This is a genomic window from Micromonospora sp. NPDC048999 (genome assembly GCF_040649295.1).
Classification (GTDB): Bacteria; Actinomycetota; Actinomycetes; order Mycobacteriales; family Micromonosporaceae; genus Micromonospora.
Window position 1 is genome coordinate 1 of record NZ_JBEZFI010000027.1, and the last position, 84,039, is coordinate 84,039.

General features: G+C 72.6%; 82 protein-coding genes, 3 pseudogenes and 1 riboswitch. Of the genes and pseudogenes, 52 read left to right on the top strand and 33 right to left on the bottom strand.

The window, feature by feature from the left end; genetic code table 11:
- Positions 1-141: 141 nt before the first annotated feature.
- Positions 142-819, bottom strand: a complete 678-nt coding sequence (locus tag AB0C02_RS23425) for a hypothetical protein (protein ID WP_357550929.1) — start codon at positions 817-819, stop codon at positions 142-144.
- A 70-nt stretch (positions 820-889) separates the two neighbouring features.
- Between AB0C02_RS23425 and AB0C02_RS23430 the strand changes: the two genes are divergently transcribed.
- From AB0C02_RS23430 to AB0C02_RS23440, 3 genes are read left to right on the top strand one after another with little or no spacing between them, the layout of a single operon-like run.
- A complete protein-coding gene (locus AB0C02_RS23430) occupies positions 890-3,508 on the top strand; it encodes a valine--tRNA ligase (RefSeq protein WP_357550930.1) in 2,619 nt (872 codons plus the stop codon).
- The gene (locus AB0C02_RS23435) at positions 3,505-4,839 is read left to right on the top strand and encodes a folylpolyglutamate synthase/dihydrofolate synthase family protein (protein ID WP_357550931.1); all 1,335 of its coding nucleotides are present in this window, start codon (positions 3,505-3,507) and stop codon (positions 4,837-4,839) included. Before AB0C02_RS23430 ends, AB0C02_RS23435 begins: the two co-directional genes overlap by 4 nt.
- Positions 4,836-5,273 (top strand): DUF4233 domain-containing protein, encoded by a 438-nt coding sequence (locus AB0C02_RS23440; RefSeq protein ID WP_357550932.1) that lies wholly within the window; start codon positions 4,836-4,838, stop codon positions 5,271-5,273. Before AB0C02_RS23435 ends, AB0C02_RS23440 begins: the two co-directional genes overlap by 4 nt.
- Positions 5,274-5,276: 3 nt before the next feature.
- Here the strand turns inward: AB0C02_RS23440 and AB0C02_RS23445 are convergent, their stop codons facing one another.
- The gene (locus AB0C02_RS23445; RefSeq protein WP_357550933.1) at positions 5,277-6,521 is read right to left on the bottom strand and encodes a VOC family protein; all 1,245 of its coding nucleotides are present in this window, start codon (positions 6,519-6,521) and stop codon (positions 5,277-5,279) included.
- Between the two features lie 233 nt (positions 6,522-6,754).
- Here AB0C02_RS23445 and ndk point away from each other — a divergent pair, with 233 nt between their 5' ends.
- Complete coding sequence (gene ndk / locus AB0C02_RS23450) at positions 6,755-7,180, top strand: nucleoside-diphosphate kinase (RefSeq protein WP_357550934.1); 426 nt, start codon at positions 6,755-6,757, stop codon at positions 7,178-7,180.
- Positions 7,181-7,234: 54 nt separating this feature from the next.
- On the opposite strand, the gene sigJ is transcribed toward ndk, so the two are convergent.
- The 6 genes and pseudogenes from sigJ to AB0C02_RS23480 form a co-directional block, all read right to left on the bottom strand.
- Entirely contained in the window at positions 7,235-8,122 is an 888-nt protein-coding gene (gene sigJ / locus AB0C02_RS23455; protein WP_357550935.1) for an RNA polymerase sigma factor SigJ, read from the bottom strand.
- Between the two features lie 25 nt (positions 8,123-8,147).
- Positions 8,148-8,558 (bottom strand): annotated as a pseudogene (locus AB0C02_RS23460) (carboxymuconolactone decarboxylase family protein); the annotation flags it as partial.
- 174 nt (positions 8,559-8,732) lie between these two features.
- Positions 8,733-9,518, bottom strand: a complete 786-nt coding sequence (locus AB0C02_RS23465; protein ID WP_357550936.1) for an ABC transporter permease — start codon at positions 9,516-9,518, stop codon at positions 8,733-8,735.
- An 11-nt stretch (positions 9,519-9,529) separates the two neighbouring features.
- Complete coding sequence (locus AB0C02_RS23470; RefSeq protein ID WP_357550937.1) at positions 9,530-10,303, bottom strand: ABC transporter permease; 774 nt, start codon at positions 10,301-10,303, stop codon at positions 9,530-9,532.
- Entirely contained in the window at positions 10,300-11,310 is a 1,011-nt protein-coding gene (locus AB0C02_RS23475) for an ABC transporter ATP-binding protein (protein WP_357550938.1), read from the bottom strand. Before AB0C02_RS23475 ends, AB0C02_RS23470 begins: the two co-directional genes overlap by 4 nt.
- A 60-nt stretch (positions 11,311-11,370) precedes the next feature.
- Positions 11,371-12,387, bottom strand: a complete 1,017-nt coding sequence (locus AB0C02_RS23480; protein WP_357550939.1) for an ArsR family transcriptional regulator — start codon at positions 12,385-12,387, stop codon at positions 11,371-11,373.
- 295 nt (positions 12,388-12,682) lie between these two features.
- On the opposite strand from AB0C02_RS23480, the gene ileS reads away from it, so the two are divergent.
- Together ileS and AB0C02_RS23490 are read left to right on the top strand one after the other, a co-directional pair.
- Positions 12,683-15,829: an isoleucine--tRNA ligase gene (gene ileS / locus AB0C02_RS23485; RefSeq protein WP_357550940.1), complete on the top strand. Its 3,147-nt coding sequence runs from the start codon at positions 12,683-12,685 to the stop codon at positions 15,827-15,829.
- A gap of 145 nt (positions 15,830-15,974) precedes the next feature.
- The gene (locus AB0C02_RS23490) at positions 15,975-16,652 is read left to right on the top strand and encodes a lysophospholipid acyltransferase family protein (RefSeq protein WP_357550941.1); all 678 of its coding nucleotides are present in this window, start codon (positions 15,975-15,977) and stop codon (positions 16,650-16,652) included.
- Positions 16,653-16,665: 13 nt separating this feature from the next.
- On the opposite strand, the gene AB0C02_RS23495 is transcribed toward AB0C02_RS23490, so the two are convergent.
- A complete protein-coding gene (locus AB0C02_RS23495; protein WP_357550942.1) occupies positions 16,666-18,081 on the bottom strand; it encodes a hypothetical protein in 1,416 nt (471 codons plus the stop codon).
- Positions 18,082-18,241: 160 nt separating this feature from the next.
- On the opposite strand from AB0C02_RS23495, the gene AB0C02_RS23500 reads away from it, so the two are divergent.
- From AB0C02_RS23500 to AB0C02_RS23530, 7 genes are all read left to right on the top strand, one after another.
- Complete coding sequence (locus AB0C02_RS23500; RefSeq protein ID WP_357550943.1) at positions 18,242-20,269, top strand: TIGR03960 family B12-binding radical SAM protein; 2,028 nt, start codon at positions 18,242-18,244, stop codon at positions 20,267-20,269.
- Between the two features lie 187 nt (positions 20,270-20,456).
- Positions 20,457-21,176, top strand: a complete 720-nt coding sequence (locus AB0C02_RS23505; RefSeq protein ID WP_357551005.1) for a TIGR03936 family radical SAM-associated protein — start codon at positions 20,457-20,459, stop codon at positions 21,174-21,176.
- A 130-nt stretch (positions 21,177-21,306) separates the two neighbouring features.
- Positions 21,307-24,261, top strand: coding sequence for an Rne/Rng family ribonuclease (locus tag AB0C02_RS23510; RefSeq protein WP_357550944.1), 2,955 nt, complete (start codon positions 21,307-21,309; stop codon positions 24,259-24,261).
- Between the two features lie 396 nt (positions 24,262-24,657).
- Positions 24,658-24,972 carry a 50S ribosomal protein L21 gene (rplU, locus tag AB0C02_RS23515; RefSeq protein WP_357550945.1) on the top strand — a complete coding sequence of 105 codons (315 nt, stop codon included), beginning with the start codon at positions 24,658-24,660 and terminating at the stop codon, positions 24,970-24,972.
- Between the two features lie 11 nt (positions 24,973-24,983).
- Complete coding sequence (gene rpmA, locus AB0C02_RS23520) at positions 24,984-25,238, top strand: 50S ribosomal protein L27 (protein WP_088975624.1); 255 nt, start codon at positions 24,984-24,986, stop codon at positions 25,236-25,238.
- A 90-nt stretch (positions 25,239-25,328) separates the two neighbouring features.
- Positions 25,329-26,789, top strand: a complete 1,461-nt coding sequence (gene obgE, locus AB0C02_RS23525) for a GTPase ObgE (protein WP_357550946.1) — start codon at positions 25,329-25,331, stop codon at positions 26,787-26,789.
- A 70-nt stretch (positions 26,790-26,859) separates the two neighbouring features.
- Positions 26,860-27,309 carry a GNAT family N-acetyltransferase gene (locus AB0C02_RS23530; protein ID WP_357550947.1) on the top strand — a complete coding sequence of 150 codons (450 nt, stop codon included), beginning with the start codon at positions 26,860-26,862 and terminating at the stop codon, positions 27,307-27,309.
- An 82-nt stretch (positions 27,310-27,391) separates the two neighbouring features.
- On the opposite strand, the gene AB0C02_RS23535 is transcribed toward AB0C02_RS23530, so the two are convergent.
- A complete protein-coding gene (locus tag AB0C02_RS23535) occupies positions 27,392-27,889 on the bottom strand; it encodes a DUF4383 domain-containing protein (protein WP_357550948.1) in 498 nt (165 codons plus the stop codon).
- A 121-nt stretch (positions 27,890-28,010) separates the two neighbouring features.
- Positions 28,011-29,258, bottom strand: coding sequence for a cytochrome P450 (locus tag AB0C02_RS23540; protein ID WP_357550949.1), 1,248 nt, complete (start codon positions 29,256-29,258; stop codon positions 28,011-28,013).
- A gap of 240 nt (positions 29,259-29,498) precedes the next feature.
- On the opposite strand from AB0C02_RS23540, the gene AB0C02_RS23545 reads away from it, so the two are divergent.
- Positions 29,499-29,888, top strand: coding sequence for a hypothetical protein (locus AB0C02_RS23545; RefSeq protein WP_357550950.1), 390 nt, complete (start codon positions 29,499-29,501; stop codon positions 29,886-29,888).
- Positions 29,889-29,898: 10 nt separating this feature from the next.
- Here AB0C02_RS23545 and AB0C02_RS23550 read toward each other — a convergent pair whose 3' ends face one another.
- Positions 29,899-30,117, bottom strand: coding sequence for a DUF397 domain-containing protein (locus tag AB0C02_RS23550; RefSeq protein ID WP_357550951.1), 219 nt, complete (start codon positions 30,115-30,117; stop codon positions 29,899-29,901).
- A 67-nt stretch (positions 30,118-30,184) separates the two neighbouring features.
- On the opposite strand from AB0C02_RS23550, the gene pepN reads away from it, so the two are divergent.
- From pepN to AB0C02_RS23575, 5 genes are all read left to right on the top strand, one after another.
- Positions 30,185-32,701 (top strand): aminopeptidase N, encoded by a 2,517-nt coding sequence (pepN, locus tag AB0C02_RS23555; RefSeq protein WP_357550952.1) that lies wholly within the window; start codon positions 30,185-30,187, stop codon positions 32,699-32,701.
- Positions 32,702-32,771: 70 nt separating this feature from the next.
- Entirely contained in the window at positions 32,772-33,371 is a 600-nt protein-coding gene (gene nadD, locus AB0C02_RS23560) for a nicotinate-nucleotide adenylyltransferase (protein ID WP_357550953.1), read from the top strand.
- Between the two features lie 107 nt (positions 33,372-33,478).
- The gene (rsfS, locus tag AB0C02_RS23565) at positions 33,479-33,883 is read left to right on the top strand and encodes a ribosome silencing factor (protein WP_357550954.1); all 405 of its coding nucleotides are present in this window, start codon (positions 33,479-33,481) and stop codon (positions 33,881-33,883) included.
- On the top strand, positions 33,880-34,509 hold the full coding sequence (locus AB0C02_RS23570; RefSeq protein ID WP_357550955.1) for a histidine phosphatase family protein: 630 nt from the start codon (positions 33,880-33,882) through the stop codon (positions 34,507-34,509). The genes rsfS and AB0C02_RS23570 overlap by 4 nt, the downstream gene beginning before the upstream one ends.
- A 48-nt stretch (positions 34,510-34,557) precedes the next feature.
- On the top strand, positions 34,558-35,421 hold the full coding sequence (locus AB0C02_RS23575; RefSeq protein WP_357550956.1) for a DegV family protein: 864 nt from the start codon (positions 34,558-34,560) through the stop codon (positions 35,419-35,421).
- Between the two features lie 24 nt (positions 35,422-35,445).
- Here AB0C02_RS23575 and AB0C02_RS23580 read toward each other — a convergent pair whose 3' ends face one another.
- Complete coding sequence (locus tag AB0C02_RS23580) at positions 35,446-36,579, bottom strand: citrate/2-methylcitrate synthase (protein WP_357550957.1); 1,134 nt, start codon at positions 36,577-36,579, stop codon at positions 35,446-35,448.
- 69 nt (positions 36,580-36,648) lie between these two features.
- Between AB0C02_RS23580 and AB0C02_RS23585 the strand changes: the two genes are divergently transcribed.
- From AB0C02_RS23585 to AB0C02_RS23605, 5 genes are all read left to right on the top strand, one after another.
- Positions 36,649-37,848, top strand: a complete 1,200-nt coding sequence (locus AB0C02_RS23585; RefSeq protein WP_357550958.1) for a citrate synthase — start codon at positions 36,649-36,651, stop codon at positions 37,846-37,848.
- Positions 37,849-38,015: 167 nt separating this feature from the next.
- Positions 38,016-38,954 (top strand): helix-hairpin-helix domain-containing protein, encoded by a 939-nt coding sequence (locus AB0C02_RS23590; RefSeq protein ID WP_357550959.1) that lies wholly within the window; start codon positions 38,016-38,018, stop codon positions 38,952-38,954.
- Positions 38,951-41,347, top strand: coding sequence for a ComEC/Rec2 family competence protein (locus AB0C02_RS23595; protein ID WP_357550960.1), 2,397 nt, complete (start codon positions 38,951-38,953; stop codon positions 41,345-41,347). The genes AB0C02_RS23590 and AB0C02_RS23595 overlap by 4 nt, the downstream gene beginning before the upstream one ends.
- 142 nt (positions 41,348-41,489) lie before the next feature.
- Complete coding sequence (holA, locus tag AB0C02_RS23600) at positions 41,490-42,470, top strand: DNA polymerase III subunit delta (RefSeq protein WP_357550961.1); 981 nt, start codon at positions 41,490-41,492, stop codon at positions 42,468-42,470.
- A complete protein-coding gene (locus tag AB0C02_RS23605; RefSeq protein WP_357550962.1) occupies positions 42,467-42,853 on the top strand; it encodes a hypothetical protein in 387 nt (128 codons plus the stop codon). Before holA ends, AB0C02_RS23605 begins: the two co-directional genes overlap by 4 nt.
- A gap of 236 nt (positions 42,854-43,089) precedes the next feature.
- Here the strand turns inward: AB0C02_RS23605 and rpsT are convergent, their stop codons facing one another.
- The gene (gene rpsT, locus AB0C02_RS23610) at positions 43,090-43,356 is read right to left on the bottom strand and encodes a 30S ribosomal protein S20 (RefSeq protein ID WP_357550963.1); all 267 of its coding nucleotides are present in this window, start codon (positions 43,354-43,356) and stop codon (positions 43,090-43,092) included.
- A gap of 194 nt (positions 43,357-43,550) precedes the next feature.
- Here rpsT and AB0C02_RS23615 point away from each other — a divergent pair, with 194 nt between their 5' ends.
- The 5 genes and pseudogenes from AB0C02_RS23615 (at position 43,551) to AB0C02_RS23635 (ending at position 47,853) form a co-directional block, all read left to right on the top strand.
- Positions 43,551-44,087, top strand: coding sequence for a DUF4240 domain-containing protein (locus AB0C02_RS23615; RefSeq protein WP_357550964.1), 537 nt, complete (start codon positions 43,551-43,553; stop codon positions 44,085-44,087).
- A gap of 93 nt (positions 44,088-44,180) precedes the next feature.
- Positions 44,181-46,058 (top strand): translation elongation factor 4, encoded by a 1,878-nt coding sequence (lepA, locus tag AB0C02_RS23620; protein ID WP_357550965.1) that lies wholly within the window; start codon positions 44,181-44,183, stop codon positions 46,056-46,058.
- Between the two features lie 177 nt (positions 46,059-46,235).
- A complete protein-coding gene (locus tag AB0C02_RS23625; protein ID WP_357550966.1) occupies positions 46,236-46,514 on the top strand; it encodes a GlsB/YeaQ/YmgE family stress response membrane protein in 279 nt (92 codons plus the stop codon).
- 103 nt (positions 46,515-46,617) lie between these two features.
- A pseudogene (locus AB0C02_RS23630) lies at positions 46,618-47,118 on the top strand (carbohydrate ABC transporter permease); the annotation flags it as partial.
- Positions 47,119-47,208: 90 nt separating this feature from the next.
- Positions 47,209-47,853 (top strand): MOSC domain-containing protein, encoded by a 645-nt coding sequence (locus AB0C02_RS23635; protein WP_357550967.1) that lies wholly within the window; start codon positions 47,209-47,211, stop codon positions 47,851-47,853.
- 105 nt (positions 47,854-47,958) lie between these two features.
- Here AB0C02_RS23635 and AB0C02_RS23640 read toward each other — a convergent pair whose 3' ends face one another.
- Both AB0C02_RS23640 and AB0C02_RS23645 read right to left on the bottom strand, forming a co-directional pair.
- On the bottom strand, positions 47,959-48,828 hold the full coding sequence (locus tag AB0C02_RS23640) for a hypothetical protein (RefSeq protein ID WP_357550968.1): 870 nt from the start codon (positions 48,826-48,828) through the stop codon (positions 47,959-47,961).
- Between the two features lie 124 nt (positions 48,829-48,952).
- A complete protein-coding gene (locus AB0C02_RS23645) occupies positions 48,953-49,762 on the bottom strand; it encodes an enoyl-CoA hydratase-related protein (protein ID WP_357550969.1) in 810 nt (269 codons plus the stop codon).
- A gap of 19 nt (positions 49,763-49,781) precedes the next feature.
- Between AB0C02_RS23645 and hemW the strand changes: the two genes are divergently transcribed.
- A complete protein-coding gene (gene hemW, locus AB0C02_RS23650) occupies positions 49,782-51,005 on the top strand; it encodes a radical SAM family heme chaperone HemW (protein ID WP_357550970.1) in 1,224 nt (407 codons plus the stop codon).
- 42 nt (positions 51,006-51,047) lie between these two features.
- On the opposite strand, the gene AB0C02_RS23655 is transcribed toward hemW, so the two are convergent.
- Positions 51,048-51,593, bottom strand: coding sequence for a DUF4870 domain-containing protein (locus AB0C02_RS23655; protein ID WP_357550971.1), 546 nt, complete (start codon positions 51,591-51,593; stop codon positions 51,048-51,050).
- Between the two features lie 196 nt (positions 51,594-51,789).
- Here AB0C02_RS23655 and hrcA point away from each other — a divergent pair, with 196 nt between their 5' ends.
- From hrcA to AB0C02_RS23670, 3 genes are all read left to right on the top strand, one after another.
- Complete coding sequence (gene hrcA / locus AB0C02_RS23660; RefSeq protein ID WP_357550972.1) at positions 51,790-52,812, top strand: heat-inducible transcriptional repressor HrcA; 1,023 nt, start codon at positions 51,790-51,792, stop codon at positions 52,810-52,812.
- Positions 52,813-52,886: 74 nt separating this feature from the next.
- On the top strand, positions 52,887-54,029 hold the full coding sequence (dnaJ, locus tag AB0C02_RS23665) for a molecular chaperone DnaJ (protein ID WP_357551006.1): 1,143 nt from the start codon (positions 52,887-52,889) through the stop codon (positions 54,027-54,029).
- A gap of 1 nt (position 54,030) precedes the next feature.
- Positions 54,031-54,765 (top strand): 16S rRNA (uracil(1498)-N(3))-methyltransferase, encoded by a 735-nt coding sequence (locus tag AB0C02_RS23670; RefSeq protein ID WP_357550973.1) that lies wholly within the window; start codon positions 54,031-54,033, stop codon positions 54,763-54,765.
- Between the two features lie 55 nt (positions 54,766-54,820).
- Here the strand turns inward: AB0C02_RS23670 and AB0C02_RS23675 are convergent, their stop codons facing one another.
- Positions 54,821-55,582 carry an SDR family oxidoreductase gene (locus AB0C02_RS23675; RefSeq protein ID WP_357550974.1) on the bottom strand — a complete coding sequence of 254 codons (762 nt, stop codon included), beginning with the start codon at positions 55,580-55,582 and terminating at the stop codon, positions 54,821-54,823.
- A 69-nt stretch (positions 55,583-55,651) separates the two neighbouring features.
- Between AB0C02_RS23675 and AB0C02_RS23680 the strand changes: the two genes are divergently transcribed.
- From AB0C02_RS23680 to AB0C02_RS23715, 8 genes are all read left to right on the top strand, one after another.
- Positions 55,652-56,002, top strand: a complete 351-nt coding sequence (locus AB0C02_RS23680) for a histidine triad nucleotide-binding protein (RefSeq protein ID WP_357550975.1) — start codon at positions 55,652-55,654, stop codon at positions 56,000-56,002.
- A 21-nt stretch (positions 56,003-56,023) separates the two neighbouring features.
- Positions 56,024-57,400, top strand: coding sequence for a serine hydrolase domain-containing protein (locus AB0C02_RS23685; RefSeq protein WP_357550976.1), 1,377 nt, complete (start codon positions 56,024-56,026; stop codon positions 57,398-57,400).
- A gap of 165 nt (positions 57,401-57,565) precedes the next feature.
- Positions 57,566-58,624 (top strand): PhoH family protein, encoded by a 1,059-nt coding sequence (locus AB0C02_RS23690; protein WP_357551007.1) that lies wholly within the window; start codon positions 57,566-57,568, stop codon positions 58,622-58,624.
- A gap of 18 nt (positions 58,625-58,642) precedes the next feature.
- Entirely contained in the window at positions 58,643-59,116 is a 474-nt protein-coding gene (gene ybeY, locus AB0C02_RS23695; protein WP_357550977.1) for an rRNA maturation RNase YbeY, read from the top strand.
- Positions 59,092-60,504, top strand: a complete 1,413-nt coding sequence (locus tag AB0C02_RS23700) for a hemolysin family protein (protein WP_357551008.1) — start codon at positions 59,092-59,094, stop codon at positions 60,502-60,504. The genes ybeY and AB0C02_RS23700 overlap by 25 nt, the downstream gene beginning before the upstream one ends.
- Positions 60,497-60,883 carry a cytidine deaminase gene (locus tag AB0C02_RS23705; RefSeq protein ID WP_357550978.1) on the top strand — a complete coding sequence of 129 codons (387 nt, stop codon included), beginning with the start codon at positions 60,497-60,499 and terminating at the stop codon, positions 60,881-60,883. The genes AB0C02_RS23700 and AB0C02_RS23705 overlap by 8 nt, the downstream gene beginning before the upstream one ends.
- Positions 60,884-60,888: 5 nt before the next feature.
- The gene (era, locus tag AB0C02_RS23710) at positions 60,889-61,776 is read left to right on the top strand and encodes a GTPase Era (protein WP_357551009.1); all 888 of its coding nucleotides are present in this window, start codon (positions 60,889-60,891) and stop codon (positions 61,774-61,776) included.
- Positions 61,777-61,962: 186 nt separating this feature from the next.
- A complete protein-coding gene (locus AB0C02_RS23715) occupies positions 61,963-63,120 on the top strand; it encodes an acyltransferase (RefSeq protein WP_357550979.1) in 1,158 nt (385 codons plus the stop codon).
- 11 nt (positions 63,121-63,131) lie between these two features.
- Here AB0C02_RS23715 and AB0C02_RS23720 read toward each other — a convergent pair whose 3' ends face one another.
- A complete protein-coding gene (locus AB0C02_RS23720; RefSeq protein ID WP_357550980.1) occupies positions 63,132-63,908 on the bottom strand; it encodes a DUF4097 family beta strand repeat-containing protein in 777 nt (258 codons plus the stop codon).
- A gap of 102 nt (positions 63,909-64,010) precedes the next feature.
- Between AB0C02_RS23720 and recO the strand changes: the two genes are divergently transcribed.
- Together recO and AB0C02_RS23730 are read left to right on the top strand one after the other, a co-directional pair.
- Positions 64,011-64,820, top strand: coding sequence for a DNA repair protein RecO (gene recO, locus AB0C02_RS23725; RefSeq protein ID WP_357550981.1), 810 nt, complete (start codon positions 64,011-64,013; stop codon positions 64,818-64,820).
- A 36-nt stretch (positions 64,821-64,856) separates the two neighbouring features.
- The gene (locus tag AB0C02_RS23730; RefSeq protein ID WP_357550982.1) at positions 64,857-65,633 is read left to right on the top strand and encodes an isoprenyl transferase; all 777 of its coding nucleotides are present in this window, start codon (positions 64,857-64,859) and stop codon (positions 65,631-65,633) included.
- Between the two features lie 2 nt (positions 65,634-65,635).
- Here AB0C02_RS23730 and gndA read toward each other — a convergent pair whose 3' ends face one another.
- A complete protein-coding gene (gene gndA / locus AB0C02_RS23735; RefSeq protein ID WP_357550983.1) occupies positions 65,636-67,078 on the bottom strand; it encodes an NADP-dependent phosphogluconate dehydrogenase in 1,443 nt (480 codons plus the stop codon).
- 94 nt (positions 67,079-67,172) lie between these two features.
- Positions 67,173-67,505, bottom strand: coding sequence for an MTH1187 family thiamine-binding protein (locus AB0C02_RS23740; RefSeq protein ID WP_357550984.1), 333 nt, complete (start codon positions 67,503-67,505; stop codon positions 67,173-67,175).
- 245 nt (positions 67,506-67,750) lie between these two features.
- Between AB0C02_RS23740 and AB0C02_RS23745 the strand changes: the two genes are divergently transcribed.
- Entirely contained in the window at positions 67,751-67,993 is a 243-nt protein-coding gene (locus AB0C02_RS23745; protein ID WP_357550985.1) for a hypothetical protein, read from the top strand.
- 66 nt (positions 67,994-68,059) lie between these two features.
- Here the strand turns inward: AB0C02_RS23745 and AB0C02_RS23750 are convergent, their stop codons facing one another.
- Genes AB0C02_RS23750 through AB0C02_RS23760 form a run of 3 tightly spaced genes read right to left on the bottom strand, consistent with a single transcriptional unit; the run spans position 68,060 to position 70,900 of the window.
- The gene (locus tag AB0C02_RS23750) at positions 68,060-68,860 is read right to left on the bottom strand and encodes an energy-coupling factor transporter transmembrane component T (RefSeq protein WP_357550986.1); all 801 of its coding nucleotides are present in this window, start codon (positions 68,858-68,860) and stop codon (positions 68,060-68,062) included.
- Entirely contained in the window at positions 68,857-70,302 is a 1,446-nt protein-coding gene (locus AB0C02_RS23755) for an ABC transporter ATP-binding protein (protein WP_357550987.1), read from the bottom strand. Before AB0C02_RS23755 ends, AB0C02_RS23750 begins: the two co-directional genes overlap by 4 nt.
- Positions 70,303-70,309: 7 nt before the next feature.
- Complete coding sequence (locus AB0C02_RS23760; protein WP_357550988.1) at positions 70,310-70,900, bottom strand: ECF transporter S component; 591 nt, start codon at positions 70,898-70,900, stop codon at positions 70,310-70,312.
- A 74-nt stretch (positions 70,901-70,974) separates the two neighbouring features.
- Positions 70,975-71,081: riboswitch (TPP riboswitch) on the bottom strand.
- 86 nt (positions 71,082-71,167) lie between these two features.
- Here AB0C02_RS23760 and AB0C02_RS23765 point away from each other — a divergent pair.
- The 4 genes from AB0C02_RS23765 (at position 71,168) to AB0C02_RS23780 (ending at position 75,438) form a co-directional block, all read left to right on the top strand.
- Positions 71,168-71,992 carry an alpha/beta hydrolase gene (locus AB0C02_RS23765; RefSeq protein WP_357550989.1) on the top strand — a complete coding sequence of 275 codons (825 nt, stop codon included), beginning with the start codon at positions 71,168-71,170 and terminating at the stop codon, positions 71,990-71,992.
- A 31-nt stretch (positions 71,993-72,023) separates the two neighbouring features.
- Positions 72,024-72,773, top strand: coding sequence for an SIS domain-containing protein (locus tag AB0C02_RS23770; RefSeq protein WP_357550990.1), 750 nt, complete (start codon positions 72,024-72,026; stop codon positions 72,771-72,773).
- 79 nt (positions 72,774-72,852) lie between these two features.
- Positions 72,853-73,356: a DUF6328 family protein gene (locus AB0C02_RS23775; protein WP_357550991.1), complete on the top strand. Its 504-nt coding sequence runs from the start codon at positions 72,853-72,855 to the stop codon at positions 73,354-73,356.
- A gap of 120 nt (positions 73,357-73,476) precedes the next feature.
- Entirely contained in the window at positions 73,477-75,438 is a 1,962-nt protein-coding gene (locus AB0C02_RS23780; protein WP_357550992.1) for an acyl-CoA dehydrogenase family protein, read from the top strand.
- A gap of 110 nt (positions 75,439-75,548) precedes the next feature.
- On the opposite strand, the gene AB0C02_RS23785 is transcribed toward AB0C02_RS23780, so the two are convergent.
- The 8 genes from AB0C02_RS23785 to AB0C02_RS23820 all read right to left on the bottom strand — a co-directional run bounded on the left by AB0C02_RS23785 (position 75,549) and on the right by AB0C02_RS23820 (position 80,222).
- On the bottom strand, positions 75,549-75,719 hold the full coding sequence (locus tag AB0C02_RS23785) for a hypothetical protein (protein WP_357550993.1): 171 nt from the start codon (positions 75,717-75,719) through the stop codon (positions 75,549-75,551).
- Positions 75,720-75,728: 9 nt separating this feature from the next.
- On the bottom strand, positions 75,729-76,334 hold the full coding sequence (locus tag AB0C02_RS23790) for a hypothetical protein (protein ID WP_357550994.1): 606 nt from the start codon (positions 76,332-76,334) through the stop codon (positions 75,729-75,731).
- A gap of 102 nt (positions 76,335-76,436) precedes the next feature.
- Positions 76,437-76,829: a transcriptional repressor gene (locus tag AB0C02_RS23795; protein ID WP_357550995.1), complete on the bottom strand. Its 393-nt coding sequence runs from the start codon at positions 76,827-76,829 to the stop codon at positions 76,437-76,439.
- A 70-nt stretch (positions 76,830-76,899) separates the two neighbouring features.
- Positions 76,900-77,199, bottom strand: a complete 300-nt coding sequence (locus AB0C02_RS23800; protein WP_357550996.1) for a metalloregulator ArsR/SmtB family transcription factor — start codon at positions 77,197-77,199, stop codon at positions 76,900-76,902.
- Positions 77,200-77,242: 43 nt separating this feature from the next.
- On the bottom strand, positions 77,243-78,115 hold the full coding sequence (locus AB0C02_RS23805) for a metal ABC transporter permease (protein WP_357550997.1): 873 nt from the start codon (positions 78,113-78,115) through the stop codon (positions 77,243-77,245).
- Between the two features lie 2 nt (positions 78,116-78,117).
- Entirely contained in the window at positions 78,118-78,879 is a 762-nt protein-coding gene (locus tag AB0C02_RS23810; protein WP_357550998.1) for a metal ABC transporter ATP-binding protein, read from the bottom strand.
- Positions 78,880-78,949: 70 nt separating this feature from the next.
- Complete coding sequence (locus AB0C02_RS23815; RefSeq protein ID WP_357550999.1) at positions 78,950-79,891, bottom strand: metal ABC transporter substrate-binding protein; 942 nt, start codon at positions 79,889-79,891, stop codon at positions 78,950-78,952.
- A gap of 73 nt (positions 79,892-79,964) precedes the next feature.
- Complete coding sequence (locus AB0C02_RS23820; protein WP_357551000.1) at positions 79,965-80,222, bottom strand: DUF6703 family protein; 258 nt, start codon at positions 80,220-80,222, stop codon at positions 79,965-79,967.
- A gap of 27 nt (positions 80,223-80,249) precedes the next feature.
- Between AB0C02_RS23820 and AB0C02_RS23825 the strand changes: the two genes are divergently transcribed.
- From AB0C02_RS23825 to dusB, 4 genes are read left to right on the top strand one after another with little or no spacing between them, the layout of a single operon-like run.
- Positions 80,250-80,591, top strand: a complete 342-nt coding sequence (locus tag AB0C02_RS23825) for an antibiotic biosynthesis monooxygenase family protein (protein ID WP_357551001.1) — start codon at positions 80,250-80,252, stop codon at positions 80,589-80,591.
- A 25-nt stretch (positions 80,592-80,616) separates the two neighbouring features.
- Complete coding sequence (locus AB0C02_RS23830; protein WP_357551002.1) at positions 80,617-81,177, top strand: hypothetical protein; 561 nt, start codon at positions 80,617-80,619, stop codon at positions 81,175-81,177.
- Between the two features lie 23 nt (positions 81,178-81,200).
- Positions 81,201-82,580, top strand: coding sequence for a glycine--tRNA ligase (locus AB0C02_RS23835; protein ID WP_357551003.1), 1,380 nt, complete (start codon positions 81,201-81,203; stop codon positions 82,578-82,580).
- Positions 82,581-82,631: 51 nt separating this feature from the next.
- A complete protein-coding gene (gene dusB / locus AB0C02_RS23840) occupies positions 82,632-83,804 on the top strand; it encodes a tRNA dihydrouridine synthase DusB (protein ID WP_357551004.1) in 1,173 nt (390 codons plus the stop codon).
- 142 nt (positions 83,805-83,946) lie between these two features.
- On the opposite strand, the pseudogene AB0C02_RS23845 reads toward dusB, so the two are convergent.
- Positions 83,947-84,039, bottom strand: a pseudogene (locus AB0C02_RS23845) (phytochelatin synthase); the annotation flags it as partial.

Here is an 84,039-nt window from a genome sequence, read left to right on the forward strand (position 1 = left end):
GCGCCGATGGTACTGCACTCGGGAGGGTGTGGGAGAGTAGGACACCGCCGGACAAACTTTCGGTCAGGGGCACCCTTCGGGGTGCCCCTGACTGCATTTCATTCGCAAATTCGGCGGGCCGACCCTGAGAGGCAGTGCCGGTCAGCGGGTCTGGATGCCCTCGCGGAGCTGACGGAACAGCGCGGCCGAGTCGTCCATCGAGCGGCCCGGGAACATCGCCATCACCACGCTGCCGTGGTCGGCCCAGCCGCAGACCGCGAAGTCGCCGCCGTCGCCGCTGGTCGTACCGCACTTCATCACGCCGCCCAGGCGGCCGGCGTCGACCTCGTGCAGGCCGGTCACCTTGCCGGTCTCGTCGATCAGCAGCCCGAAGAGGCTGTTCAAATCCCGATCGGGCTGCCAGAGCAAGGTGGTGCCACCGAAGATCAGCACCGACCGCTTCGCGTCCGCCGGGTCGCGGTAGACCGTGCCGAAGCTCCGGTCCAACTCGATGTCGGCCGCGAATCCGTCGCGGAGATACTCCGCGGTGCTGCGGGCCTGCTCGCTGTCGTCTCGGGTCAACCCGGCGACGGTCTCCGGCGCGTCCAGGTGCGTGTCCTTCTGCGCCAGCACCCGCCAGGCGCCGACACCGAGCGTCCCCGCCCCGGCCAGGCCCACGACCAGCGCGGTGGTCAGCGCAATCCGGCGCCGGCGGGAGACCGGGCGGCGCTCGCTCTCCGGTGCCGGGTCCCGGCGGCTCAGCTGGATCGGCTCCTCGGTCAGGTCGACCGGCTCCGGGCCGTCCTCGACAGGACGCTCGGTGAGATGCGCGTCGGACATGTTCGCCACCGTACGCGAACAGGAGGTGGCGCACGTCAGGTCTCCGGAAGCGCTCCGTAGACTTTCTCGGGTGACCGAGAGACTGGATGCCCAACGCCCCGACGCCCCGACCCTTGCCGGCCAGTACCAGCCCGGCGAGGTAGAGCAGCGACGGTACGAGCAGTGGGTAGCCGCCGGCCACTTCCGGGCGTCGGCGGAGAGCGACAAGCCCCCCTTCACCATCGTCATCCCCCCGCCGAACGTGACCGGCTCGCTGCACATGGGGCACGCCTTCGAGCACACCCTGATGGACGCGTTGAACCGGCGTAAGCGGATGCAGGGCTACGAGGCGCTCTGGCTGCCCGGCATGGACCACGCCGGCATCGCCACCCAGAACCTGGTCGAGCGGCAGCTCGCCGGCGAGGGGCTGTCCCGCCACGACCTGGGCCGGGAGAAGTTCGTCGAGCGGGTCTGGCAGTGGAAGGCCGAGTCCGGCGGCGCGATCCTGGGTCAGATGCGGCGCCTCGGGGACGCGGTCGACTGGGACCGCGAGCGCTTCACCATGGACAAGGGCCTGTCCCGGGCTGTGCAGACCATGTTCAAGAAGCTCTTCGACGACGGGCTGATCTACCGGGCGAACCGGATCATCAACTGGTGCCCGCGCTGCCTCACCGCCCTGTCGGACATCGAGGTGGAGCACACCGACGACGAGGGTGAGCTGGTCTCGATCCGCTACAGCGACGACGTCGTGGTGGCCACCACCCGTGCCGAGACGATGCTCGGCGACACCGCGGTCGCGGTGCACCCCGACGACGAGCGCTACCAGCACCTGATCGGCACCGAGGTGGCGGTCCCGCTCACCGACCGACGGATCCTGATCGTCGCCGACGAGCACGTGGACCCGAGCTTCGGCACCGGCATGGTGAAGGTGACCCCGGCGCACGACCCGAACGACTTCGAGATCGGCCAGCGGCACGACCTGCCGGCGCTGACGATCATGGACGAGCGGGGCATCATCACCGCTCCCGGCCCGTTCGAGGGCCTCGACCGGTACGAGGCCCGCCCGGCCATCGTCGCCGCGCTCCGCGAGCAGGGCCTGATCGTGGCCGAGAAGCGGCCGTACGTGCACGCGGTGGGGCACTGCTCGCGGTGCAAGACCACGGTCGAGCCGCGGCTGTCGTTGCAGTGGTTCGTCAACACCGCGCCGCTGGCGAAGGCTGCCGGCGACGCGGTCCGCGACGGCCGGGTGAAGATCGAGCCGGCCGAGTTGGCCAAGCGCTACTTCGCCTGGGTCGACAACATGCACGACTGGTGCATCTCCCGGCAGCTCTGGTGGGGGCACCGTATCCCGGTCTGGTACGGCCCCGACGGCGAGATCGTCTGCGTCGGGCCCGATGAGGAACCGCCGACGGGCGAGGGCTGGCGGCAGGACGAGGACGTCCTCGACACCTGGTTCTCCAGCGGCCTGTGGCCGTTCTCCACCCTCGGCTGGCCCGAGCAGACCCCGGACCTGGCGAAGTTCTACCCGACCAGCGTGTTGGTCACCGGGTACGACATCCTCTTTTTCTGGGTCGCCCGGATGATGATGTTCGGCCTGTACGCGATGGACGGCCGGCCGCCGTTCGACGTGGTCGCCCTGCACGGCATGGTCCGCGACGAGCACGGCAAGAAGATGTCGAAGTCGTTCGGGAACGTGGTCGACCCGCTGGACTGGATCGGCCGGTTCGGTGCCGACGCCACCCGGTTCACCCTGGCCCGGGGCGCCAACCCCGGCCAGGATGTGCCGGTGAGCGAGGAGTGGTGCCAGGGCTCCCGCAACTTCTGCAACAAGCTCTGGAACGCCACCCGTTTCGCGCTGATGAACGGCGCGCACACCGACGGCCCGCTGCCCGACGGCGCGCAGCTCTCCACGGTCGACCGGTGGATCCTGTCCCGGCTGGCGCACGTCACCACCGAGGTGGACGAGCAGTTCGAGGCGTACGAGTTCGCCAAGGTCTGCGACCTGCTGTACCACTTCGCCTGGGACGACGTCTGCGACTGGTACGTGGAGCTGAGCAAGCCGGTGCTCGCCGAGGGCGGGCCGGCGGCGGACGCCACCCGGCGGGTGCTCGGGCACGTGCTGGATCAGCTGCTGCGGCTGCTGCATCCGGTGATCCCGTTCGTCACCGACGAGCTGTGGACGGCGTTGACCGGCGGGGAGACGGTGATGACCGCCGCGTGGCCGGTGGCCGACCGTACCCTCGTTGATGACGCCGCGGAGGGCGAGGTCGTCACCCTGCAGCGGGTGGTGACCGAGGTCCGGCGGTTCCGCTCGGATCAGGGGCTGCGGCCGACGCAGCGGGTGGCGGCCCGGCTCGACGGCCTCGGGCCGGCGGGCATCGGGGCGCACGAGCCGCTGATCCGGTCGCTGGCCCGCCTCGACGCGCCTGGCGACGACTTCCAGGCCAGCGCCACCCTCGCCATGCCCGGCGAGGTCAGCGTCGCGCTGGACACCCGGGGTTCGATCGACGTAGCGGCCGAGCGGGCCCGGCTCACCAAGGACCGGGCGGCCGCCGAGAAGGAGGTCGCGCAGGCGCGGGCGAAGCTGGACAACCCGGCGTTCGTCGGCAAGGCCCCGGAGCAGGTGGTCGGGAAGATCCGTGAGCGGCTTGCGGTGGCCGAGGCGGATCTGGTCCGGATCGACGCCGCGTTGGAGGCGCTGCACTCGTGACCGATCGCACCGAATTCGCCGCGGTGGAAGCCGCGCTCAACGAGCGCGGCTTCACCCGCATGCACTTCGAGCTGGAGAAGATCGAGACCCTGCTCGACCTGCTCGGCAGCCCGCAACGGGCGTACCCGTCGATTCACCTGACCGGCACGAACGGCAAGACCTCGACGGCCCGGATGATCGACTCGCTGCTGCGGGCGTTCGGGCTGCACACCGGCCGCTACACCAGCCCGCACCTGGAGACCGTCCGGGAGCGGATCAGCCTGGACGGGGAGGCGGTCAGCGAGGAGCGCTTCGTCGGCATGTACCGGGAGGTGGCGCCGCTGGCCGAACTGGTCGACCAGCGTTCCGCGGAGCCGCTGACGTACTTCGACATGACCACCGCGCTGGCGTTCGCCACGTTCGCCGACGCCCCGGTCGACGTCGCGGTGGTCGAGGTGGGGCTCGGCGGCGCCGAGGACGCGACCAACGTGATCCAGGCCGGGGTGGCGGTGATCACCCCGATCGGGCTGGACCACACCGAGTGGCTCGGCGACACCATCGAGGACATCGCGCTGCACAAGGCGGGCATCATCCACGCCGGCGCCACCGTGATCGCGGCGGCGCAGGAGGAGGAGGCCGCCCGGCCGATCCTGGAGCGCTGCGCCGAGGTCAGCGCGACCGTCGCCCGGGAGGGCGCCGAGTTCGGCGTGCTACGCCGGGCGGTGGCGGTCGGCGGCCAGGTGCTCACCATCCAGGGTCTCGGCGGCGTGTACGAGGAGATCTTCATTCCGCTGCACGGCGCGCACCAGGCGCAGAACGCGGCCGTGGCGCTCGCCGCGGTCGAGGCTTTCCTCGGGGCGGGAGCGCGGCGGCAGCTCGACGTTGAGACGGTCCGGGAGGGCTTCGCCTCGGCCACCTCGCCGGGCCGGCTGGAGAAGGTGCGTACGGCACCGACGATCCTGCTCGACGGCGCGCACAACCCGCACGGGATGACCGCCACGGTGACGGCGCTCCAGGAGGAGTTCGCGTTCAGCAAGCTGGTCGGGGTGCTCGCCGTGCTCGGTGACAAGGACGTGGCCAGCCTGCTGGAGCTGCTGGAGCCGGTGCTCGACTCGATCGTGGTCACCCGCAACAGCTCGTCCCGGGCGCTGTCCGCCGACGACCTGGCTGCGCTGGCCCGGGAGGTCTTCGGGCCGGAGCGGGTGCAGGTCGCCGAGGAGATGCCGGACGCCATCGAGGCGGCCGTCGCCGAGGCCGAGTCCGACGTACCCGGCGAGCTGGCCGGGGTGGGTGTGCTGATCACTGGATCGGTGGTGACCGTGGCCGACGCTCGCCGGCTGCTCAAGCGATGACCGGCCCGGCGCAGGGGCGCCCCGAAGCCGGGGGCCGGTCGGACGATGCTCGGACGGACGACGCTCGGACGGCGGCGGGCGCGCCGCCGGAGCAGCGGCGGTCCGGGCTGCGCAACCCGGAGAAGGCGGTACGCGGGCTCGGCGCGGGGACGCTCGCGCTGGAGGCGCTGGTGCTGTTGCTGGCCATCCAGCCGATCCGGCTGGTCGGCGGGCATCTCAGCGGCGCCGCCATCGCCGTGATCGTCTCGCTGGCGGTCGCGTGCGTGGTGCTCGCCGGCCAGATGGGACGCCGGTGGGCCTGGCACGCCGGGACGGTGGTGCAGGGCCTGCTGATGCTTGCCGGGCTGCTGCACTGGTCGCTGCTTGCGCTGGGGGTCATCTTCGCCCTGGTGTGGGCGTACGCCCTGCACGTGCGGCGGGTCATCCTCGGCTGAGCGTCAGGCGTCGGCGAGGGTGCGCCACTGGGTGAGCGCGATGCCGTGCCCGTCCGGGTCGCGGAACGCCGCCGCCCACACCTCCAGCTTGGTGCCCCGGTTTACCACCCGCGGGGCGTACGTGAAGCGCACGCCCGCCCCGCGGAGCCGCTCGTAGGCGGCCTGGATGTCGTCGACCTCGAGGTTGACGTGGACCAGCCGGCGGCTGATCGGGACGGCCCCGGTGACCTGGCGTAGCACCAGCCGGGTCGCCCCGAAGGTGAGAACGGCGTTGCCGGCGCCCCGGTCGAGTTCCGCGAAGCCGAGGTCCCGGTAGAAGTCGAGGGACCGGTCCAGGTCGGTGACGAGCAGGGTGATCCCGACTCCGCTGATCGGGTGGGCCACCTCGGCCGGCTCGTCGCCGGCCGGCCCGAAGATCGCCTCGTCCAGTTCCTCCGGGGTCGGCGCCGCCCCGGCGGCCGGTTCGTCCAGCGGCACGTCGACCGGGTCGACCCGGTCGAACTGCTCCTCGACGGGCGGACGCTGCGCCGGGGTGGTGGCCCGACGAGGCAGCGGGCCGCCGGTCGCCGGCTCCACGAGCTGGCCCTCCAGCACCATCGGGCCGCCGGGGCGCTGGTGTACCACCACCGGCTCGCGGTCGTCGGGCAGCATGGTGGCGTCGTCGAGGAGCGGGTCCGACGCGGGCGGGAAGTCGTCGCGGAAGTCGTCCTCCGGGGTGCGGTCCGCCCACGGCGGTGCGTCCTGCGCGATCAGCACCTCGTCGGCCGGTTCGGCGTCGGCGTACTCGGGCGGCAGGTCGGCGAGCGCGGCGGCGATCTCGGCCTGGGTGGGCACCTCGTCCCAGAGGACGCGGACGTGCCGGTGGTCGTTGAGGGCGACCCGGACGGGCAGCGCCTGACCGAGCGACGGCCACTTGGCGACCGAAACCCGTGGCTCGATGATCTTCTTGGACCGGGGCGGAAACCCGGGCGCGTCGATCACGAGCTGGAGTTCGCACCGGCCGAAGGCGTACTGGGTGGGCGGCTCGGAGACGGTGTGCACGTGGCCGAGACCGACGACCCAGGCGCGCCCGCCGCCGCGCACGGTGGCCAGGGCGACCGCCAGCACCAGCAGCGCGACGCCGAAGGCCACGATTGCCCAGCTCGTCATGCCCAGCCCGAACAGCGCGATGAACGTGGCCACGGTGCCCAACACCGTGGCGATCAGCTTGCGTATCGGCGCGATGGGTCGGTTCCCGCCATTCGCCACAGTGGACCTCCGAGAATCTAGGGTTCGTTTCACAAGGCAGGCCCGGCAAGCCGGGTAGAGCCTTGTGAAGCAGGCCCCTAGGGCCAGGCTAGGCCTCATCGGCGACCGACGGAAGGAGCACCGCCGCGCCAGGCCGTTGCTCCTCGGGTGGCCCTCCGGTGAGCGTTCATGGGCATCGCACTAGGCTGGCGGTACCGAGCCCGACCCGCTTGCGCGTACAGGAGGAACCCAGCGTGTCCAGCAGCAGCCCGGATGAGCGCACGCTCGTACTGATCAAGCCTGACGCGGTCCGCCGTGGTCTGGTGGGCGAGATCCTCGCCCGGTTCGAGCGCAAGGGCCTGCGGATCGACGCGCTGGTGTCCCGGACCATCGACGGCGACTTCGCCGACCAGCACTACGCCGAGCACGTGGACAAGGCGTTCTACCCGCCGCTGAAGGCGTTCATGATCGGTGGCCCACTGGTGGCCCTGGTGCTCTCCGGTGACCAGGTGATCGACGTGGTCCGGGGGATGATCGGCAGCACGGACGGCCGTGCGGCCGCCGCCGGCACCATCCGGGGTGACCTCTCCCTGTCCAACCGGGAGAACCTGGTGCACGCCTCCGACTCGGTCGACAGTGCCAAGCAGGAGATCGCCCTCTGGTTCCCCGAGCTGGGCTGACGTCCTCGCCGACGGCCCCGGTCCCCGTCCTGGGGCCGGGGCCGTCGCGCGTGTTCAGCCGGGGACGGCGGCCAGCTTGTCCGGGTTGGCTGTCAGGTAGAGGCCGGTGATCCGGCCGTCGGCGGCGGTGAGGCCGAGCGTGTAGCGGACCCCGGACGGCCAGCGCAACAGCAGCGCGGGCGCGCCGTTCAGCTCGACCGGCGTCGCCGTGACGCCGGGCCGGCGGCGGCCGTAGACGCCGGCGAAGAAGCGGGCGATCCGCTCCGCGCCGTGCACCGGGTTGCGGGCCGCGCGTACCCGGCCGCCGCCGTCTGTCCAGGCGGTGGCGTCGGCCGCGACCAGGCCGGTCAGCCGGGCCAGGTCGCCGTCGCGGGCCGCGGCCAGAAAGGCGTTCAGCAGCCGCCGCTGCTCGGCTGGCCCCGCGGTGAAGCGCCGCCGGTCGTCGGCGAGCCGCGCCGCCGCGCGGTGGTGCAGCTGCCGACAGTCCGCCGCCGACCGGTCCAGCAGGTCGCCGATCTCGGCGTACGGCAGGGCGAACGCGGTGTGCAGCACATACACCGCGCGCTCGGGCGGGGTGAGCCGTTCCAGCAGGTGCAGCAGTGCGCTGGAGAGCGTCTCGCGGAGCTCGACAGTGTCCAGCGGTCCCAGCGGCGTGGCCGTCCCGGTGGGCACCGGCTCGGGCAGCCACGGCCCGACGTACGTCTCCCGGGCGGCCTGCCGGGCGCGCAGCCGGTCCAGCGCCAGCCGGGTCACCACGCGCGACAGGTAGCGGCGCGGCTCGGCGATCGACTCCCGGTCGACGTCCAGCCAGCGCAGGTACGCCTCCTGGAGCACGTCCTCGGCGTCGTGCAGGCTGCCGAGCAGCCGGTACGCCAGCCCGAGCAGCATCGGCCGGTGCGCGGTGAGCGCGCCGGCCGCCTGTGCCGCCTCGATGGTGGTCACACCTCGAGCGGTGGCTGCGCCGGGTGCTGATCACGAGCCGGTTCCACACGTTGATTGTGGCGATCGCGACGAGCAGGTCGGCCAGTTCCTTCTCCGACCAGACCTTCGTCGCGGCGTCCCACACCTCGTCCGGCACGCCGTGCTCGCCGAGCCGGGTGACCGCGTCGGTCAGCGCCAGCGCGGTCCGCTCCCGCTCATCGAAGAAGGGCGCCTCCCGCCACGCGGCGACGGCGAACAGTCGTCGGCTGGACTCGCCGGCCGCGAGCGCGTCCCGGCTGTGCATGTCGACGCAGAACGCGCAGCCGTTGAGCATCGACGCCCGCAGCTTCACCAGCTCCAGCACGGTGTGGTCCAGGTTCTCCCGGACGTACGTCTCCAGCCCCCGCACCGCCTGGTACGCCCCCGGCGCCACCGCCGGCAGATCCATCCGCCTCATCGCCGCCTCCCTCTCCTCTCGGCTTCCACCCCCACGACAGACGCGCACCCGCCGAACGTGACAACCCCCGCTGTGACCGTCGTCATGTCCGAGCCCCTGTTGATCATGAGGTTGGCGGCAGCCGCAGAGATCGACAGCGCCGCTAACCTCACGATCAACAGGGTGAGGGGGGGGTTACATGGTGTCGAGGGAGGCGTGGCGGCGGGATTCGGCCTCGAACAGTTTGAGGAGGGCGGCGGCTAGGAGGGCGTAGCCGAGTCCGACCGTGAACTCGGCGGCGAGTGACGGTGCGGCGGCGGCGAAGCCGTCGCCGGCTGCCAGGTGGCGGGCGGCCTGGGCGGCGTGGGTGATCGGCAGGGCCTCGCCGGCCGCCCGCATCCCGCCGGGCAGCCCGGCGGCGGGAACGTTGACCCCGGTGAGCAGGAGCAGCAGCGCCACCGACACGTTGGAGACCACCCACACGTCCCGGAACCGCAGTCCCAGCGCGCCCAGGGTGAGGCCGAAGAAGCCGCAGGACAGGGCGGCGACCGCCAGGGTCGCCAGCAGGCCGGGCAGGGCGTCGAGGGGTATTCGCAGGCCGAGCAGGAGCGCGCCGACGGTCAGCGTGCTCGCCGCGATGAGCAGGCCGTTCCCGGCGTACGGGAGGACCCGGCCGAGGAAGACGGCGGTGCGGCTGCGCGGGGAGAGCAGCACGTGCCCGAGAGTCCCGAAGCGCCGCTCGTTGGCGACCGCCATGGTGCCACCGAAGACGCAGGAGAGCGAGGCGGCGAGCACCGCGTTGCCGACGATGTAGAAGCGGTCGTCGGCGACCCCGAGCTGCCGCCCGAGGTACGCGAAGAAGAGCAGCTGGAAGATCGGGCCCACCAGCAGCGAACCGATGAACATCGCTGGGGTGGTCCAGTTGAACAGGGCCCGGTAGGCGATCACGCCGCCGGTGCCGATCAGCCGGAAGAGTGCCATCGTTGTCCCTCTCAGGTCAGCGCGAGGGTCGCCGCGGCGCGGGCCCGTCGCTCGACGTACGTCATCATCAGCGCGCCGGCGACCAGGCAGCCGAGGCTGATCGCCAGGCAGATGCCCAGCGACGGCCAGACCGGCCCGCTGCCGGTGGCGGCCTCGCGGACCGCCCGGGCGCCCCAGGTGGTGGGCAGCGCGGCGGCGATCGGGCCGGTCCAGCCGGGCAGCACGGTGATCGGCACCAACATCCCGGAGACCAGCCAGATCGGGTACTCCAGTGTGTTGGTCAGCGCGTTCGCGTTGCGCAGCAGCACGAACGTGGAGGCGAGCAGCAGGCCGAACATGCCCAGCCCGAGGATGCAGCCCGGAACCGCGACCAGGAAGAGCAGCGGGTGCGCGAAGTCCAACGGGATGCCGTACAGCAGCCGGCCCCAGAGCAGCGTGGCGAGCATGGCGTACGTGCCGGTGACCGCGGTCGCCAGGGTGATCGGCAGGATCATCAGCGCGGGTGGGCGGGGCGCCAGCATGATCATCTCCAGGGTGCCCTGCCAGCGCTGCCGTTGGATCGCGCCGCCGGAGCCGAACAGCACCGCCGACCAGACTCCCATCAGGCCGGCGCCGACGGCGGCCTCCAACAGCCGGCCCGGCTCGCCGCCGGCCCGGAACAGGTACACCGCCAGGGTGGCCTGCACCACCGGCACGATCAGCGCGGTGGCAATCTCGAACGAGGAGCGGCTGAGCTGCTTGGTGTGCAGCAGCAGGCCCACCCCGATCATGCGGAGCAGGTTCACGCCGGCACCGCCTCGGCCGGGCGTGCCGGGGCGGCCACCCGGTTGACGATCGCCACGTACGCGTCCTCGAGGGTGGGCTGGCGGGCGCTGACCCGGCCCAGCCGGACCCCGTCCAGCTCGCGCAGCACGTCGGCCTGCACGTCCACCCCCGCGTCGGACTGCACGGTCAGCACCTGTGCCGCCCCGGTCACGGTCACGCTCGCCTCGCGTACGCCGGGCAGGGCGTGGATCGCGGCGAGCTGGGCGTCGCTCACCCCGTACGCCTCGACCTCCAGCACCTGCCGGCCGTCGGCGTGGTGCCGCAGCTCGGCGGGGGTGCCGAGGGCCTGGATGGTGCCGTTGGCGATCACCGCGATCCGGTCGCACAGCTCGTCGGCCTCGGCCATGTAGTGCGTGGTCAGCAGCACGGTGGTGCCGGTGGCGGCCAGGTCGGCGACGGTCTGCCGCAGCTCCCGGGCGGCCACCGGGTCCACCCCGATCGACGGCTCGTCGAGGAAGAGCACCCGAGGCCGGTGCAGCAGGCCACGGGCGATGTGCAGCCGCTGCCGCATGCCCCGGGAGTAGCCCTCCACCCGCTCGTTCTCCCGGCCGTCGAGGCGGACCAGCGCCAGCAGCTCGGCGATCCGCCGCTGCTGCTCCCGCCCCGGCACGCCGTACAGCTCGGCGAAGTAGCGCAGGTTGTCCCGGGCGGAGAGCCGGTCGTACAGGCCCCGGTCGCCGCCGAAGACGTACCCGATCCGCCGGCGTACCTCCCGGGTCTGCGTGACCACGTCGTGGCCGCAGATCCGGGCGCTGCCGGCGGTCGGGATGAGCAGCGTGTTCAGCAGCTTGATGGTGGTGGTCTTCCCGGCGCCGTTCGGTCCGAGCAGGCCGAACAGCTCCCCGTTGCCGACCGTCAGGTCGACGCCGCGGACCGCCTCCACCTCCCGGCGCTGGGGTCGTAACCATCCGGTACGGCTGCGGTAGGTGCGGCGCAGCCCGGCCGCCTCGATCGCGTACTCGCTCATGGCGGGGAATCTAGGGACGCCGGGCGGGGTGGGGAAACGAATTCGGCGCTCGCCGAATCCTCAGGCGGAGGCGGCCGCCGGGTCGGCGCCGATCAGGGTGACCAGAGCCAGACCGGCCGGTTCCAGGCCGTACAGCACCCGCCGGCCCACCCGGCGGCGGTGCACCACCCCGGCGGCGCAGAGCGCGGCGAGGTGCTCGGAGACGGTGCTCGGGGCGAGCCCGAGGGTGGCGGCGAGCCCGGCGGTGGTGGCCGGTCGGGCCAGCGCCCGCAGCACCTGGGCCCGACCCCGGCCCAGCAGGATCGCCAGCCGGTCGGTGCCGGGAACGTCCGCCGTCGGGCTGGGCCCGCCCTCGGCCAGCACCACCGCCCCACGGGCCTGGTAGGACACCGCGACGATCTCCGGATGGTCGGTGGAGCAGGCCAGCGCGCCCCGGGAGAAGATCAGCGGGATCAGCAGCAGTCGCTGGTTCAACGCCTGGAAGCTCTGCTCCAGGGATTTGACCAGGGTGAGCACCGGCCGTTCCCAGCGCACCCGCTCGTGCAGGTCAGCCAGGAGCGCGTCCGGGCCGTCCGCGGCGAGGGCCCGGGCCCGGTGCAGCACCTCCTCGTCGAGCGCCGCCCGCATCGCCGGCCACCACGGGGCGATGGCCGCGTTCCAGTACGCCTCGATCCCGTCGGCGAGCCGGTCCAGCGTGGCCTGCCGGTCGGTGACGAACGGGCGCAGCCAGTCCGGCAGGTCGTCCGGGTGGTGGTAGCGGGGGATCTGGTCGGCGATCACCTCGGCCGGGGTGGCCCGCAGCGCGGCCAACTCCTCGGCCAGCGTGGGGGCCGGCGACGGCGGGATCGGGGTGAGGAAATCCGGTGCCAGGTCGGCGGCGGTGAGCAGCCGGGCCGGCGCCGCCTCCGGCACCTCGGCCAGCACCCGGCGGGCGTGCCGGGCCCAGCCGGTGTACGGCCAGGGCACCTCTGCCGGGTGCCGCTTCAGCAGGTAGAGGCTGGTCAGCGCCTCCCAGAGCGGGCTGGTGGCGATCCGGGTGCGGGCCAGCGTGGGCTCGTCCAACTCGATCCGGATCACAGCGGGAGAGATTACTCGGAGGCGGTGGGCCGGAGGCGTCGAGTATCCTTGACCACCGAAAGGCGACGACCCGGCCATCACCGGCGAGCCTCCGGAAGAACAGCCGGGTGACCGGCCCAGTAGAACCGGACGGGACGGCCCGTCACAGCCGGCCAACGAGCGGGCGGTCGCACCTTGACCGCCAAGCGGGGTGGTACCGCGGGCCTTGCCCCGGGCACGCCGGACGGCGTACCGGAGAAGGGTTCGTCCTCGCAGACCCACCTGACGTGTGATCTGCTGAGGAGAGCGACCCCCGATGGCCTATCCGTTGCACGACCCGACCGGCGCCGGCGTCCCGGCGAGCCCGGACCTGCCCGCGGTGGAGCGCCGGGTCCTGGAGCACTGGACGGCCGACAAGACCTTCGAGGCGTCCGTCGAGGCCCGCCCCGCCGGGGAAGACGGGAAGAACGAGTACGTCTTCTACGACGGCCCGCCGTTCGCGAACGGCCTGCCGCACTACGGCCACCTCTTCACCGGGTACGTCAAGGACCTGGTGCCGCGCTACCAGACCATGCGCGGCCGCCGGGTGGAGCGGCGCTTCGGCTGGGACTGCCACGGCCTGCCGGCCGAGGTGGTGGCCGAGAAGCAGCTCGGCATCACCAGCAAGGCGGAGATCCTCGACCTGGGCGTGGCCCGGTTCAACGAGGCGTGCCGCACCTCCGTGCTGGAGTTCACCCAGGACTGGGAGCGGTACGTGACCCGGCAGGCCCGCTGGGTCGACTTCGCCAACGACTACAAGACGCTCGACCTGGACTACATGGAAAGCGTCATGTGGGCCTTCAAGACCCTGCACGACAAGGGTCTGGTCTACGAGGGCTTCCGGGTGCTGGCGTACTGCTGGCGGTGCGAGACGCCGCTGTCGAACACCGAGACCCGGATGGACGACGTCTACAAGGACCGGCATGACCCCACCCTGACGGTCTGGTTCGAGCTGACCCCGGACGAGTCGGCCCCCGAGCTGGTGCGCGGCCCGGTCAAGCTCGGCGTCTGGACCACCACGCCGTGGACCCTGCCGTCGAACCTGGCGCTCGCCGTCGGTCCCGACATCGAGTACGCGGTGCTGGAACGCGACGGCGCCCGCTACCTGGTGGGCGCCGCGCGGCTGGCCGCGTACGCCAAGGAGCTGGAGGGGTACGAGCAGGTCGGCGCCGTGCGCGGCGCGGACCTGGTCGGGCGCCGCTACACCCCGCTCTACGACTTCCTGGTCGAGCAGGCCGGCGACAACGCGTACCAGGTGCTCGGCGCGGAGTTCGTCACCACCGAGGACGGCACCGGGATCGTCCACCTGGCCCCGGCCTTCGGCGAGGACGACCAGAACACCTGCAACGCGGCCGGCATCCCGACCATCGTCACCGTGGACGACCACACCCGGTTCACCGCGCTCGTCCCGCCGTACGAGGGTGAGCAGGTCTTCGACGTCAACAAGTCGGTGATCCGGGAGCTGAAGGAGCGGGGGGTGGTGCTCCGGCAGGACACCTACACCCACTCGTACCCGCACTGTTGGCGTTGCGACACGCCGCTGGTCTACAAGGCGGTGTCGTCCTGGTTCGTGGCGGTGACCCAGTTCAAGGACCGGATGGTCGAGCTCAACCAGCAGATCAACTGGACCCCGGGGCACATCAAGGACGGCTCGTTCGGCAAGTGGCTGGCCAACGCCCGGGACTGGTCGATCAGCCGGAACCGGTTCTGGGGCTCGCCGATCCCGGTGTGGAAGTCCGACGACCCGAACTACCCCCGGGTCGACGTGTACGGCTCGCTGGCCGACATCGAGCGCGACTTCGGCGTACGCCTGAGCGACCTGCACCGGCCGGCGGTGGACGACCTGGTTCGCCCCAACCCGGACGACCCGACCGGCAGGTCGATGATGCGCCGGGTGCCGGAGGTGCTGGACTGCTGGTTCGAGTCCGGCTCGATGCCGTTCGCCCAGGTGCACTACCCGTTCGAGAACCGCGACTGGTTCGAGCACCACTACCCCGGCGACTTCATCGTGGAGTACATCGGGCAGACCCGCGGCTGGTTCTACACCATGCACGTGCTGGCCACCGCGCTGTTCGACCGGCCGGCGTTCCGTAACTGCCTCAGCCACGGCATCCTGCTCGGCTCCGACGGGCGCAAGATGTCCAAGAGCCTGCGCAACTATCCGGACGTCTACCACGTCTTCGACTCGTACGGGTCGGACGCGATGCGCTGGATGCTGATGTCCTCGCCGGTGCTGCGCGGCGGCGACATGTCGGTCACCGAGGTGGGCATCCGGGACGCGGTGCGCCAGGTGCTGCTGCCGCTGTGGAACGTCTGGTACTTCTTCTCGCTCTACGCCAACGCCGACGGGTACACCGCCCGTCGCCGGACCGACTCGACCCATCTCCTCGACCGGTACGTGCTGGCGAAGACGAACGAGCTGGTGTCGACGGTCCAGGGGCAGATGGACGCGTACGACATCTCCGGGGCCTGCGCCACCGTCCGGTCCTACCTGGACGCGCTGACCAACTGGTACGTGCGCCGGTCCCGGGACCGGTTCTGGTCCGGGGACGCCGACGCCTTCGACACCCTGTGGACGGTGCTGGAGACGCTCTGCCGGGTGGTGGCGCCGCTGGCGCCGCTGACCGCGGAGGAGATCTGGCGCGGGCTCACCGGCGAACGGTCGGTGCACCTGACCGACTGGCCGACGGCGGACGAGTTCCCGGCCGACCACGACCTGGTGACCGCGATGGACGCCACCCGGGCGGTCGCGTCGGCGGCGCTGTCGCTGCGGAAGGCCAAGGGGCTGCGGGTCCGGCTGCCGCTGTCGAAGCTGACCGTGGCCTCGCCCCGGGCGGACCAGCTGCGGCCCTTCGCCGACCTGGTCGCCGACGAGGTCAACGTGAAGGCGGTGGAGTACACCGAGGAGGTGTCCGCGTACTGCCAGCAGGTGCTGACGGTGGTGCCGCGGGCGCTCGGCCCCCGAGTCGGCAAGGCGGTCCAGCAGGTCATCAAGGCGGTCAAGGCGGGGGAGTGGGAGCTGGTCGACGGCGCCCCGGTCGCCGCCGGCGTCACCCTGGCCGAGGGCGAGTACGAGCTGCGCCTGGTCGCCGCCGACGCCGAGAACTCCGCGCCGCTGCCCGGCGGCGAGGGCGTGGTCGTGCTGGACACCCGGGTCACCCCGGAGCTGGCCGCCGAGGGGCTGGCCCGGGACGTGGTCCGGGCGGTGCAGCAGGCCCGCCGGGCCGCCGACCTGGACGTATCGGACCGGATCGTGGTGTCGGTCTCGGCCTCGGAGGAGGTGCGGGCGGCGGTCGCCGCGCACCTGGACTTCGTGGCCCGGGAGGTGCTCGCGCAGAGCGTCGACTTCGCCGAGGGCGTCGAGGGTTTCCCCGGCGAGGTCGGCGACGGAGAGCACGTGACGGTCGCTGTCCGCCGGGTATGAGGTGTAAGGAGGGGCCCCCTCTTAGGAGGGGCCCCTCCTTAACCGCCCATCGCTCATAGAGCGGGCGCGTGGCCACCCGCTCGGGTCGACGTGACGCCGTCGGCTAACGTGACACCGCCCGCATCAGACGAACGCCGGAGGACCCGTGCCGCTGATTTACACCATCGGCAAGCTCACCGTGGCGCCCGCGGTCCGGCTGGCCTTCCGCCCGACGGTGGAGGGGTTGGAGCACATTCCGGCGACCGGCGGGGCGATCTTCGCGGGCAACCACCTCTCGGTCGCCGACGAGTTGCTGCTCGGCACGGTGGTGCCCCGGCACCTGGCCTTCTGGGCGAAGTCGGAGTACTTCACGGGCACCGGTGTGAAGGGTGCGTTCTCCAAGTTCGTGCTCACCGGGCTGGGCGCCATCCCGGTGGAGCGGGCCGGCGGCCGGGCGGCGCTGACGGCGTTCGACGCCGCCATCCCGGTCCTCAAGGGCGGCGACCTGGTCGCCGTGTATCCGGAGGGCACCCGATCCCCGGACGGGCGGCTCTACCGGGGTCGCACCGGCGCGGCCCGGCTGGCGGTGGCGGCCGGCGTGCCGATCATCCCGGTCGGCGTGACCGGCACCGACAAGGCGCAGCCCATCGGCACCCGGGTGCCCCGGCCCGGTCGGGCCGAGATCGGCATCCGGTTCGGCAAGCCGCTGGACTTCACCGGCCGGTCCGACGACCGGACCTCGCTGCGTGAGATGACCGACGAGCTGATGAGCGAGATCCAGCAGCTCACCGGCCAGGAGTACGTCCCGCGCTACGCCCCCAAGCGCGCCGAGCCCACCACCTGAGCCGTCACGGGCTCTATTTGGTGACCACCTGCTGGCGCAGGTGGTCCAGCAGGCGACCACTGTCGTTCACGTCGAGCCAGGTGAAGACGCCGGTAACCAGGCTGCCGTGGTCGACCGAGGTGCACACCACCACCGCGTCGCCGTCCGCCCGGCCGACCGCGCAGCGTTCGTACCGGCCCCGAACGCCGGTCTCCACCGGTTCGGTGGCACCCAGCGCGTAGCGGTCCGTGAGGCGAACGATCTCGGCGTCGGCGTCCGCCTCCGGAGTCAGCCGCAACCCGGTGCCACCGAGGAGGGTCACCCGCTTGCCTTCGCTCGTGGTGTAGATCCCGGCGAAGGCGTCGTCGGCGAACCGGTACGCCTGGCGTACCTCGTTCTTCAACTGCTCGGCATCGGCCTGGCTGCGTTCGTCCTGCCGCAGCCGCAGCCCGGCGAACTGGTCGGGCAGGGTCGCGCTGGCCGGGTACTGGGCGCGCAGCGGCTGTGCCCACCAGAGCGGCACGCCGCAGCAGCAGGCCACGGTGAGCAGCACCACCCAGGGCCAGCGACGTCGGCGGCGGGCCGGCACGGCAACGTACCCCTTGGGCGGCCGCAACCCGGGCGGCGTGGGGGTCGCTGGCGGGGCTTGGCGGCGCTGCTCCGGCGGCCCGACGGGCGCGGGTGGGGCCGTGCGGGGCGACGACACCGGCGCGGGCGGGGCCGCCGCCGGGCGGGCGGCGACCGGCGGCGCGGGAGCGAACGGCGGCGGCGGAACCGGTGTCGGTGTCGCCGGCGCCGGCGGGACCGGCGTGGCGGCGGCCGGCGGCGGTGGGGCGGCCGACGGGGGCGGGTAGGGCAGGGTGTGCGCCGGGGGTGGGTAGGGCAGCGTCGGCGGCAGCGCCGGGAAGTCGGCGGAGCGCAGGTCCCAGCCGGTGGTGTCCACGCCCTCCCACGGGTCGACCGGGACCATGTACTCCGACGGCAGCGGGGTGGGCTCGGCCGACTCACCCCAGGAACGCTTGCGCGCCGGCGGGGGCGGGACCGGCGCGGATCCGCTCCACCGGGGTGCGGGCGGCTGGGGGCTCGTCTCCGCCCGGGCCGGGTCCGGGCCGCCCTGGCCCGGGACCGGCGCCGAGCCGGACGGACGCCCGGGGACGGCGGCGGAGGCACTCGGCCGGGCCGGTGCGGCGTCCGGGCCGGCTGGGTGCGGCGGCGCGACGGCGGGGCCGGACGGGCTCGCGGGTACGGGTACGGGTGCGGAGCCGCGCGCCGGGACCGCCGGCGACTCGGCCGGTGTTTCCGGCTCGTCGGTCGGCGTGTCCGGCGTCCCGGTCGGTTCCGCCGGTGGCGGTACGGGGGTGCGGGCCGACCCGTCGGTGCCCGGCTCCCGGCCGGTGGCCAAGGTGCTCCCGTCGGCCGGCCGGTCGGTGCCCGGCTGCGGCTCCGGCATCGCGGCAAGTCTCCTCTCGCGCCCGATGCGAGGTTAATACCGGTGTGCCACCACGAGCGAATCCGCTCGCCGAGAAGTGTCGTGGTGGGGGCGAGCCGGGCGAATCGGCTCTGCCGGTGCGCCGTGGTGGGCGGCGCGGCACCGCGTACCCTTGGGCATCATGACTGCTCCGTCGACGACGCCGCGCCCCGTAGCGGCCAATTCTGACGACAACCCCAGCTCGCCGCGCCGCGACCTGGAGTCGTCGGTCTGGCCCCGGCTGGAGCCGCTGCTGCCCCAGGTGACCAAGCCCATCCAGTACGTCGGTGGCGAGCTGGGCGCGGTGGTCAAGGACTGGGACGCCGCGACCGTCCGGTGGGCGCTGATGTACCCCGACGCGTACGAGGTGGGCCTGCCCAACCAGGGCGTGCAGATCCTCTACGAGGTGCTCAACGAGCTGCCCGACGTTCTCGCCGAGCGGACGTACGCGGTCTGGCCGGATCTGGAGAAGCTGATGCGCGCCCACGGCGTGCCGCAGTTCACCGTCGACGCGCACCGTTCGGTGCGCGACTTCGACGTGTTCGGCGTCTCCTTCTCCACCGAGCTGGGTTACACCAACCTGCTCACCGCGATCGACCTGGCCGGCATTCCGCTGCTCGCCGCCGACCGCACCGCCGCCGACCCGGTGATCGTGGCCGGCGGGCACGCCGCGTTCAACCCGGAGCCGATCGCCGACTTCGTCGACGCCGCGGTGCTCGGCGACGGCGAGGAGGCGGTGCTGGAAATCACCGGCATCGTCCGGGAGTGGAAGGCCGAGGGCTGCCCGGGCGGGCGGGACGAGCTGCTGCTGCGGCTGGCCCGCACCGAGAGCGTCTACGTGCCGCGCTTCTACGACGTGGACTACCTGCCCGACGGCCGGATCCAGCGGGTGGTGCCGAACCGCCCCGACGTGCCGTTCCGGGTGCACAAGCGCACGACGATGGATCTGGACGCCTGGCCGTACCCGAAGAAGCCCCTGGTCCCGCTCGCCGAGACGGTGCACGAGCGGTACGCGGTGGAGATCTTCCGGGGCTGCACCCGCGGCTGCCGGTTCTGCCAGGCCGGCATGATCACCCGCCCGGTGCGGGAGCGCTCGATCACCACCGTCGGCCAGATGGTGCAGCAGGGGTTGGAGTTCTCCGGGTTCCACGAGGTGGGCCTGTTGTCGCTGTCGTCGGCCGATCACTCCGAGATCGGCGACATGTGCTCCGGCCTGGCCCAGCAGTACGAGGGCACCAACGTCTCGCTCTCGCTGCCGTCGACCCGGGTGGACGCGTTCAACATCGACCTGGCCCAGGAGCTGTCCCGCAACGGCCGGCGTACCGGCCTGACCTTCGCCCCGGAGGGCGGGTCGGAGCGGATCCGCAAGGTCATCAACAAGATGGTCTCGAAGGAAGACCTGATCCGCACCGTGGTGACCGCGTACACCAACGGCTGGCGGCAGGTGAAGCTCTACTTCATGTGCGGCCTGCCCACCGAGACCGACGAGGACGTCCTCGAGATCGCGGACATGGCCCACGAGGTCATCCGGGCCGGCCGGGCCGCGACCGGTTCCAAGGACATCCGGTGCACCGTCTCCATCGGCGGGTTCGTGCCGAAGCCGCACACCCCGTTCCAGTGGGCCTCGATGGCGCGGCCGGAGGTCATCGACGGCCGGCTCAAGCTGCTCAAGCAGGCGATCAACGCGGACCGCTCGCTGGGCCGGGCGATCGGCTTCCGCTACCACGACGGCGAGCCCTCGCTGATCGAGGGCCTGCTGTCCCGGGGCGACCGGCGGGTCGGCGCGGTGATCCGCAAGGTGTGGGAGAACGGCGGCCGGTTCGACGGCTGGAGCGAGCACTTCTCGTACCAGCGTTGGGTGGACGCCGCCGCCGAGGCGCTGCCGGCCTTCGGGGTGGATCTCGACTGGTACACCACTCGGGAGCGCGACGAGCTGGAGGTCCTGCCCTGGGACCACCTCGACTCGGGCCTCGACAAGGACTGGCTCTGGCAGGACTGGCAGGACTCGATGTCCGAGTACGAGCAGGACGACTGCCGCTGGACGCCGTGCTTCGACTGCGGCGTCTGTCCGGCGATGGACACCGAGATCCAGATCGGCCCCACCGGTCGGAAGTTGCTGCCGCTGACCCCGGTCAACGGCCTGAAGCTGCCCGCCGTCGCCGAACAGTAGGACGTGGCGGCCCGGCCCGGTTGACCGGTTTCGGCCGACTTCCGGGCCTCTCCGGCCGCCCCGACTGCCGGCCGTTCCGGGCGCTGCGCCAGGATGAGACGGACACGCAGGTACACCTGAGGAGCTCACGATCGCCAGAAAGCCTCAACCCGAGGGCGGCCAGGCGCCGGTCGTCCAGCGGGTCCGGATCCGGTACGCCAAGCGTGGACCGCTGCGGTTCACCTCGCACCGGGACTTCGCCCGGGCCTTCGAGCGCGCGCTGCGCCGGGCCGGCGTACCGATCGCCTTCTCCCAGGGCTTCACCCCGCACCCGAAGATCTCGTACGCCTCCGCCGCGCCGACGGGCGTTGCGAGTGAGGCCGAGTACCTGGAGATCGGCCTGCGCGAGCCGGTCGACCCGGAGCAGCTGCGGGTCGCCCTGGACGCGGCGCTCTCGCCCGGACTCGACGTGCTCGAAGCGGTGGAGGCCGCCGGCGGCGGTCTTGCCGACCGGATCGAGGCGTCGCGCTGGCGGATCGAGTTGCCGGAGGTCGACCCGGCCGTCCTGCAGCGGGCGGTGGCCGCCTTCACCGCCGCCGAGGAGATCCAGGTCGAGCGGATGACCAAGCAGGGGCGGCGTACCTTCGACGCGCGCGCGGCCGTCATAAGCATCGATGTGCTGCCCTCGTCGGAGACGCCTTCCCGGGCGGCAGCCGTACCGTGTGCGATACTCGAAGTGGTCGTTCGGCAGGTCACCCCCTCCGTACGGCCCGATGACGTCCTTTCCGGCCTCCGCGTGGTGGCCGACCTGGAGCCGCCGGTCGCCCCGAAGGTGATCCGGCTGGAGCAGGGCACGCTGACCGCGCAGGGCGAGATCGTCGATCCGTTGGATGCGGATCGTGACGGGGCAGCCATCGGAGAGCGCTGACCGACGGTCAACGCTCTGGCAGGCAGACTTCGGCGGTCGCGCACCTGCGTGCCCGGCGGAAACACTTTTGCGGCGACCCTGCGTGGCAGCGCTCACCCGCGCCCGGGGCAGCCAGAACTGGAGAACCTCCATGCTCGAGAACGAGCCCGAGGGCGGCGAACGGACCGGTTCAGAGCCGGCCGAGGCACCCGTCAACAGCACCGAAAGCACTCCCGAGACCAAACCGCCGGCCCGCAAGCGGACCAGCCGCCGCAAGGTCGCCCCGCTCAACCAGCCGGAGCAGACCGACGCGCCGGTCGAGGCGTCCACCGACGCCGGCACCGCCAGCGGCGAGGCGCCGCAGGCGGAGGTGTTCGCGCCGGTCGCCGGTGAGTTGGAGGCCGCGCCGAAGACCACCCGGCGGCGGCGCAAGGCGACCACCGCGAAGGCCGTCGAGGAGCCGGTGGTCGCCACCGGCGTGGAGGCGGCCTCCGAGGAGGTCGTTCCGCCGGTCAAGGTGACCCGTACCCGCCGCCGGAAGGCCGTCACGCCGCCCGCGGAGGCGCCCATCGAGGAGTCCGCGACCGAGGCGCCGGCCGAGGCCGCCGCCGCAGCGGAGGCCGAGCCGGCGGCGGAGACCGGTGGCGAGACCGGCGAGCGCGCCGAGCCGTCGGCCGTCGCCACGCCGGTCGAGGAGGCCGGCGAGGAGGAGGCCGAGGGCGAGGAGGCCGGTCCCGGGCCGACGCCGGCCCGGGAGTTGGCCACCACGCCCACGCCGACCGCCGAGGGCGTGGCCCAGGAGCCGGAGCGGACCACCACCCGTCGACGGCGAGCCGCGCTCGCCGCGCCGACCGTCCTGTTCATGGCGCCGCAGCCCGAGGAGATGCCGATCGTCCGGGTCACCGGCCCGGCCGTCGAGGAGCCGGCCGAGGAGCCGGTGGAGACCGGGCGTCGCCGCCGGCGTGGTCGCCGCGAGGCGGAACCGGTCGAGACCGAGGTCGAGCCCGAGCCCGAGCCGGAGCCGACTGCCGAGCTCGAGGAGGCCGGCGAGGCGGAGGAGGAAGAGGACGAGGAGCTCGCGGGCCGCCGCCGGCGCCGACGCGGCCGCCGCGGTCGAGGCCGAGGCAAGGGCGGCGTGGAGGACGTCGAGGACGTCGAGGAGGACGAGGCCGAGGAGGCCGTCCAGGGCGAGAGCGCCGAGGCCGAGGTCGAAGAGACCGAGGAGGAGGAGGCCGAGGGCGACGGGATGACCCGCCGCCGACGCCGCCGGCGTCGCCGGGGTGCGGGTGACGTCGAGGTCCCGGCCGAGGACGGCGTGCCCACGGTCGTCAAGATCCGCGAGCCGCGCAAGCCCGTCGACGAGGTGCAGGGCGTCTCCGGCTCGACCCGACTGGAAGCCAAGCGGCAGCGCCGCCGGGACGGCCGGGAGCAGCGGCGCACCCGGCCGCCGATCCTGAGCGAGTCGGAGTTCCTGGCCCGCCGGGAGGCGGTTGACCGGATGATGGCCGTCCGTCAGCGCGGCGACCGGACCCAGATCGCGGTCCTTGAGGACGGCGTGCTGGTCGAGCACTACGTCACCCGCAACTCGTCCGGCACCATGGCCGGCAACGTCTACCTGGGCAAGGTGCAGAACGTCCTGCCCAGCATGGAGGCGGCCTTCGTCGACATCGGGCGCGGCCGTAACGCCGTGCTCTACGCCGGCGAGGTCAACTGGGACACCACCGGCCTGGAGGGCCGGGCCCGCTCGATCGAGCATGCGCTCAAGTCCGGCGACTCGGTGCTCGTACAGGTCACCAAGGACCCGATCGGGCACAAGGGCGCGCGGCTGACCAGCCACATCGCGCTCTCCGGCCGACACCTGGTCTACGTGCCGAACGGCAACGCCTCGGGCATCAGCCGCAAGCTGCCGGACACCGAGCGCAAGCGGCTCCGGGACATCCTCAAGAAGCTGGTGCCGGACGGCGCCGGGGTGATCGTCCGGACCGCCGCCGAGGGCGCCAGCGAGGACGAGCTGGCCCGGGACGTCAAGCGGCTCCAGGCGCAGTGGGAGGACATCCAGGCCAAGGCCGCCGAGGGCGGTGCTCCGGTGCTGCTCTACGAGGAGCCGGACCTGGTCATCCGGGTGGTCCGGGACCTGTTCAACGAGGATTTCCGCGAGCTGGTCATCGAGGGCGAGCAGGCGTACGACATCGTCGAGTCGTACCTGTCGCACGTCTCGCCGGACCTGGTCGCCCGGCTGCGCCGGCACGTCGGCACCGCCGACGTCTTCGCCGAGTACCGGATCGACGAGCAGATCCTCAAGGGGCTCGACCGCAAGGTCTTCCTCCCCTCCGGCGGCTCGCTGGTGATCGACCGGACCGAAGCGATGACCGTCATCGACGTCAACACCGGCAAGTACACCGGCTCCGGGGGCAACCTGGAGGAGACGGTCACCCGTAACAACCTGGAGGCGGCCGAGGAGATCGTCCGCCAGCTGCGGCTGCGCGATCTCGGCGGCATCGTGGTGATCGACTTCATCGACATGGTGCTGGAGTCGAACCGGGAGCTGGTGCTGCGCCGGCTCACCGAGTGTCTGGGTCGGGACCGCACCAAGCACCAGGTTACCGAGATCACGTCGCTGGGTCTGGTGCAGATGACCCGCAAGCGGATCGGCGCGGGCCTGCTGGAGGCGTTCAGCGAGACCTGCGAGTGCTGCAAGGGTCGGGGCGTCATCATCCACACCGAGCCGGTGCCGGAGAAGCCACGCGCCGGCACCGTGGGGGAGAAGGTCAAGACGGTCGCCTCGGCCGTCACCGCGCCGGTCGCCGAGGAGCGGGGCGGGGCTCGGCGTCGAGGCCGCAAGGCCACGCCGGAGAAGACCGTTGCCGAGGTGACCGACGCCCAGCCGGACGCCGACTACCACGACACGATGGGCTACGACCTTTCCCGGTACGAGACCGAGACGCCGGCCGCCGCGGCGGTCGCCGACAGCCAGGCGGGTGACTCGGCCCGGCTGGCCGCGCCGGACGACCCGGACGCGATCGGCGACGGCGAGACCGAGGAGGAGGGCGGCCTCGGCCGGCGGCGCTCCCGGCGCGGCGGCGCGCGGCGGCGTACCCGGCCGTGAGCCACTGACCAAGCACGGCATTCGACAGGGCCCCTTCCCCGGCGACAGCGTCCGGCGGGAGGGGCCCTGTCGTTCTCCGGGCCCCGACCGGGCGGTGCCGGCAGGTTGGCCGGGCCGCTGACCGGGACCTCCCACATGGCGGCCGGGAGCGCCCCAGCACCGGTCCGGGTGGTCGCCGTGGTCGAGTTCGACCGGTTTCAGGAGCGTCTGGGCGAACCTCGGTCGGGCGGATCGCCGGCCCGGTTTGGGGGGCGGGCCTGGTATGGCGTACGCTGACCTGCGGCGCACTTTGGTGTGCCGAGTTCCCGCGTGCCCGCGCCGCCGGTGTCACGGCTACCCGGCGAGTCGCCGTGGGAACGACCGCCAGCAGCCTCAACGACAGGGAGTCCGCCTCCGATGTACGCGATCGTCAAGACCGGCGGCAAGCAGTACAAGGTCGCCGAGGGCGACGTGATCGAGGTCGAGAAGCTCGTCGGTGCCCCCGGCGACGCGGTGAAGCTCACCGCGGTGCTCCTCGTCGACGGTGACGACCTGGTGACCGACACGGCGAAGCTTGCCCAGGTCTCGGTGTCCGGCGAGATCGCCGCGCACACCAAGGGCCCGAAGATCCGGATCCACAAGTTCAAGAACAAGACCGGCTACCACAAGCGCCAGGGTCACCGCCAGCCGCTGACCCAGGTCAAGGTGACCGGCATCTCCAGCGGGAAGTAGGTCGTCCTCCAATGGCTCACAAAAAGGGTGCGTCCAGCTCGCGTAACGGTCGCGATTCCGCGGCCCAGCGGCTCGGCGTGAAGCGCTTCGGTGGTCAGGTCGTCAGCGCGGGTGAGATCCTCATCCGGCAGCGTGGCACCAAGTTCCACCCCGGTGACCTGGTCGGCCGCGGTGGCGACGACACGCTCTTCGCGCTGGCCGCCGGTGCGGTCCAGTTCGGCACCAAGCGCGGTCGCAAGACCGTCAGCATTGTGCCGCAGCAGTAGCTCTCTGGCGATGCGGGCCGTGGACCTCGGTGTCCCGGCCCGCTTCGCTTTTCCCCGTGCGGGGCGTACCCCGCTGGAAGGATTGTCCGCGTGACGACGTTCGTTGACCGGGCCGTCCTGCATCTGCAGGCCGGCGACGGCGGGCACGGCTGTGTCTCGATCCACCGGGAGAAGTTCAAGCCCTTCGGTGGCCCGGACGGCGGCAACGGCGGGCACGGCGGCAGCGTCTCGCTGGTGGTCGACCCGCAGGTGACCACGCTGCTCGACTTCCATTTCCGCCCGCACCTGAAGGCCGAGAACGGCCGGGGTGGCGCGGGCTCGAACCGGGACGGCGCCAACGGCCGCGACCTGGTGATCAAGGTGCCGGACGGCACCGTGGTGCAGACCTCCGACGGCGAGGTGCTGGCGGACCTGGTCGGCGCGGGCACCACCTTCGAGGCGGCCCGGGGCGGCCGGGGCGGCCGGGGCAACGCCTCGTTGGCAAACGCCCGCCGCAAGGCTCCCGGCTTCGCCGAGCTGGGCGAGCCCGGCGACCGGCTGGACGTGGTGCTGGAGCTGAAGAGCGTCGCCGACGTCGGCCTGGTCGGTTTCCCGTCGGCCGGCAAGTCGTCGCTGATCTCGGTCATCTCCGCCGCCAAGCCGAAGATCGCCGACTACCCGTTCACCACGCTGGTGCCGAACCTGGGCGTGGTCCGGGTGGACAATCACACCTACACCGTGGCCGACGTGCCGGGGCTGATCCCGGGCGCGGCCACCGGCAAGGGACTCGGTCTGGAGTTTCTGCGCCACGTCGAGCGCTGCGCCGTGCTGGTGCACGTCATCGACACCGCCACGCTGGAGCCGGGCCGGGACCCGCTCGCGGACATCGACACCATCGAGGCCGAGCTGGCCGAGTACGGCGGCCTCGCCGACCGGCCCCGCATGGTCGCGCTCAACAAGATCGACGTACCGGACGGCCGGGACCTCGCCGAGATCGTCCGGCCCGACCTGGCGGCGCGCGGCCTGCGGATCTTCGAGGTCTCCACGGCCACCCGGGAAGGGCTCAAGGAGCTGACGTACGCGATGGCGGAGCTGGTCGAGCAGGCCCGCAGCGCGGTGCCGCCGGCCGAGCCGACCCGAGTCGTGATCCGCCCGAAGGCGGTCGACGACGCCGGCTTCACCATCGAGGCCGAGGAGGACGGCTCGTACACCGTCCGGGGCACCCGCCCCGAGCGCTGGGTGAAGCAGACCAACTTCGACAACGATGAGGCGGTGGGCTACCTGGCCGACCGGCTCGCCCGGCTCGGGGTCGAGGAGAAGCTGGCGAAGGCCGGCGCCCAGGCCGGCGACCTGGTCCGCATCGGCGACCGGGAGTTCGACTGGCAGCCGACCCTCTACGCCGGTGTCGACTTCACCCCGGGCAACCGGGGCACCGACGTCCGGTTGGAGGAGAAATCGACCCGTGCCACGGCCGCCGAGCGGCTGGCCGGCCGCAAGGCGCGCCGGCAGCGGCCCGCCGACGAGGTGGCGGCGGCTCCGCAGGACGACGCCGACCCGGACGACTGGGAGTAGTCCCCTTCTATCCGTGATCGGGTCGTTGGCCGGAAACCTCCGCGAAATCCAGCCGACCTAGCGTGACGGAATGCTGATCGAATCCCGGCCCGCAACCGATCCCGAGGTCGCCACCCTGGTCGAGGCCCAGCAGCGCGAGCTGCGCGACGCCGACGGGGGCCTGCCCGGCCAGGCGACCATCACCCATGACGACATCCGCTATCTGGTCGCCGTGGTGGGCGGGCAGGCCGTCGCCTGCGGTGGCCTCCAGGCACTGGACGCCGACACGGGCGAGCTGAAGCGGATGTACGTCCGGCCGGCGTACCGGGGCCGAGGCATCGCCCGGCAGCTGCTGGCCGCGTTGGAGGAACTGGCCTACCGGCAGGGGCACACCACGGTCTGCCTGGAGACCGGTACGTACCTGCCGGCCGCCATCGGCCTCTACCGGTCCTGCGGCTACCAGCCCATCCCGGTGTACGGCGATTACGTGGGCAACCCGTACAGCGTCTGCCTCGGCAAGCGTCTGCTCGTCGCGGCCTGACGGCCGTCGAGGGTCTGGCGGGCGCCGATCGGGGCGGCCCGCTCGGCAAAGCCGTCGGCCCTGGTGACGTCGCGGGTCAGGGTCATTCGAGCGGGTTGTCCAGCCGCCCGCCGGTGCCAGCCTTGTTGGAGGTCAGGAGCCCCAGGGCGAGCATGCCGAAGCCGAGGAAGAGGTGCAGCCAGTTGTCGGCGTCGTTGAACGGCACGAAGTTTCCCACGCCTTCCCGGTCCACGAAGAAGCCGTACATCCAGATGACGAGGTAGACGGCGCCGCCGCCGGCGAGGAACAGCCGCGCGCCGGCCAGCTGACGGGCCAGCCCCAGCCCGATCAGCCCGAAGACCAGGTGCAGCAGGTTGTGCAGGATCGACACCTGGAACAGGCCGAACAGCCTCGTCTTCGAGTGGTGGCCGGCGAACGCCAACTCGCCGTAGTGCGTGGTGACGCCGGGGAGGAAGCCGAGGATGCCGATCAGCACGAAGACGACGGCCACCGCGAGGGCGACCTTCTGGACCGCCGGGCGGGTCGGAGCGCGCGTCGGGCCATTCGTCAACGTCGCGGGTCGGCGTACGTCACGTGCCATCGCTGTCACCTCCGTGGATCGCCCGCCGCCGGGGCGGCGCAGCCCCACTCATTGTGTGATCGGGCCGGGGCGCTCCCGCAGTGAAATGACGAATCGGGCACGGGCCGAGGTGGCGAGACGATCACTCGATCCGGCGTACTCCGTCGATGACGAATCCGCTGGGCGGCAGGGCGGGCAGGCGGCCGAGGTCGACCGACAGGTCCTGCGGTGGGACCCGGTAGCTCATCGTGCCGGTCAGGTTGGTGACCGCGCGCTTCATCAGTTCGATGGTGAGCCACTCGCCGGCGCAGCGGTGCCCGGTGAAATGGTTCCCACCGCCCTGCGGGATCAGGCTGAACGGGTCGCCCCGCCAGCCGGTGAACCGCTCCGGCCGGAACCGTTCCGGCTCGGGCCAGAGCCGCGGATGGTGGTTGGTGGCGTACAGGCCGAGCAGCACTCGGCGGCCCTGGGGGAAGTGGTGCCCCTGCCACTCGAAGGGACGGCGCACCCGGGCCGCCGCCATCGGGAAGAAGGGGGAGTGGCGGCGTACCTCGTGCACGAAGCTCTCCGTGGCCGGGGCATCGCCGCGTACGCGTTCCCGCCACCCGGGATGGTCGTGCAGGGCCAGCGCGGCGAAGACCACGAACCGGTCGACCGCGACCGTGGGGCGGATGACGTTCAGCAGCTCGACCGCCGCGATCCGACGAGGCAGCAGCCGCCCCGGTGCGTCCCGGTGCTCGGCGACCACCCGTAGCGCGCTGCCCTCCGGCGCGGCCAGCGTGCCGCGCCGGAACTGCTCGATCAGGTCGCCGATCCAGTGTTCGGCCCGGCGGCGGCCGACCAGCCCGCGCCAATATCGCAGGCCGACCGCGGCCGGGGCGTCGATCATCGCGTGCAGGTCGTCGGTGCGGGGCGCGACGTCCCGGTCGGCCAGCGGCACGCCCGCCCAGGCGCAGACCGCCCGAGCCAGTATTCGGCCCACCTCGTCGTACAGGACCACCGGACCCGACTCCGCCCAGACCGGGACGCGGGCCCGCCACTCGTCGTCGAAGAGTTGCCCGAGGTGGCGGATCGCGGTGGGGGTCATGATCGACATCAGCATCGCCTTGCGCGCCCGGTGCGCCGCGTCGTCGAGCCCCTGTACGCCGCCGATCCCGGTGAGGGTGCGCTGCCCCCGCATCGGCATGGCGCCGTGCCGGACGAACCGATCGGCGTCGTAGAACAGCTCCGCGGCCGGACGACCGCGCAGGCAGATGGTCGGCTCCAGCATCAGCCGGGTCTGGAAGATGTCGCTGCCGTGCTGGTCGCAGCGGTCGCCGATGAACCGGTACCCCTCGCGTAGGAACGCCAGAGTGCTGTCCGGGCTGGGGTCGGTGGGAATGGCGCTCATCGGCTGCTCCTGAGGCGGCTCGGCGACCTCCGCTACTACCCACCGAGAGCCGGGCGAATCCGGTCTCCGCAGGTCAGCCGGTGATTGTGGCACATCCGGAACGCCGTGGGAGGGGCCAGCGAAGAACGGCGCTGGCCCCTCCCACGGCGCGGAAAACCTGGTTTCCTGGGCTGGCGGCCCGGCGGTGGGCCGGTCGTGGATCCGTCGGCTCGGCACCGGCGGCGGTGGCGAGGAGGACGCATGCGCAACGACAGGGCGACGCAGTGGCGGCGGGCGGTGACCGGGCTCGGCCTGCGCCGCGGCACCCGCGAGGAGCCGCTGATCGTCCCACCCCGGCGGGCCGAGGTCCGTCCGCGCCGGTTCTTCACCGTGCACCTCGGCTTCGAGGCGGCCGATTCGTCCGCCGCCCGCGAGCTGGCCGTCACGTACGCCGAGGCGCTGAGCCTGCTCCGCCCGGAGCTGACGCTCGGCGCGGCGGCCCTCTCCCCGGCCGACGCCTGGCACCGCGCGGAGCGGTTGTTCTGCGGGGCGGTCGGCCCCGACGGCGAGCGCTGCACCGACGTGGCCGGCCATCCCGGCTTCCACCACGCGCCCGGTCCGGGCGGCCTCGGCTGGGGCGACGGTGACTGAGCACCGGGGCTCAGTCCAGATCGAACTCGCCGTCCTGGGCGCCCGCGACGAACGCGTCCCACTCGGCCTGGGTGAAGACCAGCACCGGCCCGTTCGGCTCGGCCGAGTTGCGCATCCCGATCAGGTCGTCGACGAATGCCACCTCGACCGCGCTCTCCGACGTGTCGCCCTCGGCCCGTTGCCAGACCGCCCGAGAGAGGTCGAAGTCGCCCTTGGGGTGCTGACCCATCCTTGTTCCTCCATAGTCATGCGTCACCGGGGCATCCGTCCGGATCCCCATCGGGCAGGATAATCGGATGCCGAGCCTGACCCGTGTAGAGGCGACCACGCGTGGCGCGTTGATTACTGTCGAGTCCTATCAGGTGGACCTTGACCTGACCGGTGACGGCGAGCGGTTCCGCTCCACCGTCACGGTCCGGTTCCGGGCGACCCCCGGCGCCGACACCTTCGCGGAGGTCAAACCCGCGCGACTGCTCGGGGTGCGCCTCAACGACCGGGACCTCGATCCGGCCGTCCTCGACGACAACCGGCTGCCGCTGACCGGGCTGGCTGCGGCGAACACGCTGACCGTCAGCGCCGAGATGGCCTATTCCAACACCGGCGAGGGCCTGCACCGCTTCGTCGACCCGGCCGACGGCGAGACCTACCTCTACGCGATGTCCTTCCTCGACGAGGTGCAGCGGATCTTCGCCGCGTTCGACCAGCCCGACCTCAAGGCCCCGGTGACCCTCTCGGTCACCGCGCCGCCGGAGTGGACCGTCGCGGCCAACGGGCAGGTCGCCGGCCGGCCGGCGCCCGGGCGCTGGGAATTCGTGCCCACCGCGCCGCTGGCCACATACTTCTTCACGCTGATCGCCGGCCCCTGGCACGTACGGCGCGCCGAGCACGACGGCATCCCGCTCGGCGTCTACTGCCGACGCTCGCTGGCCGCACACCTGGACGCCGACGCGGAGGAGATCTTCACCGTCACCCGGCAGTGCCTCGACCGGTTCCATCAGCTCTTCGCCGAGCGCTACCCGTTCGGCAAGTACGACCAGGCGTTCGTGCCCGAGTTCAATGCCGGCGCGATGGAGAATCCGGGCCTGGTCACCCTGCGCGACGATCTCATCTTCCGCTCCGCTGTCACCGACACCCAGCGGGAGTTGCGGGCCACCACCATCGCCCACGAAATGGCGCACATGTGGTTCGGCGACCTGGTGACCATGCGCTGGTGGGACGATCTGTGGCTGAACGAGTCCTTCGCCGAATATCTGGGCACCCGGGTCACCGCCGAGGTCACCCGCTTCGGCCAGGCGTGGACCACTTTCGCGATGCGCCGCAAGGCCTGGGGCTACGCGGCCGACCAGCGCCCCTCCACCCACCCGGTGGCGCCCGAGGAGGTGGCCGACGCCGCCCAGGCCCTGCTCAACTTCGACGGCATCTCGTACGCCAAGGGCGCCAGCGTGCTGCGCCAGCTCGTCGCCTGGGTGGGCGACGACGCCTTCCTCGCCGGCCTGAACGCCCACTTCGCCAAGCACCGGTTCGGCAACGCCACCCTCGCCGACCTGCTCGGCAGTCTCGCCGCCGCGAGCGGACGCGACCTGGCCGACTGGGCCGAGCGCTGGCTGCGCCGCAGCCAGGTCAACACGTTGCGGATGGTGACGGCGGTGGGCGCCGACGGTCGGTGGACCGAGGCGGCGGTGGTGCAGACCGCGCCGGAGGCGTACCCGGTGCTGCGCCCGCACCGCATCGGGGTGGCCCGGTACGCCGCCGACGTCCCGGTGCGCCGCCTTGAGGTCGACCTGAACCCGGACGCCGACCAGGGCCGCACCGAGTTGACCGAGCTGATCGGGCAGCCCGCCACCGGCCTGCTGCTGCCGAACGCCGGTGACCTCACCTTCGCCAAAATCCGGCTCGACCCGGCCTCGGCGGACGCGGTGCCGACGCTGCTCCCCGGGCTGGACGATCCGCTGGCCCGGGCGCTGCTCTGGGGCGAGGCCCTGGATGCCGCCACCGACGGCGAGCGCCCGGTGGTCGCGCTGGTCGCGCTCATCGCGGCGGCGCTGCCGGCGGAGACCGAAGTGATCATCGCCGAGGACGTGCTCATCCTCAGCCGCAATCTGATCGACCGCTACCTGGAGCCGCTGGCCCGGGACGCGGCCCTGTTCCGGGTCGCCGGGGCCTGCGCCGCGCTGCTGGCCGGCGCCCCGGCCGGCGGCTCGCTGCAACTCGCCGCGGCCCGGGGCCTGATCGGCGCCACCACCGACATCGGCCTGCTCGCCGGCTGGCTGGCCGGCAGGGAGGTCCCGGCGGGGCTCGCGGTCGACGCCGACCTGCGGTGGGCGCTGCTGTATCGGCTGGTGGTGCTCGGCGCGGCCGGCGAGCCGGAGATCGCCGCCGAGGCGGCCGCCGACCGCAGCGCCACCGGCGCCGAGCGGGCCGCGCGCTGCCGGGCAGCCCTGCCCGACAGCGACGCCAAGCGGGCCGCGTGGGAGATCGTCACCCACAACACCGAGCTCTCCAATCGCCTGGTGGAGGCGACCGCCGAGGGCTTCTGGCAGCCGGAGCAGGCCGAGTTGACCGCTGGCTACGTCGAGCGGTACTTCGCCGACATGCCGGCGGCGGCGCGGCTGCGTACCCCCTGGGTGGCCGACCGGGTCGCGGCCCTGGCCTTCCCCCGCTACGCCGTGACACAGCGGACGCGTGACCTGGCCGCGGAGCTGCTGGCCCGCGACGACCTCACGGCCGGCCTGCGCCGGCGGGTCGTCGACCTCGACGACGACCTGCGGCGCGCGCTGGTGGCCCGGACGGCGGTGGCCGCCGTCGGTGCCTGACGACAGCCCGGCCGGGACGCCGCTGACGGCCCTGTCGGGCCACGTTCCGGTCCCGGCCTACGATCACGGGGTGGAGGAAGACATCCGGCGGATCGGCATCATGGGCGGCACCTTCGACCCGATCCATCACGGGCACCTGGTCGCGGCCAGCGAGGTGGCGGACCGGTTCGGCCTGGACGAGGTGGTTTTCGTGCCCACCGGCCAGCCGTGGCAGAAGGCGGACGAGCCGGTCAGCTCGGCCGAGGACCGTTACCTCATGACGGTGATCGCCACCGCCTCCAACCCGCGCTTCCAGGTGAGCCGGGTCGACATCGACCGGGGTGGCCCCACCTACACCGTCGACACGCTGCGCGACCTGCGTGCCGAGTACGGCCCGAAGGTGCAGCTGTTCTTCATCACCGGCGCGGACGCCCTGGAACGCATCCTGTCCTGGAAGGAAGTGGACCGGATGTTCGAACTGGCCCACTTCATCGGGGTGACCCGCCCCGGCTTCGAGCTGTCCGACCGGCACCTTCCCGCGGACACGGTCAGCCTGGTGCAGGTCCCGGCGATGGCGATCTCGTCGACCGACTGCCGGGCGCGGGTCGCCCGGGGCGAGCCGGTCTGGTACCTGGTGCCGGACGGTGTGGTGCAGTACATCGCCAAACGGCGCCTCTACCAGCGGGGATAACACCCGGAACATGGGCGTTTGTCCGCGTAACCGGCCAGAACTGACAGGTCGTTGCGGCGCCGGGTGTGAGAGGCTTGCAGGGTCGCACGGTTGATCGAAGGAGAACGGTGACAGTTTCCGAACGCGCGCACGAGCTGGCGATGGCGGCTGCCCAGGCCGCGGCCGACAAGAAGGCGCAGGACATCGTCATCATCGACGTGGGCGACCAGCTCGCCATCACCGACGCGTTCCTGCTGGCCGACGCTCCGAACGAGCGCCAGGTGCTTGCCATCGTCGATGCCATCGAGGAGCGCCTGCTGGAGTTGCCGGAAAAGGCCAAGCCGGTCCGGCGCGAGGGCGAGCGGGGCGGCCGGTGGGTGCTGCTCGACTACGTCGACATCGTGGTGCACGTGCAGCACACCGAGGAGCGCGAGTTCTACGCCCTGGACCGGCTTTGGAAGGACTGCCCCCAGATCCGGTTCGAGGACCGCGACCTGGCCGACTCGGCCGCCGGCACCGCCAGCGCGGAATGACCCGCCTGATCGTCTGGCGGCACGGCAACACCGACTGGAACGCCACCGGCCGGGTCCAGGGCCAGAGCGACGTACCGCTGAACGACCTCGGCCGTGAGCAGGCCCGCGCCGCCGCGCCCGTGCTGGCCGCGCTGCGCCCGGATGCCATCGTCGCCAGCGACCTGCGCCGGGCCGCCGACACCGCCGCCGCCCTCGCTCGCGCAACCGGGCTGCCGGTACGCACCGACGCCCGGTTGCGCGAGCGCCACTTCGGCCAGTGGCAGGGCCTCGCCCTCGCCGACGTCGCCGAGCGCTTCCCCGACGAGTACGCCCGCTGGCGAGCCGGCGACCCGGATCCGGGTGCCGGCATCGAGACCCTCGACGACCTGGGCAAGCGGCTCGGTGTCGCCTTCCAGGACGCGGCCGACCTGGCCGTCGGCGGCACGGTGGTGGTGACCACGCACGGCGGTGGCGCCCGGCAGGGCGTGGGGCACCTGCTCGGCTGGGACCACGCGGTGCTGCGCAGCGTTGGTTCGCTGGCCAACTGCCACTGGACCGAGCTGCGCCACGACGACGTGCGTGGTTGGCACCTGCGGGCCCACAACGTGGGGCTGATCACGTTGCCGGCGCTCACCGACGCGGTCTGAGTCCGCCGGTCCGGGCGTGCCGCCCCGGCATCGACTAGCGTGCCGGTCATGCCCGTCGCGGTCGTCACCGACTCCACCGCCTACCTTCCGCCCGAGCTGGTGCGCGCGCACCGGCTCACCGTCGTCCCACTCACCGTGGTGCTCGACGGCGTGGAGGGGCTGGAAGGGGTCGAGGTCTTCCCCGACGACGCCACCCGGGCGCTGCGTGGCCGGCGGGTCGCGGCGAGCACCTCAAGGCCCGCCCCGGAGCAGTTCGCGCAGGTCTATCGCGAGCTGCTCGCCGAGGGCGCCGACGGGGTGGTCTCGGTGCACCTGTCGGCCGAGCTCTCCGGCACGGTGGAGGCGGCCCGGCTGGCCGCCGCCGAGGTCGGTGACCGGGTCACCGTGGTCGACAGCCGCTCCACCGGGATGGGCCTGGGCTTCCCGGTGCTCGCCGCGGCCGCAGCCGCCGCCGAGGGCGCGGACCTTCCCGGGGTACGCCAGGCGGCGGTCGACGCCATCGAGCGGACCACCATCTTCTTCTACGTGGACACCCTGGAATTCCTGCGCCGGGGCGGCCGGATCAACGCGGCCGAGGCACTGCTCGGCACCGCCCTGTCGGTGAAGCCGATCCTGTTCATGCCGGACGGCGCGATCGTGGTGCGGGACAAGGTGCGTACCGCCGGCCGGGGCCTGGCCCGCCTGGTCGACCTGGCGGTCGAGGCGGTCGGCGACGCCGAACTGGACCTGGCCGTGCACCACCTCGCCGCACCCGAGCGCGCCGAGCAGTTGGTGGCGGCGCTGACCGAGCGCCTCGGCGACCGGCTGCACGACACGTACGTCACCGAGGCCGGTGCGGTGGTGGGGGCCCACGCCGGTCCCGGGCTGGCCTGCGTGGTGATCCACCGTCGCCTCGACCCCGAGGCGAGGTGAGGACAGTGGACCGACCGCTCGCGCTCACGGCAGCGGCTGGGGCGGGTGGGGGCCGACGTACCGCGAGTCCGGCCGGATGATCTTCTGGTCTTCGGCCTGTTCCAGCACGTTCGCACACCACCCGATGACGCGGCTGGTGGCGAAGGTCGGGGTGAACATCTCCCGAGGCAAGCCGCACAGGTGCATCACGACGCCGGCGTAGTACTCCACGTTGGTGTGCAGTTCCCGACCGGGCTTCAGCTCCGCCAGCAACGACAGGACCCGCTCCTCGACGGCCACGGCGAAGTCCACCACATCCCCGCCGAGGTCCTGGGCGATCCCCTTGAGCATGCGTGACCGCGGGTCTTCCGTGCGGTAGATCGGGTGCCCGAACCCCATGATCCGCTCGCCGTTCAGGATGCGCGAGCGCAACCATGAATCGGCCCGGTCGATCGAGCCGATGGCGTCGAGGGTGTCGAGGGCCCGGCTGGGAGCTCCGCCGTGCAGGGGGCCGGAGAGCGCGCCGAGTGCTCCGCCGATGCAGGCGTAGATGTCAGCGCCGGTGGAGGCGATGACGCGGGCGGTGAACGTCGACGCGTTGAAGCCGTGATCCACGGTCGCGATGAGGTAGCGCTCGATCGCCCGGGCGTGGGGTTCGGACGGCTCCTCGCCACTGATCATGTAGAGGTAGTTCGTCGCGTGTGACAGGTCGTCGCGCGGTTCGATCAGTTCCAGGCCGGCGCGCAGGCGGTACAACGCCGCCAGCAGACTGGGCGTGAGGGCGCAGAGTGCCAGGGCCTGCGCCCGACGCTCGGCTGGCGGCGTGTCGTACAGCGGGCGGGCTCCGTCGGCAAGGCCGGCGACGGCCAGCGCGGCGCGCAGCCCGCTCATCGGGTCCTGCGAGCGGGAGGCCGCGGCGATGCCGGGCAGCGCGGCGGCGACGGCGGGCGGGATGTGGCGCAGCGGGGCGATCTCCTGCTGGAGCGTCTTGTCCCGCTGCGGCAGGGCGCCGTCGATCAGCAGCGCCCAGACGTCCTCCAGCGTTCGGCGCTCGGCCAGTTCGATCGCGGAGTACTGCCGGTAGTGGTAGAAGCCCTCGCGTCCGCGGACGCGGCCGATCGTGGTGTCGGTGACGACGACGCCGGCGAGCCCCCGGGGAGCGGTGATGGTGTCAGCCATGCCGGGCAGCGTCACGCCGCCGTACGGTGCTGGTCAACATTGATCCAGTCAATATGAGAGCATGACCACATGTCCGAGCACCAACTGCTGACGACCAACGAGGTGGCGCATCGCCTGCGCATCAAGCCGGAGACGGTCTATGCGTACGTCAGCCGAGGGCTGCTTGACAGGGTCAAGGTGCCTGGCGAGCGGATCAGCCGATTTCGGCTGGCCGACGTCGAGCGGCTGGCAGCCCGCACCCAGGCGACCCGGCCGGAACGCGATGCCGCGCCGGCGATGCGGACCGCCACGACGCTGATCGCGTACGGGCGGCTCCACTACCGAGGGCTGGATGCTGCGAAGCTGGCGCCGATGACGCCGTTCGAGGAGGTCGCGCGATGGCTCTGGACGGGAGAGCGGCACGCGACGCCCTTTGCGGCGTCCGCAGAGACCATCGAGCGGGCGAGACGGGCGAGCAGCCACCTGCCGGCCCAGGCCCGGCTCTTCGACCGGCTGCCGGTGATCGTCGCCGTCGCGGCCGCGATGGATCCGCTGCGTTTCGACCTGGCGCCCGCCACCGTGACGGCTCTCGCGCCCGCGCTGCTGTCCACCATGGTCGAGGCCCTGCCGCCCGCCGGCGAGGCAGCTCCCGACGACGGCCTGGCGGCACGCCTGTGGCGGCGGCTGACGGACGAGCCGGCGACCGTGGCCGGCCTCCGGGCGCTCAACGCCGCGCTCGTCCTACTCGCCGATCATGACCTGGCCGCTTCGACCATCGCGGTACGGGTAGCGGCCTCGACCCGGGCGAACCCCTACGCGGCGGTGCTGGCGGGCCTCGGCGCGCTGGACGGGCCGATGCATGGAGCCGTGGGCACCAGCGTCTACCGGATGATCGAGGCGGCGCTGCGGGAGGGGACGTCGGCCGCGATCGCCGAATGGTTCCGGACCGGTGGGCTGCCCGGGTTCGGGCATCCGTTGTACCGGGACGGCGACCCGCGCGGAGCGGTCCTCCTCGATCTCGTTGCGGAGCTGCCGCTCGCGGGTGAGCTACGGCGAGCCGTCGACGACCTGATCGACACGGCGGCGCGACGGGCCGCCCTGCCCAATGTCGACTTCGCCGTCGCGCTGTTGGCGCATGCGACCGGCATGGGTCCGGGCGCCGGTGAGGTGATCTTCGCGGTCGCCCGGACGGCGGGCTGGATCGCGCACGTTATCGAGGAGTACGCCCAGCCGGGCAACCGGTTCCGGTGGAACAGCGGCTACACCGGGCCACCCCCCGCGTCCGCGTGAACTCCTTCCCCGGGCTGACTGCGGCGTGCGGCGATTCCGCCCGGTCCGCCGCCCCGCCTGCTAGCACACCAAGGGCATGATCAGGCGTCTGTCCACAGGGCGGCGCTCCGTCCACAGGACGAACATCCGGACCTGAGCGCACCACCGGTCGGGCCTAGCCTCGCGTCGTGTCAGACGACGAGGAGAGCCTGGTGGGACGGCGGTTGTCCCTGCTGTTCCAGCCGAGATCGCGTCACGAGCCGGCCTGGCCGACCTTCGATCTGGTCCCGGCTGCGCCGCGGCGCGACGCGGGGCCGCATGCTGTGCCGGGGGAGTCCGACGCGAGCGTGGCGCCCGCAGCCGGGCCGGTGCCGAGCTCGGCGCTGATGGAATCGGACGCCTCGATGCCGATTGCGGCCGGGCTCGCCGAGGCCACCCTCGCTGCCGAGCCCGAGCAGGAGTCGCCCCGTCCGGGACGGCTCTCCCGGCTGCCCGGTCCGGGCGCCTTCGACCCCGGCCGGCGAGGGGTCCGGGCCCTCGCGGTCGTCGCCGCCGTCGTGGTGCTGGTCGCCGGGGTCTGGGCCTGGCGGTCCCGGCCGCAGGCCGAGCCGGTCCGACCGGTGTCGACGGCCACCGCACCGGACGAGGCGCAGCCGACCCCGGCCGCACCGGCCGGGGCGAGCGGCGAGGTGGTGGTCGCGGTCGCCGGCAAGGTACGCCGTCCCGGGCTGGTCCGGCTGCCGGCCGGCGCGCGGGTTGGCGACGCCGTCGAGGCGGCCGGCGGCGCACTGCCCGGGGTGGACGTGGCTCTGCTCAACCCGGCCCGCAAGCTGGCCGACGGGGAGCTGATCCTGGTCGGTGTCACCGCGCCACCCGGCGCAGCCGGGCAGCCGGGCGCGGCGGTGGGGCCGGCGGTCGACGGCGCGGCACCGGGTGGGCTGGTCGACCTCAACACCGCCACCTCGGACCAGCTCAAGACCCTGCCCGGGGTCGGTCCGGTGCTCGCTCAGCGGATCATCACCCATCGCGAACAACACGGGCCCTTCCGGTCGGTGTCCGACCTGCGCCAGGTCTCGGGCATCGGCGACACCCGGTACGAACAGCTCAAGGACCTGGTGACGGTGTGACCGGGCAGACCGGCGCTGATGCGTCCGGCCCGGCCAGCGGTTCGGCGGCTTTCGACCTGCGATTGGCCGGGCTGGCCGTGGCCGCCTGGCTCGCAGCCCTGGCCGCGCTGCACCTCACCGCGACGACGGCCGGCGTGCTGGCCGCCGTCGCGGCCGGCCTCGCCCTGCTCACCGGTGCCCACCTCCTCGGCCTCCTCGGCCGGCCCGCCGGCACGGCCCGTCGGTACGGCTGGATCGCCGTCGCCGTGCTGCTCGGCCTGGTCTGCGGCGCGGCCGCGACCGCCGCCCGGCTCGCCGTCCGGGACGCGGCCCCGATACGAGAGTTGGTGGATGCGCGGGCCGTGGTCGACGCCGAGCTGGTCGTCCGGAACGACCCACGGCCGACCCGGGGTGCCGCCGGCCGGCCGGCCACCCTGCTCGTGCGGGCCGACCTCGTTCGATTCACCTCCCGGGACGGCCGACGGGTGACCGCGCCGGCCCGAGTGCTGGTGCTGGCCACCGATCCGGCATGGCGCGGGTTGCTACCCGGTCAGCGGCTGACCGCCGAGGGGCGGCTGGCCGCTCCCCGCGGTGGGGACCTGACCGCAGCGGTGCTCATCGCGACCGGTCCGCCCGCGCCGCACGGGCCGCCGCCGTGGCTCCAGCGGGCTGCCGGCGCGCTCCGGGCCGGTCTCCAGCGGGCCTGCGAACCACTCCCCGACGAGCAGGGCGGTCTGCTGCCCGGGCTGGTCGTCGGGGACACCAGCCGGTTGGCGCCCGCCGTCGAGGAGGATTTCCGGGTCACCGGGATGACGCACCTGAATGCCGTCTCCGGCTCGAACGTCGCGATCATCGTCGGCGCGGTGCTGTTGCTCGCCCGGTGGGCCCGGGTAGGTCCCGGCGTGGCCGTCGTGCTCTGCGGGCTGGCCCTGATCGGTTTCGTCGTCCTGGTCCGGCCGGAGGCGAGCGTGCTCCGGGCCGCCACCATGGGTGCGATCGGTCTGGCCGCGCTCGCCGCCGGCCGACCCCGCGCCGCGCTGCCCGCGCTCTGCGCCGCGGTCGCCGTGCTGGTGCTGGTCGACCCGCAGTTGGCCAGGGACGTCGGCTTCGCCCTGTCCGTGCTCGCCACCGCCGGGCTGTTGCTGCTCGCCCCGGGCTGGCGGGACGCCCTGCGCCGCCGGCGCGTCCCGCCCGGGTTGGCCGAGGCGCTGGCGGTGCCGGCGGCCGCGCAGGTCGCCTGCGGCCCCGTGATCGCCGGCATCTCGGGGACGGTGAGCCTGGTCGCGGTGCCGGCGAACCTGCTGGTGGTGCCGGCCATCGCGCCCGCCACCGTGCTCGGTGTGGCCGCCGCCGTCGTCTCGCCGGTCTGGCCGGCCGGAGCCGAGTTCGCCGCCTGGTTGGCGAGCTGGCCGGCCTGGTGGTTGGTGATCGTGGCCCGGTACGGGGCAGCACTGCCGGCCGGGACGCTGCCCTGGCCGAGCGGGGTGACGGGTGCCCTGCTGCTGGCCGGGGTCACCGTGGCGTTGCTGCTCGCCGCCCGGCGGCGGGTGCTGCGGCGGCTCGTCGCGGTGTGCGCCGCCGCGGCGCTCCTCGGCACGCTGCCCGTTCGGCTGTTGGCGAGCGGCTGGCCCCCGCCGGGCTGGGTGGTGGTCGCCTGTTCGGTCGGGCAGGGAGACGCGCTGGTGCTGCCGGTCGGCGCCGGTCAGGCGGTGGTCGTCGACGCCGGACCTGACCCGGCGGTGGTGGACGGCTGCCTGCGCCGGCTCGGCGTACGCGAGATTCCGCTGCTGGTCGTCAGCCACTTCCACGCCGACCACGTGGCCGGGATCGCCGGGGTGTTCCGGGGTCGCCGGGTGGCGGAGGTGCTGACCCCGCAGTGGTCGGAACCGACCTACGGGTCATTTCAGGTGGGTCTCGCCGCACGGGCCGGCTCGGCCGGTGTGATCACCCCGGCGGTGGGTTGGCGCTGGCGGGCCGGGGAAGTGGAGTTGGTCGTCCTCGGGCCGCCGTACCTGTTGCGGGGCACCCGGTCCGACCCCAACAACAATTCCCTGGTGCTGGCCGCCAGCGTGGCCGGGGTGCGGATCCTGCTGTCCGGCGACGCCGAGACCGAGGAACAGCGGGCGATGCTGGAGCATGCTCCGCCCGACGCGTTTCGTGCCGAGGTGCTGAAGGTCGCCCACCACGGCTCGGCCTACCAGGATCCGGAGTTCGTGACGGCGGTTCGTCCCGCCGTGGCGCTGGTCTCGGTGGGGGTCGACAACGGTTACGGGCACCCCAACCCGGGGATGCTCGCCCGCCTGTCCGGCGCCGGCGCCCGCGTGCTGCGGACCGACACGGACGGCGACCTGGCAGTGGTACGGGACGGGCGCGGGCTCGCGGTGGTCGCGCGAGGTGCCCGTCCGGAGCGGTAGAACGCGAAGGCGATACGGAGTTCGAGCTGCCTTGTTGGGGTATAAGGTGGATCGACTCAAATGTCTGGATTTGCGCTGAGTGCGGGCTGTGGCGTCACAGTCACGGATGAGCAGGCACGATCCGGCCGAAGGCCGTGCGAGTATGGGCGACGTGACCCCCGCCAGCCTGCCCCCTATTCTGCTCGTTCTCGGTGACGAGGAGCTGCTCGCCACGCGCGCGGTCACCGAAGCCGTCGCCCGCGCTCGCGGCGTCGACCCGGGGGTGGACGTCCGCGAGTACCAGGCCGCTTCGCTGACGGTGGGGGAGATCGCCGAGATGCTCAGCCCGTCGCTGTTCGGCGGGCACCGGGTGCTCGTGCTCCGGTCCGGCCAGGACGCCCGCAAGGACCTCGTCGCCGCGCTGCTGGCGTACGCGAAGACCCCGGACCCCGACGTGCAGTTGGTGGTGCTGCACCTGGGCGGCGCGAAGGGCAAGGCGTTCGCCGACGGGCTGCGCGCGGCGGGCGCGACGGTGGTGCCGGCGGCGAAGCTCAAGGGGCACCGGGATCGGGTCGCCTTCGTGCGGGACGAGATCCGCGCCAGCGGGGGCAAGTGCACCGAGGACGCCGCCGAGGCCCTGATCGCCGCGGTCGGCACCGACCTGCGGGAGCTGGCGGCCGCCAGCTCGCAGCTCGTCGCGGACACCGACGGGCGGATCGGGGCGGACACCGTGGCCCGCTACTACCGGGGCCGGGTCGAGGTGAGCGGCTTCACCGTGGCCGACGCCACGATGGTCGGTGACGTCCCCGCCGCCCTGGAGGCGCTGCGCTGGGCGCTGCACGTCGGCGTCGACCCGGTGCCGATCGCCGACGCGCTCGCCGACGGCGTGCGTACGGTTGCCCGGGTCGCCTCCGCCGGACGGGGCAGCCCGTATCAGCTGGCCAGCAGCCTGGGCATGCCGTCGTGGAAGATCGAGCGGGCCCAGCGGCAGAGCCGGGGCTGGAGCCCGGAGGGTCTGGTCGAGGCGATGCGGGTGGCCGCCGAGTGCAACGCGGCCGTCAAGGGAGGCGCCGACGACCGGGCGTACGCGCTGGAGCGGGCGGTGTTCGCCGTCGCCGCGGCCCGGCAGGGCGGGGCGCGGTGACCCGAACAGCCCGGTCCTGGGTGACCGTCCCGACCGGCGAGGAGCGGTGCCGTCCGCTCTACGCCCGGGTGCTCGGGCTGCGCTTCGTCAACCCGGGCGGGGTGCTCTGCTTCCTCTTCTTCGAGGGGGCGGTGGCGCTCGCCCTGCTGCTGGCCCTCGCCGAGCTGGTCAGCTGGTGGGCGGTGCCGATGCTGCCGGCCGTGGTGGCGGCGATGGTGAAGCTCAACGACCTGGTCGCCGAGGTGGTGATCCGTACCGCAGCCCAGGTGCCGGAGCAGGAGCGGGACCGCTTCCGGCGGCAGATGGAGCCGGTGGTCGGGCGGGCCCGCGTACCGTCGGCGGGGGAGCGCTGGCCGGACCGGCGCGGGGAGCCGTTCCGCTGACGGACTCGCTGGTCGCGCGCCTCGCGGGAGGCTCATGAGTCAGAAGCAATATGTCTCTGAGTCATATTCGCGCGGACACGGATCGAACCGGCTACGAACGCCGGTCAGCCGCCCAGGGCCGGGAGCCGGGACGGGCCGAAGGCCCCGGCACGCAGACAGCGGCCCCGGAAACACCGAAAGCCGGAAGCCCCGGAGTGGGTACCCCGGGGGCTTCCGGTCAACGCTGAGGGCGCTCGTCAGGCCGAGAACGAGGCGACGCGCTGGGCGATCGCCGACTTCCGGTTGGCCGCCTGGTTGGCGTGAATGACGCCCTTGCTGGCAGCCTTGTCCAGCTTGCGGGAGGCATCCCGCATCAGGGTGGTGGCCAGCTCGGTGTCGCCAGCCTCGGCAGCCTCGTTGAACTTCCGGATGGCGGTCTTCAGCGACGACTTGACCGACTTGTTACGCAGCCGGCGCTTCTCGTTCTGCCGGTTGCGCTTGATCTGGGACTTGATGTTCGCCACGCGACAGCCTCGTCTTGATAGCTCGGGTTGGTCTGCTTCCGCGCTCGACGAGCATGCGTCATCGCCGCGCGAAAAGTCAGGCTACCAGGTCGGCTCGGGCGAGCCAAAACGGCTCAGGCCCAGCCGCTCCGGACGGCCGGCCAACCGTGCGGCGCGGGGTGGCGTGTCGGTCCGCTCTGCCAGACTGCCAGGCCATGAGGACCGACGACTTCTGGCAGCTGATCGACCAGGCCCGCACCGGCGCCGGGGCGGAGTCTGACGCGGTCGCCGCCCGCGCGGTCGCCCTGCTCGCAGAGCGGGACCCGGCGGAGATCGTCGGGTACGCCCAGCACCAGCAGCGGGTGCTCGCCGCGTCCTACCGGGTCGACCTGTGGGGTGCGGCGTACCTGATCAACGGGGGTGCCTCGGACGACGGCTTCGAGTACTTCCGGGGCTGGCTGATGACCCAGGGCCGGGCGGTCTTCGCCCGGGCGGTCGCCGATCCGGATTCCCTCGCCGAGCTGCCGCAGGTCCGCGCCGCGGCGCTCAGCGGCGAGGAGTTCGAGTGCGAGGACATGCTGGCGGCGCCCTGGGAGGCGTACCGAACGGCGACCGCGGCCGAGTTGCCGGCGGACCGGGACCCGGTTCCCGTACCCGACCTGAACGACTTCTGGGACTTCGACGACGAGGAAGAGGCGCGGCGGCGGCTGCCCCGGCTCGCCGCCCTGTTCCTGGAGCCACCGCAGGAGTGACCGGGGAGGACCGGTGTCCCAGGCGACGTGGGAGCATAGAGGGGGCCGGCGTCGTGTCGGCCCGCTCACGTCAGCCGACCAGAACGGACTGCTGTGCCACCGACGCTCGATCCCGGCGCGAACGCTCCTGGTGCCACCGACCCGGCGCGGATCAGGAACTTCTGCATCATCGCTCACATCGACCACGGGAAGTCGACCCTGGCCGACCGGATGCTGCAGCTCACCGGCGTGGTCGACCCCCGGCAGATGCGCGCCCAGTATCTCGACCGGATGGACATCGAGCGCGAGCGCGGCATCACGATCAAGAGCCAGGCCGTACGCATGCCGTGGACGATCCGGGAGGGCGACCGGGCCGGCGAGGCCGCCGTGCTCAACATGATCGACACACCGGGCCACGTCGACTTCACCTACGAGGTGTCCCGGTCCCTCGCGGCGTGTGAGGGCGCGGTCCTGCTGGTCGACGCCGCGCAGGGCATCGAGGCACAGACCCTGGCCAACCTCTACCTGGCGCTCGAGAACGACCTGCACGTCATCCCGGTGCTCAACAAGATCGACCTGCCGGCCGCCCAGCCGGAGAAGTACGCCGAGGAGCTCGCCCACCTGATCGGTGGCGACCCGGCGGACTGCATCAAGGTCTCCGGCAAGACCGGTGAGGGCGTGCCGTACCTGCTGGACGAGATCGTCCGGCAGTTCGTGCCGCCGGTCGGTGCGGCCGAGGCCCCGGCCCGCGCGATGATCTTCGACTCGGTGTACGACGTGTACCGGGGCGTGGTCACCTACGTCCGGGTGATCGACGGCAAGATCGAGGCCCGGGACCGGATCAAGATGATGTCCACCGGCGCGGTGCACGAGCTGCTGGAGATCGGCGTCATCTCGCCCGAGATGGTGAAGGCCGACGCGCTCGGCGTCGGCGAGGTGGGTTACCTGATCACCGGCGTGAAGGACGTCCGCCAGTCCCGGGTCGGCGACACGGTCACCATCAACTCCCGGCCGGCCACCGAGGCGCTCGGCGGCTACAAGGACCCGAAGCCGATGGTCTACTCGGGCCTCTACCCGATCGACGGGTCCGACTACCCGAACCTGCGCGAGGCGCTGGACAAGCTCAAGCTCAACGACGCCGCGCTGACGTACGAGCCGGAGACCTCGGGCGCGCTCGGCTTCGGCTTCCGCTGCGGCTTCCTCGGCCTGCTGCACCTGGAGATCATCCGGGAGCGGCTGGAGCGGGAGTTCAACCTCGACCTCATCTCCACCGCCCCGAACGTGGTCTACCGGGCCATCCAGGAGGACGGCGAGGAGGTCGTGGTCACCAACCCGAGCGAGTACCCGACCGGCAAGATCGCCGAGGTGTACGAGCCGACCGTGCGGGCCACCGTGCTCACCCCGAACGACTACGTCGGCGCGGTGATGGAGCTTTGCCAGGGCCGCCGGGGCAGCCTGCTGGGCATGGACTACCTCTCCGCCGACCGGGTGGAGCTGCGCTACACCCTGCCGCTGGCCGAGATCATCTTCGACTTCTTCGACCAGCTCAAGAGCCGTACCAAGGGGTACGCCTCGCTGGACTACGAGCCCGCCGGCGAGCAGTCGTCCGACCTGGTCAAGGTGGACATCCTGCTGCACGGCGAGCCGGTGGACGCGTTCAGCGCCATCGTGCACAAGGACAAGGCGTACACCTACGGCACCACGATCGCGGCGAAGCTGCGCACCCTGATCCCGCGCCAGCAGTTCGAGGTGCCCATCCAGGCCGCCATCGGCAGCCGGGTGATCGCCCGGGAGACGATCCGCGCCATTCGCAAGGACGTGCTCGCCAAGTGCTACGGCGGTGACATCAGCCGTAAGCGAAAGCTGTTGGAGAAGCAGAAGGAAGGCAAGAAGCGGATGAAGATGGTGGGCCGGGTGGAGGTCCCCCAGGAGGCCTTCATCGCCGCGCTCTCCTCCGACTCGGGAGACGGCAAGCCCGCCGGCAAGAAGTAGCCGCACCGTCCGCCGACGCACGGCCGGCGCCCCGCCATGGTGACCCGTACCCCGGGTCGCGCGCGGGGCGCCGGCCGTTTCGCGTACCCGTCGGTTTGGGTTCTCCGCGGCCCGGGAACTTACCGGTCACGACAGGAACCACGCAGGACGTGGGTAACTTCTTGGGAGGAGACGACCATGACCATCACGGGCATCATCTCCGCGCTGATCGTTGGTCTGATCATCGGCGCTCTGGGTCGCCTGGTCGTTCCGGGGCGCCAGGGAATGCCGATCTGGCTGCACATGGTGATCGGTGTGGGGGCCGCGTTGCTCGGCACCGTGCTCGCTCGGGCCGGGGGTTTCGCCGACACCGCTGGCATCGACTGGCGTGAGCTGCTGCTTCAGGTGGTGCTGGCCGCCATCGCGGTGGCCCTGGTGTCCGGCGTGGGCCGCCGGCGCGGCGTCTCGCGCTACTGACCCCCGAAACGCGCCCAGCGGGGCGCCCGACCGTCAGGTCGGGCGCCCCGTCGGCGTCCGGAGGTCCGGTTGACCGCATCAGATTCGCCTGGCCGGCACTCCTGTCGCATCGATGGGTGTTGCGATACGGTCGCACGTCATCCCGCTCTTCCTGATGATCCAGCGGCTCGGGCTCTACAACACCCTGCCCAGCCTGATCCTGACCTACCTCGGCTTCTCGCTGCCGTTCGCGGTCTGGATGCTGCGCGGCTTCGTGGCCGCGGTGCCGAAGGAACTGGAGGAGGCCGCGGCGATCGACGGGGCCAACCGCGTCCAGACCTTCCGCCGGATCCTCTTCCCGCTGGTGGCGCCCGGCCTGGTGGCGACCAGCATCTTCTCCTTCATCACGGCCTGGAACGAGCTGATCTTCGCGTTGACCTTCATCAACGACCAGCACCGGTACACCCTGCCGGTGGCGATGACCTTCTTCTTCGGCCGGGACGACACCGCCTGGGGCTCGGTGATGGCCGCCTCCACGCTGTTCACCCTGCCGGTGATCGTGTTCTTCCTGCTGGTGCAGCGCCGGATGGTCGCCGGCCTGGTCGCCGGCGCCGTGAAGGGGTAAGGAGGGGCCCTTGTTAACGCCTGCGGTAGAGCAGGGGCCCCTGTTAACGCGGTTTCGGCGGGGGCGGCGGGGGTCCGTACGCTCACTGCCATGACAGGCAGGCTGGCTGCGGTGAACCTCGGCGTGGTTACCGAGGCGGAGTGGGCGGGCGACGCGAGCGGCCGCAGCGGGATCGACAAGCGGCCGGTCGACGGCCCGGTGTCGATCCGGTTCGACGGGGTGGCCGGCGACTTCATCGGGGAGCGCGCCCACCACGGCGGCCCCGACCAGGCCGTGTACGCCTACGCCGAGGAGGACGCCGGCTGGTGGGCCACCGAGCTGGGCCGGGCCCTCCGACCGGGCGCGTTTGGCGAGAACCTCACCACGTACGCGGTGGACGTCACCGGGGCGGTCGTCGGGGAGCGGTGGGCGGTTGGCTCCGCCCTGCTCCAGGTCACCAAGCCACGCACCCCGTGCACCACGTTCGCCGGCTTCTGGGGCGTGCCCGATCTGATCAAGCGGTTCACCGTCCGGGCCGCGCCCGGGGCGTACCTGCGGGTGCTGCGGGAGGGCGAGGCCGGCGCGGGCGACCCGGTCGAGGTGGTGGACCGGCCGGCGCACGGGGTGACCATCGGCGAGGTGTTCCGGGCGACCACTTTGGAGCCCGCGCTGCTGCCCCGGCTGCTCGACGTGCCGGAGTTGCCCGAGCCGCTCCGGGACAAGATCCGCCGCCGGCTCGGCGCCGCCCGCTCCTGACCCCGTGCTGCCGCCTCCGCGGCCGACCCCGGCTCGGGTCGGGCCGACACCCGGCCCCGGGGGCAGCAGGCCGGCACCGGCCGCGGATCAGGCCGGCCCGGTCGGTCAGGTGTCGGCGAAGACCTCCGCCAGCACCTCGGTCGAGGCCGCCCGGCCGTCGCGCACCCTGTCCCAGGTGCCGTGCTTGGCGGTCCACTCCAGGTCACCGAAGCGGACCAGCTTCACGCCGTGGTCGTCGGCGTGTGAGACCAGCCAGTGCGCGTACCGCCAGCCGTTTCGGCTGTTGGTCGCCGGGACGGTGAAGTCGGTGAGGTCGGTTGGCGCGGTGAGGTCGTGCAGGCCCCAGTCCAGGGCCAGGCTCTCGACCAGGGCGGCCGCCGCGGCCGGGCCGCGCATCGAGGGCGTCGAGCCGACCGTGCAGGCCACCGCGCCGGTGGCGTGGCCGAGCAATGCGCGGGTGAGCACCTCGGACTCGTCCGCCCACTTCTCGTACGCCTCGGGGTAGGCCGACCGCTGCACCCGCTGGGCCGCCTCGGTGACCCGCATCTTCTCCCAGCCCTTGACCTTCTTCAGCGCGGTGTAGAACGCGTTCGCCGCGAAGCGTGGGTCCTGTACCTGCTCGGGGGTGCCCCAGCCCTGGCTCGGGCGCTGCTGGAACAGGCCCAGCGAGTCCCGGTCGCCGTGCGCGATGTTGCGCAGGTGCGACTCCTGGTAGGCGGTGGCCAGCGCCACCACCACGGCCCGTTCGGGCATCCGCCGCTGTGCGCCGATCGCCGCGATGGTGGCCGCGTTGGCCATCTGTTCGGCGCTCAGCACGACCTCGCCGTCGGCCTGCACCGTGCAGGTGCGGCTGGCCATCATCGGAAGGCGAAGGTGCTGCCCGATCTGCTTGGTGACGAACCAGATGCCGAGCAGCGCCGCCACGGCCACCACCACACCAGCTGCCATGATCGCTGTCCGAGTTCGCACCCGCACCTCCTGCCCCGACAGTCCGACCAGCGTACGTCTCCCGACGGGTGGTCCGGGTCGGCCGACCGGCCTCCTCCCGACGTGTCACCGACCGGCCACCGACCGCACCCGCCCGTCCCGGTGTCCGGTCCTAGCTCGCGCTCTCTGCCGGACCACCGTCGACAGCGGCCACCCATCCTGCCAATCGCTTTTCGCGGAACGCCGCCACGCCCTCCCGGCCCTCGTCGGAGAGGAAGTACCCGGTGGAAACGGCGCCCAACTCGGCGATCTCCGCCCGTAGGTCGGTGGCGGACGGCCGGCGCAGCAGCTCCTTGGCGCCGGCGAGGGCCTTCGGCGCGCCTCGCACCAGCGAGGCGCAGTAGCGTGCCACCGCCTCGTCCAGTTCCTCCGCCGGCACGGCGGCGGTGACCAGGCCGATCTCGGCGGCCCGCCGGCCGTCGAAGGTGTCGCCGGTCAGGTACAGCTCGGCGGCGGCCCGGGAGTGCAGCCGGGGCAGCACGGTTGCCGAGATCACCGCCGGGATCACCCCGATCCGGACCTCGGTGAACGCGAACGTCGCCTCCTCGGCGCAGACCGCCAGGTCGGCCGCGGCGATCAGGCCCAGCCCGCCCGCCCGGGCCGGCCCGGCCACCTTCGCCAGCACCGGCTTGGGGCACTCCCGCACCGCCACCAGCACGTCGCCCAGCATGCCCGCCGGCACCGTCCCGCTGGCGTACGCGGCGGCGGTCTCCTTCAGGTCGGCCCCGGAGCAGAAGACTGGGCCGGTGTGGTCCAGCACGATCGTCCGGACGGCGTCGTCGGCGACCGCGGCGGCCAGCCCGGCCAGCAGCTCGGTCATCAGCAGGGTGGAGAGGGCGTTGCGGTTGTGCGGGCTGTCCAGGGTGAGGGTGGTCACCCCACGCGCCGTGGCGACCCGCACGAGAGCATCCGGAGAGGTCATGCCGGGCACACTAGTGGCCATGCCCGGCGCTCTTCCAGAAGGCGAACCCGTCCCGGTCGACGGGTCGCTGCCCACTGCCGCCCTGTCTACCGTCGGCGCGCGCGGCTTCGGGGTGTATGTGCACGTCCCGTTCTGCGCCAGCCGCTGCGGCTACTGCGATTTCAACACCTACACGTCGGCCGAGTTGGGCGGCGGAGCCAGCCGCGAGTCGTACGCCGAGACCGTGCTGGCCGAGCTGGCGCTCGCCGGCCGGGCGCTGGGCGACACCCCGCCGCCCCGGGTGGACACCGTCTTCGTGGGCGGCGGTACGCCCACCCTGCTCCCCGCCGACGACCTGGCCCGGATCCTGGACGGCATCGACCGCACCTGGGGGCTGGCCGCCGACGCCGAGGTGACGACCGAGGCCAACCCCGAGTCCGTCACGCGTGAGTCGCTAAAGGCGCTGCGGGCGGCCGGCTACACCCGGATCTCGCTGGGCATGCAGTCTGCCGCGCCCGGCGTGCTGGCGGTCCTGGACCGGCAGCACAGCGCCGGCCGGGCCACCACCGCTGCTCTGGAGGCGCGGGACGCCGGGTTCGACCACGTGAACCTGGACCTGATCTACGGCACGCCGGGGGAGCGCGCGGAGGATTTCGCCGCCTCGCTGGACCAGGTGGTGGCGGCGGGCGTGGACCACGTCAGCGCGTACGCCCTGATCGTGGAGGAGGGCACCCGGCTGGCCGCCCGGATGCGCCGCGGTGAGCTGGCGTACCCGAGCGACGACGTCGCGGCGGACCGCTACCTGGCCGCGGAGGCCGCCCTCGACGCGGCCGGCTTCTCCTGGTACGAGGTCTCCAACTGGGCCCGCTCCGAGGCGGCCCGGTGCCGGCACAACCTGCTCTACTGGGCCGGCGGCGACTGGTGGGGCCTCGGCCCGGGGGCGCACAGCCACGTCGGCGGGGTGCGCTGGTGGAACGTCAAGCACCCCACTGCGTACGCCGGACGCCTGGCCGCGGGGGAGTCACCCGGCCTGGCCCGGGAGGTGCTCACCCCCGACGAGGCGCACATGGAGGACGTGATGCTGCGGCTGCGGCTCGCCGAGGGCCTGCCGTTGGAGGTGCTGGACGAGGCGGGTCGCGCCGGCGCGCAGCGGGCACTGGCCGACGGTCTGTTGACCGCCGACGGGTACGCGGCCGGCCGGGCCGTGCTCACCCTGCGCGGCCGGTTGCTGGCCGACGCGGTGGTTCGCGACCTGCTGCCCTGAGCGGTGACGGACCCGGCCGACCGCAGGTCGGCCGGGTCACGGTCACTTGATGAAGCTCGCGGACATCGGGTAGCGGTAGGGCTGGCCCTCGTTGGCCTTCATGCCGGCGATGATCCCGAACAGGATCTGGATAACCACCACCGCGATGCTGGGCAGGAAGAGCAGGCACCAGCTCACGAAGAGCAGCACGAACGCGATGATCGACCAGAGGAGCTGGAAGTTCAGCGCGGCGAGGGCGTGGGCCCGGGCGGTGGGCGACTGCGGGCCACGGACCAGGAAGGCGATCAGCGGGGCGACGAAGCCCAGCGGACCGAAGCTGATCAGCGCGCCGGCGGCGCCGCCGAAGTGCGCGATCAGCGCCCAGGTCTTGTCCTCGTTGTTGCCGTAGCCGCCGCCCGGCGGGGGGTAGCCGCCCGGCGGCGGATAGCCACCGGGTGGGGGATAGCCGGGGCCGCTCGGGCCCCCGGACATTGGTGCGGTGGGGGGCTCGTAGCCCGGCGAGGAGCCGTATGGTGCCGACGGCGGGGTGTCGCCCGGCGGCTGGGCGCCGGGCTCTCCCGCTCCGGGGAAGCGAGGTGGTTCAGTCATGGACGTCACGGTAGGTCCCGTTCGCAACGACGCGCCAGAGCGACACCGCTCCGGATGTCCGACTGTTTTGCTCTCGCGGACTGTGCGGTGGGCCGCACCGGAGGTCCGTCGCTGATCATCGCGTCGGTGGGTGCGCCGACGTAGACTGGCACTCGCTACAGTCGAGTGCCAGATGCTCGGTCAGGAGGTGAGGGAGATGGGTCTCGACGACCGCAAGCTCGCAGTGCTCCGCGCGATCGTCGAGGACTACGTCGCCACCCAGGAGCCGGTCGGCAGCAAGGCGCTGGTGGAGCGCCACCAGCTGGGCGTCTCCCCGGCCACCGTGCGCAACGACATGGCCGTCCTGGAGGACGAGGGCTACATCCGGCAGCCGCACACCAGCGCCGGCCGGGTGCCCACCGACCGCGGCTACCGGCTCTTCGTCGACCGGCTCTCCCGGGTCAAGCCGCTGAGCCCGGCCGAGCGTCGGGCCATCGAGCGGTTCCTGGTCGGCGCGGTCGACCTGGACGACGTGGTGCACCGCACGGTCCGGCTGCTGGCCCAGCTCACCCGGCAGGTCGCCGTGGTGCAGTACCCCAGCCTGGCCCGTTCCAAGGTGCGCCACCTGGAGCTGGTGCCGATCTCCACCACCCGGCTGATGGTGGTCATGATCGCCGACACCGGCCGGGTCGAGCAGCGGCTGGTCGAGCTGCCCGGCCCGCTGTCGGCCGACGACGTCACCGACCTGCGTCGGCTGGCCAACGAGAAGCTGGTCGGCAGCCGGCTGTCCGATACCCCACCCCTGGTCCAGGCGCTGGTGGACGAGTCCTCGCCGCACCTGCGCCCGGCCATGGCCACGCTCTCAAGCGTGCTGCTGGAGACGCTGGTCGAGCGGCACGAGGAACGGATCGCGCTGGCCGGCACCGCCAACCTCACCCGAGGTGGCCTGCTGGATTTCCAGGGCTCGCTGCGGCCCATCCTCGAGGCGCTCGAGGAGGAGGTCGTGCTGCTCAAGCTCATCGGTGAGGCCGAGCCGAGCACCACCCGGGTGCTGATCGGCGACGAGAACGAGATCGACAACCTGCGCGCCGCCTCGGTGGTCAGCACCGGGTACGGCCCGGGCAGCGTCATCGTCGGCGGCCTGGGCGTGGTCGGGCCGACCCGGATGGACTACCCCGGCACCATCGCCACGGTGCGAGCCGTGGCACGCTACGTGGGCGAGTTGCTGGCCCAGAACTGACCAGTCAGGGGCGGCGGCCGGCAGGATGCCGGCGACCGGCGCAACGCGAGACGAACATGAGGACACCGAACGCAGTGGCCAGGGACTACTACGGCATTCTCGGCGTCAGCCGGGAGGCCTCCGACGACGAGATCAAGCGCGCCTACCGCAAGCTGGCGCGGCAGTTCCACCCGGATGTCAATCCGGACCCGGAGGCACAGGAGAAGTTCAAGGACATCAACGCCGCGTACGAGGTCCTCTCGGACGATCGGAAACGGCAGATCGTCGACCTGGGCGGCGACCCGCTGGCACCGGGGGGCGGAGGCGCCGGTCCGGGTGGACCGGGCGGTGCCGGCCCGTTCGTCGGGTTCCAGGACATCATGGACGCGTTCTTCGGCGGAGCCGCCGGCGGTTCGCGCGGGCCCCGTCCGCGTACCCGTCCGGGTGCCGACGCGATCCTGCGGCTGGAGCTGGATCTCAACGAGACCGCGTTCGGCGTGGAGGCCCCGCTCACGGTCGACACCGCCGTGCTCTGCACCACCTGCTCCGGCGCCGGGACGGCGGCCGGCACCCACCTCGCGACCTGCGAGGCATGCGGTGGGCGCGGCGAGGTGCAGTCGGTGCAGCGGACCTTCCTCGGCCAGGTGGTCTCCGCCCGGCCGTGCACCGTCTGCCAGGGCTACGGCACCACCATCCCGCACCCCTGCCCGACCTGTGCCGGGGACGGCCGGGTCCGGACCCGCCGCTCGCTGACCGTCAAGATCCCCGCCGGGGTCGAGGACGGCATGCGGATCCGGCTGGCTCAGCAGGGCGAGGTCGGTCCGGGCGGCGGCACGGCCGGCGACCTCTACGTGGAGATCCACGAGCGGCCGCACGACGTTTACTCGCGCAAGGGCGACGATCTGCACTGCCGGGTCACCGTGCCGATGACCGCCGCCGCGCTCGGCACCCGACTGACCATCAAGACGCTGGACAGCGAGGAGACGGTCGACGTCAAGCCGGGCACCCAGCCGGGCAGCACGTTGCGGCTGCGCGCCCGGGGCGTACCGCACCTGCGGGGCACCGGCCGGGGCGACCTCTACGTCCACCTCGACGTCCGTACCCCGACCAAGCTCGACGCCGATCAGGAGCGGATGCTGCGCGAGTTCGCCAAGACCCGGGGCGAGGAGGTCGCCGAGCTGAGCAAGCAGGGCGGCTTCTTCTCCCGGATGCGCGACGCCTTTAACGGGCACGCCTAGCGTGTCGGCACCGCTGTTCCTGGTCGAGGCGCTGCCCACCGGCGACACGCTGACCCTGGACGGACCGGAGGGGCATCACGCCGCCACCGTGCAGCGGCTGCGTGTCGGCGAGGAGCTGCTGCTCGCCGACGGGCGGGGCGGCACCGCCGGCGCGGTGGTCACGGCCGTCGGCCGGGGCACCCTCGACCTGACGGTCACCTCCCAGGGGTACGTCGACGCGCCCGTCCCCCGGCTCGTCGTGGTGCAGGGCATCGCCAAGGGCGAGCGGGGCGAACTGGCCGTGCAGGCGATGACCGAGGTCGGGGTCGACGAGATCGTCCCGTGGGCGGCGTCCCGCTCGGTGGCCCAGTGGCGCGGCGACCGGGGCGTACGGGCCCGGGAGAAGTGGGCGGCCACCGCTCGGGAAGCCGCCAAGCAGGCCCGCCGGGCCTGGCTGCCGGTGGTGGCCGGCACGCCCGACGAGTCCACCGCGACGGTGGCCCGGCGGATCGCCGGGGCGGCCGCCGCGTTCGTGCTGCACGAGGAGGCCGAGGAGCGGCTGACCACCGCTGAGCTGCCGGAGACCGGCGAGATCGTGCTGGTGGTCGGCCCGGAGGGCGGCATCGCTCCGCCCGAGCTGTCCGCGTTTCGCGAGGCCGGCGCCCGTACCGTGCGGCTCGGTCCCTCGGTGCTGCGCACCTCCACGGCCGGCGTGGCCGCGCTCAGCGTCCTCGCCACCCGCCTCGCCCGCTGGTAACCGGCGGCGCTGGCCCCGCCACCCGCCCGGCCTGCCTCGGCCGGCCGGCGCGGGGTCAGCTGCGCAGGTAGGAGGCGCCGTTCAGGTCGACGATTGTGCCGGTGGCCCACTCGGCCTCCGGGCTGGCCAGCCAGTGCACGGCGGCGGCGATCTCCGCGGGCCGGGCGACCCGATTGAACGGGGACTGGGCGCGGATCGCGTCGCCGCGCTCGCCGCTGAGGTGCGTGGTGGTCATGTCGGTCTCCACGAAGCCCGGCGCGACCGTCGCCACCGCGATGCCGTACGGGGCCAGGGCCAGCGCGAGCGACTGGCCGAGCGCGTTCAGCCCCGCCTTGCTCGCCCCGTACGCCGGCTGCTCCGGCTCGCCCCGGAAGGCGCCCCGGGACGACACGTTCACGATTCGGCCGCCCCGCTCGCGCATGTGCTGCGCGGCGCACCAGGTGACGTTGGCGGCCCCGGTCAGGTTGGTCTCCAGGACCAGCCGCCACTGCTCCTGCCACTGCGCGTAGGTGTTGCCGAAGACCGGGTGCGGCAGGTCTCGCGGCCCGAACACGCCGGCGTTGTTGACCAGGACGTCGAGCCCGCCCAGCCGTTCCGCTGCCTCGTCCACCATCGCGCGGACCGCGTCCGGGTCGGTCAGGTCGGCGCGGACCACCACGTGCCCGTCGCCGGGCAGTTCTGCGCGTACCCCCTCGGCCAGTTCCGCCGAGTCCCGATGGTGGATCGCCACCCGGTCACCGCCCGCCGCGAACGCCCGCGCCACCGCGCGCCCGATGCCGCGCGAGGCCCCTGTCACCAAGATCGCCCGAGAAGTCACGCGGACATCATGCCCGCGCTGCCGGTGGGCCCGCGACGCGGTCCGGGCCGCACGCCTTAGCATGCCCGAATGGGAACCGACTGCCTGTTCTGCCGGATCGTCGCCGGGGAGATCCCGGCCACCATCGTGCGGGAGACCGCCACGACCCTCGCTTTTCGGGACATCAACCCCCAGGCGCCCACGCACGTGCTGGTGATCCCGAAGGAGCACTACGCGGACGTGGCCACCCTCGCCCAGGGAGACCCGGCGCTGGCCGGTGAGGTGCTCGCCACGGCCGCCACGGTGGCCGAGGAGGAGGGCCTGCTCGCCGACGGTTTCCGGCTGATGTTCAACACCGGGGCGTACGCCGGCCAGGAGGTCTTCCACGTGCACGCGCACGTGTTCGGCGGCGCGCCGCTCGGCCCGATGCTCTGCCGCTGACGCCGCCCCTAGACTGCCGGCATGATCACGGTGCATGACCGGCTGGGCCGGATGGTGCGGCAGGCGCAGGCCCAGGGCCGGATCCCGGCGGTCTCGGTCGCCCTGCACCGGGCCGACCGGCCGCTCTGGACCTGCGCGGTCGGCGGGACCGGCAACGCCACCCCGCTCGACTCCGACACGGTGTTCCGGATCGGCTCGGTCACCAAGACCTTCACCTCCGTGCTGGTGATGCAGTGCCGGGACGACGGGCTGCTCGACCTGGACGACCCGATCGGGCGGCACCTCGACCTGCCGGCACACGGCGAGCTGACCGTACGCCGGCTGCTGTCGCACACGGCGGGCCTGCAGCGTGAGCCGCACGGCGACGTCTGGGACACGCTGCGGGTGCCCGGCGTGGCCGAGCTGATCGCCGACCTGGACCGGGTGGAGCGGGTGCTGCCGACCGGCCGGCGCTACCACTACTCGAACCTCGGGATGTCCCTGCTCGGCGAGCTGGTGGCCCGACTGCGGCGCGGCACCTGGGCGGAGGCGCTGGCCGATCGGGTGCTCGCACCGCTCGGGCTGACCGCCACCGGCCTCACCCCGGGCGACCGGGCGGCGACCGGGTTCCTGGTCGACGCGTACTCCGACGAGGCACGGCCGGAGCCGCCGACCGACTTCGGCGGGGTGGCCCCGGCCGCGCAGCTGTGGAGCACCGCGCCGGACATGGCCCGCTGGGCGGCCTTCCTGGCCGATCCGGCCGCGCTGGACCCGGCCGGCTCGGTGCTGGCCCCGGCCACCCTCGACGACATGCGCTGGGCGCTCACCACCACCGACGAGACGCTCTGGGCGGCCGGCTTCGGGTTGGGCCTGATCCTGGTGCCACAGCCGGGGCGGGTGATGCATGTGGGACACGACGGGGCGATGCCCGGTTTCCTGGCCGCCGTCTACGGCCGGCGAGGCGGGGACGGCACGGCGGGCGCGATGGGCTGCGCGGTGCTCGGCTCCTCCGGCACCGGCGTGGAGGTGCTCGACCTGCCGCACCGGCTGCTCGCCGCCGCCGCCGAGCACGACCCGGCCGACATCGAGCCGTGGCGCCCCGGCCAGCCCGCCCCGGAGCACCTGCGCGGGATGCTGGGCCGCTGGTGGGGCGAGGGCTTCGAGTGCGTGTTCTCCTGGCACGACGGGGCGCTGCGGGCCCGCGGCGCCGACGATCCGGCCGGCAAACCGCCGGCGGTGTTCGCGCCGCTGCCGGATCGGCCGGACGTGTTCCGCACCGTCGCCGGCCGCGAGGTGGGTGAGCTGCTTCGGCTGACCCGGGACGAGCGCGGCGCGGTGGTCCGGATGCACTGGGCCACCTACCGCTTCACCCGCGACCAGGAGACCTTCGACGGGTACGACTTCCGCACCGGTAGTTGATCTCCTGCCGCCGGCTGGGTGGCGGTTCCGGCGGGCTGCGCCCGCCGGAAATGGCCAAGGTGCAGCCGCTGTTGAACCGATACGATGGGTGGAACCGTACGCCGCGCCAGTAGGGCCCGGCGCCGAGATTGGAAGCAGGTGGCGCAGGGCCTGACGGCCCGACCTATGACCGGCACCCCACCTCCCGACCCGCCCCGGGTGCAGACCAGGATCACGGTCCCCGACCAGAAGATCATGGTGAACCTGCTCGGCGCGGGCGACGAGATCCTGCGGCTCGTCGAGCGTTCGGTCAACAGTGACGTCCACGTGCGGGGCAACGAGATCACCATCACCGGCGCGCCCGCGGACAACGCCCTCGCCGAGCGCCTCTTCAGCGAGCTGCTCGAACTCATCGAGAAAGGTCAGACCCTGACCACTGACGCCGTCCGGCGTACCGTCGGCATGCTCGAGCAGGGCAGCACCGAGCGGCCCGCCGAGGTCCTGACGCTCAACATCCTCTCCCGGCGCGGCCGCACCATCCGTCCCAAGACGCTCGGGCAGAAGCGCTACGTCGACGCGATCGACGCCAACACGATCGTCTTCGGCATCGGTCCCGCCGGCACCGGTAAGACCTACCTGGCCATGGCGAAGGCCGTGCAGGCGCTGCAGGCCAAGCAGGTCAACCGGATCATCCTCACCCGGCCGGCGGTCGAGGCGGGGGAGCGGCTGGGCTTCCTGCCCGGCACCCTGAACGAGAAGATCGACCCGTACCTGCGCCCGCTGTACGACGCGCTGCACGACATGCTCGACCCGGAGTCCATCCCGAAGCTGATGGCGGCCGGCACGATCGAGGTGGCGCCGCTGGCATACATGCGGGGAAGAACGTTGAACGATGCGTTCATCATTCTGGACGAGGCGCAGAACACGACGCCCGAGCAGATGAAAATGTTTCTCACCCGGCTCGGCTTCGGTTCCAAGATCGTGGTCACCGGTGACGTCACCCAGGTGGACCTCCCCGGCGGCACGACCAGTGGCCTGCGGGTGGTCCGGGAGATCCTGAGTGACGTCGAGGACGTGCACTTCGCCCAGCTTTCCAGCTCCGACGTGGTCCGCCACACGCTGGTGGGCGAGATCGTCGACGCATACGCCCGCTGGGATGCCGAGCGGGAGAACCAGCAGGCGCAGGGCGTGCACGCCGTGCCCGGGCGGACCGCCCAGGGCGGCCGGGCCGGCCGGCGCCGCTAATTCACCAGAGGAAGACAGTTGTCCATCGAGATCGCCAACGAGTCCGGTGTCGCGGTCGACACCGACGCCGTGCTCGCCGTCGCCCGGCACGCCCTCGACGAGATGGGGGTCAATCCGCTCGCCGAGCTTTCCGTGCTGCTGGTCGACATCGACTACATGTCCGAGCTGAACCACCGCTGGATGGGTGGTGACGGCCCGACCGACGTGCTCGCCTTCCCCATGGACGAGGGCAGCGTCGACCACGGGCCGGGGGAGAACGCCCCGACCGGTGGTGAGCCGGCGCTGCTCGGCGACATCGTGCTCTGCCCCGAGGTGGCGGCCAAGCAGGCGGCCACGGCGGGCCACTCGGCCGCCGACGAGCTGCACCTGCTCACCGTGCACGGGGTGCTGCACCTGCTCGGCTACGACCACGCCGAGCCGGAGGAGGAGCGGGAAATGTTCGGTCTCCAGGCCCGACTGCTGGCCAGCTGGCGGTCGACCCGGTCGAAATGATGACCACCCTGGCGGCCGGCAGCGATCCTGCCAATCTGCCCGACCTGCAGCTCCTCGCTCTCGCGGCGGCGCTGGTGGTGTTCGCCGGCCTCATCGCGATGACTGAGGCGGCGCTGGCCGCGGTCTCCCCGGCCCGGGCCGCCGAGCTGGCCCGGGACGGGGCGCGCGGCGCTCGTACCCTCCAGGCGGTCGCCGGTGACGTGGTCCGCCACCTCAACCTGCTGCTTCTGCTCCGGCTGCTGGCCGAGCTGACCGCCACCACGCTGGTCGCGCTGGTGGCGGTGGACACGTTCGGCGCCGGCTGGCGGGCCGCTCTGGTCACCGCCGGGGCGATGACCGTGGTCAGCTTCGTGGTGGTCGGTGTCGCGCCGCGTACCCTCGGCCGGCAGCACGCGTACCCGGTGGGCCGCGCGGTCGCCCCGCTGGTGCGCTGGCTGGGCCGGGCGCTGAACCCACTCGCGTCGCTGCTGATCCTGATCGGCAACGCGGTGACCCCCGGGCGCGGCTTCCGGGAGGGGCCGTTCGCCACCCAGGTGGAGCTGCGCGAGCTGGTCGACCTGGCCGAGCAGCGGGGCGTCGTCGAGCACGGCGAACGCCAGATGATCCACTCGGTCTTCGCCCTCGGCGACACCATCGCCCGTGAGGTGATGGTGCCGCGCACCGAGATGGTGTGGATCGAGGAGGGCAAGACGCTCGCCCAGGCGCTGGCGCTCTTCCTGCGCTCCGGCTTCTCCCGGATCCCGGTGATCGGCGACAGCGTGGACGACGTGCTTGGCGTGCTCTACCTCAAGGACCTGATCCGGCACACTCAGGGCGGGGACCCCCACACCGCCCAGCTTCCGGTGGCGGAGCTGATGCGCCCGGCGACCTTCGTGCCCGAGTCCAAGCCGGTTGACGACCTGCTCTCCGAGATGCAGGCGGCCCGTAACCACCTGGTCATCGTCGTGGACGAGTACGGCGGCACCGGCGGCCTGGTCACGATCGAGGACATCCTGGAGGAGATCGTCGGTGAGATCACCGACGAGTACGATGTCGAACGCCCGCCGGTCGAACGCCTGGCGGACGGGGCCGTGCGGGTGACCGCCCGGCTGCCGGTGGAGGACCTGGGCGAGCTGTTCGACACCGAACTGCCCACCGATGAGGTGGAGACGGTCGGCGGCCTGCTCGCGCAGGCGCTCGGCCGGGTGCCGATCCCCGGCGCCGAGGCCGAGGTGGCCGGGCTCCGGCTGATCGCCGAGGGCACCACCGGCCGGCGTAACCGGATCGACACCCTGCTGGTGAGCCGGGTCGCGCCGGGCGACGAATCCGACAGCGCGGGGCGCGGCGAGCAGGCCGGGTCCCGCGGCAATCAGAACCGTTCCAAGGAGAGGCAACCCGCCGATGCCTGAGTCACCTGCCGTGCCGGCCGCCCGGCCCACCCCGTCCGACCCCGCCGCGCTGAGCGCCGAGGACGGCAAGCTGGTCGTCCTGGCCCGGGGCGCGCGTGGCCGGGTCGGAGCCGTGGAGGGTGCGGCGGTCCGTGACCAGGACGGCCGGACGTACGCGGCGGCCAGCGTGGCGCTGCCGTCGCTGACGCTGACGGCGCTCCAGCTCGCGGTCGCCTCGGCGGTCGCCGCAGGGGCCAGCCGGCTGGAGGCCGCCGTGGTGGTGACCGAGGCCTCGACGCTGGACGGTGCCGGGCACGCCGCGGTCCGGGACCTTTCCGTCGACGCGCCGATCCACGTGGCCGCGCCGAACGGCACCGTCCTCGGCACGGTGGTCGCGTGAGTGACATGGAGCAGCGTCCCTACCGTGCGGGTTTCGCCTGTTTCGTCGGGCGGCCCAACGCCGGCAAGTCGACGCTGACCAACGCGATCGTCGGCACCAAGATCGCGATCACCTCGAACAAGCCGCAGACCACCCGGCACGTCATCCGGGCCGTGCTGCATCGGCCGGACTCGCAGCTCGTCCTGGTCGACACTCCGGGCCTGCACCGGCCTCGTACGCTGCTCGGCGAGCGGCTGAACGACCTGGTGCGGGAGACGTGGAGCGAGGTCGACGTGATCGGCCTCTGCATCCCGGCGAACGAGCCGATCGGCCGGGGCGATCGGTTCATCACCGGTGAGCTCGCCAGCCTCAAGGCGACAGTGCTGGCGGTGGTCACCAAGACCGACCTGGTGGACCGGAAGCGGCTGGCCGAGCAGCTCCTCGCGGTGAGTGAGTTGGGCGACTTCGCCGACATTGTGCCGGTGAGCGCGGTTTCCGGCCACCAGGTGGACACCCTGGTCGACGTGATGACCGGCTACCTGCCGGAGTCGCCGCAGCTCTACCCGGACGACATGCTCACCGACGACCCGGAGCAGGTGCTGGTCGCCGAGCTGATCCGCGAGGCGGCCCTCGAAGGCGTCCGGGACGAACTGCCGCACTCCATCGCCGTGGTGGTGGAGGAGATGATCCCGGAGGGCCGGCTCACCAAGATCTACGCCGACGTGTACGTCGAGCGGCCGAGCCAGAAAGCGATCGTGATCGGTCACCGGGGTAGCCGGCTGAAGGAGGTCGGCACCACCGCCCGTAAGCAGATCGAAGAGCTGCTCGGCACGCGGATCTATCTCGATCTGCACGTCCGGGTGGCCAAGGACTGGCAACGCGACCCGAAGCAGCTGCGCAAACTGGGCTTCTGACCGCCCGACCGCCGACCGCCGGTTCCGGACATCGGGGCCGGCGGCTCGCTTTTCGGACTGATCCGGAACGGTCGGCACTATGGGATGTTTCACTTACAGCCCGGTCTGCTCGCCGTTTCACCCGCTGGGGTCGGAGGGTAGGGGAAGCGTTGTGATGCCCTTGCCCCCGGACCAAGCTGCAGGCTGATGCGAAACCGATACCTGGATCTGCTCCGTTTCCTGGCCATCGTGCGAGTCGTCGTCTACCACGTCGTCGGATCGGCGGCCCTGACGCTGATCTTCCCGGCGATGTCGGTGATGTTCGCGCTCGCCGGCTCACTGATGGCCGCCTCGCTGGACCGAACCGGCCCGCCGGCCGTGCTGCGCCGGCTGCGTCGCCTGCTGCCGTCGCTGTGGGTGGTCGCCGCGATCTTCGTGCCGGCCATGCTGCTCACCGGTCTGCCGCTCACCCCGAAGGTGCTGCTCTGGCTCTTCCCGGTCAGCGACCCACCGGCCAACCACTGGGGCGCGCTGGCCCTGAGCCCCATCTGGTACCTCCGGGACTACCTGTGGTTCGTGCTGGCCTCGCCGTTGGTGCTGTGGCTGTTCCGCCGGGCGCCGCTGCCCACCATCCTCGCCCCGTATGCGTTGCTCGTGCTGATCGAACTGGGCGTGTACCGGAACCCGCCGACCGTGCTGCGCGAGTTCGGCCTGTACTTCGGCGCCTGGCTGCTCGGCTTCGCCCACCACGACGGCATGCTCCGTCGGCTCAGCAACCGGGTGCTGGTGCCCATCGTGCTCGTCGTCGGCGCCGCCGGGCTGTCCTGGATCTTCACCCACCCCGGCTCGCGCGGCTACGACCTGAACGACATCCACCTCGGCAACGCCCTCTGGTCGGCCGCGTTCATCCTGGTGGCGATCGGCCGGGCCCCGGCCGACGCGGCCTGGGTCGACCGCATCCCGGTGCTGGGTCGGGCGGTCACCGTGCTGAACCGGCGCGCGTTGACCGTCTACCTGTGGCACATGTCGTTCGTGGTGGCGCTCACCCCGCTGGTCGGTCTGGTCGGCTGGACCCCGCGCGACCCGCTCGGCCTGGCGATCCGGGTGGTGCTGGTGTTCGCCCTGGTCGGCGTGGTCACCCTGCTGTTCGGCTGGGTCGAGGACGTGGCGGCCCGGCGTACGCCGCAGCTGATCCCCGGCCGGCGCCGGCCGGCCCTGGCCGAGCGCGCGGCGGCCGCCCCGGCCAGCCCCGCGCCCGCCGGCGCCGAGGCCGAGCTGGCGGCGGCCGGGGCCTCCCACCCCACCACTGCGCCCCGGCTTCCCAGCCCCCGGCGTGCTGCCGATCGGGCCGGTCGAGGGGCCTGACGCATGGCTGGTCAGCGACGGCTGATCGTGAGGTCGCCGCTGCCGGTGCTGATGTCCAGCAGCAGGGCGGCGGTCGGGTCGTCGGTCACCGCCAGGGAGGTCTCGCCCGAGCCGGTGCTGGTCCGCACCCGGTACCGGCCGTCCGGCACGGCCAGCTCCACGTTGCCGCTGCCGGTGTGCACCCGGGCCGAGGCCGGCTGGTCCAGCTCGACGGTCACATCACCCGAGGAGGTTTCCGCGTCCACCCCGGCGGCCAGCCGCCGCGCCTCGACATCGCCGGAGGAGGTGTGCAGCCGGACCGCGCCGGTCGCGTCGTCCACGGTGATGTCCCCGGAGCCGGTCTCGGCGCTGACGTCGCCGTGTGCCGCCGTCACGCTGACGTCGCCGGAGCCCAGCTTGACGTCCACCGCGCCGACCTGGCTCAGCGTGATGTCCCCGGAGCCGGTCTCGCCGCGTACCGTCACGCCCTCGGGAGCGGTCACCTCCCAGGAGACGCTGCAGCGGTTGCCGCAGCCGGTGTCCAACACCAGCTCGTCTCCGGTGATCCGGTAACCGGTGTCGGGTTGAGTGCCCTGGTAGCGGACCTTCCGCTTGATCCGTACGTCGGTGGCGGCCCCGGACCCGCGCACCGTCACGTCGCCCGAGCCCGGCCGTACGGTGATTCGGGTGATCTTCACCGCCTCGATGTTGTCGTAGGTCAGCTCGCTGAACGACAGCGTGTCGCACCCGGACAGGAGGACCAGGGCGGCTGCGGCGGTGGCGGCGACGGCGGTTCGATGCTGAGGCATGGCCAGCACGCTACGGCCGGCCGTCGGGTCGGCACATCCGGGTCCGAGCGCCGATCGACCCCGAACCGACCCTGAGATGGCACCCCGAGGGAGAATGACCGGATGGCCGGGTACCGCCGACAGCTCTACCGCGACGACGCGGTGGTGCTGCGCGTACAGAAGCTGGGCGAGTCCGACCGGATCATCACCCTGCTCACCCGCCGGCACGGCCGGCTGCGGGCGGTGGCCCGGGGCGTCCGGCGCACCACCAGCAGATTCGGTGCCCGGCTGGAGCCGTTCGGGCACGTCGATCTCCAGCTCGCCGGCGATCCCAAGGGCAACCAGGGCAGCTCGCTGCACACCGTCAGCCAGGTCGAGGGGATCGACCTCTACGGCAAGCGGTTCCTCGGCGACTACCCCCGATACACGGCGGCCAGCGCGATCGCCGAGACCGCCGAGCGGCTCACCCCGGTCGAGCGGGAGCCGTCGCTGCGGTTGTTCCAGCTCACCCTCGGCGCGCTGAAGTCCCTGGCCCGGGGCGAGCACGCCACCACCCTGGTGCTCGACGCCTACCTGCTGCGCGGGATGACGCTGGCCGGCTGGGCGCCCGCGTTGACCGCCTGCGCGGTCTGCGGCACCCCGGGGAAGCACCGGGCGTTCTCCGTACCGGCCGGGGGCGCGGTCTGCCCGGACTGCCGGCCGCCCGGGGCCGCCCACCCCGCCCCGGCCACCGTCGACCTGATGTCCGCGCTGAACACCGGCGACTGGACGTACGCGGACGCCACCGAGACCGCGGTACGCCGGGAGTGCAGCGGCCTGGTCGCGGCACACCTCCAGTGGCATCTCGAGCGCGCGCTACGCTCGCTGCCGCTGGTCGACCGGGGTGCCGGCACCGGGCCCACCCCCGCCGGCGCGAACAGGGAGACTGCGTAAGTGATTCGATCGACGAGGGCCGTCCGGCGGGAGCCGGTGCCACCGACTCCGCACCCGTCCGGCGCCCGGCCGCCGGCCCTGCCGGCCGCGGCGCTGCCGAAGCACATCGCGGTGGTGATGGACGGCAACGGCCGCTGGGCCAAGGAGCGCGGGCTGCCCCGGACCCAGGGCCACGAGCAGGGCGAGCACAGCCTCTTCGACACCATCGAGGGCGCGATCGAGCTGGGCATCCCCTACCTGTCGGCGTACGCCTTCTCCACCGAGAACTGGCGGCGCTCGCCGGACGAGGTCCGCTTCCTGATGGGCTTCAACCGGGACGTCATCCGCCGCCGCCGGGACCAGCTCGTCGACCTGGGCGTCCGGGTGGTCTGGTCCGGTCGGGCCGGGCGGCTCTGGAAGAGCGTGATCTCCGAGCTGCAGACCGCCGAGGAGATGTCCCAGGGCAACTCGACGCTGACGCTGCAGTTCTGCGTCAACTATGGCGGTCAGGCGGAGATCGCCGACGCCGCCGCCGCGATCGCCCGCGACGTGGCCGCCGGGAAGCTCGACCCGGGCAAGGTCAACGAGAAGACCATCGCCCGGTACCTCTACCACCCGGAGGTCCCCGCGGTGGACCTCTTCCTGCGCCCCTCCGGCGAGGAGCGCATCTCCAACTTCCTGCTCTGGCAGAGCGCGTACGCCGAGCTGGTCTTCCTCGACACGCTCTGGCCGGACTTCGACCGTCGCCACCTCTGGTACGCCTGTGAGCTGTACGCCCAGCGGGATCGCCGCTTCGGTGGCGCGCTGCCCAACCCGGTGGCCCCGACGACGTAGCGTCAGGCCGGCACTTCGGTGCGGTCGCCCGCCCAGAGCGTGTGGAACGCGCCTTCCCGGTCCACCCGGCGGTAGGTGTGCGCCCCGAAGTCGTCCCGCAGGCCCTGGATCAGTGCGGCCGGCAACCGAGACGCGCGCAGCCCGTCGAAGTAGGCCAGCGACGATGAGAACGCCGGCGTCGGCACGCCCGCCCGGGCCGCGTCGGCCACCACCCGACGCCAGGCGGGGACCCCGGCGCCGACCTGGTCGGCGAACCACGGGGCCACCAGCAGCGTCGGCAGTTCCGGCTCGGCGTCGTACGCCTGGCGGATCCGGTCCAGGAAGCGGGCCCGGATGATGCAGCCGCCCCGCCAGATGGTGGCCGTGCCGCCCAGGTCGATGTCCCAGTCGTAGTTCTCGCTGCCGGCCCGGATGTGGTCGAAGCCCTGCGCGTACGCGACGATCTTGCTGGCCAGCAGGGCGCGCCGGACGTCCTCGACGAAGGCTTCCCGGTCGTCCACCTGCCACTTCTCGCCGGCGTCTGCGAAGGCGCGGCGGGCGGCGGCGCGCTGGTCGGCGTGGCCGGACAGCGACCGGGCGAAGGTCGCCTCGGCGATACCGGTGATCGGGATGCCCAGGTCCAGCGCGCTCTGCACGGTCCACCGGCCGGTGCCCTTCTGCTCGGCCTGGTCGAGCACCACGTCGACGAACGGCCGGCCGGTGGCCGCGTCGGTGTGCGCCAGCACGTCGGCGGTGATCTCGATGAGGAAGGACTCCAGTTCGCCGCCGTTCCACTGCTGGAAGATGTCCGCGATCTCCGCCGGGCTCGCCGACAGGCCCGCCCGCAGCAGGTCGTACGCCTCCGCGATGAGCTGCATGTCGGCGTACTCGATCCCGTTGTGGACCATCTTGACGAAGTGGCCGGCGCCGTCCGGGCCGATGTGCCGGCAGCACGGGGTGCCCTCGACCTGCGCGGCGATCTTCTCGAAGATCGGGCCGAGCTTGCGGTAGGACTCGTCCGAGCCGCCCGGCATGATGCTCGGGCCGTGCAGCGCGCCTTCCTCGCCGCCGGAGACGCCGGTGCCGACGAAGTGCAGCCCGTGCCCGCGCAGCGCCTCCTCCCGGCGACGGGTGTCGGTGAAGTGCGCGTTGCCGCAGTCGACGACGATGTCGCCCGCCTCCACCAGCGGCACCAGTTCGTCGATCACCGCGTCGGTGGGGCCGCCCGCCTTCACCATGACGATCAGCGCACGGGGGCGCTCCAGCGTGGCGACGAAGTCGGCCATCGATTCCGACGGTACGAAGGTGCCCTCGCCGCCGTGCTCGGTGATCAGGCTGCGGGTGCGTCCGGGCGAGCGGTTGTGCACCGCGACGGTGAAGCCGTGGCGGGCCAGGTTACGGGCCAGGTTGCGGCCCATTACCCCCAGGCCGGTCACGCCGATCTGCGCCGTCGCCTGCGCTGCCATGCGTACCGCCACCTTCCGTCGGGTGCCCGTCCTGCGACCGTATCGTGGTCGGTACGGGCGCGGGCGGGGATATCGACGGCAGGTGAGCGTGGTGTCACTCCTGGTTGGGTGGCATCGTGGCGGTCGGTCCGGCGGCCTTGGCCAGCCGGGCCTTGACGCGGGCGACCTTCTCCGTCATCGCGTCGGTGACTCCGGGGCGTACGTCGGCCTTGAGCACCAGGCTGACCCGGGGTGCCTGGGCGGCGACCGTGTCGACGGCCCGCTTCACCACCGCCATCACCTCGTCCCACTCGCCCTCGACGGTGGTGAACATGGCGTCGGTCCGGTTGGGCAGGCCGGACTCGCGGACCACCCGGACGGCGTCGGCGACCAGGTCGCCCACGGAGTCACCCACGCCGAGCGGGGTGACCGAGAATGCGATCAGCATGCCGCCGATGCTGCCAGTAAATCGGGTGCGGGAGCGGTGGCGGCCGGTTAGCGTACCGGTATGCGTAACTGACGCCCCTTCTTCCGAGCCCCGGTCCGCCGCCCGTTCGTGCCGCGGACCTGTCTGCTCCGGGCGTCCGCATGGTGCTGCACCGCCGTCGTCGCGGTGTTTCCTCTTGATCGGACCCGCCGGGGCCTGCCCATTCGCCGCGCCACCCGGCGCCGGAGACAGTCAGGAGGCCGCGTATGCCTGCCAAGCGCAACCCGAAGAAGTCCCGTACGCCCGCGCCGAAGCCGTCCCTGATGGACGTGACCCCGCCGGACCTCGCCGCGCTGGAGGTGGCGCCCCCGGCCAAGGTGACCCTGCCGGACCGGACCGACACCCCGCCCGCGCCGAAGGCTGGCCCACCGGTCGGCCGGGAGGCCCGGATTTCCGGCCGCGGCCAGCGCGCCGGCCAGAACCGGTTCTACGCCTTCCGGCGCAGCTGAGGTCTCCGGGTGCGGTTGCCGTCACTCCGGCGACGACAACCGCACCCGAAGCCACGGGTCGGGTGGTCAGCCGATCAGTGGGCGGAAGGTGCCGAGCACGATGCTGACGGTCAGCGCAGCGCCGGCCAGCATCGCCGCACCGGCCACCAGCAGACCGTCGGCCCGGGTGAAATGCTGCCGCCGGGCGACCGTACGCGGAATTCCGGCGTCGAAGCCGCGGGCGTCCATCGCCACCGCCAACCGGGTGCCCCGCCGGATCGCCCCGACCAGCAGGGCGAACGCCGTCGACACGAACAGCCGCAGCCGGGCGACCGGATTCCGACCGGCGTCCACGCCCCGGGCCCGGCGCGCCATGCTGATCATCCGCCACTCCTGTTCGAGCAGCGGCACCAGCCGGAACGCGGCCAGCGCGCCGATGGCGAACCGGGCCGGTGCCTTGGCGTTCTGGACCAGCGCGTCGGCCAGGTCGGTGGCGTCGGTGGTGGCGAAGACGACGATCCCGGGCAGCGCCACCGCGAGCATGCGCAGCACCAGCCCCAGCGTGGTGACCAACACGCCCTCGGTGACCAGGATCGGGCCGGCCTCGACCAGCACCCGCCCGGAGCGATCGGCGGCGAACAGCACCAGGGTGACCAGGATGCCGCTGGCGCTGGCCAGCAACGGCCAGGCCCGCCGGGCCAACACTCGGTAGCGGACGCCGAACAGCGGCAGCACGGCCAGCTCGATCGCGATGGCGATTGCCGGGGCCACCGGATCCAGGGTGGCGATCAGGATGAACGAGAAGACCAGCGCGGCGGCCAGTTTCGCCACGGGATTGCGCCGGGCCAGCGGCGCCCCGGGCGCGGCGACCGGCGCCATGCCGATCACGGCCGGTCCCCGCGGTCGGGGCCGCTCACTGGCCGTTGCAGGGTGACGGTGCGGTCGGCCAGCGCGGCGACGAAGTCCGGGTCGTGGGTGACCGCGACGACGCCGTGGCCGGCGTCGCGCAGCTCGGCGAGCAGGTCGACCAGTTCCAGCCAGGTCCGCCGGTCCTGGCCGAAGGTGGGTTCGTCGCAGATCAGCAGGCGGGGTGCGGTGGCCAGCGCGGTCGCCACGCTCAGCCGCCGTGCCTCCCCGCCGGAGAGGGTGTACGGGTTCGCCCCGGCCAACCGGGCCAGCCGCAGCCGCTCCAGCAGCCCGTCCACGGTGGACCGTACCGCCGCTTCGGGCTGGCCGGTCCGGCGCGGGCCGAGCGCCAGCTCGTCGAAGACGGTGTTGGTGACGAACTGGTGCTCCGGGTCCTGGAAGACCGAGCCGATCCGCCGGGCCAGGGCCGGCGCCCGCCAGCGGTGCGGGGCGGTGCCGGCATCCCGGCCGGCCAGCTCGGCGGTGGCGGTGACTGTGCCGGTGCCGGGACGGAGCAGGCCGCCCAGGAGCAGGGCCAGGGTGGACTTGCCGACGCCGTTCGGGCCGAGGACGGCGAGCGCCTCGCCGGCACGTACCAGAAAATCGGTGGGGGCCAGCCGGGGCGGCAGGCCGAGCCGGTCGGCGGTGATCAGCGGCGGTCCGGCCGGCGTGCTGGCGGGTCGGTGCGGCACGGCCCGGTCGGGCACCCAGACCCCGGCGTCGGCGAGCGCGTCGCCGTGCGCCGCGAAGACCGCGGCGGGTGGGCCGTCGGCCCGCACGCCGCCGCCGGGCTCCAGCACGACCACCCGGTCGACCAGCGGTAGTGCCTCGGCGACCCGGTGCTCGACCAGGACCAGCGTGGTGTCGGCGTCGAGGGCGTCCCGGACGGCCTGCCGGATCAGCGTGGCGCCGGCCGGGTCGAGGTTGGCGGTCGGTTCGTCGAGCAGCAGCAGCCCGGGCCGCAGGGCGAGCGCCCCGGCCAGCGCGAGCCGCTGCTGCTCGCCGCCGGACAGCGCGGCGGTGGGCCGGTCCCGGTGGTACGGGAAGCCGACCCGGCGCAGCGCCTCGTCCACCCGGGGCCAGATCTCCTCGCCGGGTACGCCACGGTTCTCGAGCCCGAACGCCACGTCGTCGCCGCAGCGCGCCATCACCAGCTGGGTCTCCGGGTCCTGGAAGACGACGCCGACCCGCTCCCGGGCCTTACGCGGGTCGAGCCCGTCCACCTCGATGGTGCCCTCCTGCTCGCCGGAGTCCTCCGGCAGCAGCCCGGCGAGCGCCGCGAGCAGGGTGCTCTTCCCGGCACCCGAGGGCCCGAGCAGCAACACCCGCTCCCCGGCCTCGACGCGCAGGTCCACCCCGCGCACCGCCCACCGCTTCCGCCCCGCGTGCCGCCACCCGAACCCCCGCAACACCACCGCGCCCATTTTGTTGTCAGACGGCGGGTCGGTTGCGGCCGGCGGGGAAGCGGTCGAGGACGCCGGTGTTGGCCAGGGCACGGGTGAGGTACCAGGCACCGGCACCGGCGATCACGGCGGCGCTCACGATCGTCAGCAGCGCGTACGGGATGCGGTAGGTGACCAGGTCGGTGGCCTTGTTCCAGTAGACGAAGTCGAAGATCGCCGCGGTCAGACCGGTCAGCGCGCCGGCGAGCACGGCGGCCGGCAGGCGGTACGAGCGGTAGCGGAACGCAGCGAAGGCCAGTTCGGCGCCGATGCCCTGCGTCAGACCCTGCACGATGGTGATGCCGCCCCACTGGCTGCCCAGCAGCGCGGAGACGATCGAGGCCACCAGCTCGCAGTACAGCGAGGCGCCGGGCTTGCGGATCACCAGGCCGCCGAGGACCGCCGGCACCAGCCACATCCCGTAGATGAGGGTGTGCGCCGGCGGGAAGAAGGCGAAGGCGGCGCTGGTGGCGCTCCAGACCAGATTCCAGGCCCAGAAGATGACGCCGAAGGCGACGGCGATCACCGAGGCGACGACGATGTCGATCGTGCGCCAGCGGTTGCTGTCGGTGTGAGTCATGAATCGCTCCCAGTCCAGTGGTACGAACCAGGAGAAGACGCACGCCGCGTCCGGTGCCACCGGACGGCGGCGCGGCTGGAGGTCGACCGAACTCCCTGCGCTGGCATTACCCAGATCAGGTTCGAGGGTCTGCGGGCACCGGCCCGCACTCTCAGCGCTGTGCGCTCCCCTGTCGGATGTGAAATTGTCTCCAGACGCTAGCACCGCACCAGGTCGTCGGCCCAGCCGGGAACCGGGGATCGATGTGGCTGGGTAGGCTACCCAATCATGCAGGTCGACGTGCGGGGTCTGACGTTCCAGGTGCGCACGGGCGGCCCACCGGGCGGCGTCCCCGTCCTGCTGTTGCACGGCTTCCCGCAGCACGGCGGCGAGTGGGACGACGTGGTGCCTGTGCTGCACGCCGCCGGGCTGCGCACGTACGCACTCGACCAGCGCGGCTACTCGCCGGGGGCGCGGCCGGCGCCGGTCGAGGCGTACCGGATCCCGGAGTTGGTGGCCGACGCGGCCGGCGTGCTCGACGCGCTGGGCGTGACGGACGCGCACGTGGTCGGGCACGACTGGGGCGCCATCGTGGCCTGGGGGCTGGCGGCGGCGCACCCGGAGCGGGTCCGCAACCTGATCGCCGTGTCGGTGCCGCACCCGGCGGCGATGGCGCACGCGCTCGCCACCGACCCGCGGCAGAAGGCCCGCTCCGCCTACATCGCGTTGTTTCGTAAGCCGGGCAGGGCGGAGAAGGTGCTGCTGTCGCTGCGCGCGACCGCGCTGCGGCGGATGCTCGGCGCAGTGGGCGATGCCGCGCGGGTGGCCCGGTACGCCGACCCGATGCGCGAGCCGGGCGCGCTGACCGCCGCGCTGAACTGGTACCGGGCCATGACCGGGGCCGACCTGAAGGCGGTCGGGCCGGTGGGCGTGCCGACCACGTTCGTCTGGAGCGACCGGGACATGGCGATCGGCCGGACCGCCGCCGAGGCGTGCGCCGCCCACGTCACGGGCGATTACCGCCTCGTCGAGCTGGCCGGCGTCAGCCACTGGATCCCCGACGAGGCGCCCGCCCCGCTGGCCGAGACGATCCTCGCCCGGGTCGTCCGGTGACCGTGACCACCGGGCGACGGACGGAGGAGACATGACGGTGAGCGCCGAGGCTTATCTGACGGTGGTGACCGAGACGATCGGCCGGGTGGCCGCCGGCCAGCGGGAGGGGGTCGGTCGGGCGGCGGACCTGATCGCGGAGTCGCTGCGCGCCGGCGGGGTGATCCACGCGTTCGGCACCGGCCACTCGGAGGCCTTGGCGATGGAGATCGCCGGCCGGGCCGGCGGGCTGGTGCCCACCAACCGGATCGCGCTGCGCGACCTGGTGCTCTACGGCGGTGAGCCGGCCGAGGTGCTCGGCCCGAAGCTGGAACGCGAGCCCGCCGTGGCGCACCGCCTCTACGAACTGGCCCCGGTGCGCCCGCAGGACGTGTTCGTGCTCGCCTCCAACTCCGGTGTGAACGGGGCGATGGTGGAGTTCGCGTCGATCGTCAAGGAGCGCGGGCACGGACTGGTCGCGATCACGTCGGCCGCGCACTCGGCCCGGATGACCTCGCGTCACCCGTCCGGTCGCAAGCTGGCCGACTTCGCCGAGGTGGTGCTCGACAACGGCGCCCCGTACGGCGACGCCACCCTGGCGCTGCCCGGCGGCGGCGCGGTCGGCGCGGTTTCCTCGATCACCGCCGCGCTGCTGGCGCAGCAGATCGTGGCGGAGGTGGTGGCCCGGCTGCTCGCGGTGGGGGAGCGGCCCCCGGTCTACCTGTCGGCGAACATCACCGGCGGCGACGAGCACAACGCCGAGTTGGAGGCCCGCTACGCCGGCCGGATCCGCCGGGGGGCGTGAACCGCCCCGGACCGGGGATAGGCGTTACTGCCGACGGAACTCCTCGCCGGCAGTGCGGCCATGCGGCGGGAGGTGGCGCTTGTCGAAGGAGACCGAGAAGCAGCGTTGGCAGCGCAACTTCGCCGACCTGCTCCAGGAACTGCGGGTGACGCAGACCGGCGTGCAGATCCTCTTCGCCTTCCTGCTCACCCTGCCGTTCAGCAACGGTTTCCCGCGGACCACCGACTTCCAGAAGGACGTCTACATCGTCGCCCTGCTGGCCGCCGCCGCAGCCACCGCGATGATCATTTCGCCGGTCGCCTTCCACCGGGCGCTGTTCCGGCAGGGCCGCAAGCCGGAGCTGGTCCGGTTCGCCCACCGGGTGGCCGTCGGTGGCCTGGCCTTCATGCTGATCGCGATGGTCAGCGCGGTCCTGCTGATCACGGACTTCGTGCTGGGCCGGCCGATGGCCCTGGTGCTGACCGGGGTCACCGGGGCGTGGTTCCTGGCATTCTGGCTGGCCCTGCCGCTGGCCGCCCGGCGCAACTGGGGCGACGCCATCGACGACGAGGACGACACCCCGCAGGTGCTGCCCGGCGACTGACCGCGCCAGTTGCGCCAAATCGGACGCGCAGCGAAGGCTACCTCTGGGTAATACCCGGGGGTAGCGTCGATTTTGTCGAGCACGTCGACGCAGCCGGACCGAGGTCTCCAGGAGGCAGCCGTGACCGCGACACAGAACAGCCGGCCCGATCCCGCAGGCACGTCCGGCCCCACCGGCCAGGTCTCCGAGAAGGAGGCCCGCCAGGTCGCCGAGGCGGCCCGCGAGACAACCTGGGACCGGCCCAGCTTCGGCAAGGAACTCTTCCTCGGCCGGTTCCGCCTCGACCTGATCGACCCGTGGCCGCGCTCCGACCCGGGCGACGTCGCCCGCGCCGAGGAGTTCCTCGGCACGTTCGGGGCGTACCTGGACTCCGAGGTGGACGGCGTCGCCATCGAGCGCGACGCGCACATCCCGGACGAGGTGTTCCACGGGCTGGCCCGGCTGGGCGCCTTCGGCATGAAGATCGACCGGAAGTACGGCGGCCTCGGGCTGAGCAACCTGCACTACTGCCGGGCGCTGATGCGGGCCGGCTCGGTCAGTCCGGCCATCGGCGCGCTGCTCTCCGCGCACCAGTCGATCGGGGTGCCGCAGCCGCTGAAGATGTTCGGCACGCCCGAGCAGAAGCAGCGCTTCCTGCCCCGGCTGGCCGCCGGTGAGGTCTCCGCGTTCCTGCTCACCGAGCCGGACGTCGGCTCCGACCCGGCCCGGCTGGCCACCACCGCCGAGCCTACGGCCGACGGCGCCGGCTACCGGCTCAACGGGGTGAAGCTCTGGGCCACCAACGGCACGGTCGCCACCCTGCTGGTGGTGATGGCCCGGGTGCCGGCCGCCGAGGGGCGGCGCGGCGGGATCACCGCCTTCGTGGTGGAGGGCGACAGCGAGGGCATCACCGTCGAGCGGCGCAACGCCTTCGTCGGCCTGCGCGGCCTGGAGAACAGCCTCACCCGGTTCCACGACGTCTTCGTGCCGAAGGAGAACGTGATCGGCGGCGAGGGCAAGGGGCTCAAGATCGCTCTGACCACGCTGAACACCGGGCGGCTCTCGCTGCCGGCCATGTGCGTCGGCGCCGGCAAGTGGTCGCTGAACGTGGCCCGGGAGTGGGCCGCCGACCGGGTCCAGTGGGGCCGGCCGGTCGGCGAGCACGAGGCGGTCGCCAAGAAGCTGGCCTTCATCGCCGCCACCACGTACGGCATGGAGAGCATGCTCGACCTGTGCTGCCTGCTCGCCGACGACGACCGCAACGACATCCGGATCGAGGCGGCGCTGGTCAAGCTCTACGCCAGCGAGATGGCCTGGAAGATCGCTGACGAGCTGATCCAGATCCGGGGCGGTCGCGGCTACGAGACGGCCGAGTCGCTGGCCGCCCGGGGCGAGCGGCCGGCCGCGGTCGAGCAACTCCTGCGCGACCTGCGGATCAACCGGATCTTCGAGGGCTCCACCGAGATCATGCACCTGCTGATCGCCCGGGAGGCGGTCGACGCGCACCTCTCGGTGGCCGGCGACATCATCGACCCGGACGCCGGGCTCGGCCGCAAGGCCAGGGCGGGTGCCCGGGCCGGCGTCTTCTACGCGAAATGGCTGCCCACGCTCGCCGTCGGTCGGGGGCAGGCGCCCGGGGCGTACGCCGAGTTCGGCCTGCTCGCCGGGCACCTGCGGCACGTCGAGCGCGCCTCCCGCAAGCTGGCCCGGTCCACCTTCTACGCGATGTCCCGCTGGCAGGGGAAGATGGAGCGCAAGCAGGCGTTCCTCGGCCGGGTGGTGGACATCGGCGCGGAGCTGTTCGCGATGTCCGCGGTCTGCGTACGGGCCATCGCCGAGCGGCCGGAGCACCCGGAGCACGTCGAGCTGGCCGACCTGTTCTGCCGGCAGGCCCGGCTGCGGGTCGACGAGCTGTTCACCGCGCTCTGGTCCAACACCGACTCGCTGGATGTGACGGCCGCGAAGCGGATTCTCGCCGGCCGGTACGCCGCGCTGGAGGACGGGGTGGTCACCCCGCCGGCCGACCACCCCTGGGTGGCCCCCTGGCAGCCCGGCCCCTCCACGGCGCAGGACGTCCGCCGCCGCATCCCACCCCAGCGGTGACCTCGGCCGTCCGGCACAGAGTGTGACTGTGTTGAACGGTATGCCTCCGGGTCATGAATGTGACTCACAGGCATACCGCTCACCAAGGCAAGCTGCTCAGAACAGCCGGGTCAGCGAGCGGCGATCGCCCAGGCCAGCACGCCGGCCAGGATGAGCCCGTTCAACGCGGCCAGCACCAGGTACGCGACGGGCGGGATCTTGCGGCCCTTGCGCACGAAGCTCACCAGGACGCCCGCGTACACCAGCAGCAGCATGGCGACGGCGATCAGGAAATACAGCACCGCCACACCTTAGCGGCCGGCCTTCAGGCCGAGTCTGCCCAGTTCCAGGGCGGCGAGCGCGTCGACGGTCGCGTCGTCGCCGCGCCGCCACGCCTCGGCCACGTCGGGGGCGATCCGGGCCAGTCGCCCGAGCGGCTGACCGGCGAGCGCGCGCAGGGCCAGCAGGTCCCGCCCGGCGGGGGCGGTCGCGAGGGCCTTCGCCGCGCCGGCGCGGCGGATCCAGCGCAGCCGCAGCGGCAGCCAGCCGACGAGGACCAGGCCGAGCGGGAGGATCAGCACCGCGATGCTCAGCCCGAGGGCGAGCTGGCTGATGAGTTCCTGCTGGTCGCGGCCGGCCTGGGCGACCGCGCGTGCGGCGTCGGCGGCCCGGGCGAAGGGGGCGGTCAGCTCGTCGCCGACCAGCGGCACCCGGCCGACCTTGCCGCCGGCGTCGGCCAGGCTGTCGGCGAGGCCGCCGCCGGCGCCCTCCAGCTTCTGCCCGGGTACGGCGAGGCTCTCGATCGCGTCGTACAGCCAGAGCGCGAAGCGGATCGCCGCGTACACCCAGACGACCACGAACAGATCGGTGAGGAGCTGACGGAGGGCGGTCGGAAAACGATCAGCGTAGATCTTCACGTCGGACAGCGTGCCACGATCCGGGCGTCGCGGCACCGACGGCTCCAGGTCGCGGCGCGGCGACAGACGCGCCGAGCTGGAGCTGTCGCAGGGGCGGATTTGTCAGCCGGTACAGGCCGGGCAGGTGCCAAAGATCTCCAGGGTGTGGCTGACCTCGGCGTACCCGTGCTCGGCGGCGACCCGATCCGCCCAGCTCTCCACCGCCGGCCCGGCGACCTCCACCGTACGGCCGCAGTGCCGGCAGACCAGGTGGTGGTGGTGTCCCTCGCTGCACCGCCGGTAGAGGTGCTCGCCGCCGGGCGGGCGCATCACGTCGATCTCGTCGGCGTCGGCGAGCCCTTGCAACGTCCGGTAGACGGTGGTCAGCCCGACCCGTTCGCCCCGCTGGCGCAGCATCGCGTGCAACTCCTGCGCGCTGTGGAAGCCCTCCACCTCGGCCAGCAGCGCGCTGACCGCCGTACGCTGCCTTGTGTTCCGCAGCGTTCCTTCGGTCATGCCGCCACCTCCCTGCGGTCGGCGTCGCCATGAGTTGTCACTGCGCTGATGATTCGCTCGCTGCGCTCGCTCATGGCCCCTCCCCGGCGTGGCTGACGGCGTCCGCCACGATGTGCGCGACGTGCTCGTCCACCAGGGCGTACGCGATCTCCCGGCCGCGCCGGGAGCCGCGGACGACACCCGCGCCGCGCAGCACCCGCAGGTGCTGGGAGACCAGGGGCTGCGGGGCACCGAGCTTCTCCACCAGCTCGTGCACGCAGCGTTCGCCCTGAGCCAGCTCGCTCACGATCGCCAACCGGATCGGCGCCGACAGTGCGCGCAGCAGGTCACCCGCGCCCTCGAAGGCGTCGTACCCGTGTGCGGCGGTCATCCCGTAACGGTAACCAATGCCAGCAGGATCGGCGGGTGCGGGATCACCGCAGTACCACCTCCGGTTCGTGCGGCTCGGCGACCGGTGCGGCGCCCGGGCGGAACCGGCGACGCAGCGCCCGCCGGGCCGCGGTGACGAGCGCCATGACCAGGAACGAGCCGATGGCCAGCAACACCACCGAGGCGCCCGGGGCGGTGTCGGCGGTGGCGGCCACCCAGATTCCCGTCCCGGCGGCGAAGAGCCCCAGCGCCATCGCCGCCGTCATGGTGCTCCGGAAGCCCCGGGTGACCTGCTGGGCGGCGGCCACCGGCACCACCATCAGGGCGCTGATCAGCAGCACCCCGACCGCCCGCATGGCGATCGTCACCGTCCACGCGGTGCCCACCGCGATGAGCAGGTTGAGCGCCCGTACGGGCAGCCCGGAGACGCGGGCGTACTCCTCGTCGTGGCAGACCGCGAAGAGCGCCGGGCGCAGCGCCAGCATGGTCACCAGGACCACCACGCCGAGCACCAGGATGGTCACCAGGTCCGCCGAGGAGGTGGTGATCAGCGACCCGAACAGGTACGAGTTGAGCGAGGCGCTGCTGGCGTCGGAGAGCCCGACCAGCAGCACGCCGCCGGCGATGCCGCCGTAGAAGAGCAGCGCCAGTGCCAGGTCCCCGGAGGTACGCCCGCGCGAGCGGACCAGCTCGATCACGATCGCGCCCAGCGTCGCCGCGATCACCGCCACCAGCACGGGCGAGCGGTTGAGCAGCAGCCCGGCGCCGACGCCGGTGAGCGCCACGTGGCCGATCCCGTCGCCGATCAGCGACAGCCGGCGCTGCACCAGATAGATGCCGAGCGCCGGGGCGGCCAGCCCGATGACCAGCGCGCCGACCAGGGCGCGCAGCATGAAATCGTATTGAAAGAGGTCCATGTTCACCTGCTCCACAGCCCGGCGGGCTCCTCGGGACCGTGCGGGTGCACGTGGTCGTGGTCGGGCTCGGCGTGGTGGCCGGCCGGTTCCGGCACCGCGCCGTCATGAGCGATGCCGCCCTGGTGGACGACGACCGCCCGGCCGATCAGCGGGCGCAGCGGCCCCAGTTCGTGGGCGACCAGCAGCACGGTCCCGCCCCCGTCGACGAAGCCGCGCAGCGCCCCGGCGAACGCCTCCTGGCTGGCCACGTCCACCCCGGCGGTCGGCTCGTCGAGCACCAGCAGCTCCGGCTGACCGGCCAGGGCCCGGGCGATCAGGGTGCGCTGCTGCTGGCCGCCGGAGAGGGTGGCGACCGGGTCGCCGGCCCGGTCGGCGAGCCCGACCGCCCGCAGCGCGGCGGCGACCGCCTCCCGGTCGGCCCGTCCCGGCGGGCGCAGTACGCCCCGGCGGGCCAGCCGACCGGACGCCACCACCTCCCGCACGGTGGCCGGTACGCCACCGCCGGCGCCCAGCCGCTGCGGGACGTACCCGATGCGGTGCCACTGCCGGAAGCGGCGCCGCGGGGTGCCGAAGAGGGTGACCGACCCGGCGCCGAGCGGCACCAGGCCGAGCACTGCGCGGATCAGGGTCGACTTGCCGGAGCCATTGGCGCCGAGCACGGCGACCACCTCGCCGGCGGTGACGGTCAGCGAGACGTCCCGCAGCACCGGCCGCCCGTCGTAGCCGACAGCGGCGTGCGCGATCTGGATCACGGGTTCGGTCATGCCGCCACCTCCCTGCGGTCGGCGTCGTCATGAGCTGGGACTGTGTTGATGATTCGCTCGCTGCGCTCGCTCATGAGCAGTCCAACGCGGTCCGCAGGGTCTGGAGGTTGGTACGCATCGCCGACAGGTAGTCGCCGTCGGCCGGAGCGCCCTCGATCGGGTCGAGCACGGCGGTCTGCGCGCCGACCTCGCGGGCCACCGTCTCGGCGACCTTCGGGCTGACCAGCGTCTCGAAGAAGATGGTGGTGGCCTGGTGGTCGCGGGCCTCCCGGGACACCTCGGCGAGGCGCTGCGGGGAGGGCTCCCCGTCGGGGCTGAGGCCGCTGATGCCGACCTGTTCGAGCTGGTAGCGGGCGGCCAGATAGCCGAACGCGGTGTGGCTGGTCACGATCTCCCGGCGCTGGCAGGTCCGCAGGCCCTGCGCGTAGTCGGCGTCCAGCTTCGTCAGCTCGTCGCGCAGCGCGGCCGCCCGGGCGGTGAACTCGGCAGCCCGGTCCGGGGCGACCCTGCCGAGCTGCTCGGCGAGCCGGTCGCCGATGGTGGCCAGCCGGGTCGGGTCGAGCCAGACGTGCGGATCCTTGCCGCCGGTCTCGCTCTCGTGTCCGGCCTCGCCCTCGTGCTGGTGTCCGCCGGCCGTCGCGGCCAGCAGCGGCTGCACGGTGGCGACGTCGAATGCCCGGTCGCCGCCGTTCTGCGCCACCGCATCGTCCACGGCCGGCTGGAAGCCGGCGAGGTAGACGATCAGCTTCGCGTCGACGAGTTGGCCGACCTGGCGCGGCTTCAGCTCCAGGTCGTGCGGTTCGGCGCCCGGGCGGGCCAGGTTGGTGGCCCGGACCGCGTCTCCGCCGACCCGCTCGACGAGGAACTGGAGCGGGTAGAAGGCCACCACCACGTCGACCCCGTCCGGGTCGGTCCCGCCCCCGCCCTGGTTGGTGCAGGCGGCGACGCCGCCGAGGGCGAGCAGGGCCGCGGTGGCCGCGGCCAGGGCGCGGGAGCTGGAGCGGACGTTCATACGACCAACTGTCCGCGATAACGAAATTGATTGTCAAAAACGCATGATTGCATGTCAGCGCGGTCGCGCCGGATCAGAGCAGCTTGACCAGCGCCACCGCGATCAACAGCGTCAGCATGAGCAGCCGCAGCAGCCGGGTCGTCGGCCTCTGCACCGGCCAGGTGACGGTCATCAGCCACACCAGCAACCCGGCCAGCGCGAGCAACAGCACCCCGCCCGCCGGGCCCGGCGCGAAGAGGCCCACCAGGACCAGGACCAGCGCGGCCAGGAACACCGCCGTCGGGTTGAGCCGGGCCAGCCGGCCCAGCACGGGACTCTGCGTACGCTCCACCCCATAAACTCTACGAGGAGGAACCCGGTGCTGGTCACCAACCGGTTCGTGGTCGACGCCGACGGCGCGTCGGATTTCACCGAACGGGCGCACGCCGCCCTCGCCGCGCTCGCGGCCCGCCCCGGCTACCTGCGCGGGGAGTTGCTGCGGGCGCTGGACGACCCGACGCACTGGTGCCTGGTCACCGAGTGGGAGTCGGTCGGGGCGTACCGGCGGGCGCTGGGCGGCTTCGACGTCAAGGTCACCGCCGTACCCCTGCTGGCCCGGTCGGTCGACGAGCCGTCGGCGTACGAGACGCTGGCCAGCGCCGGGCCGGAGGGCGAGGTGGTGGTCCTGGCCAGCGACCGGGCCGCAGGTCCCTACCGCTGACGCCCGGGGCACTACCCTGGCGCGTATGACCGCTCCCGGACCGGCCGCCCCGCCTCCGCCGCCTGTACCGCCCGGCGTGCCGCCGGTACCGGGACCGCCGGGCGGGCCGGGCGTTCCCGCGCCGCCGCCCGGTCCCGGGGTCGCCCCGCCCTTCGCGGCGCCGCCCACCGAGGGCGGCCGGTCCCGGCTCTGGCTCGGCCTCGGCGTCGGCGCGCTCGCCGTGCTGCTCTGTTGCGGCGGGGGCGGCCTGGCCATCGTCGGGCTGGCGGTGAGCAGCGCTCAGGCCACGCAGGAGCAGGGCCGGACGGTCACCAACAACTACTACCGGGCGCTGGTGGACAAGGACTGGTCCAAGGCGTACGCCCAACTCTGCACCGACGCCCGTCGGCGCGAGTCCCGGCCCGATTTCGAGCAGCGGGTGGCCACCGAGCCGCAGATCACCGGCTACCGGGTGGGCGAGGTCGACGTCCAGACGCTGACCGTGCCGGTGGACGTGACCCTCGTGGGCGGCAAGCGGGAGGGTCAGACGGTGACCCTCGCGCCGGACCAGCAGACGGGCGCCGTCAGGGTCTGCGGGGTGAGCTGACCACGCCCCGGTATTGTGCTGGCATGCCAGCCGACCGTATCGACGCCGTCGTCAGCCTCGCCAAGCGCCGGGGCTTCGTCTTCCCGTCCAGCGAGATCTACGGAGGCACCCGGTCGGCGTGGGACTACGGTCCGCTCGGGGTGGAGCTGAAGGAGAACGTCCGCCGGCAGTGGTGGAAGACCATGGTCCAGCAGCGCGACGACGTCGTCGGCCTGGACTCGGCGGTGATCCTGGCCCGCGGCGTGTGGGCCGCCTCCGGCCACCTGGACGCCTTCGTCGACCCGCTGACCGAGTGCCAGTCCTGCCACAAGCGGTACCGCGCCGACCACCTGGAGGAGGCGTACGCCGAGAAGCACGGCAAGCCGCTGGCCTCGCTGTCGGAGCTGAACTGCCCGAACTGCGGCAACAAGGGCACCTTCACCGAGCCGAAGATGTTCAACGGCCTGATGAAGACCTTCCTGGGCCCGGTGGAGAGCGACGAGGGCATGCACTACCTGCGCCCGGAGACCGCCCAGGGCATCTTCGTCAACTACAAGAACGTGGAGACGGTCGCCCGCAAGAAGCCGCCGTTCGGCATCGCGCAGACCGGCAAGTCGTTCCGCAACGAGATCACCCCGGGCAACTTCATCTTCCGTACGCGCGAGTTCGAGCAGATGGAGATGGAGTTCTTCGTCGAGCCGGGCTCCGACGAGCAGTGGCACGAGTACTGGCTGAGCGAGCGCTGGAACTGGTACCTCGACCTGGGCCTGTCGGAGAGCAACCTGCGCTTCTACGAGCACCCGAAGGAGAAGCTCTCCCACTACTCGAAGCGCACGGTCGACATCGAGTACCGGTTCCAGTTCGGCGGCACCGAGTTCGCCGAGCTGGAGGGCATCGCCAACCGCACCGACTTCGACCTGTCCACGCACAGCAAGCACTCCGGCGTCGACCTGTCGTACTTCGACCAGACCAAGCAGGAGCGCTGGGTCCCGTACGTCATCGAGCCGGCCGCCGGCCTGACCCGCGCGGTGCTCGCCTTCCTGCTCGAGGCGTACGACGAGGACGAGGCGCCGAACACCAAGGGCGGCGTGGACAAGCGCACCGTCATGCGTTTCGACCCGCGGCTGGCCCCGGTCAAGGTGGCGGTGCTGCCGCTGTCCCGCAACGAGGCACTCTCGCCGAAGGCCAAGCAGCTCGCCGCCGACCTGCGTAAGCGCTGGGTGGTCGAGTTCGACGACTCGCAGGCGATCGGCCGCCGCTACCGCCGGCAGGACGAGATCGGCACGCCGTTCTGCGTCACGGTCGACTTCGACACCCTCGACGACAACGCGGTGACCGTGCGCAACCGCGACACCATGGCCCAGGAGCGCATCTCCCTGGACCAGGTCGAGCGCTACCTGATCGAGCGCCTCCCCGGCTGCTGAGCTGGTCACGGGGCTCCGACCGCGCCGGTCGGGGCCCCGTACACTTGTCCGGTGACCGCCCCGACCCTGCCCGCGCTGCGCCCGTTGACCCTCGGGCCGCACCAGGTGTGGCCGCCGGTGGTGCTCGCGCCGATGGCCGGTATCACCAACGTCGGCTTCCGCCGGCTCTGCCGTGAGCAGGGCGGCGGCATCTACGTGTGCGAGATGATCACCACCCGGGCGCTGGTCGAGCGGAACCCGAAGACGCTCCGCATGATCGCCTTCGGCGCCGAGGAGCAGCCCCGCAGCCTCCAGCTCTACGGCACCGACCCGGAGATCACCGCCGCCGCCGTGCGGATCGTGGTGGAGCGGGATCTCGCCGACCACATCGACCTGAACTTCGGCTGCCCGGTCCCCAAGGTCACCCGGCGTGGCGGCGGGTCGGCCCTGCCGTGGCGGCGCCGGCTCTTCGCCCGGCTGGTGAAGGCCGCGGTGGACGCCGCGTCACCCGCCGGGGTGCCGGTCACCGTCAAGATGCGCAAGGGCATCGACGACGACCACCTGACGTACGTCGAGGCCGGGCTCGCCGCCCAGGACGCCGGCGTCGCGGCGGTCGCCCTGCACGGGCGTACGGCCGCACAGCGCTACTCGGGCACCGCCGACTGGGACGCCATCGCCACCCTCAAGCAGGCGCTCGACGTGCCGGTGCTCGGCAACGGCGACATCTGGGAGGCTGACGACGCGCTGCGGATGGTCGCCCACACCGGGGTGGACGGGGTGGTGATCGGCCGGGGCTGTCTGGGCCGGCCGTGGCTCTTCGCCGACCTGGAGGCCGCCTTCAACGGCCGGCCCGAGCGGCGGCTGCCGACCCTGGGGGAGGTGGCGGTGACCATGCGGCGCCACGCCGAACTGCTGGTCGACCAGTTCGTGGCCGGCGCCCGCAACCCGGCCCGGGGCGAGCGGGACGGCTGCACCGACTTCCGCAAGCACGTCGCCTGGTACCTCAAGGGTTTTCCGATCGGCAGCGAGCTGCGCCGCTCCCTGGCGATGATCGACAGCCTGGCCCAGCTCGACGACCTGCTCGGCAAGCTCGACCCGGCCGTGCCGTTCCCGGTGGAGGCCCTCGGCCAGCCGCGCGGCCGGACCAACTCCCCGGGCAAGGTCTTCCTGCCCGACGGCTGGCTGGCCAGCCGGGACGACGACACCCCGCCGGACGGCGCCGAGCTGGACGACTCCGGCGGCTGACCGCCGCGCCGGCCAAGATCCGCACACTTTCGGGGAAGTTGCTGTCTCCCTGTGCGGGGAGGCAGCAACTTCCCCGAAGTTGTCGGTGCCGGGACGACGAAAGGGCCGGCCCCTGGTGGGGCCGGCCCTTGTCGTGGGTGGGTCAGGAGGCGCTGTAGCCGCGGGTGGCGATCCAGTTGGCGAGGTTGTCCACGCTGATGTTGTAGGAGGCCATGTTGGGGTTGGCGGAGTCGGC

Excerpts from the sequence above, each read along its gene's own strand:
- AB0C02_RS23425 (WP_357550929.1), bottom strand. The coding sequence starts at position 819 with ATGTCCGACGCGCATCTCACCGAGCGTCCTGTCGAGGACGGCCCGGAG.
- AB0C02_RS23440 (WP_357550932.1), top strand. The coding sequence starts at position 4,836 with ATGACCGGCCCGGCGCAGGGGCGCCCCGAAGCCGGGGGCCGGTCGGAC.
- AB0C02_RS23465 (WP_357550936.1), bottom strand. The coding sequence starts at position 9,518 with ATGGCACTCTTCCGGCTGATCGGCACCGGCGGCGTGATCGCCTACCGG.
- AB0C02_RS23475 (WP_357550938.1), bottom strand. The coding sequence starts at position 11,310 with ATGAGCGAGTACGCGATCGAGGCGGCCGGGCTGCGCCGCACCTACCGC.
- ileS (WP_357550940.1), top strand. The coding sequence starts at position 12,683 with ATGGCCTATCCGTTGCACGACCCGACCGGCGCCGGCGTCCCGGCGAGC.
- AB0C02_RS23495 (WP_357550942.1), bottom strand. The coding sequence starts at position 18,081 with ATGCCGGAGCCGCAGCCGGGCACCGACCGGCCGGCCGACGGGAGCACC.
- AB0C02_RS23500 (WP_357550943.1), top strand. The coding sequence starts at position 18,242 with ATGACTGCTCCGTCGACGACGCCGCGCCCCGTAGCGGCCAATTCTGAC.
- AB0C02_RS23510 (WP_357550944.1), top strand. The coding sequence starts at position 21,307 with ATGCTCGAGAACGAGCCCGAGGGCGGCGAACGGACCGGTTCAGAGCCG.
- rplU (WP_357550945.1), top strand. The coding sequence starts at position 24,658 with ATGTACGCGATCGTCAAGACCGGCGGCAAGCAGTACAAGGTCGCCGAG.
- rpmA (WP_088975624.1), top strand. The coding sequence starts at position 24,984 with ATGGCTCACAAAAAGGGTGCGTCCAGCTCGCGTAACGGTCGCGATTCC.
- AB0C02_RS23530 (WP_357550947.1), top strand. The coding sequence starts at position 26,860 with ATGCTGATCGAATCCCGGCCCGCAACCGATCCCGAGGTCGCCACCCTG.
- AB0C02_RS23535 (WP_357550948.1), bottom strand. The coding sequence starts at position 27,889 with ATGGCACGTGACGTACGCCGACCCGCGACGTTGACGAATGGCCCGACG.
- AB0C02_RS23540 (WP_357550949.1), bottom strand. The coding sequence starts at position 29,258 with ATGAGCGCCATTCCCACCGACCCCAGCCCGGACAGCACTCTGGCGTTC.
- AB0C02_RS23545 (WP_357550950.1), top strand. The coding sequence starts at position 29,499 with ATGCGCAACGACAGGGCGACGCAGTGGCGGCGGGCGGTGACCGGGCTC.
- AB0C02_RS23550 (WP_357550951.1), bottom strand. The coding sequence starts at position 30,117 with ATGGGTCAGCACCCCAAGGGCGACTTCGACCTCTCTCGGGCGGTCTGG.
- pepN (WP_357550952.1), top strand. The coding sequence starts at position 30,185 with ATGCCGAGCCTGACCCGTGTAGAGGCGACCACGCGTGGCGCGTTGATT.
- AB0C02_RS23570 (WP_357550955.1), top strand. The coding sequence starts at position 33,880 with ATGACCCGCCTGATCGTCTGGCGGCACGGCAACACCGACTGGAACGCC.
- AB0C02_RS23575 (WP_357550956.1), top strand. The coding sequence starts at position 34,558 with ATGCCCGTCGCGGTCGTCACCGACTCCACCGCCTACCTTCCGCCCGAG.
- AB0C02_RS23580 (WP_357550957.1), bottom strand. The coding sequence starts at position 36,579 with ATGGCTGACACCATCACCGCTCCCCGGGGGCTCGCCGGCGTCGTCGTC.
- AB0C02_RS23585 (WP_357550958.1), top strand. The coding sequence starts at position 36,649 with ATGTCCGAGCACCAACTGCTGACGACCAACGAGGTGGCGCATCGCCTG.
- holA (WP_357550961.1), top strand. The coding sequence starts at position 41,490 with ATGGGCGACGTGACCCCCGCCAGCCTGCCCCCTATTCTGCTCGTTCTC.
- AB0C02_RS23615 (WP_357550964.1), top strand. The coding sequence starts at position 43,551 with ATGAGGACCGACGACTTCTGGCAGCTGATCGACCAGGCCCGCACCGGC.
- AB0C02_RS23625 (WP_357550966.1), top strand. The coding sequence starts at position 46,236 with ATGACCATCACGGGCATCATCTCCGCGCTGATCGTTGGTCTGATCATC.
- AB0C02_RS23635 (WP_357550967.1), top strand. The coding sequence starts at position 47,209 with ATGACAGGCAGGCTGGCTGCGGTGAACCTCGGCGTGGTTACCGAGGCG.
- AB0C02_RS23645 (WP_357550969.1), bottom strand. The coding sequence starts at position 49,762 with ATGACCTCTCCGGATGCTCTCGTGCGGGTCGCCACGGCGCGTGGGGTG.
- hemW (WP_357550970.1), top strand. The coding sequence starts at position 49,782 with ATGCCCGGCGCTCTTCCAGAAGGCGAACCCGTCCCGGTCGACGGGTCG.
- AB0C02_RS23655 (WP_357550971.1), bottom strand. The coding sequence starts at position 51,593 with ATGACTGAACCACCTCGCTTCCCCGGAGCGGGAGAGCCCGGCGCCCAG.
- hrcA (WP_357550972.1), top strand. The coding sequence starts at position 51,790 with ATGGGTCTCGACGACCGCAAGCTCGCAGTGCTCCGCGCGATCGTCGAG.
- AB0C02_RS23680 (WP_357550975.1), top strand. The coding sequence starts at position 55,652 with ATGGGAACCGACTGCCTGTTCTGCCGGATCGTCGCCGGGGAGATCCCG.
- AB0C02_RS23685 (WP_357550976.1), top strand. The coding sequence starts at position 56,024 with ATGATCACGGTGCATGACCGGCTGGGCCGGATGGTGCGGCAGGCGCAG.
- AB0C02_RS23690 (WP_357551007.1), top strand. The coding sequence starts at position 57,566 with ATGACCGGCACCCCACCTCCCGACCCGCCCCGGGTGCAGACCAGGATC.
- AB0C02_RS23705 (WP_357550978.1), top strand. The coding sequence starts at position 60,497 with ATGCCTGAGTCACCTGCCGTGCCGGCCGCCCGGCCCACCCCGTCCGAC.
- era (WP_357551009.1), top strand. The coding sequence starts at position 60,889 with ATGGAGCAGCGTCCCTACCGTGCGGGTTTCGCCTGTTTCGTCGGGCGG.
- AB0C02_RS23715 (WP_357550979.1), top strand. The coding sequence starts at position 61,963 with ATGCGAAACCGATACCTGGATCTGCTCCGTTTCCTGGCCATCGTGCGA.
- AB0C02_RS23720 (WP_357550980.1), bottom strand. The coding sequence starts at position 63,908 with ATGCCTCAGCATCGAACCGCCGTCGCCGCCACCGCCGCAGCCGCCCTG.
- recO (WP_357550981.1), top strand. The coding sequence starts at position 64,011 with ATGGCCGGGTACCGCCGACAGCTCTACCGCGACGACGCGGTGGTGCTG.
- gndA (WP_357550983.1), bottom strand. The coding sequence starts at position 67,078 with ATGGCAGCGCAGGCGACGGCGCAGATCGGCGTGACCGGCCTGGGGGTA.
- AB0C02_RS23740 (WP_357550984.1), bottom strand. The coding sequence starts at position 67,505 with ATGCTGATCGCATTCTCGGTCACCCCGCTCGGCGTGGGTGACTCCGTG.
- AB0C02_RS23745 (WP_357550985.1), top strand. The coding sequence starts at position 67,751 with ATGCCTGCCAAGCGCAACCCGAAGAAGTCCCGTACGCCCGCGCCGAAG.
- AB0C02_RS23755 (WP_357550987.1), bottom strand. The coding sequence starts at position 70,302 with ATGGGCGCGGTGGTGTTGCGGGGGTTCGGGTGGCGGCACGCGGGGCGG.
- AB0C02_RS23760 (WP_357550988.1), bottom strand. The coding sequence starts at position 70,900 with ATGACTCACACCGACAGCAACCGCTGGCGCACGATCGACATCGTCGTC.
- AB0C02_RS23765 (WP_357550989.1), top strand. The coding sequence starts at position 71,168 with ATGCAGGTCGACGTGCGGGGTCTGACGTTCCAGGTGCGCACGGGCGGC.
- AB0C02_RS23770 (WP_357550990.1), top strand. The coding sequence starts at position 72,024 with ATGACGGTGAGCGCCGAGGCTTATCTGACGGTGGTGACCGAGACGATC.
- AB0C02_RS23795 (WP_357550995.1), bottom strand. The coding sequence starts at position 76,829 with ATGACCGAAGGAACGCTGCGGAACACAAGGCAGCGTACGGCGGTCAGC.
- AB0C02_RS23800 (WP_357550996.1), bottom strand. The coding sequence starts at position 77,199 with ATGACCGCCGCACACGGGTACGACGCCTTCGAGGGCGCGGGTGACCTG.
- AB0C02_RS23805 (WP_357550997.1), bottom strand. The coding sequence starts at position 78,115 with ATGGACCTCTTTCAATACGATTTCATGCTGCGCGCCCTGGTCGGCGCG.
- AB0C02_RS23810 (WP_357550998.1), bottom strand. The coding sequence starts at position 78,879 with ATGACCGAACCCGTGATCCAGATCGCGCACGCCGCTGTCGGCTACGAC.
- AB0C02_RS23815 (WP_357550999.1), bottom strand. The coding sequence starts at position 79,891 with ATGAACGTCCGCTCCAGCTCCCGCGCCCTGGCCGCGGCCACCGCGGCC.
- AB0C02_RS23830 (WP_357551002.1), top strand. The coding sequence starts at position 80,617 with ATGACCGCTCCCGGACCGGCCGCCCCGCCTCCGCCGCCTGTACCGCCC.
- AB0C02_RS23835 (WP_357551003.1), top strand. The coding sequence starts at position 81,201 with ATGCCAGCCGACCGTATCGACGCCGTCGTCAGCCTCGCCAAGCGCCGG.